The organism is Halomonas halmophila (genome assembly GCF_006540005.1).
Classification (GTDB): domain Bacteria; phylum Pseudomonadota; class Gammaproteobacteria; order Pseudomonadales; family Halomonadaceae; genus Halomonas; species Halomonas halmophila.
Map to the genome: position 1 here is coordinate 1 of NZ_BJOC01000013.1, position 112,372 is coordinate 112,372.

Here is a 112,372-nt window from a genome sequence, read left to right on the forward strand (position 1 = left end):
CCCCGCCGTAATGGCGGGGCCCTTGTCGTAGGGGGAGTGGCAGGCTCAGCGAGCTGACTCGTACGGCTCGCCAGTGTAGGCAAGATGATTGTGAAAACCGGGGTAGGCGAACTGCAGGTCAAGCTGGTCATAGAACGGCGTGGGCCTGAGTTCCGGTTGCGGCGGCTCCTGCGGTTCCGGCGGAGCTTTCAGCGCCACTGGTATACCGCTCGGCACTTCGACCACCTCCTTCAGGCGAGCGTAATCGACCTGGTACTCCTTGCCCTCGAGGGCGGCCTGTACTTCCGAGAGCGCTTCCGTGATCCGCTGGATGGTGGTGCCCTGCTGTTCATCCAGATAGGGGTAGGCCTGGACATGGAGCTTGCCGTCGGCCCAGCCGAGCTTGAGGCTTTCATTGATGATGCGCACCCGAGTGCCCACCGAGACCTGGGCGAAGAGGGTTTCCACGTCATCCGGCAGCATCCGCACGCAGCCGTGGGAGACGCGCATGCCAACGCCTTCCGGCTTGTTGGTGCCGTGGATCAGGTAGCCCGGAATGCCCAGGCGCATCTTGCGGGTGCCCAGTGGGTTGTCCGGGCCGGCCGGTACCACCTCGGGCAGTGGGTTTCCGGCTTCGGCGCGCTCCTGGCGGATTGACTCGGGCGGATACCAGGCCGGGTTCTTGACCATCTGGGTAATCGTGGTATTGCCCAGTGGCGTTTCCCAGTTCTGGCGGCCGACCCCGAGTGGATAGGTCTGGACGGTGCGGGGTTCGCCGTCCTCGGCCGGCGGATAGTAGTAGAGGCGCATTTCGGCGACATTGATCACGATGTCCTCGCGGGGGGCATCGGGCAGAATGAAGCGGCCCGGAATGGTCACTTCGGTGCCTTCGCCGGGGTACCAGACGCTGACCTCGGGGTTGGCGCGCACCATGGCCCGGTAGCCGATACCATGGGCGTGACCGATGTCGATCAGGGTGTCCTCCTTATCGGCCTCGACCGTGGTGATCTCGCCGACCAGGTCGCCTTGTTCGGGAAGCCGGAAATGCCCGGCGGGAAGGTCTTCCGCGTCGGCCATTGACGGCGTGGCGAGGGCGCCGCCGAGGGCGATGGCCAGAGCGAGGCGGGCAGAAGGCCCGCGCAGGAATCCAGGTCTCATTGCTGTCATCATCATGGTCTGCCGTTGAGTCGTCGCCATGCCCGCCTGTGAGGCGGCCATGGGCTTGCATTGGAGTTGGCCACCGCGGGAAAGTTCGTCACCCGGGTGAAGAAAGCGCGCATTCAGGCGGCTTCCGCCTTGCGGTTGAGCAGGTCCAGCAGCTCCTCGACGAAGGCGAAGCGTTGGGTCTCGTCCTGCATGTCGGCCGAAAAGCGCAGGGTGTCGGCCCCTTCCAACCGGTAGGTGTCGGGCTGATGCTGGATCAGCTCGACCAGTGCCAGGGGGTCGACCGGCGTCTGGGCGGAAAAGATCACCCGACCACGCTCGCTGCCGGCCTCGAGCTTGAGGATCCCCAGCCGTTCGGCGCGCTGGCGCAGCCGCGTCTGGCGCAGTAGCGTCTTGACCGAATCCGGCAGCAGGCCGAAGCGGTCGACCATCTCGACCTGCAGTTCCTTGAGGTCGGCCTCGTTCTCGGCGTGGCTGATGCGCTTGTACATGACCAGCCGCTGCTGGACGTCATGCAGGTAATCGTCCGGGATCAGGGCCGGCAGGTTCAGGCTGAGCTCGACGCCCTCGTCGAGCGGGGCCTCGATATTGGGCGTCTTGCCGTCGCGGATGGCCTTCACGGCCCGATCCAGCATCTGCATGTAGAGGCTGTAGCCCAGGGCTTCCATCTGCCCGCTCTGTTCATCGCCGAGCAGCTCGCCGGCGCCACGGATCTCCATGTCGTGGCTGGCCAGGGTGAAGCCGGCGCCCAGGTCCTCGGCCTGGGCGATGGCTTCGAGGCGTTTGGTGGCGTCTCGGGTCATGGCGCGCGGCGGCGGGGTCAGTAGATAGGCGTAGGCCTGATGGTGACTGCGGCCGACACGGCCGCGCAACTGGTGGAGCTGGGCCAGCCCGAACTTGTCGGCTCGCTGGATGACGATGGTGTTGGCGCTGGGCACGTCGATGCCGGTCTCGATGATGGTCGAGCATACCAGCACATTGAAGCGCTTGTGATAGAAGTCGGACATCACGCGTTCCAGGGAACGCTCCGGCAACTGGCCGTGTGCCACCCCGACCCGGGCGTCGGGCACCAGCTCGCGCACCGTCTCGGCCGCGGTCTCGATGGTCTTGACTTCATTATGCAGGAAGTAGACCTGGCCACCACGCAGGATCTCGCGCAGGATGGCCTCCTTGATGACGGCTTCGTCGCGCTGCTGGACGAAGGTCTTGACCGAGAGGCGGCGGGCCGGCGGGGTGGCGATGATCGACAGGTCGCGTATGCCGCTCATGGCCATGTTAAGCGTGCGGGGAATGGGCGTGGCCGTCAGCGTCAGGATGTCCACTTCGGCGCGCAGCTGCTTCAGCCGCTCCTTCTGGGCGACCCCGAAGCGGTGTTCCTCGTCGATGATCAGCAGGCCCATGTTGGCGAACTGCATGGATTTTGACAGCAGCTTGTGGGTGCCGATGACGATGTCGGCGCGTCCATCCTCGATACGCTGCTTGGCCGCCCCCTGTCCCTGACCGCCGGTAAAGCGTGATACCAGCTCGATGTTTACGGCGGTGTCGGCGAAGCGGTCGCGGAAGTTCTCGTAGTGCTGGCGGGCCAGCAGGGTGGTGGGGACCAGCACGACCACCTGGCGGTCGGAGTGCACGGCCAGGAAGGCGGCGCGCATGGCCACCTCGGTCTTGCCGAAGCCGACATCGCCGCAGACCACGCGGTCCATGGGGCGTGGTGCTGTCATGTCGCCGACCACGGCCTCGATGGCGGCGCGCTGGTCCGGGGTTTCCTCGAACGGGAAGCTGCCGGCGAAGCGGGCGTAGTCGCTGTCCGGCATGGCGCAGGCGAAGCCCTCGCGTGCCTCCCGGCGGGCGTAGACATCGAGCAGCTCGGCGGCGGTGTCGCGGATCTTCTCGGCGGCCTTCTTCTTGGCCTTGTCCCACTGTTCCGAGCCCAGTCGGTGCAGGGGCGCCAGGTCGTCGTCGACGCCGGCATAGCGGGAGATCATGTGCAGGCTGTCGACCGGCACATAGAGCTTGGCGCCATCGGCGTATTCAAGCGACACGAACTCGGCGGCCTGGCCGCTGGCCGCGATGGTTTCCAGACCCTGATAGCGGCCCACGCCATGCGCCTGGTGCACCACCGGCGCCCCGGGGCGCAGTTCCGACAGGTGGCGAATGGCCAGCTCGTCGTTGTCGGTGGCTTTTTCGCGGCGTCGGCTCTGGCGTACCACTTCGCCGAACAGTTCGGTCTCGCTGATGACGGCCAAATCGGGGGAATCGAGCCACAGTCCGGCGTCGATGGTGCCCTCGGTGATCGCCAGGCGCTGCTCGCCGGCGAGAAAGGCGGGGAAATCCTCGACATGCGGCAGCTCCAGGCGCAGGGGGGCCAGGGTCTCCTCGAGGGCCTCGCGTCGCCCGCGGGACTCCGCCACGAAGAGGATGCGGGTCGGATGCTCGGCGAGAAAGCCGGACAGCGATGCCAGCGGCTCCCTGGCTCGGGCGTTGACCGTGACCTCCGGTACCGGACGCGCCGCCGGCAGGATGGCGTGCGGGTGTTCGGGGTCGTCGGTCAGCTCGACCCGGGGGAGACGCTTGATGCCGGCAAACACCTCGGCAACCGGCACGAAGGCTCTGTGCGGCGGCAGCAGGGGCCGGGTGGGGTCGACCCCGAGGTTATCAAAGCGACTCTCGATGGCGGCCCAGTGGTGCTCGGCGGCCTCATGGACCCCCGGGGTCAGGGCGACTCGCGACTGGCTCGAGAGGTGGTCGAAGAGGGTGGCGGTCTCCTCGAAGAACAGGGGCAGATACTGCTCCAGGCCCGGGGAGGGGATGCCCTTGAGGGCGTCCACATAGAGCGGACACTGGCGCGGATCGACATCGAAGAGCGTTTCGAAACCCTCGCGAAAACAGGCAATCGCCCCGCGTGACAGCGAGTACTCGTGGGCCGGCAGCAGGTCGAGACGTTCGATCCTGTCCTGGCTGCGCTGGGTGTCCGGATCGAAGCTGCGCAGGGTGTCGACCTCGTCATCGAACAGATCGATACGCAGTGGGGTGTCATGGCCCATGGGGTAGAGGTCGATGAGGGCTCCCCGCAGGGCGAACTCGCCGGGCTCGTAGACCGTCTCCACGGCACGGTAACCGGCACGAGACAGGCGTTCGCGGAAGCCTTCGCGATCCAGCGTCATGCCGACCTCCAGGGTCATGACCCGGCCGGCGATGTAGTCGACCGGCGGCAAGCGTTGCATCAGGGTGTTGACGGGCACCAGCACGATGCCGTGTTCGCCCTCGTGCAGGCGTCGCAGGGTCCGCAGCCTGGCCGAGACGATGTCCTGGTGCGGCGAGAAGCTGTCGTAGGGCAGGGTTTCCCAGTCGGGGAAGGGCAGGACCGGCAGATGCGAGTAGAAGGCCAGGTCGCCTTCCAGGCGCTGGGCGGCGGCCGTGTCGGCGGTGATGACCAGCAGCGGTGCGTCCTCGGCCAGATGGGCCAGGGCCAGGGCCGTGGCGCTGCCCGGCGGGGTCTGCCAGTAGAGGGTGTCACGCAGCCCTTGGGGACGACGAGGGTCGAGTGGCGAAAAGGTCGTCATGATGTCGGTCGCGTCGTGTCGAGTGGGTCAATGCTGGCATCATATCAGCCCGGTGGATCATGTAGTGAGACAACCGTTGTTGTAATCCGCCTACACCGCCTGCGACCATCCCGTGATTGCTCTTCACAGGCCGGCCTCGGATAATGCAGTGCGTTTTTCCATCCCCGATAAAGAGGCCTCACGTGAGTCAGCAATCCCTCGATACCGTCTTCCAGGAGTGGCACGACAACCAGGCGATTGCCGAGCAGATGATCCCGTTGATCGGCAGCCTGTATCGCTGCAACAACGTGGTGACCACCATGTTCGGGCGTTCACTCTTCAACCGCAGCGTCATCCGGATCCTCAAGGATCACCGCTTCGTCCGCAAGATCGAGGGCACCGAGCTTTCCGTCCAGGACACCTTTCCGCTGATTCAGGCCATGCAGAGCCTCAATCTGGGGCCTGCGCACGTCGACGTCGGCAAGCTGGGCGTGGCCTTCAAGCATCGTGGCGGCGGTGATGCCGAGGCCTTCCTGCGCGAGGAACTGGCCGAGATCGTCGATGGCCATGACCCGGATGCCGGCACCGGCCAGCCCAAGGACGTGGTGCTCTATGGCTTCGGCCGCATCGGCCGCATCCTGGCACGCGTGTTGGTGGAAAAGGCCGGGGGCGGCAACCTGCTGCGCCTCAAGGCCATCGTCGTGCGGGGCCGCGGCGACATCGCCAAGGACCTCGAGAAGCGCGCCAGCCTGTTGCGTCGCGACAGTGTGCATGGGCCCTTCGACGGCACCATCAGCGTGGATGCCGAGGCCCGTACGCTGACTGCCAACGGTAATGTCATCAAGGTGATCTATGCCGACTCGCCGGCCGAGATCGACTATACCGACTACGGCATCGACAATGCGGTGGTGGTCGACAATACCGGCATCTGGCGCGACGAGTCGGGCCTCGGCCAGCACCTGGATTGCCGGGGTGTGGCCAAAGCCCTGTTGACCGCACCGGGCAAGGGCGATGTCAAGAACATCGTCTATGGCATCAATCATCAGGACATTACCGGCGACGATCGCATCATCTCGGCGGCGTCCTGCACCACCAATGCCATCGTGCCGGTGCTCAAGGTGGTCAATGACGAGTTCGGCATCGCCCACGGCCATGTCGAGACCGTGCACTCCTATACCAATGACCAGAACCTGATCGACAACTACCACAAGGGCGACCGCCGTGGGCGCAGTGCACCGCTCAACATGGTGCTCACCGAAACCGGTGCCGCCAAGGCCGTGGCCAAGGCCCTGCCGGAGCTCGATGGCAAGCTCACCGGTAATGCCATTCGCGTGCCGACGCCTAATGTCTCCATGGCGATTCTCAACCTGACCCTGGACAAGGAAGCCGATGTCGACACGCTCAACGACTATGTGCGTCGCATGTCGATCGGCTCCGATTACCAGAAGCAGATCGACTTCGTCGACTCGCCTGAGGTGGTGTCCACCGACTTCGTGGGCAATCGCCATGCCGGCATCGTCGATGCCCAGGCGACCATCGCCAATGGCAAGCATGTCGTCCTGTATGTCTGGTACGACAACGAATTCGGTTACAGCTGTCAGGTGATCCGCATCCTGCAGCAGGTTTCCAACGTGAGCTTTCTCAAGCTGCCCCGCGCCCAGGCATGACCCCTGCCGCCGCCCCGGCTTTCGCCCGGGGCGGCCATACCCGCTGTTGTCCCGCCCTCGAACACCTCCTTGCACGCCGCGTGCTGCCCCGGATGTCGCGCAACGACGTCACCCAACCCGGATTGCGACCTTAGGTCGGTAGTCAGGGGACTGGCTTCTCTTTATAATATCCATGATTTTCGGGGTGGTCCGAGTGCATCTCGGGCCTGACTGGTAACATTCTGACAACCAATAGAATCTGAACCCGTTCGTACCCCTTTCCTTCGTATATCCGATCCATCAACTGGGCGAGACTATGATCGAAGTCAAGAAAGGCCTGGATCTCCCCATCACGGGGGCCCCGGAACAGCGTATCGAGGATGCGCGTCCGGTACGCCACGTGGCCGTACTCGGTACCGACTATATCGGCATGAAGCCGACCATGGAGGTCCGGGAGGGGGACAAGGTCAAACTGGGCCAGCTGCTCTTTACCGACAAGAAGATCGAGGGTGTGCGTTTCACGGCACCTGCTGCCGGTGAGGTCGTGGCCATCAACCGTGGCGAAAAACGCAAGTTACTGTCCGTCGTGATCAAGGTCGACGACACCGAGGAAGCGGAATCCTTCACCGCTCACGGTCGCGACAAACTGGAATCCCTCGAGCGCCAGACCGTGGTCGACCAGCTGGTTGAGTCAGGGCTGTGGACGGCACTGCGCGGGCGGCCCTACTCGCGGACCCCGGCGCTGGATGCCGAGCCCGAGAACATCTTCGTGACGGCCATCGACACCCACCCGCTGTCCGCCGACCCCGGCGTGATCATCAACGAGCAGGCCGAGGCCTTCGCGGATGGTCTGAAGGTGCTCAAGCGGCTCACCCAGGGCAGTGTCTTCCTGTGCGGCGCGCCGGATGCCGACCTTCCCGGCGGTGACGTCCAGGGCGTCGAGACCGAGACCTTTGCCGGGCCCCATCCGGCAGGCCTGGTCGGCACGCACATCCACCATCTCTCGCCAGTGGCCTTGCACAAGTCGGTGTGGCACATCGGCTATCAGGATGTCATTGCCTTCGGCAAGCTGTTCGCCGAGGGCAAGCTCGACGTCGACCGGGTGGTTGCCGTGGGTGGCCCGCGTGCCGAGCAGCCACGCCTGCTGCGTACCCGCATGGGGGCCAGTACCGAGGAGCTGCTCGACGGCGAGGTCGTGAATCCCGAGGATACCCGGGTGATCTCCGGCTCGGTGTTTTCGGGCTTCACCGCCGAAGGCAGTCTGCGTTACCTGGGGCGTTTCAACAGTCAGTTCAGCCTGATCGAGGAAGGCAACAAACGCACCCTGATGGGCTGGTTGTCGCCGGGCAGCGACCGGCACTCCGTGATGGGGATCTATCTCTCCAAGATCAAGGGCCTGAGAAACTATGCGCCGACTACCTCCACCAATGGCTCGGAACGTGCCATGGTGCCGGTAGGGGTCTATGAGGAAGTGATGCCGCTGGACATTCTGCCCACGCAGCTGTTGCGTTCGTTGATTGTCGGTGACATCGAGACGGCCATGCAGCTTGGCTGTCTGGAACTGGATGAGGAAGACCTGGCATTGTGCACCTATGTATGCCCGGGCAAGTACGAATATGGTCCCATCCTGCGCGATAACCTCACCACGATCGAGAAAGAGGCCTGATGATGGGTATCCGACAGACACTCGACAATCTTGAGCCGCACTTCCACAAAGGTGGCAAGTACGAGCAGTTCTATCCGCTGTATGAAGCGGTGGACACCATCTTCTATACCCCACCCAGTGTCGCCAAGACCACGGCGCATGTGCGTGACGGCATCGACCTGAAACGCATCATGATCACGGTCTGGCTGTGCACCTTCCCGGCCATGTTCTTCGGCATGTGGAATGCCGGCTGGCAGGCCAACCTGGCGATCGCCGACGGCTTCGGTGCCGCCAGCGGCTGGCGCGAGGCCATTGTCATGACCCTCGGCGGCGGGCATGACGCGGGCAGCCTGTGGAGCAACTTCGTGCTCGGGGCCACCTACTTCCTGCCCATCTACCTGGTGACCTTCGTGGTCGGCGGATTCTGGGAAGTCCTTTTCGCCATCAAGCGTGGCCATGAGGTCAACGAGGGCTTTTTCGTCACCTCGGTGCTGTATGCGCTGATCCTGCCGGCGACCATTCCGCTGTGGCAGGTGGCCCTGGGCATTACCTTCGGGGTGGTGATCGGCAAGGAGATCTTCGGCGGTACCGGCAAGAACTTCCTCAACCCGGCGCTCACGGGTCGTGCCTTCCTCTACTTCGCCTATCCGGCCCAGCTTTCCGGTGATGCCGTCTGGGTGGCCGCTGATGGCTATACCGGGGCGACGGCTCTGTCGACGGCCTTCCAGAGCGGCATGAGCACCCTCACGGACCAGTTCAGCTGGTGGGATGCCTTCCTCGGCTTCATCCCCGGCTCGGTGGGCGAGACTTCCACGCTGGCGATCCTGATCGGCGCGGCCGTGTTGCTGTGGACCAAGATCGCCTCCTGGCGCATCATGTTGGGGGTCTTCCTGGGCATGGTGGTGACCAGCACCTTGTTCAATCTGATGGGTTCCGATAGCAACCCGATGTTCGCCATGCCCTGGTACTGGCACCTGGTGGTCGGCGGTTTCGCCTTCGGCATGGTGTTCATGGCCACCGATCCGGTGTCCGCTTCCATGACCCAGCAGGGGCGTCTGATCTTCGGCGCACTGATCGGTGTCATGACCGTGCTGATTCGTGTGGTGAACCCGGCCTTCCCGGAAGGCATCATGCTGGCGATCCTGTTCGCCAACCTGTTCGCCCCGCTGATCGACCACTTCTTTGTTCAGGCCAACATCAAGCGCCGTCAGCGGCGTACTGGTGAACTGGCCGAGGAGAATGCCTGATGGCACAGAGCAACAACTCCATCAAGAAGATCCTGACGGTGGCGTTCGCACTCTGCATCGTGTGTTCGATCATCGTGTCCACTGCTGCAGTGGCGCTGCGCGCCAAGCAGCAGCTCAATCAGGAACTGGACCGCAAGACCAACATTCTCAACGTCGCGGGCTTGTATGAGCCGGGCGATGATGTGGCGGAAAGGTTCCAGCAGGTCACGCCCAAGGTCGTTAACCTGCGGACCGGTGAGTACACCGACGAGTTCGACCCGAACAAGTACAGTGGCTTTGAGGCGGCGCGTGATCCTGCCCAGTCGCGTACCCTGTCCGGTGAGAGGGACATCGCGGGTCTCTCGCGTCAGGAAAACTACAGCACCGTCTACCTGGTGGGCGACCCGCAGAACCCCGAACAGCTGATCCTGCCGATTCGCGGTCAGGGCCTGTGGGGGCTGATGCGTGGCTATCTGGCGGTGGAAGGTGACGGCAATACCATCGTCGGTATCACCTACTACTCGCACTCCGAGACGCCGGGTCTGGGCGCCAAGGTCGACACACCTCGCTGGAAGGCCAAGTGGGATGGCAAGAAGATCTATGGAGAAGGCGGCGACACTGATCCGGAAATAGGTCTGGTGAAGGGGGGTGCCGATGCCAAGACTGAGGTCGATGCGCTCTCCGGCGCCACGCTGACCAGTAATGGTGTCAGCAATATGCTGGAGTTCTGGTTGGGGCCACAAGGGTTTGGTAAGTACCTGGCAAAATTCCGCAGCGGTATCGATCAGGAAGCCGTGAAGACGGTTTCCATTGACGAGCCTGAAGGAGCCTGAAGATGTCTGCACCGACTGCCAAGGGCGTCCTGACGACGCCGATTTTCAAGAATAACCCGATCGCCCTGCAGATCCTCGGGATCTGTAGTGCGCTGGCGGTAACCAGCAGCATGAGTGTGTCGCTGGTCATGTCGCTGGCGGTAATCTTCGTGACGGCCTTTTCCAACTTCTTCGTCTCGTTGATCCGCCATCATATTCCGTCCTCGATCCGTATCATCGTCCAGATGACCATCATCGCCTCACTGGTCATCGTGGTGGACCAGATCCTCAAGGCCTATGCCTACGAGATGTCCAAGCAGCTGTCGGTCTTCGTTGGTCTGATCATCACCAACTGCATCGTGATGGGGCGTGCCGAAGGCTTTGCCATGACCAATTCGCCGGGCCTGTCCTTCCTGGACGGTGTCGGCAACGGTATCGGCTATGGCTTCATCCTGATGACCGTCGGTTTCTTCCGTGAACTGTTCGGTTCCGGCAGTGTGTTCGGCTTCACCGTGCTCGAGCCGGTGGCCACCGGCGGTTGGTACGTGCCCAACGGCCTGATGCTGCTGCCACCCTCGGCGTTCTTCATCATCGGCTTCATCATCTGGGGGCTGCGCGCCATCAACCCGGAGCAGGTCGAGGAGAACGAGTTCGAGATGAAGGCCAATACTCAGCCGAAGGAGGCCGTGTAACATGGAACATTATCTGAGCCTTTTCGTTGCCTCGGTCTTTGTCGAGAACATGGCCCTGGCATTCTTTCTGGGCATGTGTACCTTTCTGGCGGTATCCAAGAAGGTATCCTCGGCGTTCGGCCTGGGGATTGCCGTCATCGTGGTGTTGACCATTACCGTGCCGGTCAACAACCTGATTCTGACCTATCTGCTGGGCGAGGGTGCCCTGACCTGGACCGGGATTCCCGGGGCCGCGAACATCGACCTGACCTTCCTCGGCTATCTGAGCTACATCGGCGTTATCGCGGCGATCGTGCAGATTCTCGAGATGTTCCTCGACAAGTATGTCCCGGCGCTCTATAACGCCCTGGGGGTCTTCCTGCCGTTGATCACCGTAAACTGTGCGATCCTCGGTGCGACCCTGTTCATGTCCGAGCGCAATTACAACCTCGGCGAGTCCGTGGTTTATGGACTGGGTGCCGGTGTCGGCTGGGCGCTGGCGATCACCGCCCTGGCCGGTATCCGCGAGAAACTCAAGTACAGCGACGTGCCCGCCTCACTGCAGGGCCTGGGCATTACCTTCATCACCGTTGGCCTGATGTCGCTGGGCTTCATGTCCTTCTCCGGCATCAAGATCTGAGGTGAGTCGTGTTCTGCCGGTGGCCGTCGCGCCACCGGTCACCAGGCAACGCAAGCAATAGGAAACCGACATGGTTGATACAACAGTCATATTGCTCGGTGTGGTCATGTTCACCGTGGTCATCATCGGTCTGACAGGAGTGATCCTGGGCGCGCGCAGCAGGCTCGTGAGTACCGGGGATGTCGCCATCGAGATCAACGGTGACCCCGAGCATACGCTAACGACCCAGGCGGGTGGCAAGCTGCTCAACACCCTGGCCGCCAACGGCATCTTCCTCTCTTCCGCCTGTGGTGGTGGCGGCTCCTGCGCACAGTGCCGCTGCCGTGTGGAGGAGGGCGGTGGCTCCATCCTGCCCACCGAGGAATCGCACTTCACGCTGCGCGAGAAGAAGGAAGGCTGGCGCCTTTCCTGCCAGGTACCGGTCAAGCAGGACATGAAGATCGAGGTCCCTGAAGAGGTCTTCGGCGTCAAGAAGTGGGAATGCGAGGTCATCGAGAACCCCAACGTCGCCACCTTCATCAAGGAGCTCAACCTGCGCCTCCCCGAAGGCGAGGAAGTGGACTTCCGTGCGGGGGGCTATGTGCAGCTGCTGGCGCCTCCCTACGACATCAAGTTCTCCGACTTCGACGTCGAGGAAGAGTATCGTGGCGACTGGGAGAAGTTCAGTCTCTTCGATGTGTCGCACAAGAACAACGAGGAGATCATCCGCGCCTATTCCATGGCCAACTACCCGGAAGAGAAGGGTATCCTCAAGTTCAACGTGCGGATCGCCACGCCGCCGCCCAACACCAGCCATCCGCCCGGTGTGATGTCGACCTATGTGTTCAACCTCAAGCCGGGCGACCAGGTCACCGTCATGGGGCCCTTCGGCGAGTTCTTCGCCAAGGATACCGATGCCGAGATGGTCTTCGTGGGTGGTGGTGCCGGCATGGCACCGATGCGCAGCCACATCTTCGACCAGCTCAAGCGCCTGGACACCAAGCGCAAGATCAGCTTCTGGTACGGGGCTCGCTCCTGGCGCGAGACCTTCTACAATGAAGAGTATGACAAGCTGGCCGAAGAGCATGACAACTTCGAGTGGCACCTGGCGCTGTCCGATCCCTTGCCGGAAGACAACTGGGAAGGCGCGACGGGCTTCATCCACAATGTGCTGTACGATGAGTACCTCAAGGACCATCCAGCGCCCGAGGACTGCGAGTACTACATGTGTGGTCCGCCCATGATGAACGCTTCCGTCATCAAGATGCTGGTCGATCTTGGTGTCGAACCGGAAAACATCATGCTCGACGACTTCGGCGGCTGATACGCCGGGTCAGCCAGGGCCGGCCGGAGTGCCGGCCCTGTGCTTCTGGTCGGGTATGCCGATAGCAAGAAGCTGTCGGCATACCCGACAAGGAGTGCAGGGGATCACATGACCGGATGTCGTGGTCATAAATGATAGACCCCATGTCTTTTCAATCTGGAGCTATGCCATGAGTACTTTTCTGGTTGTTCTGGCAGTGATGCTGCTTATCGTGGCCGCCATGGCCGTGGGCGTAATCCTGGGACAGCGACCGATTCAGGGCTCCTGCGGCGGTCTCAACAATCTGGGCCTCAAGGAAGGCTGTGAGGTCTGTGGTGGCCAGGACAAGGTCTGTGAGGAAGAGAGCCGCAAGCGCGGCGGCCTGCGTCGCAGCAGTGACGAGAACAGCGGTGCCGATCTGGGCTATGATGCCAGCTCTCGCCGTTGATCCGTGCCGCGCATGACGTGAACCGCACAACCCCGGCCACGAGCCGGGGTTGTGCTTTCAGGCATCGTGGTGATGGTCCTGCGTCATAAAGCAGGGCGATGAAGCAGGTTCGCGATCGGCGGCATCCTCGTCGTGCAAGGCCGCCAGCACCGCTTCCTTGAGAACCGGTAGGTGCGATGCGTCCAGGTCACGGGCCGCCGAGAGCAGGGTCAGGCGACCCTGCCGAGCCAGTCGCATCAGCGGCAGCAGACTATCCGGGGAATCGCGCAACTCGCCCCGGTAGCGGGTGGCAAAGACGCCGAAGCTGATGTCGCCTTCATGGTAGAGCCGCCTCAGGGCCGGGGAGGGCGAGGCGTCGCGGTACCAGTCGGTGAGTGCCAGGGATTCGCGAAGCTTGCCGCGTGGCCATAGCCGATCCACCAGCAGACGAGCGCCATCCTCTGGCTCGACGGGGTGATAGATTCGCTTCAACGCGATGTCGTAGCTCACTTCAGGCCTCCTTACCTGCTTGCTTTAGTCCAGTTGCCGCCGGGCGCGCTCCTGCCAGGGCCCGGGGAGTCGAGCGACTCTGGCGATGGCCTGACGAGCTGCGCTTTCCCGCCCCTGTGCCTGCAGCAGCAGGCCGAGATTCAGCCAGGCGGCCCCCAGCGTCGGATCGCGATCCGTGGCGGCGCGAAAGGCGTCGATGGCGCCATCGACAGCGCCGGTGGCATGCCAGGCATTGCCGAGTGCGAAGTATGGCATTGCGGCATCATCATGCCGCTCGGCCAGAGCCTGCCACGCCGGCAGGGCCGCCTCGGGTCCCTGGACATCCTCGAAGTTGCTGATCGCTTGCATGCCACTGGAGACGTCGATACGCGCCGGCAGCTCGCCGGGGGCCAGAGCGACAAGGCCCCAGCGTTGGCTGCGCGACCAGGTGGCATCGAAACGGTCGAAGTCGGTGCGCTGGCGAGGTGTCATGCCGCTGTGCAGGATCATCTGCTGTGCACGACGATCGTAGCCGATGGCGACGGCATAGTGCCAGACCGGCCACCAGGGCAGTGACAGGTTCTGCATCACGATCACCGGGTGTCCGGCCGCCAGTTCGCCGAGCAGGCCCTCGAAGCCGCCTTCCAGCAGGAAGGGAATGCGCCCCTGGCGACGCACAGTGGCGAGCATTTCCGGCTGCACACTGCCTCGCTTGCCGGGCAGGAAGACCTGGGGAATCAGCGTATCCACCTCCACGTCCACGCCGCTGGCGGCCAGGGCCATGGCCAGGGAGGCCGGGCCGCACTGATACTCGCGCTGGCCATGGAAGGGGACATCCTCGATGAGCGTGTCGCGGGCCAGGGTGCGAGATGCCTCGGCCGACAGGCTCGGCGTCGTGGCGCAGCCGCTCAGGCTGATGATCAGCAGCATCAACGCGAAGACGCCCGCTAGGCGGGCGTCCGGTATCTTGCGTGATGGCTGTTGCATGAGGGAGATCGCCATCAGCGGGTGAACGGATAGACGTCGGTCAAGCCGAGGATATCGGTCACCAGCAGTATCACGAAGACGGCGAAGAGGGCACCGACGACGCTGGCGCCGGCCGGCATCTGGTCGAGGCGATCTGCCATTTCGCTGACCTCGGCATCCGAGAGGGCGGCGACCCGGGACTTCACTTCATCGGCATCCACGCCCTGCAGTTTCAGCTGGCGCTGTACGTCCTCCCGGGCAAGCACCTCACGGATGCGTTCGCGGTCCTGCTGGATGGTGCTGGCCTCCAGGACCTCGGCCGTGCCGACCAGGTCCGTTTGTGGCGAGGCGGCCACGGCCGGCAGGCTGCCAAGGACCAGGGCGGCGATCAGCAATGGGCTGAGCAGGCGGCTGAGTCGTTTCATGTCGGGTATCCTTCAATCGAAAAGGTGAGTGAGAACGGCTCTCGTCGGCTCCAGTCGAGGCATCCGTGCCTGATGATGGTGGCGATGATGCGCCAGATTATAGCGGAAGGCCAGTGTCTCCTGCACCTGCGCTTTTCTAACATCGAAGTGACCACCGCGCATGCCGTCAGGCACCGATGCGATACGACGAGGGCAATTCCGCCAGCGGTCCGCGTCCACCGGCCAGGGTCAATGCCAGGTCATGCAGGCCATCCCATAGCGGAATGCTGCCGGCGCCCTTGATGGCCAGATCCAGGCGCTGGGCGAACAGCAGGAGTTTATGCAGGCGTTTCATGGGCAGGCGCTTCAGGGCCTGCTGGTAGGCCGGACGGCGCTTGTCGAAGATCGGCGGCTTCTGGGCCTTGCAGGCATGTTCCAGGCTTTGCCCCTGGTCGAGATGCTGCTGCAGGGAAAGCAACAGGCGCAATTCCCGGGTCAGGGCCCAGAGCACGATGGGCGGTTCCACCCCTTCGCCGCGCAGTCCGCTCATGATGCGCGAAACACGCGAGCGTTCGCCTTTCAGGCAGGCATCCAGCAGGGTGAAGACATCGAAACGTGCGCTGTCCTCCACGCCGCCGGTCACCTGTTGCGGCGAGACACGAGCGCCCGGCGGCAGCAGCAGGGCCAGTTTCTGCAGTTCCTGGTCGGCCGCCAGCAGGTTGCCCTCGGTACGCTCGCCGAGCACGCGGGCGGCATCCAGATCCAGCCCGAGGTTGTGGCGCGAGGCGCGGTCGCGCAGCCAGTAATGCAGTCGCGAGGCATCCACCGGCCAGACCGGGACGAAGAGACCGGCCTTGTCCAGGGCCTTGAACCAGGCCGCCTTCTGCTCGCGATAATCCAGCCGGGGCGAGGCGATCAGGAGGACGTTGTCGCTGTTCGCCATGCCGTCGGCGTACTCCTTGAGTGCCTTGGCGCCTTCCTGGCCGGGTTTGCCGCTGAGGCGCAGCTCGATGAGCTTGCGCGAGGCGAACAACGACATGCTGGCGGCACTCTCGGTCAGGCGCCCCCAGGCGAAGTTGGCCTCGACATGCAGTACCTCGCGTTCCTCGATGCCATCGCGACGCACTGCCTCGCGCACCGCATCACAGGCCTCCATGTGCTGCAGCGGCTCGTCGCCGGCCACGATGACCGCCGCTGGCAGCGAACTGGCCAGGGCATTCTCCAGCTTGTCGGCAAAGACCTTCATCACGCCTCCTCAGGCGTCGTCGAGCACATGCAGGCGATGGAAGAGCTGTTCCACGGCCGTTTCGCGCAGGCGCTGCCGGACCTCGTCACGCCTGTCATCCGCCGCGAGCAGGTTGTCGCTGCTGATCGAGAAACGCTCCTGGACCTCGAGCTGCTGCTCCGCCAGGCGGTAGGCATCATCCGCACTGCGTTGCACCGAATAGGACACCTTCAGCGTCATGTCGTATTCCTGATAGCCCGAATTGAGCACGCTCAGGCGCTGCTCGTGAAAGGTCTCGCGGCCCAGGTTGAGACGCAGGGGAGCGGCGTCGCCGACGGCGACACCTGCGGCCGTCAGGCGCTCCCGAACCAGGCGCGTGAAGGCGTCGTTCGGGCCGGCCAGGTCCAGCTCGGCGAAAGGCAGGGCATCACTGCCCAGGCCGCGAAGCTGGAAACCGCATCCGGCCAGCGCCAGGCTGGCGCCGGCGGCGAGAGAGAAGCGAAGCAGGCTGCGGCGATGCATGAAGACTCCTTTGGCCGTCGCTCAGCCGACGACGATATTGACCAGCTTGCCGGGGACCACGATGACCTTGCGCACCGTCTGGTCCTCGATATGCCGCTGGACGTTCTCGTGGCTCATGGCCTGAGCCTCGATGCTTTCCTTGTCGGCATCCGCGGCGACCTCGAGGCGGGCCCGCAGCTTGCCGTTGACCTGCACCACCAGCTCGATGCTGTCGCGGGTCAGGGCGGATTCGTCGAGTGTCGGCCAGGTGGCATCGATGGCCGCTTCCGTGTGCCCCAGCTCGTACCAGAGAGCATGGCAGACATGCGGCGTGATGGGAGCCAGCAACAGCACGCAGGTCTCGACGGCTTCACGGGCGACGGCCAGGCCCTGCGGCGAGGTGTCTGTGAAGCGCCCGATGGCATTGGCGAGCTCCATGACGGCGGCGATGGCGGTGTTGAAGGTGGTGCGCCGGCCGATATCGTCGCTCGCCTTTTGAATGGTCTCGTGCGTCTTGCGGCGCAGTTCGCGCTGGTCGTCGTCCAGTGATCCGCTGTCCAGGCTGCCCGGCGTGCCGGCTTCGAGGTGCTCGGCAACCAGCCGCCAGAGGCGCTTCAGAAAGCGGTGAGCGCCCTCCACGCCGGAGTCCGACCATTCCAGCGACTGTTCGGGCGGCGCGGCGAACATCATGAACAGGCGCACGGTATCGGCGCCGAAGCGATCGATCATGGCCTGGGGGTCGACGCCATTGTTCTTCGACTTGGACATCTTCTCGATGCCGCCCATTTCCACCGGCTGGCCGTCCGACACCAGGATCGCGCTCACCGGCCGGCCCTTGTCGTCCCGGCTGACTTCGACATCGGCCGGATTGAACCACTGCTTGCCGCCATTGGCGGTGGGGCGGTAGTAGGTCTCGGCGATGACCATGCCCTGGGTCAGCAGGCGCTGGAAGGGCTCATCGGCCTGGACCAGGCCGAAGTCACGCATCAGCTTGGTAAAGAAGCGGGCGTACAGCAGGTGCAGGATGGCGTGTTCGATGCCGCCGATATACAGGTCCACCGGAAGCCAGTGATCGGCGCGCTCGTCGAGCATCGCCGAGTCGTTGTCGGCACAGCAGAAGCGCGCGAAGTACCAGGACGACTCCATGAAGGTGTCGAAGGTATCGGTCTCGCGCACCCAGCCCTCGCCGAGATCGCTGAACTCGGGCATCTTCTTGAGCGGCGACCCCGAGGCATCGACGGTGACCTCCAGGGGGAGCGAGACCGGCAGTTCCTCGTCGGACAGCGGCACGGTCTGGCCCTCGGGGCCGTACTTGACGGGTATCGGCGCACCCCAGTAGCGCTGACGGGCCACGCCCCAGTCGCGCAGGCGATAGTTGGTCTTGACCTCACCACGCCCCAGCTCGGCGAGCCTGGCAGCAATGGCATCGAAGGCCGCCTCGAAGTCGAGGCCATCGAACTCGCCGGAGTTGATCAGGGGACCATGCTCGACATGAGCTCCTGCCGTGAGGTCCGGCGTCTGGCCGTCGGCATCGGCGATCACCGGCTCGATGGGGACCCCGTAGCGGGTGGCGAATTCCCAGTCACGCTGGTCGTGCGCGGGCACGGCCATGACGGCGCCGGTGCCGAATTCCATCAGCACGAAGTTGGCGACATAGATGGGCAACTCACGGCCGCTGAGCGGGTGGACCGCGGTATGCCCGGTGAGCATGCCTTTCTTCTCCCGGGTGGCCAGGTCGGCCTCGGAGGTGCCGCCCAGCGCGCATTCCTCGAGGAAGCCGGCCAGTGTCGGGTTATCCTCGGCGGCCGACCTGGCCAGGGGATGATCGGCCGCAACGGCCATATAGGTCACGCCCATCAGGGTATCGGGCCGGGTGGTGTAGACCGACAGTGGCTCCAGGGCCTCGCCGCCGGCACCGCGGGTATCGAACGTCAGCTCGACGCCGCGGGACTTGCCGATCCAGTTGCGCTGCATGGTCTTGACCTGCTCGGGCCAATCGATATGGTCCAGGTCGGACAGCAGCTCTTCGGCATAGTCGGTGATCTTGAGGAACCACAGGGGGATTTCCTTGCGTTCCACCAGGGCGCCGCTGCGCCAGCCACGCCCCTCGATGACCTGTTCATTGGCCAGCACGGTCTGGTCGACCGGGTCCCAGTTGACCGTGGACATCTTCTTGTAGACCAGCCCCTTCTCGACCAGCCTGGTGAAGAACCACTGTTCCCAGCGATAGTAATCCGCGTCGCAGGTCGCGAATTCGCGGCTCCAGTCATAGGCAAAGCCCAGCGACTTGAGCTGGTCGCGCATGGCCTCGATGTTCTGGTGGGTCCAGCTGGCGGGCGGTACCTGGTTCTGTATGGCCGCGTTTTCCGCCGGCATGCCGAAGGCGTCCCAGCCCATGGGCTGCATGACATTGCGGCCCTGCATGCGCTGGTAGCGCGAGACCACATCGCCGATGGTGTAGTTGCGCACATGCCCCATGTGCAGCTTGCCGCTGGGATAGGGAAACATCGACAGGCAGTAGAACTTCTCGCGACTGGCATCCTCTATCGCCTTGAAGCACTGGTGCTTTTCCCAGAACCGCTGGGCATCGCGTTCGATATCAAAGGGCTTGTATTGTGCGTCCATCGCTGTATTCGGATACCTTGCTGGTCGAGGGCAACGCGGGCGACGCTGCGCGCGTCAGCGAGTCGATGTCAGCCGAGGCCACCCGGAGGATCCTTCGCGAGGTGGAATCTGCTTGATTCACCGACGGCGTGCCGTCTAAATGGAAAATGTGTCGGCCAGCAAGGATACCCCAGGAGCCCGGGTTCCGGCTATGGGCCGGCGAATGTCAGGCGCCACACGAGGAGAATGTCATGAGCGACCATCCGGATCCGCGTCATCAGGATCACCGCCTCAAGGCGGCTTACGAACGCATGCTGGGGCGCCTGAAGGAAGGGGCCGGGGATCTCAATCGCGAGAACCTGCAGCATGAGCTCGATGACGCCGTCGAGTTCGAGGCCGAGGTGGAAGAGTTCACCCGCGATGAGCTGGCGCTGCTGCGCGCCTGGGTCGAACGCGACCTCAAGGAGATGCGCCGTTACTTGAGCGCCGGCGGCGAAGGCGTGGCCAGCTGGCTGGGCATCGACCTCTCGGCCCTGTCACGCACGGTCACCGAGGCGCTGTTCTCGATCGCCGACCGCAGTCGCATCGAGCGCGAGCGGCTCGAGGATGACCTGGAAGCCTCGCGCGCCGACTACACGGCCGGGGAAATGGCCGTGCCGGGGCGCATGGCCTGTGTGCATTGCGATGCCATTGTCGAGCTGACCGGCGTGGAGCGTATCGAGCCCTGCCACAAGTGCGGTCATCGTTATTTCGTGCGTGCGCCGAGCTGAGGCATTCCCGCGCTGGCCTCAGAGGGTGTTTACAAATTACTGCGCTCGCCCATGCGGCGTTGAAATCAGCCTCAAAATGCTCATTTACCAGCTCGTAAACTCCGCTTTTTCGGCTGATTTCGCCTGGCCTGGCCGTCGCTCGTGACTTTTGTAAACACCCTCTCAGTCGGCCAGCAGCCACAGCACTGCTACCACCAGCAGCGCCATGACCAGCGCATAGCCCAGGTTATGGCGCATCATGCGGGTGCCGCTGACGTCATAGCGGCCCTGCAGCGAGAGGTTGATGCCCGACAGCGGACCGACGCTGGTGCCGATGGCCCAGGCGCTGAGCGCCACGAAGGCAAACAGCGTCTGCTCGCCGGGGGCCAGTTCGAGCATCGACGCCAGTACCGAGACCCCGATGATGGGGTGCAGGCCGGCCACGGCACTGGCCACGATGGCCAGGAAGCTCAGGCTGGCCTGGGCGATGCCGAAGTCGGCAAACAGGGTCCAGCCGCTGCCGGTGGCGGCATCCAGCAGGGTCGAGAGGCCCTGCGTCAGCAGTCCGGCGCACAGGAAGAGGGAAATCTCGCCGCGCATGGCCGGCAGCCGGGTCAGGGTATGCTGGCGCAGCCGATACAGGGTCCAGGCGGGGCCGCGGCTCAGGTTGGTGGCCAGGGCCACGCTCGGCATCAGGAAGGTGATGATGCTGACGATGGACAGCTGCGGTGTCAGCCCGTAGTGGAAGAGCATCACCAGCCCGGCCATGGCCACCGGCATCAGCAGGCTGCGGGGTGACATCGAAAAGCCGGCCGTGGCGCTCAGGTCGAAACGCCGGGGCAGTTCCAGCAGAGTCAGCAGGCCGGAGCACAGCGCCAGTGGCAGGCCGAGCATGACGACAGTGGCATAGTCCATCTCGGGCGCCAGGGTCATCACGATGCCCATGGAGGCGAAAAAGGGCGACCACCAGGCGGCACTCGACAGGCCGCGATTCAGACCCAGCAGTTGGGGCATGCTCAGGGGGCCGCGGCGCTGCAGGCGGTCGCCGACCATGAAGACCGTCGACAGGTTGAGGATGGTCCCCAGCAGGTGCACGCCCAGCCAGGTGCCGGCGAGTCCGCGGCGCCCGGTGATCGCCTGGCCGCCGGGTGGCCGTGACTGGCCACGCAGGTTGCCGATCAGGCCGATGAAGCTGACCCCGACCAGCATGGCGACCACATAGGTATTGCCATCCAGGATGGCCCACCACGCGATATCGGCATCGAAGACCAGATGAGCGACCAACAACAGGCTCAGCCCGATCGCCGCCAGCCAGCCTGCCTGGCGGCGGTTGCGGGGCGGCAGGTCGCGCCATAGCAGGGCGGTACTCAACCACAGGAGGTAGCCGACCCCATGCGGGGCGAGCGTGATGCCGGCAAACTGGGCGATCTGCAGGGCGAGGCCGGCGACGATGGCCAGGCCGGCCAGGGCATGGCGCCAGGCCACCCGTTCGGCGGGCGAGTGATCGGGATCGGCTTTCCGGGACATGGTCGAGGCCAACGAAATTTATAGCATCCTAAGCAACTGTCCGGCGCGGCTCAAGTCGGCCACGGCGTCCGCTGCGCTCACGCCTCGCTCGCCGGTGCTGACGAGCCCGGGCTCCAGGCCTGCGCCTCCGCTGTGCGCGCCGCATCGAACATCTCGAGCATGGCCCGCGCGGCGTTGGACAGGGTGCGATTGCGGTGGACCAGATAGCCCAGCGGTCGCTGGATGGGGGGATGGTCGACGTCCAGCTCCTGCAGTTCCTCTCCCAGCATGCTCTCCGGCAGCAGGCTCCAGCCCAGCCCGATGCCGGTCATCATCTTGAGGGTCTCCAGGTAGTTGGTGGAGATGGCCACCGGCAATTCGAGGCCGGCCGCCGCGAAGCGGGATTCGACCAGGCGACGGGTGAAGGTCATCGGACCGGGCAGCACGGCATCATGCGCGCAGAGTTCCTGCAGGCCCAGTTGCCGGCGGCGCGCCAGGGGGTGATGCCGGGCGCAGACGAAGCACAGCCGGTCGATCCACACCGGCACCGTGGTCAATTGAGGCTCCGGTGTGGGCGACAGGGTAGCCGCGGCGATTTCCAGCTCGCCATCCAGCACGCCCTGATAGGCCTGCTCGGAGTCGAGAAAATGCAGATCCAGGCGGACCCGGCGGTGGCGGTGGGTGTAGTCCTCCAGCAGGGACGGCAGACGGTGCAGCCCCAGGTGGTGGCTGGTGGCCAGCGTCAACCTGCCGGCCACATCGCCGCTCAGGTTGCCCAGGGCACGCCGGCTGTCGTCGACCATGACCAGGATGCGCCGTGCCCGGGGCAGCAGCAGTCGGCCGGCCTCGGTCAGCGCCACTCGCCGCCCGATGCGATCGAAAAGGCGCGCATCGATCTGTCCCTCGAGCACGGCGATGCGCTTGCTGACTGCCGGTTGCGTCAGATGCAGCTGCTCGGCGGCACGCGAAAAGCTGCCGCTGTCGGCCACCGCAAGGAAGGCTTGCAGGCTCTGGGTATCCATGGCGACTCCCGCTTAACTATTCCATTATGGAATGCGTTAAATAAATAACATGAATTGCTTTTATGCGCACGCCGCGGGACACTTGTCATCATACTCAATAAGGGCAGATTCACTGCCCCACCGTGACGCAACATGCGGGCCCTGCCCGGGAGGAAGACATGCCAGGCCAGACACTCTATGACAAGCTGTGGTCCCAGCATCTGGTGAAGCAGCGCGACGACGGCACCGCGCTCATCTATATCGACCGACACCTGCTGCACGAGGTCACCTCGCCGCAGGCCTTCGAGGGCCTGCGGCTGGCCGGCCGGCGCCCGTGGCGCATCGACACCAACCTGGCCACCCCGGATCATAACGTGCCCACCACCCTGGTCGAGCGTTCCGAAGGCAATGCCGGCATCAAGGACCAGGTCTCCCTGATTCAGGTGCAGACCCTGGATGACAACTGCGAGTCCTTCGGCATCGAGGAATTCCGCATCAATGACCCGCGCCAGGGCATCGTGCACGTGGTCGGGCCGGAGCAGGGCGCAACCCTGCCGGGCATGACAGTGGTCTGCGGGGACTCGCATACGGCGACCCACGGTGCCTTTGCGGCCCTGTCGCATGGCATCGGCACCTCCGAGGTCGAGCATGTGCTGGCGACCCAGTGCCTGCTGGCGCAGAAGATGAAGAACATGCAGGTGCGTGTCGAAGGCGAACTTGGCGAAGGCGTGACCGCCAAGGATGTCGTGCTGGCCATCATCGGCCGCATCGGCACCGCCGGCGGCACGGGCTACGCCATCGAATTCGCCGGCAGCGCCATTCGCGGGCTTTCCATGGAAGGCCGCATGACCGTCTGCAACATGGCCATCGAGGCAGGCGCCCGGGTCGGCCTGATCGCCGTGGACGACACCACCATCGACTATCTGCGCGACCGCCACTATGCCCCGCGTGGCGAGATGTGGGACGCCGCCGTGGCCGACTGGCGTCAGCTGGTGTCGGATGCCGAGGCCGAGTTCGACAAGGTCGTCAACCTGGATGCCGCCGATATCGAGCCGCAGGTGTCCTGGGGCACCAGCCCGGAAATGGTTACCGGCGTGGGCGGTGAAGTGCCCGATCCGGACGAGGCCGGCGATGACACGGCGCGCACCGGCATCATCCGCGCGCTGGACTACATGGGGCTGGCGCCGCGGCAGAAGATTACCGATATCCGTCTCGACAAGGTCTTCATCGGCTCCTGTACCAACTCACGGATCGAGGATCTGCGCGCCGCCGCCAAGGTCGCCAGGGGTCACAAGGTGGCCGATTCGGTGGCACTGGCCATGGTGGTGCCGGGGTCCGGGCTGGTGAAGCGCCAGGCCGAGGAAGAGGGCCTGGACAAGGTCTTCCTGGACGCCGGTTTCGAATGGCGCGAGCCCGGCTGCTCCATGTGCCTGGCCATGAATGCCGACAAGCTGGGCGCCGGCGAGCACTGCGCCTCGACGTCGAATCGTAACTTCGAAGGTCGCCAAGGCTATGGAGGGCGCACCCACCTGGTCAGCCCGGCGATGGCCGCTGCCGCTGCCATTGCGGGTCACTTCGTCGACATTCGCCATTTCGACACTGCCCAGGAGGCCTGAGCCATGCAGCAATTTCATTACCTCGACGGCCTGGTGGCCCCGCTGGATCGCGCCAACGTCGATACCGACCTGATCATCCCCAAGCAGTTCCTGAAGTCGATCAAGCGCACCGGCTTCGGCGTCAACCTGTTCGACGAGCTGCGCTATCTCGATGAGGGCTATCCCGGTCAGGACGCCTCGCAGCGTCCGCTCAACCCGGACTTCGTGCTCAATCAGCCGCGTTATCAGGGCGCCAGCATCCTGCTGGCGCGCCACAACTTCGGTTGCGGCAGCTCCCGCGAGCACGCGCCCTGGGCGCTGGAGGACTTCGGCTTTCGCGTGGTCATCGCGCCGAGCTTTGCCGATATCTTCTACAACAATGCCTTCAAGAACGGCATCCTGCTGGTCAGGCTGAGCGAAACCGAGGTCGACCGCCTGTTCGAGGAAGTCGCCGCCAATGAGGGCTACCGGCTGGAGGTGGATCTGGAGAAGCAGCGCGTGACCACGCCGTCCGGGGAACTGCTGGAGTTCGAGGTCGACGACTTCCGCAAGCACTGCCTGCTGGAAGGGCTCGACGACATCGGCATCACGCTCAAGGACGAAGACGCGATTCACGCCTTCGAGCAGCGCCATCGAGTCGAGCGGCCCTGGATGTTTCGCGAAGCCTGACCCGGCTGCGCCGGGAGCTATAAGCTGTAAGCTTTAAGCGGTAAGAAAAATCTTGACCCCCAGGGGGGCGGTAGAAGTCCGCTTGCTTACGGCTTACGGCTTACGGCTTACGGCTTACGGCTTACGGCTTACGGCTTACGGCTTACGGCTTACGGCTTACGGCTTACGGCTTACGGCTTTTACAAGGATTAATTGGTCATGACACGCAAGATTCTGGTTCTCCCGGGCGACGGTATCGGCCCGGAAATTACCGCTCAGGCGAGCCGTGTGCTGGCGGCTTGCCAGGCGCGGGGCCTGGATGTCGAGGTCGAGGAGGCGCCGGTGGGCGGCACGGCCTATGACCTGCATGGTACGCCCCTGCCGGACAGTACCCTCGATCGCGCCCGGGCGGCGGATGCGGTGCTGCTGGGGGCCGTGGGCGGGCCACAGTGGGACGCGATCGAGGATATCAGCAAGCGCCCGGAGAAAGGGCTGCTGGGGCTGCGCAAGGAGCTGGGACTGTTCGGCAACCTGCGTCCGGCGTTGCTGTATCCGCAGCTGGCCGAGGCTTCGAGCCTCAAGCCGGAACTGGTCGCCGGCCTCGACATCATGATCGTGCGCGAGCTCACCGGGGGCATCTACTTCGGCCAGCCGCGCGGCATCGAAGAGCGCGATGGTCAGCGCGTCGGCTTCAACACCTACATCTACTCCGAGGCGGAGATCGAGCGTATCGGCCGCGTTGCCTTCGAGATGGCACAGAAGCGTGGCAAGAAACTCTGCTCCGTGGACAAGGCCAATGTGCTCGAAGTGACCATGCTGTGGCGCGAGGTCATGGAACGCCTGGCACCCGAGTATCCGGATGTCGAACTGACCCACATGTATGTCGACAACGCTGCCATGCAGCTGGTACGGGAGCCCAAGCAGTTCGACGTGGTGGTGACCGGCAACATGTTCGGCGACATTCTCTCGGATGCCGCCGCCATGCTCACCGGCTCGATCGGCATGCTGCCGTCCGCCTCGCTCAACGAGAGCGGCCAGGGCATGTACGAACCGTGTCACGGCAGCGCCCCGGATATCGCCGGCCAGGGGCTGGCCAACCCGCTGGCGACGATTCTCTCGGTGGCCATGATGCTGCGTTACTCGCTGGGCGAGAACGCACTCGCCGAGCGTATCGAAGCGGCGGTCGGCAAGGTGCTGGATGATGGCCTGAGGACCGCGGATATCGCCCCGCAGGGTGGCCCGTATGTATCCACGGTCGAGATGGGTGATGCGGTGCTGGCCGCGCTGGAAGCGTCCTGAGGCAGCCATGTGGTGTCGCGATCGCGACAGCAGGGTGGGCGCTGATACGGCATCGTTTTTTCTGTAGTATTAATCGTTCACTTTTTCTGGAGGACTTCACATGTTGAAAGTCGGTTTCGTCGGATGGCGTGGCATGGTCGGCTCCGTGCTGATGCAACGCATGATCGAGGATGGCGATTTCAGCGGTATCGAGCCGATCTTCTTCACGACCTCCCAGGCCGGTCAGCCCGGTCCCGATGTCGGTGTGGACGTGCCCGCGCTGAAGGATGCCCACGATCTCGAGGCGCTGAAGGCCCTGGACGTGATCATCACCTGTCAGGGTGGCGATTACACCCAGGCGGTCTACGCCGACCTGCGCGGCGAAGGCTGGAAAGGCTACTGGATCGATGCCGCCAGCACCCTGCGCATGGCCGATGACGCCACCATCGTTCTCGACCCGGTCAACCGCAAGGTCATCGACGAGCAGCTGGCGCGTGGTGCCAGGACCTTCACGGGTGGTAACTGCACGGTCAGCCTGATGATGATGGGCCTCGGCGGGCTCTTCGAGTCCGACATGGTCGAATGGATGACCTCCATGACCTATCAGGCGGCTTCCGGCTCGGGTGCCAAGCACATGCGCGAACTGCTCAACCAGATGGGCACGCTGCGTGACAGTGTGGCCACCGAGCTGGCGGATCCGGGCAGTGCCATTCTGGATATCGATCGCCAGGTGACCGCGGCCATGCGCGGCGGCGACTTCCCGGTCGACAACTTCGGTGCCCCTCTGGCCGGCAGCCTGCTGCCATGGATCGACTCCAAGCTCGATAATGGCCAGAGCCGCGAAGAGTGGAAGGGCTCGGTGGAGACCAACAAGATTCTCGGTCGCCAGGACAACCCGATCCCCATCGACGGGCTCTGTGTGCGGATCGGCGCCATGCGCTCGCACAGCCAGGCCTTCACCATCAAGCTCAAGCAGGATGTGCCGCTCGACGAGATCGAGGAGCGCATCGCGACGCACAACGACTGGGTCAAGCTGATCCCCAACGACAAGGATGCCACCAACGACAGCCTGACGCCGGCCGCCGCGACCGGCACCCTGACGGTCCCGGTGGGCCGCCTGCGCAAGCTGGCCATGGGCGGTGAATACCTGTCCGCCTTCAGCGTCGGCGACCAGCTGCTGTGGGGTGCCGCCGAGCCGCTCAAGCGTATGTTGAAGATCCTGCGCGAGCAGTAAATCGGCTCGCCCGCCATGCGCGTGCGTCGCGGGGCGCCCTGACAGGGGCGCCCCGTTTCTTTTCAGGCCGGCCCCACGGCTGGCGTTATGCGCGTCTGGCAGGGATAATGTGGCGTCATATCTTTCCGGGCAGCCGCCTGGTGAATCCCGAGCCGATGACCCGATCGCACCATGAGCTTTTTTCGACGTCTTGACGAGAACCAGCCCCTGACAGGCCGCCTGGCCATGTCCGTGGAGTATGACGGCAGTCATTACTGTGGCTGGCAGCGCCTCAAGCATGCGCCTTCCATCCAGGGCGCCCTCGAGAGGGCCCTGTCGCGGGTAGCCAGTGCGCCGGTCGATCTGCATGCCAGTGGACGCACCGACTCCGGGGTGCACGCCACGCGACAGATCCTGCACTTCGACCCGCCGGCAGCGCGCTCCGCCAAGGCCTGGGTGTTCGGCGGCAATGCCAACCTGCCCGGTGACATTGCCATCCGCTGGGTCAAGCCGGTGGACGAAGCCTTCCATGCGCGCTTCATGGCGCTGGCCCGGCGCTATCGTTATGTCTGGCTCAACCAGCCCACCCGGCCGGTACTCGAGCGTGCCAACGTCACCTGGTGTCGTGATCCGCTGGACGCCGAGGCCATGAACGAAGCGGCCCAGGTGCTGGTCGGCGAGCATGACTTCTCCAGTTTTCGCGCCGCCGGCTGTCAGTCGCGAACACCCTGGCGCCACCTGCACTTCATCGAGGTGAAGCGCCATGGCCCCTATCTGGTGCTGGATGTCCAGGGCAATGCCTTCCTGCACCACATGATCCGCAATATTGCCGGCGCCCTGATGCGGGTCGGGCGTGGCGAACAGGGCACCGACTATCTCGGCCGCCTGCTGGCGCTGCAGAACCGGGCGCTGGGCGATATCACCGCGCCGGCGCACGGTCTGCATTTCGTCGACTCGATCTATGACGCGGCCTGGGACCTGCCCGCTGAGCCACTGGGCCCCAATCTGCTGGCCTTGCTCGGCGAGTGGACCGGGGAGCGCCCCTTGCCGAGCATACGCCCCGAGCTGTTGCGGGGGCGGAGTCGGGAAGAGGGGCTGGCCTTTGCCGCGGCGCGCGCCGCGGCCGCCGAGGCTCAGTCCCACGGCGATGAACAGGAGTCCGCCGATGCTTGATCATGCCAGCCGGGTCGCGCGAACCCGGGTGAAATTCTGTGGCCTGACGCGGGCCGAGGATATCGATGCGGCCGTGGCGGCGGGGGTCGATGCCCTCGGCTTCGTGCTGTGGCCGGGCAGCAAGCGCGCCATCTCGCTGGACCGGCTGGCCGTGCTGAGCGACCGGGTGCCGGCCTTCGTGACCCGGGTGGGACTCTTTGTCGATGCATCGCCCGAGGAGGTCGAGGCGGCGGCGGCGCACCTCGATCTGCTGCAGTTTCATGGTGACGAGTCGCCCGCGGCCTGTGCGGCTTCCGGCCGTCCCTGGATCAAGGCGCTGCGCATGCGCGACGAGCTCGATCTCGACGCGGCAGCCGCGCGCTTCAGCGGGGCGCGGGCGCTTTTGCTGGATGCCTATCGGCCCGGTGTGCCGGGCGGTACCGGCGAGACCTTCGACTGGTCGCGGATCCCCGCAAGCCTGGCAAAACCTGTTATCCTCGCCGGAGGTCTTGCGCCGACCAATGTCGGCGAGGCCATCGCCGGGGTGGCCCCCCATGCGGTGGATGTTTCCGGCGGCATCGAGGCCGAGTCCGGCATCAAGGATGCCGGTGCCATGACGGCCTTCATGAGCGCGGTGCGCCGCGCCGATTCATGATTCCATTCACCGTTGTGCTGTGCATCGACAACGCTACACCGATCCTGTGAGGTGTCTTTCGTGAGCAAGTTCAGTGACCTGACCCGACTGCCGGACGACCGCGGCCACTTCGGCCCCTATGGTGGCCGGTTCGTCTCGGAGACCCTGAGCTTCGCCCTGGAGGATCTGGAGAAGACCTACCGGCGTCTTCGTGAGGATCCGCAGTTCCAGGCCGAGTTCGACCATGATCTGGCCCACTATGTGGGGCGTCCATCACCGCTCTATCATGCCGAGCGATGGTCGAACCGGATCGGTGGGGCACAGATCTGGCTGAAGCGCGAAGACCTCAACCACACCGGGGCGCACAAGGTGAACAACACCATCGGCCAGGCACTGCTCGCCAAGAACAGCGGCAAGCCCAGGGTGATCGCCGAGACCGGGGCCGGCCAGCATGGCGTGGCCACGGCCACGGTGGCCGCGCGCCTGGGACTGCAGTGCGAGGTCTACATGGGGGCCGCGGATGTCGAGCGCCAGAAGCTCAACGTCTATCGCATGCGGCTGCTCGGTGCCACGGTCATTCCGGTCGAGTCGGGCACCCGTACGCTCAAGGACGCCATGAACGAGGCATTGCGTGACTGGGTGACCAATGTCGATGACACCTTCTACATCATTGGCACCGTCGCGGGGCCGCATCCCTATCCCATGCTGGTGCGCGACTTCAACGCCGTGGTCGGGCGTGAAGCACGCCGCCAGTCGTTCGAGGAGTTTGGCCGCCTGCCCGACGCCCTGGTGGCCTGTGTCGGCGGCGGTTCCAATGCCATCGGCCTTTTCTATCCGTTCGCCGAGGATGACGAGGTGGCCATGTTCGGTGTCGAGGCCGGCGGCGATGGCGTCGCCACCGGGCGGCATGCGGCACCGCTGACGTCCGGTGCGCCACATGGCGTGCTGCATGGCAATCGCACCTACCTGATGTCCGACGAGGGTGGCCAGGTTTCCGATACCCACTCGATATCGGCGGGCCTCGATTATCCGGGTGTGGGCCCCGAGCATGCCATGTGGAAGGATGTCGGCCGCGTCGAGTATGTGGCCGCCGATGATGATGCCGTGCTCGAGGCGTTTCGCGAGCTGACGCATGTCGAGGGCATCATGCCGGCGCTCGAGTCGGCCCATGCACTGGCCCATGCCAAGCAGCTGGCAGCGACCATGCGGCCCGACCAGCACATCGTGGTCAACCTTTCCGGGCGCGGTGACAAGGACATCATGACCGTTGCCAAGCTTGACGGCATCGAATTCTAAGGAAGCCTGATGAATCGTATCGATCAACGTTTTGCCGATCTGAAGGCGCAGGGCCGCCGCGCACTGATTCCCTATATCACCGCCGGCGATCCGTCCCCGGCGTACACCGTGGGCTTCATGCATGCCCTGGTGCGCGGCGGTGCCGATGTCATCGAGCTGGGGGTGCCGTTTTCCGACCCCATGGCCGATGGCCCGGTCATCCAGAAGGCCTGTGAAAGGGCCCTGCGCCATGACGTTCGCCTGGTGGACCTTCTGGAGATGGTCAGCGAGTTCCGCCGTGACGATCCGCATACCCCGGTCGTGCTGATGGGCTACCTCAACCCCGTCGAGCGCCTGGGGGGCGAGCACTTTGCCGACCGGGCCGCCGAGGCCGGTGTCGATGGCGTGCTGCTGGTCGACATGCCGCCGGAAGAAGCCGACCTGCTCGGGCCGGTGCTCAAGGCGCGCGGCCTGGCCTCGATCTTCCTGGTGGCCCCTACCACTTCGCATGCTCGGGCCGCTACAATATGCGCCCATGGTGAGGGGTATCTCTATTATGTCTCGCTCAAGGGCGTCACCGGCGGGGCGGCGGCCGATGCCGCGGACATCGCGGACCACCTGGCGCCTCTGCGCGAGATGACCGACCTGCCGTTATGCGTCGGGTTCGGCATTCGCGACGGCGCCTCGGCGGCGGCCGTCGGCCAGGTGGCGGATGGCGTCATCGTCGGCAGTGTCCTGGTGCAGCAGATCGCCGACAACGCCGAGACACCCGAGGCGATCCCCGCGGCTCTGGAAGCGGTGCTGGGGGAAATGCGTCAGGCCCTGGACACCTGAACGCCTTGCTGGGCTCTCGCTCGCTGGACCTGCAACAGGCGCTGACGAACTTGAGTCGACCGATTTGATTTGGCCCCCGCCCGGCGGGGGCGACAGTACAAAGGGAAGCGATTCTGACATGAGCTGGCTAGACAAGATCGTGCCCTCGGTGGGGCGCATTCAGCGCAAGGACCGGCGTACCACGAGCGTTCCCGACGGCCTGTGGCGTAAGTGTCCCAAGTGCGAGTCGGTGCTCTACCTGCCGGAGCTCGAGAAGCATCACAACGTCTGCCCCAAGTGTGAGCATCATCTGCGCCTGACCGCTCGCAAGCGGCTCGACTGGTTCCTCGACAAGGAAGGGCGGGAGGAAATCGCCGCCGACCTCGAGCCGGTCGACCGCCTGCGATTCCGCGACTCCAAGAAGTACAAGGACCGCCTGGCGGCCGCTCAGAAGTCGACCGGCGAGAAGGATGGCCTGATCGCCATGCGCGGCTCGCTGGAAGGCCTGCCGGTGGTCGCCGTGGCCTTCGAGTTCACTTTCATGGGCGGCTCGATGGGCACCGTGGTCGGCGAGAAGTTCGTGCGTGCCGCGACCCTGGCCCATGATGAAGGCGTGCCGCTGGTCTGCTTCGCCGCCTCCGGCGGGGCGCGCATGCAGGAAGCGCTGTTCTCGCTGATGCAGATGGCCAAGACATCGGCCGCGCTCGAGAAGCTCAAGGAAGCCGGGGTGCCCTATATCTCGGTGCTCACGGATCCGGTGTTCGGTGGTGTCTCGGCATCGCTGGCCATGCTCGGCGATCTCAACGTGGCCGAGCCCAATGCCCTGATCGGCTTTGCCGGCCCGCGGGTCATCGAGCAGACCGTGCGCGAGCAACTGCCGGAAGGCTTCCAGCGCAGCGAGTTCCTGCTTGAGCATGGCGCCGTGGACATGATCGTCCACCGCCAGGAGATCCGCGAGCGCCTGGGCGGCGTGCTGCGCAAGCTCACGCATCAGCCGGCCAATGGACCGGCGGCGCGTGGCGGCGAAGTACCGGACCTCGTGGATCGCGCCGAACAGGCCGAAGAGTCGACGCAAGAGCCGCTGCCACAAGAGCCGGCGGCGTCCGAGGAGGTTCCGCAAGAGTCTGGCGGCGACAGCGAGAGTCCGGAATTCGAGCCGACGCCACGCTCCGACGGCCAGCGCTGAGTTAGGCGTCATGAACGAAACGGCGTCACCCACCGAGCTCGAGGCCTGGCTGAGGCGACTGGAGGCGGCTCATCCGGTGGATATCGACCTCGGCCTGGAGCGTGTGGCCGAGGTGGCGCAGCGCATGGGGCTGTTCGACGGCCCCGTCGCCGAGCGGATCATCAGCGTCGCCGGTACCAACGGCAAGGGTTCAACCGTGGCCATGCTGGAATCGCTGGCCAGCCAGCACGGCCTGTCCACGGCCACCTACACTTCTCCCCACCTGCTTCGCTACAACGAGCGGCTCCACCTGAACGGCCAGGAGGCCGATGACGCGACGCTGATGGACGCCTTCAGGGCCGTCGAAGCGGCGCGCCTGGCGGGTGAGCCGGTCAGCCTGACCTATTTCGAGGTCGGCACCCTGGCCGCCCTGCATGCCATTCGTAGCCTGTCACCTCAACTGGCCATTCTCGAAGTCGGCCTGGGCGGCCGCCTCGATGCGGTCAATGTCGTCGACGCGGATGTGGCCGTGGTGACCACCATCGCGCTGGACCATGCGGCCTTTCTGGGCGATGACCTGGCGAGTATCGGTCGCGAAAAGGCCGGCATCATGCGGTCGGGACGACCGGCCGTCCTGGGATCCCGCAGCCTGCCCGCCAGTGTCCGCGAGGCGGCGGACTCCTTGCCGGCGCCGGCCTTTGCGCTGGACGAGGCCTATGGCCTGGAGCAGGAAGCGGCGACCTGGCACTGGTGGCGTCGGGCGGGAGAGCGCATTACGCACCTGCCCGATCCGGGCCTGCCCCTGGACAATGCCGCCACCGCCCTGGCGGCCCTGGCGCTGACAGGTATCACCCTGAGCCCCGAAGCCTGTCGGGCCGCCATGGCCAATGTCCGCCTGCCGGGGCGCATGCAGTGGGAGGGCGCCTGGTGCCTGGATGTGGGGCACAACCCCCAGGCGGCGGCTTATGTGGCGACCCGGCTGGCCGAATGGGGCGTCGCCGGCAAGACCTATGCACTCATCGGCATGCTGGGTGACAAGGATGCCGATGGGGTGATCGAGGCTCTGTCGCCGGTCATCGATGCCTGGGTGCCGGCCTCGCTGGAAGGCAGTCGCGCGCGAAGCGCCGATGACCTGGCCGCCTGCCTGCTGCGCCATGGTCAGGAAGTCGTCGCCCGGGCCGCGTCGCCCGCCGCCGGGGCGCACTGGCTGGAAGGCCGGCTCGAGCCGGAAGATCGTGTACTGGTCTGTGGTTCCTTCTTCACGGTCGCCGAGGTGCTGGCCGCCCGGGGGAATCCGGCGCAGACTGGTCGGGATGACACGTCCATCGAGGGAATGACATGAAATACGGTATGCGTGAGCGGGTCAGTGGGGCACTGGTACTCATTGCCCTGGCAGTGATCTTTGTGCCTCTCTTGCTGGATGACCCGGCGCCGCGAGAGGAACGCCCCGATCCCGTGCTGACCATCGAGCAACCGGTCGATGTCGAGCAGCGTGACGTGGCGGAGCCGACACCGCCGGAAAGCGTCGAATCGCAGCAGGACGCGTCGGCCACGACCGCCGATGAAACAGAGGTGTCCCGGGATACGGTCGAGCCGGTCGCCACCGAGGATGCCGCTGCCCCGCAGCAGGCTGAGCAGGATTCGTCGTCGGTGACAACGCCGGCCGAGGAGACTGAGCCGGCATCCTCGACGGACACCGCCAGTGAGTCGACGTCGAATGACTCGCAGCAGACCGATGACCCCATCGCCGAACTGGCGCGGGCGGCCGACGAGCGTCAGGCGAACGCCATCCCGGACGGCGAGTGGGCCGTGCAGGTCGGCAGTTTCGCTCAGCCCAGCAACGCCGAAGGTCTTCATGCGCGCCTGCAGGAGCAGGGCTATCCGGCTTATCAGCGGGCGCGTGACAACAACATGACGACGGTCTATGTCGGCCCTTATGCCAGTTCGGAAACGGCCGAGAACGTCATGGGCAAACTCAAGGCGGCGCTGAACCTGCAGGGCCTGCTGGTGAGGACAGAGTGAGCGACATGGCGCTGACCTGGATAGACTGGCTGTGTATCGCCGTGCTGGCGCTCACGGCCATCACCGGGCTGTTCCGCGGGCTGGTGCGCGAGGCCCTGGGGCTGGCGTCCTGGGTGGTGGCGCTGCTGGCGGCCCGCTGGTTGTCGCAGCCCGTTGCCGAGCGCCTGGCGAGTCTGATCGAGAGCCCTGATGGGCGCCTGGTGCTGGCCTTCGTGCTGGTGGTCTTCGCGGTCATCCTGGCCTGCGGTCTGGTGATCCGCGTCATGCATGCGGCGGTCGAATGGGTTGGCATGGGGCTCTTCAATCGCCTGGCGGGCGCCGCCTTCGGTGCCGCCAAGGGGGCTGCCGTACTGGTACTGGCGACGGTACTGATCGGCCTGACCCCTCTGTCGCAGTTGAATGCCTGGCAGGATGCCGAGCTTCGCCCTCGACTGGAACAGCTGCGTGGCTGGGCCGTCGGGTATCTGATGGAATGGGGAGAACGCCTGCCGGGGTCGACGACCAGCCTGGAACGCCTGGCGTCACCGGCAGCGACCGAAACGCAGAGTGCTGCGGGCGACGGCGCGAGCACGGAATGATCGGAATATTGAGATGGAACGCCCATCTCCTCCACTTTTGGCAAGCGAGGTAAGCAGTAATGTGCGGGATCGTGGGCCTGATGGCCAAGCAGGCGGTGAACCAGGGGATCTATGATGCCCTGACGGTATTGCAGCACCGCGGCCAGGATGCCGCCGGCATGATGACCTGGAACGAAGGACGCTTCCTGCTGCGCAAGAGCAACGGTCTGGTGCGGGATGTCTTTCATACCCGTCACATGACGCGCCTCAAGGGCAATCTGGGCATCGGCCATGTACGCTATCCGACGGCAGGGTCCTCCAGCGAGGCGGAGTCCCAGCCGCTGTATGTCAATTCCCCCTATGGCATCACCCTGGCGCACAACGGCAACCTGACCAACTCCGAGCAGCTCAAGCAGGAGCTGTTCTCCTCGGACCTGCGTCATATCAACACCAGCTCGGATTCCGAGGTGCTGCTCAACGTCTTCGCCCATGAGCTGGGCAAGCAGGGGCTGCACCTGGCGCCCGGGGATATCTTCGATGCGGTGCGTCGGGTGCATCGTCGCTGTCGGGGCGCCTATGGGGCCGTGGCCATCATCAATGGCGTGGGTCTGGTGGCCTTCCGGGATCCCAACGGCATTCGCCCGGTGGTCTTCGGCACGCGCGACGAAGGGGAAGGGCAGGAAGTGATGATCGCCTCGGAGTCGGTGGCGCTGGACGTCGGGGGCTTCGAGCTGCACCGCGATCTGGCGCCGGGCGAGGCGATCTTCGTCGACATGGACGGCAAGATTCACACCCAGGGCTGTGCCGACACGCCGCGCCTGGCGCCCTGCATCTTCGAGCATGTCTATCTGGCGCGTCCCGATACCCTGCTGGATGGTGCCTATGTGTATGGCACGCGCATGCAGATGGGGCGCAAGCTGGGTGATCGCATCCAGCAGGAGTGGCCGGATCACGATATCGATGTGGTGATCCCCATTCCGGATACCTCGCGGACCTCGGCACTGGAGCTGGCTCAGCACCTGGGCGTGACCTATCGCGAAGGCTTCATGAAGAACCGTTATATCGGACGCACCTTCATCATGCCCGGCCAGACCCAACGCAAGAAGTCGGTACGCCAGAAGCTCAATGCCATCGACATCGAGTTCAAGGGCAAGAACGTGCTGCTGGTGGATGATTCCATCGTGCGGGGCACGACCTGTCGCCAGATCATCCAGATGGCGCGGGAAGCCGGTGCCAACAAGGTGTATTTCGCCTCGGCGGCGCCCCCGGTACGCTATCCGAATGTGTACGGCATCGACATGCCGGCGGCCAACGAACTGATTGCCCACGGTCGCAGTGAGGCCGAGGTCGGTGAACTGATCGGTGCCGATCGCATGGTCTATCAGGACCTGGAAGACCTGAAGCAGGCGTGCCGCGATGTCAATCCGGCGCTCGACGAGTTCGACTGCTCGGTCTTCGATGGCCAGTACATCACCGGTGATATCGATGACGCCTACCTGGCCGACCTCGAAGCGATGCGCAACGACGAGGCCAAGCTGACGAGTGCCGGCGACCATGCGCTGGTCGGCATGCACAACCAGGAAGATGACATCGACTAGGGAGAGCGTCATGCAGGATGACCAGCATACCCCGGAGGACTGGGGGCTTGCGACGCTGGCGGTGCGGGCCGGGCATCGGCGGACGGCCGAGCAGGAGCACAGTGAGCCGATCTTTCCGACCTCCAGCTTCGTCTATGGCAGTGCCGCCGAGGCGGCTCGCAAGTTCGGCGGCGAGGAGCCGGGCAACGTCTATTCGCGCTTCACCAACCCCACGGTGCATACCTTCGAGCGGCGCCTGGCGGCGCTCGAGGGCGGGGAGCGCTGCGTGGCCACGGCATCCGGCATGTCGGCGATTCTCGCCACGGCACTGGCGCTGCTGTCCGCCGGTGACGAGATCGTGGCCTCGCGCTCGCTGTTCGGGTCCACGGTGAGCCTGTTCGACAAGTACCTGAGCAAGTTCGGCATCACTACCCGCTATGTGGAACTGTCCAATCTCGACGACTGGGAAGCGGCCCTGAGCCCGGCCACCCGGCTGCTGTTTGCCGAGACGCCGTCCAACCCGCTGGCCGAAGTAGTCGATATCGCCGCCCTGTCGCGTATCGCGCAGCGTCACGGGGCCTGGCTGGCCATCGACAACTGCTTTCTGACCCCGGCGTTGCAGCAGCCGCTGGCGCTGGGGGCCGACCTGATCATTCACTCGGCAACCAAGTACCTGGATGGTCAGGGCAGGGCCGTTGGTGGCGCCGTGGTCGGCTCCGACAAGTTGCTCGAGGAAGTCTACGGCGTCGTGCGCACCTGTGGCCCCTGCATGAGCCCCTTCAATGCCTGGATCTTCACCAAGGGGCTCGAGACGCTGAGCCTGCGCATGAAGGCGCATTGCGCCAGTGCCATGGAACTGGCGCAGTGGCTGGATGGGCATCCGGCTGTCGAGCGTGTGCATTACAGTGGCCTGCCGCATCATCGCCAGCACGACCTGGCAGCCCGGCAGCAGTCGGCGTTCGGGGCCGTGCTGGGAGTCGAGGTCAAGGGCGGGCGCGACGCCGCCTGGTCGGTGATCGATGCTACCCGCCTGCTGTCGATCACCGGCAACCTCGGCGATGCCAAGACGACCATCACTCATCCCGGAACCACGACCCATGGGCGGCTGTCCGCGGAGCAGAAGGCGGCGGCCGGCATCGAGGAAGGCCTGATTCGCCTGGCCGTGGGGCTCGAGGACCTGGATGATATTCGGCGGGACCTGGCGCGAGGGTTGGACGCCCTGGTTTAACCCCGGCGTTCGGCAGTGGTTTTTCCGAATGAAGCGTTCGGCAATTTTCAGCGGACGCCGCGATCTTGGCATCGTATAGTGCTGTGCAAGTCATGACGTCGCGGGAAGATCGACCATGTGGACCAATACGCGTAGTGGATGGGGTTGGATCAGCATACTGCTGCACTGGGTGAGTGCACTGGCCGTTGTCGGCCTCTTTGTGCTCGGCTGGTGGATGACCGGGCTGGGTTACTACTCTGACTGGTACAACCTGGCGCCCTGGTGGCATCGCAGTATCGGCGTGCTGCTGTTGCTGGCGACCCTGGGCAGGCTGGCATGGCGCCTGCTGCAGCCCGCTCCGGCCTCGCGCGGCCACCGCCTGGAACGGCTGGCAGCCCATGCCGGTCATGTCCTGCTGTATGTCCTGATGCTGCTGGTATTGATCAGCGGCTATCTGATCTCCACGGCCGAGGGCAAGGGCATCGATGTCTTCGGCTGGTTCCAGGCACCGCCGCTGCTCACCGGACTGCCGGATCAGGCCTCGCTGGCCGGCATGATCCACTGGTATGCCGCCCTGGCACTGATCATCCTGTCCGCGGGTCATGCCCTGGCGGCAATCAAGCACCACCTGGTCGACCGCAACGATGTTCTCGTGCGCATGCTGTTTCCACGCTATACCCGCCGACGTTGACCGTGATAAAGGTGGGCCTCGCATCATCCCCAACTCAGGAGAGCGACATGATGTTCAAGAAGACCGTGATGGGCGCCAGCCTTGCCGCTGCCGCTCTGGTACCCCTGGCTCAGGCCCAGGCTGCCGAGTACAAGATCGATACCGAAGGCCAGCACGCCTTCGTGCAGTTCAAGATCAGCCACCTGGGCTATTCCTACATCCTGGGGTCCTTCGAGGAGTTTTCCGGCAGCTTTCAGTATGACCCGGACAACCCCGAGGCCTCTGCGGCCAGTGTCGAAGTCGACGTCACCAGCCTGACCACCAATCATGCCGAGCGCGACAAGCACATCAAGAGCGCTGATTTCCTCGATGCCGGCGAGTACCCGACGGCCAGCTTCACGAGCACGGACTTCGAGCCGACCGGTGAGGGAGAAGGCGTGCTGACCGGCGACCTGACCCTGCATGGGGAAACCCAGGAAATCGAAATGCCGGTGACCCTGCTGGGCGAGGGCGAAGACCCCTGGGGCGGTTATCGTGCGGGTTTCGAGGGCAGCACCAGCCTGACATTGTCCAACTACGGCATCGACATGTCGCAGTTCCCCGACGCCATGCAGGAACTCGAGCTCTACGTGACCTTCGAGGGCGTGCGCCAGTAACGCCGACCCGCGAGACGCGCCATCCGGCACCTCGTGGTGCCTGGTAAACGAGAGAACCCCCTGGCGTCAGCCAGGGGGTTCTGTTGTAGAGGGTATCGACAAAGGGCGTCTCGAGACCTTTGTCACCCCTCAAGGGCGATGGCGAGATGACTCACCATCGGACGCGGAAGGACTCAGCCTTCGTTGAGGATGGCGTCGGGGAAGTGACGACGCAGGATGCGGTTCTGGTAGGGATCGACGAACCGACTGTTGATGATGATGATGAAGCGCTCGAATGCCTGATGAGGCGCCTGCTGCGTGATGGCGTCCACGCTGTGGTAGAGCCTGTCGTCACGTAGATGCAGGATATCCCCGGGCGCCAGGGTGGCGTTGGCCACGAGCTCGGTTCCAGCCTTGTCGGTGTAGAGATGGTTATCCGCCCCGACCAGGTTCTGTCGGCTGACCACCATGATGCTCAGGGCCTTGCAGCCATCCGCATGAATCCCCTGGCCCTGCAGAGGGTCGATCTTGCCCTCGCCACGCACGCCGGTTATCTGCATCAGGATTGGCTCATTGGCCTGCAGGCCCCAGAGTCCTGCCCAGGCTTCCACGAAGCGCTTGACGTCGTGCCGCTCCAGGAATGCTCGGGTTAAGGGGGCGTAATAGCGGAGCTTGTCGGCCATGCTCTCGGCATCGTTGAAGGCGCCACCCTGTGCCATGGGGCAGTGGCCAAGATCCTGCATTTCGCCAGCCTGGTCCAGGGCGAGCCATGCCATGCGCTTCCAACGCTGTTCCACGTAGGGATCGCGGGGCAGGTCCGTGGTATGCGATTGCCATGCCGACAAATCAATGCGGTTGCGGATATGGGTCAGCGCCCAGTCCTGATGAGCCAGCTGTTGCGTGACTTCCCGTGACCAATAGCCGGTGTGGCTCGTCTCGGGCATTGCAGTGTGGTCAAAGCCATGCTTGAGCTTGTCGAGTTTCATTTTCTATATCCCTTCCAGTTGATTACAGGATTGGTCTTCGTTGCCGAGAAAGCTCAGGCAACAGTAAGGAAAGGAAGAGAAAACGCGCCCAATGTCAAAGTGAGGACGGAGCGAAGAGGGGCGGGTGGGACCGCCTGGGTGCCCGAGTGGGAGCGGAGACGTGGACTGAGAGTTGCACTAAGTCGTCATCGATGACATTTTGCAGGTCTCAAGACGTCGGGTTGTAAGAAATGACTGCGCGACATGTCGTTTCTTCCTACAGCATCGGGGATCAACATGCTAGGTCGCGTAGCGCGTCTACGAAGGTGGTGGAACAAGATTATCAGGCGACGTCACGGCCTCTTTGGGCGCTTTCAGCCGGCATCGATCGCATCCGATGGCGTGGAGCGCGTCAGGCAGCAGTACCTGGAAAGCGAGCAGCGTTTCCGCGTTCTCCTGGAGAGCCTCCCCAAGGTGGCTGTCCAGGGGTATGACCGTGAACGCCGCGTCATATACTGGAACGAGGCCAGCACTCGGCTGTACGGCTACACAGCGGCAGAGGCGAGGGGCCGGGCCCTGGAAGACCTGATCATCCCCGGTGAGATGCGTGAGTCGATGATCGAAGCGCATCGGGCCTGGGTCGATGAAGGCAAGGAAATCGCGGCAGAAGAAGTGGAGCTCGTGCATCACAGTGGTGAGCGTGTGCCGGTGTTCTCGCATCATGTCATGTTGGGCGAACATACCGACTCGCCGACCATGTTCTGTGTCGATGTCGACCTTTCCGATCAGAAGCAGGCCCACCGTGACCTGGATTTTGCCAAGCGCTTCGATGCCCTCACGCATCTGCCCAATCGCACGGCATTCGAGGCCGAGCTCGAGGAAGCACTCGAGACATGTCTGGTGCGTCATGCCGGCCTGGCCGTGATGTATCTGGACGTCGATCGTTTTTCCGAGATCAATGATGCCCTGGGCTACGACCAGGGGGACCGCCTGCTGGCCCAGATGGCGGGCCGGCTGAGTGAGGAGCAGCGTCTGACGGATCTGATCTCGCGAGTGTCGAGCGATGAGTTCGTGCTGGTCTTTCTGGGGGTCGGGCAGCGCGATGATGTCAGCCGCCTGGTGAGCAAGGTCCAGCACGCCATGCGGCGACCCTTCCTGATCAATGGCGTCGAGCGACGCGTGACGGCAGCCCTCGGGGTCAGCCTGTATCCCGAGCATGGCACCAGCGCCCGCGAGTTGATCCGCAATGCCGATGTGGCCAAGAATCGCGCCAAGATGGATGGTCTGGGGGGGCTGCGGTTCTTTCAGCAGCACCATTATGATGAACTGGTGCGCCAGCAGCATCTGGTGGAAAAGCTGGAGCAGGCGATCGAGCGTGAGGAGCTCAGCCTGCATTATCAGCCTCAGTTGTCGGTTGCCAGCGGTCGCATCGAGAACCTGGAGGCCCTGCTGCGCTGGAAGCCGAGCGACGCTGAGGCCTTCGTGTCACCTGCCGAGTTCATTCCACTGGCGGAGCGGACCGGCCTGATTCACCGTCTGGGTGATTGGGTCATGGAGGAAGCCTGTCGTCAGCAGGCTGCCTGGAAACAGGCGGGATTGACCGGGATACGCGTCGATATCAATCTGTCCGGGCGGCAAATGCTGAGGGCCAACTGTCTTGCCCGTTTCGAGGCATGTCTGGAACGACACGACCTGGCGCCTCAGGATGTCGGTATCGAGCTGACCGAGAACGTTTTGATCGAAGCCGCTTCCATGGTGCTGGAAGATCTGCGGCGGCTCTATCATCGAGGGGTGCGTATCGCCATCGATGATTTCGGCACCGGCTATTCGTCGCTGAGCTACCTCAAGCATTTTCCCGTGACCTCACTCAAGGTCGATCGCACCTTCATGCAGGACGCTCATCTGCGACCGGAAGATCGCTCCATCCTCGAAGCGGCCATCTTCATTGGCCACCGTCTCGGCCTCGAGGTAGTGGCCGAGGGTGTCGAGTGTGCCGAGCAATTGACGCTGATCCGTCAGATGCACTGTGACCTGGCCCAGGGCTATTACTTCCACCGGCCCATGGCCGTCGCGGATGTTCAGCGGTTGCTGGAGACTAGTGAATTGCCCTGACGGCCGCCTCAGCGGCCTGGTGAGCACTGGAGGCCCACGCTTCGCCATGCATGACGTAGAATGGTCGCATTGTCATGCACTGGAGTCCCTGTGAGCCGTAACGATTCGACCGCGACGTCCTCCCTGGGCGCCACGCTGTGGCGCCAGACCTGGCCGATGGCTATCGGCGTGCTGTCCCTGCTGGGGTTTCAACTGGTGGACAGTGCCTTCATTGCCCGTCTGGGCACCGCGCCCCTGGCCGCCCAGACCTTCACCTTTCCGCTGGGCTTTCTGATCATTGGTGTCCAGGTGGGTATGGGGATCGCCATTGCTGCCTTGATCTCGCGTGCGCTGGGGGCCGGCGAGCTCGATTCGGCCAGACGCCTGGGGAGCCTGGTACTGATCAGTGGTGCCGGCGTGATCGCGTTGCTGGCGCTGTTGCTGTGGTGGTGGCAGGCGCCGATCTTTCTGCACCTGGGAGCAGCGCCCGAGTCCCTGTCGCTGATTCGCAGCTACTGGAATCCGCAGCTGGTGGCTGCCTGGGTCGGCGCCTGTCTGTACTTTGGTTATAGCCTGTTTCGTGCCCATGGGGATACGCGTCTGCCGGGCATCCTGATGGTTGCGACCAGCGTCGCCAACCTGGTTCTCGATCCACTGTTGATCTTCGGTATCGGCCCCTGGGAGGGGCTGGGGCTGCCGGGTGCCGCCATTGCCACCGTGCTCGCCTTTGGCCTTGGGCTGGCCATTCTGGCGTGGCGGCTGTCGCGACATGACTGGTTGTCGACCCGAGGGCTGACAGGAGAGCTGCGTGTTTCCGTGCGCCCCTTCGCCGGTATTGCCGGGCCGGCCATGATCAGCCAGTTGATGCCGCCCCTGGCCGCCATGCTGGCGCTCTCGGCGGTGGCCGGTCTGGGGGAGTCGCAAGTGGCGGCCTGGGGGCTGGCCAATCGTCTGGAGACCGTCTCGCTGATGGTGGTGCTGGCCCTGACCATGTCGCTGCCACCCTGGCTGGGGCGCTGCTATGGTGCAGGCGATTGGCAGCAGGTGCATCGGCTACTGCGGCTGGCCTTGCGTGTGGTGATCATCTGGCAGTTGGCGCTGGGACTTATACTGGCGGTGGCCGCCCCCTGGCTGGCTCAGGCGCTGGCCGGCAACCCTGAAGTGCGTGACGACCTCGCCATGCTGATTCGCTTCATGCTGCCGAGTTATGCAGCCCTGGGTGTGTGCATGCTGGTCGTTTCGGCCGGCAATGCATTGGGTTGGCCCCTGCGGGCGATGCTGATGTCGGCGGCGCGACTCTTCGTCTTCTATCTGCCCTGTCTCTGGGCCGGGGTCTGGCTGGCGGGGCTCGTCGGCCTGGCGGCCGGGGCGGCACTTGGCAATCTGCTGGCAGGCCTGGCCGCCTGGTGGCTGCTGCGTCGGGTGCTGGCCAGCCCGCGGCGTGCCGTTGCCGAGCCGGCCGGATGAGGGGCTTCAGCAGAGGGCGTGCTTCAGCCTGTCGCCATGCAAAGAGGCCCCGCGATCCCGCGAGGCCCCGAGTGCTGACAGCCTGTCGGCCAGCGCCTAGTTGACGGCAGCGATTGCCTTCGCCAGATAGGGCAGGTTGTCGTGAGAAAAGCCGGCCACATTGGCGCGGCCAGAACGCACCATGTAGATGCTGAATTCGTCACGCAGGCGGTCGACCTGTTCCGGTGTTAGTCCGGTATACGAGAACATGCCCTTCTGTTCGGCCACATGGGCGTACTTCTCGTCCAGTCCGTAGGGCTTGAGGGCCTCGACGAAATCGCGGCGCAGGCTGTTGATGCGGTCGCGCATTTCAGTGAGTTCTTCACGCCAGGTGGCGGTGAGTTCCGGCGAGTGCAGGATCTCCGCGACGATCGAGCCGCCATGGGCGGGCGGGTTGGAGTAGTTCTCGCGGGCCACGATGGCGACCTGGGAGCGGATGTTTTCCATCTGCTCGTTGTTGCGGGCGACCATGATCAAGCAGCCGGTACGCTCGCAGTAGATGCCGAAGTTCTTGGAACAGGAGCTGGTGATGATCACTTCGTCGAGGTTTTCGGCCAGTAGGCGCGGGCCATAGGCGTCTTCGTCGAGCCCCTTGCCGAAGCCCTGGTAGGCGAAGTCGACCAGGGGCAGCAGCTTGCGTTCCTTGAGGACTTCCAGGACTTGTCCCCATTGATCGCGGGAAAGGTCGAAGCCCGTGGGGTTGTGGCAGCAGGCATGCAGCAGCACCACATCGCCTTCGGGGATCTGCTTGAGGGCCGCCAGCATGCCGTCGAAATCCAGGCGGTTGTTGCCGTCGACATAAGGGTACTTCTTGAGGGTCAGGCCGGCGGCCGGAAAGATGCCCAGATGATTGGGCCAGGTGGGGTCACTGACCCAGATGCTGCGGCCCGGCAGTTGAGTGGCGATGAAGTCGGCGGCCAGGCGCAGGGCGCCGGTACCGCCGGGGGACTGGGTGGCGCTGGCACGACCGGCCTCGAGCACCGGGGAGCCCTCCCCGAGTACCAGCGGCAGGACGGCCTGGCCATAGCGCGGATCGCCGTGAGAGCCGATGTAGGTCTTGGTCATTTCGTTTTCGAGCAGTTGGGCCTCGGCATCCTTGACCGCGCGCATGACCGGTGTATTGCCCTTGGCATCACGATACACGCCGACACCGAGGTCGACTTTCTGAGGATTGGTATCCTTCTTGAAGGCCTCGATGAGACCCAGGATGGCGTCCCCGGGGACCCGCTCTATTTGCTCGAACATGTTACGTCGCTACCTCGTCGGTTCTGGCGGCAAGAATGAAGTCGTTCTTGTGCAGGCCCTTCATTTCGTGGGACCACCAGGTCACGGTGACCTTGCCCCACTCGGTCAGCAATGCCGGGTGGTGTCCCGCTTGCTCGGCGATTTCACCCACTTCATTGGTGAAGGCCAGGGCCTGACGGAAGTTGCGGAACTTGTAGCTCCGCTCCAGTTGCATGATGCCATCGCGTTCGACGATCTGCCACTCGGGGATGTCGCGTCGATAGGACTCGATCTCGCTGTCGGTGACATGCGGGGCGTCCCAGCTGCAGGCTTCGCACTGTTGTTCTGAGAGGTCGCTCATCTTGCCTCCTTCATCGCGGATGGATGTATCCCATTGTCTGGGGCTGGTGTCGCCTCCTGTCAAGCAGGCCCGGCTTCAGGCCGTGGTGGGCTCGGCGGAGGCGGGAGTGAAATGCGGGGCGTACAGGCCCAGTTCCATGGCCTGATGCACCAGGCCCATGATGTCTTCCCGGGCGAGCTGCTCCAGTGTGCCCAGGCCGTCCAGCACATAGTAGAGCGGCTGCAGAATATCGATGCGGTAGGGCGTCCGCAGGGCGTCGAGGGCATCGAAGTCGGCATGCAGCGGCGTGTCGGAGAGGGCATGGAGCGTTTCCCGGGGTGACGAGAGGATACCGCCGCCGTACAGGCGTCGCCCGGCGGGCGTATCGACCAGCCCGAACTCGACGGTCATCCAGTAAAGCCTGGCTAGATAGACGCGCTCCCGGGAGCTGGCCGCGAGACCCAGTCGTCCATAGGTGGCAGTGAACTCGGCGAAGGCCGGGTTGGTCAGCATCGGGCAATGACCGAAGACTTCATGGAAAATGTCCGGTTCCTTGAGATACTCCATTTCTTCCGGTGAGCGGATGAAGGTGGCCACCGGAAAGCGCCGCTCGGCTAGCAGCTCGAAGAAGGTGTCGAAGGGAATCAGGGCGGGTACCGCCGCGGTACGCCAGCCGGTGGTGGCGGTCAGCACGCGATCGATGTCGGCGAGTTGCGGCACACGGTCGCGGGGCAGGGCGAGGCGCTCCAGGCCTTCCAGGTATTCGCTGCAGGCGCGCGCTTCGACCAGGGGCAACTGGCGGTTCATGAGGCTGCGCCAGGTGGCATTCTCGCGCGATGACCAGTCGATCCGGCCGTCGTCATTCGGGGAATGAACGCGATACCCTGTCTTGCTGGTGGCAGCATCCGTGGTCGTCTCGGCTTTCATGACGGCTCCCGTTGTTGTGTTGTGATTTGCTCTGAGTCTAGGCCTCGGGAGCGGTCATGGTGGATCGAGGCGATGAATCCTTGAGCGGGATGTACGGCTCTTGTGTAAAGAATTCGTGACATCTGATTCTGTCGAGGCCGAGACAGGTCAGGATAAGCGCCATGTGCTGAATTGCCGTGGCGCCGCTGTCACGTTAGGTTGCCAGTTGAGGCATGCCGGCTTGACGATGACTGCGCCACTGCCGGCATCGATATCACTGTTCAGCGAGGGAAGAGCCCGGCATGCGCTTGAGATTTCACTGTCAGAATCGTATCGGCATCCTGCGCGATATCGTCGCGCACTTTGCCGATTATGGCCTGAACGTGGCGCATGGCGAGGTGGGCGGTGACCATGGCAATGCTATCTACCTGCATGTACCGAACCTGCTCAATGCCCAGTTCACCACCCTGCGCCCAGAACTGGAGAAGGTCCCCGGGGTGTTCGGGGTGCGCCGGGTGAGTCTGTTGCCCAGCGAGCGACGCCACCTGGAACTGGATGCGCTACTGTCGTCCCTGAGCGACCCGGTGATGTCCATCGACATGGAAGGTCACCTGGTGGCGGCCAACCGGGCGGCGGGGCAGTTGCTGGGCGTCCGGGTCGATGAAGTGCCGGGCCTGTCGCTGGATCGCTACCTTCCGGACCTCGACCTGCCGGGCCTGATTCGACGCAACAATGCCCGGGTCAATGGCTTGCGGCTGCAGCTGCATGACGCCACCTATCTGGCCGATATCGAGCCCCTGCACCGCGAACACCTGGAGGATGTCGCCTCCCTGGCAGGCGCCGTGGTGACCCTGCATCGCGCCGACCGCATCGGCGAACGCATCTATCAGGTACAGCGTCAGGCATCACCGGGATTCGAATCGCTGTTTCAGGCCAGCCCCCGGCTCGAAGTGCTGATGCGCGAAGCACGACGCATGGCGCCGCTGGATGCGCCCTTGTTGATTCAGGGAGAAACCGGCACCGGCAAGGAACTGCTGGCGCGTGCCTGTCATCTGGCAGGCGCGCGCGGCCAGTCGCCCTTCATGGCACTGAATTGTGCCGGCCTGCCGGAATCCATGGCCGAGACCGAGCTCTTCGGTTATGCGCCGGGCGCCTTCGAAGGGGCGCGTCCCGAGGGCAAGCTCGGGCTGCTGGAGTTGACCTCGGGCGGCACCATCTTTCTCGACGAGGTCGGCGAAACCAGCCCACGCATGCAGGTCAAGCTGTTGCGCTTTCTGCAGGACGGCGGATTCCGCCGCGTGGGCAGTGACGAGGAAACCTATCTGGATGTCCGCATCATCTGCGCCACCCAGCAGGACCTGCCGAGCCTGTGCCGTGAAGGGCGCTTTCGCGAGGACCTGTATCACCGTCTGAATGTGCTGACATTGAGCGTGCCCCCCTTGCGTGACTGCCTGGACGGCATGGAAACGCTGGCCGAGCAGTGCATCGATCGTGCCGCCAGGCAGATCGGCTGTGCGTTGCCGCACCTGTCGCCGGCGGCGCTGGCCCGACTGCGTGGCTACCATTGGCCGGGCAATGTGCGCCAGCTGGAAAACGTGCTGTTCCAGGCCGTGTCGCTTTGCGAGGGAGGCGTCATCGAGCCCGAGCAGTTGCGCATGCCGGATGTGGGCCAGGCAGCGCGCCTTGCCGGCATCGACCTGGATGGCTCGCTGGCCGACATCCTCGGGGAGGTCGAGCGACAGGTTCTGAATCGTCTCTACCCCGAGAATCCGTCGAGCCGTCAACTGGCCAGGCGCCTCGGGGTCTCGCATACGACCATTGCCAACAAGCTCAAGCGCCATGGCATCGATGGCGGGGATTCACCATGAAGTATCCTGAGCGGCGTCGCTTGCCGTTGTGGCTGAAGCTCGCCTTCACCCTGTGGATCCTGTTCTGGGCACCTGCGGTCGCTATCCAGGTGGGGGTCCAGAATTATCTCTGGATGTGCAATCTGGCCAATTTTCTGTTGCTGATAGGGCTGTGGTCGGAGAGCCGCCTGCTGGTCTCCATGCAGTGGCTGGCGACGGCCCTTGTGGGCAGCCTCTGGGCGCTGGATGCCGGCACGGCCTGGCTCAGTGGCTGGCATCCGATCGGTGGGACCGAGTACATGTTCGATGCCGCCACACCACTGGGTGTCAGGCTGTTATCGCTCTATCACTTGATTCTCCCGCTGGTGGCCGGGGTCGGCATCGCGCGCCTCGGGTATCAGCCACGGGCCCTGTTCTGGCAGACAGGTGTCACCTGGCTGGCAGTGCCTGCGGCCTATCTGTTGACCGACCCTGTGCGCAACGTCAACTGGGTTCAGGGGCCCTTCGGGAACGTACAGACCTGGTTCGAACCCGTTGTCTATGTTGGCGTGCTGATGCTGGTCTGGCCGCTGTTGCTGTATCTGCCGGTGCACCTGCTGACGACTCGCAAGCTTGCGGGTTAGACGACGTCAGCGGCTGGCGACGACCTGATTGCGTCCTTGATGCTTGGCGGCATAGAGGTTGCTGTCGGCGCGTTCCAGCAATCTGTTGCGATCCTCCCCGACGCGGTGTTCGGCAATCCCCATGCTGACCGTGATCTTGCCATCCTCCAGCGCGAAGTCATGGGCGGCGATGCGTTCTCTGAGCCGCTCGGCCAGGTTCTCGGCATTGCCGCGAGCGGTAAGCGGCAGGACCAGAGCGAACTCTTCTCCGCCCAGCCGGCCCAGAAAGTCCTCGCGGCGCAGCAGGTCACGAATGTAATGGGCGAGATTGATCAGCACGTCATCGCCCTTGAGGTGTCCCCAGCTGTCATTGATGTGCTTGAAATGGTCTAGATCGAGGATGACCAGCGACAGCGGCAACGCATGTCGATTGCTGAGCGAGATTTCCTCGTCGAGGCGCTGCAGCAGCTTGCGTCGGTTGGCCAGTCCCGTCAGCGAGTCGGTATCAGAGAGCAAGCGCAGGCGCTCTTCCTCGGCGACCTGTTCACTGATGTCGAGCATGATGCCGTGCCACAAGGTGCCCGACTCGACCTCTTCGGGCTGTGCGCGCACGGCGATCCAGCGATCATGGCCCTCCCGGGTGCTGAGTCGGAATTTGCCCATCAGCGGTGTCTGCCATCGGGCAGAGCGCTCGATGGACGCCATCCAGCGGGGATAATCGGTCTCGTCCAACTGCTCGAAGGCAAGGGACGCGTCTCCGGCCAGCCGCTCCGGCGCCACGCCCAGCAGCCGTCTGCCACTACCAACGAGATAGGGGAAATGCATGTGGCCCCCGGGGCTGCGGTGCAGCTGGAAGAGCAGGCCGGGCAGTTGTTCGGCCAGGGTCTTCAGGGGCTGCAACGTATGGTCAGGCATGACATCGTCGACCGGCATGCGCTCATCCTTTTGTTCCGTCTGCGTTCGAGTTCGTTGTTGGTTATACCCAGGCCAGTTCCTTGTGCGGGTAGTTATTTATTTAATGCCTGTCATTAGGCGCGACATCATACCTCGGGCCCATGTTCCAGACATCCGGCAAACGTTGTAGGAAATTGACTACAAGCACGCTGGCTTCGTGGATCGGTCGGCTCTTTCGGTGGCTTCGGGACTGGTCAGGTCGCTCGAATATCGAGCGGGAGCGGGTGGGCTTTCGGAGCGACTCTTACATCAGATATTAGCAAAGTGTCGTAAATGTCGCGTCAATTCTGTACAGGACCTTGATGACTTGCCTGTCAGGCGACGCGAGTAGACGACCTGCCTCAGCGGCAGGTCGCGGGCTCGAAAGGCACCGGCATAGACCGAGAGGTAGTAGCGGAACATGTGTCGGGTGCATTCGTTGTAGCGGTCCGCGATTTCAGGCCAGTGGGTGCCGAAATTGGTCAGCCAGGCCATCAGGGTCTTGTCGTAGTCGGGACCGGGGTTACGTGAGTGCCAATCCTCCCGGCGACTCAGCGGGGCGCATCATAGCGGCGATCACGTTGGCGCGAGTAGACGACCTGCCACAGCTGCAGGTCGCGGGCTCGAAAGGCACCGGCACAGACCGAGAGGTAGTAGCGGAACATGCGTCGGGTGCGTTCGTTGTAGCGGTCCGCGATTTCCGGCCAGTGGGTGTCGAAATTGGTCAGCCAGGCCATCAGGGTCTTGTCGTAGTCAGGACCAAAGTTCTGCCAGTCCTCCATCAGCAGCCTTCTCTCGCTGGCATCGGCGATATGCTTGATCGCCGGCAATACGCCGTTGGGAAATATATAGCGATGAATCCAAGGGTCGGCACTGATCTCGGAAGTGTTGGAGCCGATGGTGTGCAGGACGAAGAGGCCATCATCGGCCAGCAGTTGCTGCACCGTATCGAAATAGGTCGCATAGTTGCGGTGCCCGACGTGCTCGAACATGCCGATGGAGACGATGCGATCGAAGGTGCCCTCGAGGTCACGATAATCCTCAAGCAGGATTTCGACCGGCAGCCCGGCACAACGCCGGCGTGCCAGCTCGGACTGTTCCTGCGAGATGGTAATGCCCGTCACCTCGACGCCATAGTGGCGCGCGGCATGTTCGGCGAAACTGCCCCAGCCACAGCCGATATCCAGGACCCGCATGCCGGGTTCCAGCTGCAGCTTGCGACAGGCGAGGTCCAGCTTGGCCACTTGAGCCTGGTGCAGGCTATCGGCATCTTTCCAGTAGCCGCAGGAGTAGCACATGGTGTCATCGAGCATGCGCTCGAAGAGGTCATTGCCCAGATCATAGTGGGCCTTGCCGACAATGTAGGCCCTGGCGCGACTCTGCAGGTTCATGACGCCTGCCTGAAGGCGGTACTTGAGGCGGTCGGCGCGTGTCTTGGCATGCGCGCCGAGCCCCTGACGCAGCAGCAGATGGGCCATCTCGTCGATACGATCGCACTCCCACCAGCCATCCATGTAGGACTCACCCAGCCCCAGGGTGCCGTGGCGCAGGACGCGCGAGAAGAAGCCTGGATGATAGACGCGAAGATCATGGGGCGCGTTACCATTCAGGGTGACACCTGAGCCCTGCAGCAGTTGCTCGACAGTGTGTCGGGCGCGGGTATCGGGGAGTTCGACGGGGCCAAGTTTTGGCTGGCTGGTCATGAATGTCCTCCTGATCCTTGTAAAGCGACAGGGGGTGTACGGGTCGGGTGACGACGATTACCCGCGATGAAGGCATGGCCGACCGCGTTACGCTATCAATACGAGCATAGTGCATGCCATGCCTCATCTGTTAGCCCGCTCATCCAAGCCTTGATTCGGAGATACTGGAATGCATGTGATCATTGATATCTGCGTAGTTCCCATTGGCGTCGGCGTGTCGGTGTCACCTCATGTAGCGGCCTGTCAGAAAGTGATTGGCGAGGCCGGGCTTGAACATCGTCTGCATGCCTACGGTACCAATGTGGAGGGTCCCTGGGATGAGGTCATGGCCGTGGTCAAGCGTTGTCACGAGGTCGTACATGACATGGGGGCGCCTCGCATCACGACGACGATGAAGATTAGCACGCGAACAGATCGTGTGCAGCATCTGGATGAAAAGGTCGCAAGTGTGACGGCCCGGACGCCTGAGCGGGACTGAGTGGGGCGGTGGGTTGCATTTCCAGGGCCTGGCCATGGCGTGGCGTCAGGGGGATGTGACGCCTTGTAAGGAATTCTTTACGCATGGCGGCGCTGAATCGGGCGCTGCGCGGGGCCGTCACGCAGGCCTTACGGCCAGACCCGAAAGGCGGCCTGGTGGGGCGCTCGAAAGCCGGAGTAGACGGCTGCCAGGGCCGCCCGGATGACTCTAGTCTTGAGGGCATCGAAGGGGGAGGCCAGCGCATTTCACGCGAAGTGCGGGTGGTCTCCTGGAAGGAACTGTCACTCTGGAGGAATCATCATGAACGCACCTGCCACCACTCCGCGCACCATCAGCGCCGAGAACCCCATCGGGACCGACGGCTTCGAGTTCGTCGAGTATACCGCTCCCACTCAGGAAGGCATTGACGCTCTGCGGGCGCTCTTCCTGGCCATGGGCTTCAGTGAGACGCGGCGTCACCGTTCCAAGGCCGTGACACTCTTTCAGCAGGCGGATATCAATTTCGTGCTCAATGCCGAGCCGAACAGCCATGCGGCGGCCTTTGCCGCCACCCACGGCCCATCCGCCTGTGCCATGGCCTGGCGTGTGGCCGATGCGCGGCAGGCCATGGAGCAGGCCCAAAGTGCCGGTGCCAGGGCCGTCGAAACCTCGGTCGGACCGGGGGAGGTGGGCATCCCGGCCGTCGAGGGCATCGGTGGCTCGCTGCTGTATTTCGTCGACCAGAGCCGGGATGATCAGGGGCGCAGCATCTATGACATCGACTTCGAGCCGATACCCGGTGCCGGTGCCGATGATAATGCGGTTGGCCTCGAGGTACTCGATCACCTGACCCACAATGTCGACCGCGGCCAGATGGACGTCTGGGCGGGCTTCTATACTCGCCTGGCCAATTTCCGCGAGAATCGTTACTTCGATATCGAAGGCAAGAAGACCGGCCTGCATTCGCGTGCCATGACGGCGCCCTGCGGCAGGATGCACATTCCGATCAATGAGTCGGCCGATGACACCTCGCAGATCGCCGAATTCCTGCGCGACTACAACGGCGAGGGCATTCAGCACCTGGCCATGGCCACCAACGATATCTATGCCACGGTACGCGCCCTCAAGGCCAACGGCATCAGCTTCATGACCACACCGGCGACCTACTACGAAAAGGTCGATCAGCGCGTGCCCAACCATCAGGAAGATCTCGAGGCGCTGCGCGAGCTGAACCTGCTGGTCGATGGCGGACCGGACCAGGGAGTGCTGTTGCAGATCTTCACGAATACCGTGATCGGCCCGATCTTCTTCGAGATCATACAGCGCAAGGGCAACGATGGTTTCGGGGAAGGCAACTTCAAGGCACTGTTCGAGTCCATCGAGGAAGACCAGATTCGCCGCGGTGTACTGGGTGCCGATGACGCCTGAGGGGCAAGCCTCTCGAAAACGGCAGTGGGGGTGGGCAGCCGGGCCATACACCGCCTGACCGACCTGCAGGCAGGTGCCTGGCGCCGGATCGACAGGCATCCGGGGTCAGGCCGTTGCCTCACTGCCCAATCACGACAAAATCCGTCACAATATGGCGCTTCTCGCTGCCATGTCGCGTGATGGGCGACAACAAGATTTCCGTGATTCTGGTGCAACATGACAAAGACTGATCGACCTCGTGCCCAGTGGCTAGGCCGCTGGGGCTTCGTGCTGGCGGCAACCGGCTCAGCGGCTGGCCTCGGCAATGTCTGGAAATTTCCTTACATGACCGGTGAATACGGTGGTGCGGCCTTCGTGCTGGTCTACCTGGTGTGCATACTCTCGGTCGGCGTGCCGGTGATGATGACCGAAATCGCGCTCGGCAGGCGTGGCCGGGGTAGCCCCATCGATGCCATCCGCCGCATGGCCAGCGAGTCGGGACGCTCCCCGGCCTGGTCGTTGCTGGGCTGGATGGCCATGCTGTGCGGCTTCTTGATTCTCAGCTTCTATGTAGTCGTGGCCGGCTGGTCGTTCGCCTATCTGTGGAAGATGCTGAGTGGTGGTCTGGCCGCCTCCAGTGTCGATGATATGGCGGCCATCTTCGCGGCCAACAATGCCAATCCCTGGAGCCTGGGGGCGTGGAGCAGCCTGGTGACCCTGGCGACCATGCTGATCGTCGGCAAGGGGGTGCAGTCCGGTATCGAAAGGAGTGTCAGCTGGATGATGCCGGGCATGGTCATCATGTTGATGATCATGATCGGTTATGGCGCCTTCTCCGGTGGTTTCAGCGAGGCGCTGGCTTTCCTGTTCGCCTTCAATGCCGGCAGCCTGTCCAGTGAAGGCATGCTGGCGGCCATGGGACACGCCTTCTTCACACTCTCGCTGGCCTCCGGGGCCATCCTGACCTACGGCAGCTATTTGCCACGCGAGGTTTCCATCGCTCGCACTACCCTGACCGTGGCGGTAGCCGATACCCTGGTGGCCCTGATGGCCGGGTTGGCGATCTTCCCGGTGATCTTCGCCAACGGCATGGAACCCGGCAGTGGCCCGGGTCTGATTTTCATGAGCCTGCCGCTGGCCTTCCAGGCCATGCCGCTGGGTACCCTGTTCGGTACCCTCTTCTTCGTGATGCTTTCCATGGCCGCGCTGACGTCTTCGATCTCGATGGTCGAGGCCACGGTGTCCTGGCTCACCGACAACAAGGGCCTCAGTCGTCGGGCGGCCGCCTGGGGCACGGGGATCGTGCTGTGGTTCATCAGTACCCTGGCCATGCTGTCATTCAATGTGGGAGCAGAGTGGACGCTGCTCGGCAAGCACTTCTTTGACTGGCTGGACTTCCTGACATCGCGCCTGATGATGCCCCTGGGCGGACTCGGCATGGCCTTGATGGCCGGCTTCGTGCTCAGTAGCGAAGCGCTGCGGGAAGAGCTGGGGCTGTCACCGCTGGCGCATGGACTCTGGCTGTTCATGGTCCGCTATGTCAGTCCGCTGGGCATATTGGTGATCTTTGTCGATGCCCTGGGCTGGCTCGATATCGACTTTGCCGCTCAATGGCCCTGGTTGCTGCTGGCCCTGGCGGTCATGGCGGTAATCGGCGAGTTGACGCGTCCTGGCTTGAGGCGCGCTCTGTCCTGTTGAACGGTTCTGTCCCTCCTGCCTGGCTATGTATCGCCCCGCTCAGCGGGGCGATGCTGTGTGGGGCAAGGCTGTGTGGGGCTAGGCGCTGGTTATATGCTTGCGCTCAGACGTTAGTAGCGTTACTGCCTTTTTTTCATTACGTTACGGCATATTAATCACTCGATTCCAGGTGTCAGGGAATATGGCAGCTAACTCTTCAGCGTGCCCGCCGGCGGCGACCTCTCCTCCGATAACGGCGTTCGAGCCGGGGCGGGTGTGCCTGGTCGGAGCGGGGCCGGGCGATCCGGAGCTGCTGACGATCAAGGCGCTGCGCCGTCTGCAGCAGGCCGAAGTCATCCTGCATGATCGCCTGGTCAGCGACGCCATCCTGGCGCTTGCCAACCCGGACGCTCAGCGCCTGTATGTGGGCAAGCAACGCTCGCGGCACAGCGTGCCCCAGGGGGAAATCAATCAGGCCCTGGTGGAGTGGGCACAGGCCGGCAAGCGGGTGGTGCGTCTCAAGGGGGGGGATCCCTTCATCTTCGGGCGTGGTGGAGAAGAGCTGGAAACTCTGGTCGGTGCCGGCGTACTGGTCGAGGTCGTGCCCGGCATCACGGCTGCTTCGGGGTGTGCTGCCTATGCCGGCATTCCCCTGACCCACCGGGATCACGCGCAGTCGGTGCGCTTCATCACCGGCCATCTGCGCGACGGTGGCTGTGAGCTCGATTGGCCGACGCTGGCGCAACCCGGCCAGACCCTGGTGTTCTACATGGGGCTTGGCAGCCTGGCGATCATCGGGGAACGTCTGCAGGCCCATGGACTGGCCGCCCGAACACCGCTGGCGCTGATCGAGCAGGGTACGACGCGCCGCCAGCGGGTACACCTGGGAACGCTGGGCGATTTGCCTTCGGGCGGCGAGGTGGATAAAATCTGTCCACCGACATTGATCATCGTCGGAGATGTGGTGACGTTGCATGACGCTCTGAATTGGTTCGACTCGACACGAGCCAGTGCAGATGGGTGGTTGCAGGGAAAGCACCCAACGCCGTCTGACGCGTCTCGAGGCGCCTGACCCGCGCGAAGGGCAGGGCGTACAAGCCGTTGTGAGGTGACGAATGGGATTTTCTTGCAGGACCAGGGGCGTTGGGCCCCCGGGCTTTATCCGCCAGGGTGTCATGGCCATGGTGCTGGTGATGCTATCCGGCTGCGCCAGTGAGTCGCAGGCCAATAGCCCGATCCAGAAGGGCGTGGCTTCCTACTACGCAGATCGTTTTCAGGGCCAGACGACGGCCAGTGGTGTACCCTTCGATCAAACGGATCTGACCGCTGCGCACAAGTCGCTGCCTTTCGGTACCCGTGTGCTGGTGACGCGCCGCGATACCGGTCGCCAGGTCGAGGTGCTGATCAATGACCGTGGCCCCTATGTCGATGGGCGTATTATCGATCTGTCCAAGCGCGCTGCCCGTGAATTGGGCATGCTGGGACGTGGTGTCGCCCCGGTCGAACTGACCTACGCACGCTGAACTCGTCGCACGCCCGGTGTCACGCCGGGCCCTGGTACTCACCCCTCTGTCTATTATCCCTCGCGCTATTACATATCACCCTCACTCCTCACTCCTCACTCCTCACTCCTCACTCCTCACCACTCACTCATTACTCCCTGACACCGCTTCTCGGGATTGGCTGTCGTCGCGCTTGAACTCGCGTTGCCAGCGGCTCAACAGGGCCTGTCGCTTGAGTTCGTCCAGGGTGGCCAGCAGGCCGGGGCCGATGGTCAGTGGCCGCAGGGCATCACCATGCGTCGTGCGCCAGGCCGCCGCCGTACCGGGGCCGCTAAGGTCCGGGTGGATGGCACCGAGAGAGGTTTCCCCGGCAATCACCGCCTGCCCCCGTCGGCTGATCAGGTAATCGAGAAAGCGCCGGGCATTGTCCGGGTGCGGCGCCTGGCGAGGCATGAAGGCCAGGCGCTGGATCACCAGGGTATAGTCATCGGGGATAATCATCTCGAGATCGGGGTTTGCCGCGACGAACTGCCGGGCATAACTGCCCAGGAGGTTGTAGCCGATCCAGTAGCGTCCCTCGGCAAGCCCGTCCAGCATCTCGCCGGTGGTGGCGGCAAGAGAGGTTTCGACATCGCCCAGGGCCGCCACCAGATCCCAGTAACGTGGCGAGAGCCGGGACTCCTCGATGGCGTAGGTATAGCCTGCCCCGCTGAGGCGGGGATCATAGGTCACCACCCGGCCTGTCAGAGGTTCCCGCTGCTGCCGTAGCAGCGCCAGCAGTTCGGCATGGTTGTCGGGGCGGGAGTAGCGCTCCAGCAGCTCGCGGTGCACGACCATGACGATGGGCTCGAAGGTGAAGGCGAATAGCTCCTGTCGCCACCTGGCCCATGCCGGCCATTGTTGTGCTGACGGTGTCTTCAGTGGTTGAGCATAACCATCGTTGGCAAGACGGTATTGCCAGGGCATGGCGGAGGAAATCACCACGTCGGCCTCATCTGGTGCGGCCAGGAAGTCGCGGTATAGCGGCAGCGTATCGCGATTGCGGTAGTCCACCTCAAGGGTGGGGTGTTGCTGCCGGAAGTCTGCCAGCAGGGGGCGCATGTACGGTTTGTCCAGGGCGCCATGGATGATCAGCGTCGATGCCTGCTGATGTGTGTCGCCCGGGGGCGGGTCGGCATCGGCGATCAGTGACAGGCCGCCGAGCATCAGGATAGCCAGGCCTCGTCTCATGCCGGATCTCCTTCGGGGAATGTCAGGGTTACGCGCAGCCCCTGGCCTGCCTTGCCGTCGGCAAGGCCCAGACGGGCGCCATGACTGCGCGCGATGCCGTCGACGATGGTCAGCCCCAGGCCGGAGCCGTCAGGATCCTCGCTGTGCCGGTGGAAGGGGCGCAGCATCAGAAGCTGCTTGGTCGCCGGAATGCCGGGCCCATCATCTTCCACTTCCAGCTGGGGAGGTGCCGCGCTGACGCGCACCGTTATGCGAGTGGCACCGTAGCGGCGACTGTTGTCGACAAGATTGGTCACGGCCTCTTCCAACTGCCAGTCCAGTCCGCTCACCATTACCTGGGTCGCCGGCAACTCGGCCCCCAGGTCGATGGCCTGACGATGACAGTCACTCCAGTAGCGCTTCACCAGGCGTCTGGCCAGGTCGCCGAGGTCGAGCGTCGCGAGCTCCGGCTGGTACTCCGGGTTGTCGAGGCGGGTCAGGGACAATAGCTGCATGGCCAGGCGAGACGTTCTGGCACTGGTCTCGTGCATGGCACTCAAGGCCTGATGCCATTGCGCCGGGTCATCCTGTCGTAGCGCCAGTTCGGCACGTGCCGAGAGCCCCGCCAAGGGGGTGCGCAACTGATGTGAGGCGTCGCCGATGAAGCGCTCCTGGTTGGCGCGCACCCGGCGCATGCGGGCGAGCAGTTCATTGAGCGTTTCGCGAAGTTCGGCCAGTTCGCGGGGCAATGGCAGTTCGAGGGGAGACAGGGTGCGCGGGTCTCGGGCGCGGATGGCACGGCGCAGGCGGGTCAGCGGCGCCAGGGCGCTGCGAATGGCGATGAACAGCGTAATGGCAGCCAACAGTGCCATGCCGAAGATGTACATCAGGTTGCCGCGGAGCAGCTGTTCGGCGAGTTGCTGGCGACCTTCGCGCGTATGGGCCACGCGTATCTCGAAGCGTTCGCGCTGGCGCCAGTCCTCGATATGGGTGCGCCGCACGCCCAGGCGCAGGGCCAGGTCATGCCAGCGAATGTCCTGATAGAAGAGCGCATCGGTGGTGTCGCGATTCTCCGCGACAGGTGCGTCGACGCCGGGCAGGTCGGCATTGCCGGTTACAAAGTGGCCCCGGTCGTCGTAGATGGCGTAGAAGACCCGCTCCTCGGCGTCCGTTGCCAGCATTTCCAGGGCGGCCGGGGGCAAGTCGAGCCACAGGCGGCCATCCTGCCACTGAACCTGTTCGGCGATCGCCAGGGTCGAGGCTTCCAGCAAGCGGTCGAAGGCCCGGTCGGCAGTCTGACGCGCATCCAGCCAGGCCTGGAACAGCATCAGGCCCCCCAGCGCCACCATGGGCAGCATCAGCCACGACAGCAGGCGGCGGTAGAGGCTATCCCGACGAATCACTCGGCCTCCAGCAGGTATCCAATACCGCGCACGGTGCGCAGTGCGATACCGACGTCGCTGAGCCGTTTGCGCAGTCGGTGGATATAGACCTCGATGGCATTATCGCCCATGGCGGCTCCCTGAAAGGCTTCTTCGGTCAATTGTGCCTTGTCGACCGGTTCGCCGGCATGACGCATCAGGCAGGCCAGCAGGCGCTGTTCCCGTGGTGGCAGCGCAAGCGGCTGGTCGTTCAGGCTGAAGGCCTGGGACAGGCTATCGAACTGCAGGGGCCCGACCTGGAGAACTTGACGCCGCTCGCGTCGCCGTAGCAGCGCTCGCATGCGAGCTTCCAGTTCATCCAGCGCGAAAGGCTTGGCCAGATAGTCGTCGGCCCCCAGGTCCAGTCCGCGTACCCGGTCTTCCACGGCGCCGCGGGCGGTCAGAATCAACACCGGCGTATCCCGGTCATGCTGTCGCAGAGCTTCGAGAACCGCCAGCCCGCTGCAGCCGGGAAGATTGAGGTCCAGCAGGATCAGGGCATGCCCATGGCGCGGCGTGTCCAGTGCCTGGTGCGCCGCCGTGCCGTCGGTCAGATGCTGGACGCAGTGGCCCTCGAGTTCCAGCGCATCGACGAGGGTCTCGGCCAGCAGGTGATCGTCCTCTACCAGCAGCACTGTCATGTTGTCATCTCCTCGCTCGGTCGGAGCGTTGCCAGCGCCTTGTCCAGGCACCGCCCCGCCCGGGATGGCGTGAGTCGGCTGGCCGGTCCCGACAGGGTCAGCCAATGCAGTGGTGTCGCGGCGGGCGTTTCGAGGGCGCGATACCCCATGGTGCCCCCCGGCAAGGCTGGACGGGGATCCTCGGTGGATGCCGAGGTCCAACGCTGGCCGGGGCGCAGCTCATGACGCAGGGCATTGTCGGGCAGAGCCACCAGACGGCACTCGACGCAACCGGCCTGGACTTCCAGTAAGGCCGCAGTTTCGCCGGTTTCACTGGCCATCCGGTCGAGCAGGGGTTGCAGGCGCGTGGCAAGCCATTGAGAGGGGGCATGGCGGCGCGCCAGGCGCGACGGGCTGCCGCCCAATCGCCAGCGGCTGTCATCGCCTCGCTGGACATAGTCGTGTCGTTCCAGAGAGCCCAGCAGACGCAGCAGGGTGCTCTTGTAGTAGCCGGTGGCCTGGGCGAGCTCGGCCAGTGTGAAGTGCTCCTGAGACGAGTCGAAGGCCTCGAGAATCCTCAGGGCGCGTTCGACGGCTTCCACACGATCCTGTGCCATGCCGGGGCTCCGTGTCTGGTGAGGTGACGTTGGTCCTGGAGGTTAAACTTTGGTCGCAATTTCTCTCGGCAGCGTTGACCTGAAGCGGCGCTACGCCTAGCTTTCTATCCTAAGGAACGTTGTTCTGCCTTACAGAATTGTAAGCCAGCCGTCAGCGTTCTTCAAGCGAACTTCATTTCACGACTCAAGGGGACAACAATAATGTCCATCAAGACGCCTCTCACGATTGTTGCAGTTGCTACCCTGTCGGTGAGTGCCGGCTCTGCCATGGCCTTCGAGCCCGAAGGCAAGGTGGAATGCCTGGCACCCGCCGATCCGGGCGGCGGCTGGGACTTCACCTGTCGCAGTGTAGGCAATGTCCTGGAAGAGCTGGGCCTGGTACCGGGCAGCGTTCAGACCATCAACATGGCCGGAGCCGGTGGCGGTGTGGCGTATGCTCACACCGTCAGCAAGCGCGCCGGGGATGAGGAACTCCTGGTGGCCGCTTCCACTGCCACCACTACGCGACTGGCTCAGGGACAATTTCCGGGCATGAATGCCGATATGGTCAACTGGATCGGTGCCCTGGGTGCCGACTACGGTGTCATCGGTGTGGCCGAGGATTCCGAATACGATGACCTGCCCGAGCTGATGAGTGCTCTCGAGGAAGACCCGAGCAGCGTCAAGTTCGCCGGTGGCAGCGCCAAGGGTGGCTGGGACCATCTCAAGGTATTGATCGCTGCCCAGGCGGCAGGCGTGGATAATCTGCCGAAAATCCCATATCTGTCCTATAACAATGGCGGTGAGGCCATGACACAGGTGGTCGGCGGGCATGTCGACGCTTTCACCGGGGACATCAGTGAAGCACAGGGCTTCATGGAATCCGGGGATTTGCGTGTGCTGGCCATTCTGTCCGAAGAGCGCCTGCCGGGCGAATACAGCGACATTCCCACCGCCAAGGAACAGGGAATCGATGCTGTCGGCCCCAACTGGCGAGGCTTCTACATGCCGGCGGATATCTCCGACGAGGCCAAGGCCTACTGGACGGATGCCATGGATACCATCTATGCCAGCGAAGAGTGGAAATCCGTCATGAAGCAGAACGGATTGATGCCGTTCCACATGAGTGCCGGTGAATTCGAGGACTTCGTCAAGAACCAGATCGACGACATCGAAAAACTCTCCAAGGATATCGGGCTGATCAAGTAATGACCTTCAACGACCGTATCTGCGGTATTCTGCTGATCGTCCTGGCCGTCGCGTACGGCTGGGGCGCCAGCCAGTTTCCCGTACCATTCGGGGGGTCCGAGGCTGTCGGGCCCGAGACCTTTCCCTATCTGCTGTCGGCAGTGCTCGTGCTCAGCAGTCTTTACATGATCGTGCGGCCCGACCCTGACAATGCCTGGCCCTGGAGCCGCACCGGTGTCGAGCTGATCATCGCCGTGGTGGTCCTGTTGCTGTATACCGCACTGCTGCAGCCGCTCGGCTTCATCATCAGCACCACCCTGGCCGTGGGCACCCTCTGCTGGCGCATGGGCGCCACGCTGGCCAAGGCCTACATGACCGGCGCCGCGGCCGGTGTAGTGGTGTTCCTGGTATTCAATTACGCACTGGGTCTGGCGTTGCCGCTGGGTGTACTTTCCTTCCTGGAGGCTGGCTGATGGAAACCCTGGGATATTTGATGGATGGTTTTGCGGTTGCCCTGGCACCGCATAACCTGATGTTCGCCCTGCTGGGGGCATTTCTGGGTACCCTGATTGGTGCCTTGCCGGGGCTGGGCCCGGCCAATGGCGTGGCCATTCTGATTCCTTTGGCCTTTACCCTTGGCCTACAGCCGGAAACCGCTCTGATCATGCTGACCTCAGTTTATGCCGGGGCCATGTATGGTGGACGCATTTCCTCGATTCTGCTCAACATCCCCGGTGACGAGCCGGCGATGATGACCTGCCTGGATGGCTATCCCATGGCGCAGAAGGGCAAGGCCGCCGAGGCCCTGGCGATTTCGGCCGTGGCGTCCTTCATGGGCAGTCTGATTGCCACCATCGGCTTGATTCTGCTGGCGCCGTTACTGGCGGATTTTGCCCTGACGTTCGGTCCAGCAGAATATTTCGCGCTTTTCCTGCTGGCTTTTGCCACCCTGGGGGGCATCACCGGCAAGAACCCCATGAAGACCGTGGTGGCGGCCTGTATCGGCTTGATGATCGCGACCGTGGGCATCGATACCACCGGCGTGCAACGCTATACCTTCGGTGTGCTGGAGCTTTATGAAGGCGTCGACTTCATCATCGCTATCGTTGGCCTGTTTGCCATCTCCGAGCTGCTGTTCTTCATCGAGGACAAGGCGGGTGGCGGCAAGGAAAAGATGTCCGTCAACAAGTTGACTCTGTCCTTCAAGGACTTGCGCGCGATCATGCCGTCCAGCATTCGTGGCGGCATCCTGGGCTTTATTGCCGGGGTTCTGCCGGGGGCAGGGGCGTCGCTGGGCAGCTTTATCGGCTATACACTGGAAAAGAAGGTCGTCGGCAAGAAGGGCTACTTCGGTCAAGGTGATCCGCGCGGTGTGGCCGGTCCCGAGGCCGGCAACAATGGTGCGTCCAGCGGTGCACTGGTGCCCATGCTGACGCTTGGTGTCCCGGGGAGTGGTACCACCGCCGTGCTGCTGGCGCTATTGATCTCGTTGAATATCACCCCCGGGCCGCTGATGTTCACGCAGAATGCCGATATCGTCTGGGGCGTGATCGCGGCCCTGCTGATCGGCAACTTCCTGCTGCTGGTGCTGAACATCCCGCTGGTGGGCATCTTCGTCAAGCTGCTCTCGGTACCGCCGATGTATCTGCTGCCGATCGTCACCATGATCGCCTTCGTGGGTATCTACTCGATCTCCAACACCGCCTTCGATCTCTACTTCATGGTGGCCTTCGGGGTGGCCGGGTACCTGTTGCGCAAGCTGGAGATACCCTTGGTGCCGGTCATACTCGGCCTGTTGCTGGGGCCAGAGATGGAGAAGAATCTGCGCCATGCCATGACCCTGTCCGAGGGCGACTGGAGCATCCTGTGGAGCAGCGGCCTGGCCATCGGTCTGTGGGTCTTCGCCGGCCTGGGGCTGATTCTGCCGTACATCGTCGGCCCCATACTGCGTCGACGCATGAAGGTAGAGACGGCCGATGCAGGTACCGATGATTAAGCCCTGACGGGTCAGCTGGCTGAAAAGGAACAAGGCGCCGCTCAAACCGGCGCCTTTTCGTTGTGCGCTTTGTCTGAAAACTGACTACCCGCGCCCATTCGGCGTTGAAAATCGACTCGAAATACTCATTTACACGACGCAAACTCCAGTTCGTCGGCTTTGCCTTGCCTCAGGGAAACGCTGAATAAAATGCCGAGTATAGTGAAGCGCAAGGCCCCGGAGCACAGAAAGCGATACATAACAGATAGTTAGGCGAGATTTCGACCGGGCTGGCGCACCAGCACCGCGCACAAATTCGCCAGGAGCGAATTTGAACCTTCTTTCGACGGGCCCGCAGGGTAGCCGCCAAGGATTGCGGCTATAACGCAGCGATTTGAATGCGCAGGCATTTAGGCAGTGTTTCCTCAGCAGTCTCGTCGACTTTCAGACTAAAGCTTAGTTTACGCGAGTCACGGCCTGATGACGCGAGTCGACATGCCAGGGCAGGCCGAGCCGGGTGTTGCGTTCCAGCTCGGCAATCACCTGGGCACCGAGCAGCAGGATGATGGCGCCGACCTCGAGGATCAGCAGGATGACGATCAGGGTCGCCAGGGAGCCATAGACGGCGTTGACGAACGACAGGTTGGTGAAATAGAAGACCAGCAGCAGGCGCGCGCCTTCCCACATCAAGGCGGCCACAAAGCCGCCGATCAGGGCGCGATGAATGGCAATGCGCACCACCGGAAGCACCTTGTAGATGGCACTGAACAGCAGGAATACGCCGATGAAGCTGGTCAGGTTGAGCATCGAGCCGGACAGCCCCGCCAGCGGAAGCTCGCGGCCCAGCAGTGCCATCCAGACGGTATTGACGGTATTGGCCAGGCTGACCATCAGCGTCAGACTCAACAGGGCGGCGCCGAGCACCAGCATGAAGGCATAGGGCATTAGCACCGAGACCCAGACCGAACGGCCGGCATGGGTGTCCGAGGCATGAAAGATGATCGCCAGGGCGTCCTCGAGCATGCGAAAGGCGAAGGAACTGAAGACCAGCAGTACGGGAATGCCGAGCACACCGATGGCATCTCGAGAATCCAGCAGGGAACGCACGGCATCCAGGACCACCTCGGCATAGGCCGGGGTGAGGTGGCGTACCTGAATGGCCAGCACACCCATGAGCTGTTGTTCATCGACCACACCGGCCAGCAGCACGACCAGCAAAGCAAACAACGGCACGATCGACAACAGTACATTGTAGCCGACGCCACCCGCCAGCAGGATCCCGCGGTTGCCCAGGAAGGCGGTCAGCACGCGCCAGGCAAAGCGGGCCCCACGATGCAGGAGCACGCCGGGACGGTGCCTGTCTTTTACTGTTGAAGCCTTTGTCATGGCCGTATCCGCCGGGAGTCTGCGAGTATGATACGCTGTTCCTCGCAATACCCGTCAATTGCTGGGTACTCCGCGGCGTGTCTGGGTTGGTATTGGCGAAAGGTTGAGCAACGGGCAAGTCGGGGTGTATATGTTGATAGGATCCATGCTGTAGGGTTCAGGACTTGACCCTGCCACACACATCGACCCATAACGGGGAGAAAGCCGATGTCAGATAGTTCCATGCGAGAGCTTTTTCAGGACAACCGCGTCAAGGCCATTTCTGCAGTGGCAGTGGTCGGCGTGGTCTGGGCGGTGTTTGCCCAGTCCAGTGCCAGCTCCAGTGATGAGGCGCTGCAGGCGATGCAGTCCCGGCTCGAGTCTGTGCAGTCCAAGAATCAGACGCTGCAGAATCAGGTGGCTGAACAGGCAGCGGCCAAGGACAAAGTCGAAGCGCTCAAGGTCCGCACCCAAGAACTCGAGCAGCAGCGCCAGGCCGCTCAGACAGAGCTCGACAAGGTGACATCCCAGGTGAAGCAAGCACGGGCTAAGCTGGAAGAAGCCAACGCTGCTCTGGAGCCGGTTCAGGCCAAGGTCAATGAGGCCGAGAAGAAGCTGGAAGAGCGCCAGGCATCCCTGGCCAGCGTGCAACAGGAACTCGACAAGGCCAAGCAGGCTCGTGATGAAGCCCAGGCGGCTCGTGACGAGGCCGTGGCAGCGCGCCAGCAGGCCGAAGAGAAGAAGGCTGGTCTCAGCAAACAGATAGCCGAGCTGGAGCAGCAGCATAAAGAGTTAAGCACTACGATTGAGCGTCTCACCGCAGAGCGCAAGCAGCTTCAAGCGCAGCGTGATGAGGCCAGTCAGGCACTCGAAAGCGTCAAGGGCGACCTGCAAGCTGGCCGCGAAGAACTGGCAAATCTGAAAGACAAGGTCGATACCCGTAGTCAGCAACTGGCCAGCCTGAAAAGCGATCTGGCCGCATGGCGGGACAGGCTCTCTGACCTCGGTAGTGATGACCAGTCCGGCGGTGATGCCGCGGCGTCTTCCAGCGAGTCCGATGCGGCTGAGCAGAGCGACACCCAGTCCGGCGGTGATGCCGCGGCGTCTTCCAGCGAGTCCGATGCGGCCGAGCAGAGCGACACCCAGTCCGGCAGTGATGCCGCGGCGTCTTCCAGCGAGTCCGATGCGGCCGAGCAGGGCGACACCCAGTCCGGCGGTGATGCCGCGGCGTCTTCCAGCGAGTCCGATGCGGGCGAGCAGGGCGACAGCCAATCCGGCAGTGATGACTCGGCGTCTTCCAGCGAGTCCGATGCGGGTGAGCAGGGCGATAGCCAGTCCGGCAGTGATGCCTCGGCGTCTTCCAGCGAGTCCAGCGCGGGCGAGCAGGGCGATAGCCAGTCCGGCAGTGATGCCTCGGCGTCTTCCAGCGAGCCCGATGCGGCGCCATCCGAAGACGAGGCCTCGACTCGCAACCGCGAACAGGAATCGGCTCAGGAAGTCTGACGTCGGGTCCCGAGGCGGCTCGAGGGGCGCGCTCATGGCGCGCCCTTCGTCGTTTTCAGGCATCCCGCAAGATTGCATGCCGCCTTCTGGTGGCAGGTATACTGGTCGATGTTCCGGCCCTTGCAGGGGCCGGCCCCAAGCATTGAAAGGAGCGAGTCGTGATCGAAGGGGTCAAGCATATTGTTGCCGTGGCATCCGGCAAGGGGGGCGTCGGTAAGTCCACCGTGACCGCCAACCTGGCACTGGCCATGGCGGCCGAAGGCTATCGTGTGGGCGTGCTGGACGCCGATATCCATGGGCCCAGCCAGGCTCGCATGCTGGGGGTTGCCGATGATGCGCGGCCCGAGACGGCCGGTGAAAAACGCCTCAAGCCACTGCAGGCCCACGGGCTGCAGACGATGTCCATGGCCTTCATGGTGGATATTCGTGAACCCACGGTGTGGCGTGGGCCCATGGTTGCCGGGGCCTTTCAGCAGCTGCTGACGCAGACCGTCTGGGATGATCTCGATGTCCTCTTCATCGACATGCCGCCCGGTACCGGCGATGTTCAGCTGACGCTGGCGCAGAAGGTACCGGTAGATGGTGCCGTGATCGTCACCACGCCACAGGACATTGCCCTGCTGGATGCGCGCAAGGGCATCGAGATGTTCCGCAAGGTCAATGTGCCGTCTTTCGGTGTGGTCGAGAACATGAGCCTGCATGTCTGCACCCAATGCGGGCACAGCGAGCCGATTTTCGGCGAAGGAGGTGGGGAGAAGATCGCCCAGGAATATGACACCCGCCTGCTGGGCCGCTTGCCGCTGACCCTGGGCATTCGCGAACAGGCGGATGGCGGCAATCCCACCGTGGTAGCCGAGCCCGATGGTGAGGTGACGCATACCTTCCGCGACATGGCGCGCCAGGTGGCCGAGCAGCTCGGCAAGCCGGTGGATGATGGCCCGGAGATCTCGTTCAGCGAGTGAAGGTCGTGACGGCGGGCGCCGCGACGGCTATCATGTGCGGCGCCCGGCCGTGAGCGGCCGGGACCTTCACCCTTTACCCGGCAGGACCTTCCCATGAGCATCAAATCAGACCACTGGATACGCCGCATGGCCGCAAGCGACGGCATGATCGAGCCCTTCGAAGCCGATCAGGTGCGTTATGTGAACGACCAGCGGGTGATCTCATACGGAACATCCAGTTACGGGTATGACGTGCGCTGTTCCGATGAATTCAAGGTGTTCACCAACATCCACTCGGCGGTCGTCGACCCCAAGGGCTTCGATGAAAAAAGCTTCGTCGACGTCAAGGGGGATGTCTGCGTGATCCCGCCCAATTCCTTCGCTCTGGCGCGGACCATCGAGTACTTTCGGATCCCGCGCAGCGTGCTGACCATCTGCCTGGGCAAGTCGACCTATGCCCGCTGCGGTATCATCGTCAATGTGACCCCGCTCGAACCCGAGTGGGAAGGCCATGTGACCCTGGAGTTCTCCAACACCACCAACCTCCCGGCGAAGATCTACGCCAATGAAGGCGTGGCGCAGATGCTCTTCCTGGAATCCGACGAGGTCTGCTCGACCTCCTACAAGGACCGCGGCGGCAAGTACATGGGGCAACGCGGCGTGACACTGCCGAGGACCTGATACCGGCCCGGCCTTCGGCCGGGAGCTATAAGCTTGAAGAGCGCGGCTGGCGTCGCCTGGAGAGCGAAGAACGGCGCTGCGAGCGTTCCAGGAATGAAGAGGGAAGAACGGCGCTGCGCGCCTTGAAGAGGGAAGAAAACCCTGACACCACTGTGGTCGGTCGTAAGCTTCCTTCTTCATTCTTCATTCTTCATTCTTCCTTCTTCCTAGAGTCCTTCGTCCAACTCCTCGGCGGCGTCTTCGTGGGAGAGTCGCATGCCGGTGGGGGGCAGACTGATGCCGTCCATGGTGATGTGGTCGCCGGTCAGTTGCAGGCGGCCTTCCAGGAACCAGTTGACGGCGATCGGCAGGATCAGGTGTTCGCGAGCCTGTACCTTGTCCTTGAGGTTTTCCAGGCCATCGTCGGCGTCGACGCGGACCGCGGCTTGCAGGGCGACCGGCCCGCCGTCCAGTTCCTCGGTGACGAAATGGACGCTGCAGCCATGTTCGCTCACGCCGTCCTCGAGTGCCCGGGCATGGGTATGCAGGCCCTGATAAGCCGGCAGCAGCGACGGATGGATGTTGAGCATCCGGCCCAGGAAGCGCTGTACGAAGCGTGGTGTCAGAATGCGCATGAAGCCGGCCAGCACGACCAGGTCGGGTTCATGGCGTTCGATGACCTTGATCAGCGCGCCGTCGAAGGTCTCGCGACTCTCGTATTCGCGATGCGGCAGGGCGACCGCATCGATGCCGGCATCGCGGGCGCGCTTGAGGCCCTGGGCATCCGCCTGGTTGGAGACCACGGCGACGATCTCACCGCCCAGGCGGTCATGTTCCTGGGCTTCGATCAAGGCCTGCAGGTTGCTGCCGGTACCGGAAATCAGCACCACGATACGCCGCGCGTCGGCGGGCTCGGGGGTGAAGTCCTGGAGCGTGTCGCTCGGGTAGTCGGTGTCGCTCATTCGTTCAGGTTCTCCAGCTGGACTACTTCGTCGTCCTCGCCACGCGCCACGATCTGGCCGATGCGGTGTACCGTCTCGCCCTGGGCCTGGAGGTGGGCGCGCGCCTGGTCGGCACGTTCGGCGGGGACGGCCAGGACCATGCCGATGCCGCAGTTGAGGACTCGATGCATCTCGTGTTCGTCGACGTTGCCGTGTTGCTTGAGCCAGTCGAACACCGCGGGACGTTGCCAGCTGCTGGTGTCGATGCGTGCTGCAGCACCCTCGGGGAGCACGCGCGGCAGGTTTTCCAGCAGGCCGCCGCCGGTGATGTGCGACAGGGCATGGACCGGGATATCGGTCTCCTTGAGCAGCGACAGCAGCGGCTTGACGTAGATGCGGGTCGGTGCCATCAGGGCATCGCCCAGGGCGCGTCCGTCGAGCGCGGTATCCAGCGAGGTCGCGTTGAGTTCGAGGATCTTGCGGATCAGCGAATAGCCGTTGGAGTGTGGCCCCGAGGACGTCATGCCGAGCAGTACGTCGCCTTCGCCGACAGCCTGGCCGTCGAGGATGGCGTCCTTTTCTACGACGCCGACGCAGAAGCCGGCCAGGTCATAGTCGTTGCCGGCATACATGCCCGGCATCTCGGCGGTTTCGCCACCGACCAGGGCGCAGCCAGCCTGCTCGCAGCCCTGACCGATGCCGGTGACCACGTCGGCGGCGATGTCGACATTCAACTGACCCGTGGCATAGTAGTCGAGGAACAGCAGGGGTTCGGCACCGGCGACCACCAGGTCATTGACGCACATGGCCACCAGGTCGATGCCGATGGTGTCGTGACGCCCCAGGTCCATGGCCAGGCGCAGCTTGGTGCCGACGCCATCGGTGCCGGTGACCAGCACCGGCTCGCGATACCCGCTCGGCAGCTGGCAGAGGGCGCCGAAGCCGCCCAGTCCGCCCATGACTTCGGGACGCGTGGTGCGTTTGGCGACGCCCTTGATGCGGTCGACCAGGGCATTGCCGGCGTCGATGTCGACGCCGGCATCCTTGTAGCTGAGCGATGCGCCGTGCGGGCGCTGGGTGGAATCGGTCATGACCTGTCCTGTTATGAACATTGCTGTCGAAGGGCGCGACCCGCGATCCGCTCGTTGACTGGCGCCAGCGCGTCGCGGTGGGCAATATGGGTCGCAGATTGTAGCATCACCAGGCGTGGCACGCACCGCCACATCAGGCATCGCACAGGGAGAGCAGGATGCGTAGACAGGGTTGGATCGTCGCCATACTGGCGGCCATCGGGTTGTGGTTTTTCATCAGCATCGAGCCGGTGCTGATGCCGTTTTTTGTCAGCATGGTACTGGCCTACCTCGGCGACCCGCTCGCCGACCGGCTAGAGGAACGGGGGTTATCCAGGCGCCTGGCGGTCTCGGTGGTATTCCTGCTGCTGATCCTGGTCATCAGCCTCAGCCTGGTGCTGGTGATTCCGGTGCTGGGCCGTCAGCTGGGCCAGTTCATCGAATCGATACCGGCTATCCTGGGCTGGGTGCAGAGCACGGTGGTGCCGCATGTGCGTTCGGCGACCGGCCTGGACCTGAGTACCGATTTCGATCAGATGCGCCAGACCCTGGTCGACAACTGGAAGGAGACCGGGACCCTGGCAGCCACCCTGCTGGCCAAGGTGTCCAAATCCGGCATGGCTCTGGTCGCCATGATTGGCAACCTGGCGCTGATTCCGGTGGTGACCTTCTACCTGCTGCTCGACTGGGACGACCTGGTGGCCAAGGTGCGCAGCGTGCTGCCACGCCGCTGGGAGCCGACCGTGGCGCGCCTGGCTGCGGAATGCGACGAGGTACTGTCGTCCTTCTTGCGTGGCCAGCTGATCGTCATGCTGTGCCTGGGCGTGATCTATGCCATTGGCTTGACGCTGCTGGGTGTCAGGTTCGGTCTGCTGATCGGCCTGTTATCCGGCCTGGCCAGCATCGTGCCGTATCTCGGCGTGATCGTGGGGATCTCGGTGGCCGGCCTGGTGGCGTTCTTTCAGTCCGGCGAGTTGTGGATGCTGGTCGGTGTGGCCGCGGTATTCGGCTTCGGTCAGTTCGTCGAGAGTATCGTCCTGCAACCCAAGTTGCTCGGCGACAAGATCGGCCTCCATCCGGTCGCCGTGATCTTTGCCGTCCTGGCCGGTGGTCAGCTGTTCGGCTTCACCGGCGTGTTGCTGGCGCTGCCCGTGGCGGCCATGGTCATGGTGGTGTTGCGTTATCTGCATGATCGCTATAAAAACAGCTCGCTGTATGATGCAGAGCGGTCCGTATCCGACGAGGAGTCTCCATGAGCCGAGCACCCGCGCAGCTGCCACTGGGAGTGGGGCTGCGTGACGACGCCACTTTCGCCAACTTCCATCCGGGGCCCAATGCCACCCTGGTGGCTTGCCTGAAGCGGCAGCTCGAGGCCGCCGGGGAACCCTTCGTCTATATCTGGGGAGGCGATGGCGTCGGGCGCAGTCATCTGCTCCAGGCGGCCTGTCACGCGGCATCCGACCAGGACCGGCGATCCCTGTATCTGCCCCTCGAAGAGCTCGGCCACTTCCCGCCCCTGATGCTCGAGGAGGTCGAACGGCTCGACCTGGTGGCCATCGATGACCTGGACAGGGTCGTGGGGCGCAAGCGTTGGGAAGAGGCGCTCTTCCATGCCTTCAATCGTCTGCGTGATGGCGGGCGACGCCTTGTCGTGGCCGCTTCCGCACCACCACGCCAGCTGTCGGTCCAGTTGCCGGATCTGGCCTCGCGGCTGACCTGGGGCATGACGTTCCAGGTTCCCGGCCTGGATGACCAGGGGCGCCTCGAGGCCTTGCAACTGCGTGCCAGGGGGCGCGGCATGCAACTTTCCGATGAGGTCGCGCGTTATATTCTGCACCGTGGCCCACGGCATCTGGAATCGATGTTCGAAGTGCTGGAGACCCTCGACCGAGCCTCACTATCTGCCCAGCGCAAGCTCACGATTCCGTTCGTCAAGCAGGCGCTGGGCTGGTAACTGGCCAACGGTGAGGGTCGGGGGCCAGCGGACCTTAGCGGTTCAAGTCGATCTCGTGGTGCTGTCCCTTGCCCAGGCTGATTTCGTGAATAACGACCTGGCGCTGACCGCTGGATGGGTTGACCAGGCTGCCGGATACATAGAAATCGCCACTGGGCAGGCCGCGCAGCGTGAAATAGCCGTTGCTGTCGGTGCGGGTAGTGTGGGTATAGGCGCGCGCCCGAGGGTCGGCCCGTTCGACCGCGCGGCCGGCGAGGGCCTGCTCGGCGGCTTCCGCCGAATAGGTCGTGATCGGCGCGACCGAGATGGTTTCGCCGGCGCCGACGACCGTGCCTGATGCCGTATCGAGTGTCAGTCGCCCGCTGAGAGCGGCAGAGCCGGACTTTTCCAGGGAAGCATACTGATCCTCGGGAAAGTCGACCTGGCGCGCTACCCGCCCGCGGTCGGACGGCGGGGTATCGGCTTCGGCGCTTTCTGCTCTGTCAGTACCCCGGTTGACGTCCGAGATCTCGATGGACTCGTCGCGTTGCGTCTCGCCGGAGTAGGGGGCCATCTGGCAACCGGCGAGTAGCATGGCGAGGGAAAGTCCCAAGAAGAGGTGTCGCATGAAGTCTCCTGGTGGCTGGGGCCCTGTGTGCCAGGAGAGCTTAACGCAAAAAGGCTACCGCCAGTAGCGGTAGCCTTTCATCGTCACGCACGAGGCCGGATTCAGGCCTTGCGAGTGGCCTTTTCGACGGACTCGGAAGCCTGCTTGACGTTGGCATCGGTCAGCTTCTGGCTTTCCTGAACGAAGTCCTGCTGCATGGAGACGACCTTTTCGGCGTCGCCCTTGAAGCGCTCGGTAAGCTCCTTGGCGACCTTCTGCTGGCCTTCCATGTAGCTACGCAGGCCTTCGGCATCCTTGACGTCGATCAGCGAGCGAAGCTGAGCAATACCGGTCTCGGTATAGGCCTGGCCGGCGTCCATCTGGGCGCGCAGCATCTTCTCGGTGAAGTCCACGGACAGCGACGCATAGGCGCGGGCCGGGCCAAAGAACAGAGACTCGAATTGCTCGCTAAACTGTTGGGTGTTGAAATCGCGCATCGTGTGAACCCTCCTGGGGTCGGTCTTCGTTGAAGGCCTGGGCGATTCGCCGATGCCTTCGCGTTGATGTTGCAATGCACAATAGCAGTGCTTTTTGTGCATTGCAACATAGGCCGAAGAATTTCTTTCGTCGCTTCACACGGCGTTCCCGCTGAAGGGGCGGGTGGGCTCGCTCTCGATATGCCTGTGCCCGGGGCCGGGCACCGGGGCATGCCGTCGGGACGCGTTATCAAAGACCTTGCATGCTCGCCCGGCCAGCGCCATGGTGAGCGGAGACTCTGTCGACAAGGAGGCGAAGATGACCGATACACGCATCGAGCGGGACAGCATGGGCGAACTGGAGGTGCCGGCGACGGCGCTTTACGGCGCCCAGACCCAGCGAGCCGTCAATAACTTTCCGGTATCCGGGCAGGCCATGCCGGCGGCCTTCATCCATGCCATCGCGCACATCAAGCGCGCTGCGGCCCGCGTCAATCAGGACCTGGGGCTGCTCGATGAGCAACGCGCCGACGCCATCGTCGAGGCGGCGGAAGCCGTCATCGACGGACAGCATGACGATCAGTTCCCGGTGGATGTCTTCCAGACCGGCTCAGGCACCTCGAGCAACATGAACGTCAACGAGGTGCTGGCCCATCTGGCGAGTAGCGAAGGCCTGGAAGTCGGCCCCAATGATCACGTCAACATGGGGCAGTCGAGCAATGATGTCATTCCCACTGCGCTCCACCTTTCTGCGGCGCTGGAAGTGACCCGGGAACTGCGTCCCACACTCGAGTATCTGCGCAAGGCGATCGACAAGCGGGCCGTCGAACTCGACGGGGTGGTCAAGACCGGGCGCACGCATCTCATGGATGCCATGCCATTGCGCATGAGTCAGGAACTGGGTGCCTGGTCGAGTCAGGTGGGCCAGGCCATCGAACGCCTCGACAGTGCCATGACGCGACTCTGCCGTCTGGCGCAGGGGGGCACGGCCGTGGGCACTGGCATTAATGCGCATCCGGAGTTTGCCGAGCGCATGGCGGCACAGCTCAGCGAGCGCACCGGTCTGTCGCTGACGCCCAATGACAGCTTTTTCGCCAGCCTGGGCTCCCAGGATGCTGCCGTGGAGCTTTCCGGTCAGCTGCGCGGCCTGGCCTGCGTGATCATGAAGATCGCCAACGATCTGCGCTGGATGAACTCCGGCCCACTGGCCGGGCTGGGCGAGATCGAACTCGAGGCCCTGCAGCCCGGCAGCTCGATCATGCCCGGAAAGGTCAACCCGGTGATCCCTGAATCTGCCGCTCAGGCCGCCGCTCAGGTCATCGGCCTGGACACTGCGGTGAGCGTGGCCGGGCAGAGCGGCAACTTCCAGCTCAATGTCATGCTGCCGATGGTGGCCAACAACCTGCTGTCCTCGATTCAACTGATGAGCAATACCTCCGCCCTGCTGGCGGATCGCGCCATCGCGACCTTCAAGGTACGCGAGGATCAACTGAGCGACCCCCTTTCACGCAATCCCATCCTGGTCACGGCGTTGAACTCGGTGATCGGCTACAACGCCGCGGCGGCCATCGCCAAGCAGGCCTACCAGGCCGGCCGCCCGATCATCGATGTCGCGGAGGAAGAGACCGAGCTATCCCGCGAAGAACTGCAACGCCTGCTCGACCCCGCGGCCCTGACCCGAGGCGGGATACCCGAGTAAGCGAGCGTCGCCCGGCTCCGCCGGGAGCTTGAAGCCATAAGCTTGAAGCTGGAAGAAAAACCTTGGCCCCATGTCGTCGGGGTTCATGCTGTCTTCGAGCTTCGAGCTTCGAGCTTCGAGCTTCGAGCTTCGAGCTTCGAGCTTCGAGCTTCGAGCTTCGAGCTTCAGTCTTCCTGCTCCCTGAGCTGTCCTTCGCGAATGGTGTCGCGGGCGTCCTGATGCTCCTGGCTGTCGGCTTGCGGGTTGTCGTGCTCGTCGGCACGTGAGGGGCGGTAGCAGAGAGTCGTGAGGATCGGGAAGTGGTCGGAACCGAAGCCGGGCAGACGTTGCATGACGCTCAGCGTGAAGTGTTCGCTGGAAAAGACGTGGTCGAGCGGCCAGCGCATCACTGGGTAGCTGGCGTGAAAGGTGCTGAACATACCGCGGCCGCGTCTCGGGTCGAGCATGCCGCTGACGCGACAGAAGCTGCGTGTGGTGCGCGACCAGGCCACGTCATTGAGGTCGCCGGCGACCAGCGTCGGTCCGGGGTCGGCATGAATCCGTTTGCCCACCAGCAACAGCTCGGCGTCGCGCCATAGGGATTCCTTGCTCTCGCTGGGAGCGGGTGGGCGCGGATGTACCGCATAGAGGTGGATGCTGTCGCCGCAGCGCAGCTGGATCCCGGTCGAGATGGAGGGAATATCCTCCTGAATCAGTCGTTCGACACGGGGCGATAGCAGCGGCAGGCGCGAGTAGAGGTGCATGCCGTAGAGGTTGTCCTGTGGGATGCGCACGGCATGTGGCCAGTCATCGGCGAGGGCCTCGTCGAGCTGCTGCTCCCACCAGGCGTCGGACTCCAGGGTCAGGACGATATCCGGCGAATGTTGATGAATGAGCGCGACCAGCCCTTCGGCATTGCGGTTGGGCGTCAGCACATTGGCGACCAGCAGGCGCAGGCAGCGATCCTCATGGCCGGGCTGGGCCGGCTGTACCTGTATCGGCCACAGGCGGGTCCAGGGCAGGATATGCACGACCTGTAACATCAGGGTGACAAGGCCGCAGACCATGGCCAGCCAATACCAGGGCGGCTCCACCAGTGGAGTGGCAACCAGGCAGAGCAGGGCGAGGGCGGCGATCTGCAGGCGGGGAAACTCGCAGCTGCGAATGCCCCACCAGTGCATCGGCAGGTGAGCCACCAGAGTGGCCGCCAGCAGCAAGGCCGCCAGTAGTGTGATCGTGGATGTCACCGGACACTCCCCGTTGCGATCCGCCCTCTGGCCTCCCTACGGCCTTTCAGGACATGAATGCTAGGAGCATACATGGGTTGCCGGGGGTTGGCATGGTCGCCAGTATGGATTGGCGGTATGGTGCCAAGCCGCTGTGGTAAATGAAATCTATGTGCGGACGAGCCAAGAGCTGTCAGGAGAATCGCGTGATGTCATCAGGCCCGACCGCATGCCGGAACACCTACCTGCTGATGCGGCATGGTCATAGCGAAGCGAATCAACAAGGGCGCATCGTGAGTTCGCCGTGTCGGGGCGTTGCTTCATTCGGCCTGTCCGACCGGGGGCGGAAAGAAGTGGGCGAGACCCTGATGGCCTGGCACTGGGCCTTGCCAACACGGGTCGTGCATTCCGATTTTCTGCGCACGACCCAGACGGCCCAGCGTGTGGCGAAGTGGTTCGATGTCGAGGGCGTTGTCGACCGGCGTCTGCGTGAGCGGGATTTCGGTGAGCTTGAGGGGCAGCCGGACGCGCGTTATGCCGAGGCCTGGGCCCAGGACGCCCTGGATGCCGAGCATCAGTGCCAGGGGATCGAAGCCGTAAATCGCGTGGCCGCGCGCCTGCTGGCGGTCATCCGGGATCTGGAGCAGGCGTCGCGCGACGAGTGTGTACTGCTGGTCAGTCACGGCGACCCCTTGCAGATTCTCTTGACCGCCCTCGAGGGGCGTGATCTACGACAGCATCGCGACCGGGCACTCATGCAGCCGGCTGATGTAGTGGCCTGGCCGCCGCCTGTCAGGCAATGGCCGTGAGCCTGGCCCGTTGCAGATAGCGGGCGAGCCGCTGCTGCTGCTCGGTGGTCAGCCGCAGGGCCAGTTTGGTGCGCCGCCACAGGATGTCTTCCGGCAGGCGTGCCCATTCGTGTTCCACCAGGTAGTCGACTTCGGCGGCCGTCAGGCCGGCACCGAAGGCCTCGCCCAGGTCTTCCTCGCGGCGTGCGCCCTGTAGAAATGCCAGACAGAGGCTGCCGTAGCTGCGGGCCAGACGTGCTGCACGTGCGTGACCCAGAAAAGGATAGTCGGCTTCCAGGCGGGCCGCAAAACTCGCCTGATCCTGGATATCGCCGCCGGGCAGCACAGTGTCCTTCGTCCAGGGCTCGCCCATGTACGGGAAGTGCGCCGCCAGCGCGCCTAGCGCCGCCTCGGCGAGCTTGCGATAAGTGGTGATCTTGCCGCCGAAGATCGACAGCAGCGGTGCGCCCTGGTCGTCGTCCAGGTCCAGGGTGTAATCACGGGTCATGGCGGCAGGGTCGGCGGATTCGTCGTCACACAGGGGGCGTACGCCGGAGAAGGTGCGCAGCACGTCCTCGCGTTCGAGGTGCGTGGTGAAGTGTTCATTGACCACCTTGAGCAGATACTCGATTTCCGCCTCGCTGGCCTCGACCCGGGAGGGGTCCCCCTGATATTGACGGTCCGTGGTGCCGATAAGGCTGAAATCGTCCTCATAGGGCAACACGAAAACGATGCGCTGGTCGCTGTTCTGCAGGATGTAGGCCCGCTCGTCGACGTTGAGACGCGGCACGATCAGGTGACTGCCTTGAATCATGCGTACCCCGTAGCGGGATGTACGCTGAGCCTGGTTGCGCACCACGTTGTCCACCCAGGGGCCGGCGGCGTTGACCAGGGCTCTGGCATATCGACGCTGTCGGTGGCCCGTATCGCGGTCCTCGAGCTCGATTTCCCAGTACTGCTGCCGGTCTCGGGCCGCGACACAGCGGCTGCGGGTCATGACCTCGGCTCCGTACTGTCGGGCCTGCATGGCATTGAGCACCACCAGCCGTGCATCATCGACCCAGCAATCCGAGTACTCGAAACCGCGACGGATGTCCGCTTTCAAGCCCTGGCGCGAGTCCAGGCGAATGCCGCGCGAACTGGCGAGTGTCTGACGCTTGCCCAGGTGGTCGTAGAGGAAAAGGCCGGCACGCAACATCCAGGCCGGGCGTAGGTGAGCTCGATGAGGCAGCACGAAGCGCAGTGGGCTGATGATGTGCGGTGCCTTGGCCATGAGGACTTCGCGTTCGCGCAGGGCTTCGCGGACCAGTCGGAATTCGTGATGCTCCAGATAGCGCAGACCACCGTGAATCAGCTTGCTGCTGGCCGAGGACGTGGCGCTGGCCAGGTCGGCCTGTTCGCACAGGGCCACGCCGAGGCCTCTACCCCCAGCATCGGCGGCAATGCCGGTACCATTGATTCCGCCACCGATGACAAACAGATCCAGGATATCGTCCTTGGTAGGGTGCATCGTGCCAGCTCCGACCGGCGAGCCGCCGGGTTCAGGTGTGAACATTGAGTGTTTGAAAACGAAAATAAAACAATCGCGTTCGAACATCAAGAGTCGCCGTGCTCCCAACGCAGTGAGGAGGAGGCACGAGGCGCGGAGTGCAGAATGCGAGATACGGGCCGCGTTCGAACGGGCGGCCAGGAGTGGCGGGGGGCTGTCAGGCCAGGTGGAGGATCACGTCATGCTGGTTCAGCAGTCGCCGGATGCTTTCGGGAGGCTCTCGATCGGTGAAGAGGGCATCCAGCTGAGCCAGATTGCCCTGGCGCACCACGGGGTTGCGCTGGAACTTGGAGTGGTCCGCGGCCAGGAAGACCTGCCGGGAGTTGTGGATAATGGCCTGTGCGACCCTGACTTCCTGATAGTCGAATTCGAGCAGCGAGCCATCTTCATCGATACCGCTGATGCCGATAATGCCGAAGTCCACCTTGAACTGGTTGATGAAATCGATGGTGGCCTCACCGATGATGCCGCCATCCCGTGAGCGGATCTGGCCCCCGGCGATGATGACATTGAAGTCCTCCTTGTGCTGGAGGATAGCGGCGACATTGAGGTTGTTGGTGATGATCTCGAGCCCGCGGTGGTCCAGCAAGGCCTCGGCAATGACCTCGTTGCTGGTGCCGATATTGATGAACAGGGAGGCGTGGTCGGGAATCTGTTCCGCCAGCAGTGCCGCTATGCGCTGCTTGGCCTCGAGGTTGAGCGTCTTGCGAGTCGCGTAGGCGGTGTTGACGGTGCTCGACTCCATGCCGGCACCGCCGTGCACGCGGCGCAGATGTCCTTCGGCGGACAGCTGATTGAGATCACGTCGTATGGTCTGGGGCGTGACCGCAAAGTGCTCGGTGAGCTGCTCGATACTGGCGTATCCCTGGCGGGCCACGAGTTCGAGAATGCTGGCCTGGCGTTGTTGTTGATTCATGGCGACTCCTTGATGCCGATCATTCTACGATATCGTCATCTTCAATGCAGTGAAGGCTGATATACGCCGAAGGTCTTAGGTGTCCAGGCGTCATGTCAATTGAGCGCAGGCCGCCACTGGAGTAGGCTTTGTGATCAGAAACGAACATTTTCGTTGGAAAGCGAAATTGCCGAATCATCCAGTGCCGAGCGCAGACAGTTTTCGGACAATGCTTAGTGCGGCTCGTGGTTGTCGGCCAAACTCCACAACAATCAGGGTGCTTGCATGGCTTCTTATCTGCTCGCCATTGACCAGGGCACGACCAGTTCTCGCGCCATCGTCTTCAATCGGGAAGGCAATGTGGTATTGACCGCCCAGCGGGAATTCGAGCAATGGTTTCCCCAGGATGGGTGGGTCGAGCACGACCCCGAGGCAATCTGGGAGACGGTCGTCGCCACCTGTCGGGAGGCCATCGAACGGCTCGAGGGTGGTGTCGAGCTGATCGATGGTATCGGCATCACCAATCAGCGGGAAACCACCCTGGTCTGGGACCGGAAGACCGGCAAGCCGCTGTATAACGCCATTGTCTGGCAGGACCGGCGTACCGCCGATGCCTGCGAGCGGCTGCGCGAAGCCGGTCATGCCGAGGATCTGCAGGCACGCACCGGCCTGCTGATCGATCCCTATTTCTCGGCCAGCAAGCTGGCCTGGATACTGGATAATGTGCCGGGCGCGCGTGAGCGGGCTGAGCGCGGCGAACTGGCCTTCGGCACGGTGGACACCTTCCTGATATGGCGGCTCACCGGCGGCAAGGTACATGCCACCGATGCCACCAATGCCTCGCGTACCGCGCTGTTCAATATCCACGAGCAGTGCTGGGATGCCACTCTGCTGGAACGCTTCGACATTCCCGAGAGCCTGCTGCCGGAGGTCAAGGACTCCAGCGATGACTTCGGCCGGGCCGATGCCGAATGGCTGGGGACCGAGCTGCCGATTGCCGGTGTCGCCGGTGATCAGCAGGCCGCCCTGGTCGGCCAGGCCTGCTTTACCCCGGGGATGGGCAAGAGCACTTATGGCACCGGCTGTTTCATGATCGTCAACATGGGGCAGGAAGCCGGCATTTCGCGCAATCGTTTGCTGACCACCGTGGGCTATCGCCTGAATGGCGTCCCGACCTACGCCATGGAGGGCAGCATCTTCGTGGCGGGGGCAACCGTGCAATGGCTGCGCGACGGTCTGCAGCTGTTCGCCGATGCGGCCGAGACCGAAGCGCTGGCCAGCAAGACCCGGCGTGGTCACAGTGTCTACCTGGTGCCTGCCTTCACCGGCCTGGGCGCCCCGCACTGGGACCCAAAGGCGCGCGGGGCCATCCTGGGCCTGACTCGTGATACCGGGATCGCCGAGATCGTTGCCGCCGGCCTGCAGGCGGTCTGCTACCAGACGCGCGATCTGCAGGTCTGCATGAATGATGACATGAGCGCCGGCTCCAACACCCTCAGGGTGGATGGCGGCATGGTCGGCAACAATTGGGTCATGCAGTTCCTGGCCGACATGCTGGGCGTGCAGGTGGACCGGCCCACTGTGCTCGAGACAACGGCGCTGGGCGCCGCCTATCTGGCCGGACTGCACTTGGGCTGGTACCGCAACCTGGACGAGATTGCCGGGCTGTGGCGTTGCGAGCGCAGCTTCCATCCCGCCATGGAGGAAGAAGAGCGCAGTCGTCTTTACGCCGGCTGGCTGGAGGCGGTGGATCGGGTACGCACCTCGCCCGGTGAGCATGACTCAAGTCACTGATCTTCGGGATCTTGATCAAGGTATTGAGGGGTTGCATTTGCGTGCCGGATAGGTAGAATACGCATCCGTTGTCGAGGCGAACCCGGCTCCAAAGGCAGGACCATAGCTCAGTTGGTTAGAGCGCCACGTTGACATCGTGGAGGTCGGCGGTTCAAATCCGCCTGGTCCTACCAAGCCTCATCCGGTAGTTCGGCAGCGTGCATCAGGACCATAGCTCAGTTGGTTAGAGCGCCACGTTGACATCGTGGAGGTCGGCGGTTCAAATCCGCCTGGTCCTACCAGATATCGAAAAGCCCCGGGGCCTCGCGCCTCGGGGCTTTTTGCATGCCGGGCATCAGTCCTGCGGGGCAGGGGTCAGTCGTTGAACGTCGTGCTGGCCACGAAGATATCGACCAAGGCCTCGATGCCGGCCTGGTCTTCCGCGGCGAAGCGGCCCGGCACCGGGCTGTCCAGGTCGAGCACGCCCCACAGTCGGCCATCGACGACCACCGGAACTACCAGTTCGGCTTGAGAGGCGCTGTCGCAGGCAATGTGATCGGCGATGGCATGCACGTCGTCGACGCGTTGTGTCTGCCGTGTACGGGCCGCGGCGCCACAGACGCCCTTGTCGAAGGGAATCGGGTGGCATGCCGGTTTGCCCTGGAAGGGCCCCAGGTGCAGTACGCCGGGCTCGCGTTGCACATAGAAGCCCACCCAATTGAGGTCCGGCACTTCCTGCACCAGCATGGCGCAGGTCTGAGCACTGTTGGTCAGCCAGTCGGTGGTATCCAGCAGGGCGTCCAGTTGTCGGCCCAGCAGGGCGTAATTCGTCATGATGTTGCGCTTCCTTGAACGCTCGAGGCCGGCATCATGGCCGGCCTCGAAGGGTGGATCAAGCAAGGTTCCCGAGCGGCTTCAGGCCAGGCCCGGGGACCGATTCATTTCCAGCCGGGAACCGCCTGGGCACCGAACAGCTCTTCGGCCTTGGCTTCCACTGCTTCGCTCTGATAGGCATCGACCAGCTGCTGAATGCTCTCCTTGTCTTCATCGCCGGCGCGCACGGCAATGATGTTGACGTAGGGAGACTCCGGCCCTTCCCTGATCAGGGCATCATCCAGTGTCAGGCCGGCCGGTTGGGCGAAGGTGTTGTTGATGAAGGCCATGTCGACGTCGGGCAGCACGCGTGGCAGTTGTGCGGCCGCGATTTCGCGGAACTCGAAGTCGTGGGGGTTCTCGACGATGTTGAGCGGCGTGGCTTCGAGATTGCTCGGATCGTCCAGCGTGATCATGCCTTTGTTGTGCATCAGGATCAGCGAGCGGCCCTCGTTGGACGGGTCGTTGGGCAGGGCGATAGTAGCCCCGTCCGGCAGCGCCTCGATGCTGTCGTACTGCTCGGAGTAGGCACCGATCGGGTAGACGAAGGTGCGCCCGGCAATGGCGAAGTCGTAGCCGCGGTCCTCGACCATGGACTGCATGTAGGGCTCGTGCTGGTAGGCGTTGGCATCCAGACTGCCGTCGGCCAGGGCGGCATTGGGCGTGACATAGTCGGTGAACTCGATGATTTCGATGTTCAGGTCGTACTTTCTCTCGGCGAGGTCGGCGGCGACCTGCATTACCTCGGTTTCGGGGCCGGCGACGGTGCCGACCTTGAGACTCTGCTCGTCGGCCTGGGCCTGGCCGAAGGCCAGCACGGAAGCGGCGAGGCCGCCGATCAGGATATGGCGCATGTCGGTCTCTCCTTTGCGGAAATGGTGAGGTTGCTCACTACTATATTGGAATAACCGTAAAAAGTGTAATGCTTTTTGGTTATTAAACGATGGTCCGGCTCACTTGTGATCGCTCTTGCGTACCAGGTAGTCACCCAGGCTCTGGAAGCCTTGCACCATCACTACCAGAATCGCCACGGTGATCAGCATGATGGTCGGGTTGAAACGGTTGTAGCCATAGCGGATGCCCAGATCGCCCAGGCCGCCGCCGCCGACGGCACCGGCCATGGCCGAGTAGCTGACCAGGGTGACGATGGTCACCGTCAGCGCGGTGAAGATTCCGCCACGCGCTTCCGGCAGCAGCACCTTGGTGATGATCTGCCAGGGGGTGGCGCCCATCGACTGGGCAGCTTCGACCAGGCCGGGGGAGATCTCGTTCAAGGCGCCTTCCACCAGGCGTGCGATGAAGGGGATGGCTGCAATTGTCAGGGGCACGACGGCGGCATTGGTGCCGATGGATGAGCCGACCAGCACGCGGGTAAAGGGGATGATGGCCACCATCAAAATGATGAAGGGCACCGAGCGGCCGATATTGGTGATCACACCCAGCACGCCTTGGAGCATCGGCTGGGCGAGTATCTGGCGAGGTCGCGTGACATACAGCATGACACCCAACGGGATACCGAGTATCGCGGCGATCAGGCCGGAGACGGCGACCATGTAGAGCGTGGCCAGGGTTGCCTCGAGAATGAGGTTAAGCATTGCGCTGGACATGGCCGAGTACCTCCACTTGCAGGTCGTGGTCTTGCAGATAGGCGAGGGCACGCCGCGTATCTTCGGCGTCGCCCATGAGTTCGGCGATCATCAGCCCCAGGGTACGGTCCTGGATGGACTCCACCTTGGCCTGCAGGATGCTGACATCCACCCCGCATTCGCGGGCCAGTCGTGAGACCAGCGGGGTGGAAACGGCGTCCCCGGAAAAGGCCAGGCGCACGACCGGGTGGCTGTGAGCGCCGGGCTGATCTTCGAGACGCTCGACGAGCGCATCCGGCGGCTCGAGCTCCAGAAAATCGTTGAGGAAGTCGCGGCCGAGCTGTGTCGCCGGCGCCGTGAAGAAATCGCCGACATCGGCGGCCTCGACCAGCTCGCCGTCGGAGATCAGGCTGACCCGGTGGCAGATCGACTTGACGACTTCCATCTCGTGGGTGATCAGCAGGATGGTCAGGCCCAGCTTGCGGTTGATGTCGCGCAGCAGCTCCAGGATGGCGCCAGTGGTATGGGGGTCCAGCGCCGAGGTCGCCTCGTCGCACAGCAGCACGCGGGGGCGGCTGGCCAGGGCGCGGGCGATGGCGACGCGCTGCTTCTGCCCGCCGGAGAGCTGAGCGGGATACTGGTCGGCCTTGTCGTCCAGGCCGACCAGCTCGAGCAGGGGGGTGACGCGGTCGCGGATATCACGTCGTGACACGCCCATCAGTTCCAGGGGCAGGGCCACATTGTCGAAGACATGGCGGGACGTCAGCAGGTTGAAGTGCTGGAAGATCATGCCGATGCGATGGCGGGCCTGGTTGAGGGCTTCCCGGGACAGGTCGGTGAGCTCCTGGCCGTCGACGCTCACGCTGCCGGTCGTGGGCCGCTCGAGCAGATTGACGCAGCGGATGAGGGTCGATTTGCCGGCGCCGGAAAGCCCGATCACGCCGTGAATCTGGCCCTCCGGCACATGCAGGTCGACCGGCTTCAGGGCTTCGACGCCCGTGGCGTTGCGGCTTTTGCGCGTGGGGTAGTACGTCTTGGAAACGTTCTGCAGTCGAATCATCACAGCCACCGAAGGTGGCGCCGCAGGTGACGGAGCGGGCGGGCAGGGAAGGGGGCCGAAAAAAGGCCACCCTGACGGGTGGCCATCAACGCTGGACACACCCTTTTAGCTGCATTTCACGCGACGATAGCCAGGCCGTCGCCGCGTCGGCGCCCGCAATCCGGGTACAAATCGGCGCCTACGAAATGTAGCGCGCAATCCTAGGTGTCATACGAGCGTATGTCAAACGTGTGCCACTCAGATGCCTGAGCAAAAGACGGCTGACTAGTGAAATATGCTGCATGAATGCCTTTTTCAGCAATATTTATGGCACTGGTGCACGGCGGGTCGCGGCAACATGGACGCCACCGGGAGGCGTTGCCTAAACTGTTTGCCTTCATCGGGCGCGGCCTGTCGAGCCGCGTCCTTACTGTGTCATGCCAACCGACGGCAGCAGCTCAATCAACGGGGATTCATCATGTTCACGGGCATCGTTCAGGGAACCGCCGAGGTGGTGGCCATCGAGGCAGCACAGGATTTCCGCACGCATGTGTTATGGCTACCGGCGCCCTTGCGCGAGGGGCTCGAGCTCGGCGCGTCGGTATCGCATAACGGTGCTTGCCTGTCGGTAACCGCGATCAAGGGCGAGCGGGTCAGTTTCGATCTGATGCGCGAGACGCTGCAGCGGACCAATCTGGGAAGCCTGCGCGTCGGAGATAGGGTCAATATCGAGCGGGCTGCCCGCTTCGGTGACGAAATCGGCGGTCACGCCATGTCGGGGCATATCATGGGCATGGCGGAAGTCCAGTCGATCGAGGAGGCCCCCAACAATCGCCGCATCTGGTTCGTGCCGCCGCCGGGGCTGGTTCGCTTCCTGTTCGACAAGGGTTACATCGGTCTCGATGGCACCAGCCTGACCATCGGTGAGGTGCGCACGGCCCGCGACGGTCATCCGGCCAGCTTCTGTGTCGACCTGATTCCCGAAACCCTGGCGCGCACGGTGATCGGCGAGCGTCGGCCGGGGGATCGGGTCAATCTGGAGATCGACCCTCAGACCCAGGCCATTGTCGAGACCGTCGAGCGCGTGCTGCAAGGGCGGGAGCAGTGAGTGACGGCGCCGTGTCTCGCAAGACCCGGTGCCATCCGCTATCATGAGCGGTTTTCTTGCCCCGGACTCGAGGACGCGCTGGCCAGGCTGGCGTGAAGGACACGACGCATGCTGAAACATTGGATCGACAACCATTTCAAGCTGGCCGAGCATGGCACCACCGTCAAGACGGAGGTGATCGCGGGTATCACCACCTTCCTGACCATGGCCTACATCATTTTCGTCAACCCGAGTATTCTGTCGGAATCCGGGATGGACTATGGTGCCGTCTTCGTTGCCACCTGTGTGGCATCGGCGCTCGGTTGCCTGATCATGGGGCTGTGGGCCAATTACCCGGTTGCCCTGGCACCCGGCATGGGCCTCAACGCCTTCTTTACCTATGGCGTGGTCATGGGCATGGGGTATACCTGGGAGGCGGCGCTGGGCGCGGTCTTCCTGTCCGGCCTGACCTTTTTCCTGCTGAGCATATTCCGCATTCGCGAGTGGATCATCAACTCGATCCCCACGTCGCTGCGCCTGGGTATCGCCGCGGGTATCGGCCTGTTCCTGGCCATGATCGCGCTCAAGAATGCCGGCATCGTGGTGGCCAACGATGCCACCTATGTGGCGCTGGGGGATCTCACCGAACCCGCCGCCCTCTATGCACTGCTGGGCTTTTTCGTGATCACGGCCCTGGCCTATCGGCGCGTCACCGGCGCCGTGATGATCGGCATTCTCGGCGTGACTGTGCTGGCCATGCTGCTGGGGCACAATGAATTCGGCGGCGTGATGTCCATGCCGCCCTCCGTCGCGCCGACCTTCATGGCCATGGACCTGGCCGGTGCGCTGGACGTGGCGATGCTCAGCGTGGTGTTCGCCTTCCTGTTCGTCGATCTGTTCGATACCTCGGGTACCCTGATCGGCGTGGCCCATCGCGGTGGCCTGCTCGACGAGCAGGGCAAGCTGCCGCGCATCGGCAAGGCCATGATGGCCGACAGCTCCGCCTCGATGGCCGGCGCCGCCCTGGGCACCTCGACCACCACCAGCTACATCGAGTCGACCGCGGGCATCGTCTCCGGCGGGCGTACCGGTCTGACGGCCGTGGTGGTGGCCGTGCTGTTCCTGGTCAGCCTGTTCTTCGCGCCGCTGGCCGGTTCCATTCCGGCCTATGCCACGGCCGGCGCATTGCTTTATGTGGCCGTGCTGATGGCGGGCAGTCTGGCCCATGCCGACTGGGACGATGCCACGGAAGCCGCTCCTGTACTGATTGCCGCGCTCGCCATGCCGCTGACCTTCTCGATCGCCGAAGGCATCGCGCTGGGCTTTATCAGCTATGCCGCCATCAAGGCCCTGGCGGGCCGCTTCAAGGACCTGAACCCGGCCGTGATCATTCTGGCGCTGGTCTTTGCCGCCAAGGTACTCTTCCTCGACTGACACTTACCTACTGAGATTCGTGATGAGCATTTACGGCGACTATATCAAGTCTGTGATCCGCACCGTTCCTGACTGGCCGCAGGAAGGGGTCAATTTTCGCGATATCACGCCGCTGCTGCAGAACAGCGCAGCGTTTCGCAAGCTGATCGACAGCTTCGTGCATCGCTACCAGGAGATGGAGCTTGATGCCATTGCCGCCATCGATGCCCGTGGCTTCATCGTCGGGGCTCCCCTGGCCTATGAACTGGGCTGCAGCTTCGTGCCGGTGCGCAAGAAGGGCAAGCTGCCATTCCAGACCATCAGCGAGACCTATACCCTGGAATATGGCGAGGCCGAGGTCGAACTGCATGCCGATGCCTTCCGCAAGGGTGATCGCATCCTGCTGGTCGACGACCTGATTGCCACGGGCGGCACCATGCTGGCCGCCGCCAAGCTGATCACGCGCAGTGGCGGCCTGGTGGTCGAGACCTCGACCATCGTCGATCTACCCGACCTGGGCGGCGCGCAGCTCATTCGCGATGCCGGCTACAGTGTCTTCGCGGTGTGCTCGTTCACCGAGGACGAGTGAGTCGTCCGTCGTTGATCGACATGCCAGGATTGCGCCATCAGCTTGGACGGTGAGGCATGAGCAAGGTACTTCCCGACACTTGGCACCAATACCTGGGTGACGAATTCCAGGCCCCCTACATGCAGGCACTGCGTGACTTCCTCGCCGCCGAGAAGGCGGCGCACAAGGTCATCTATCCGCATTCGTCCCACTGGTTCAGGGCCTTCGAGCTGACCCCGCTGGATGAGGTACGGGTGGTCGTGCTGGGGCAGGATCCCTATCACGGCCCTGACCAGGCACATGGCCTGTGCTTTTCGGTGCGCCCCGGCATCCAGATCCCGCCGTCGCTGCAAAACGTCTACAAGGAATTGGAGCAAGACCTGGGCTGCGAGCCGGTCGGTCACGGCTTTCTCGAAAGCTGGGCACGCCAGGGAGTCTTGTTGCTCAATACCTCGCTGACGGTCGAGCAGGGCAATGCCGGCTCGCACCGCGGCAAGGGCTGGGAGACCTTCACCGACCGCGCCATTGCCACGGTCAACGCGCATGCCGGGCCGACGGTCTTTCTGCTGTGGGGTGGCCACGCACGCAAGAAAAAGGCACTGATCGACACGCGCCGCCATCTGGTTCTGGAGTCCCCGCACCCGTCGCCGCTATCGGCCTATCGTGGCTTCTTTGGCTGCCGACATTTCTCGCGAGCCAATGCCTTCCTGGCCGAGCAGGGCCGCAGCCCCGTGGACTGGCAGCTCCCCGCCCAACCGTGAGATGTCCCGCCTGACACGTCGTGGCGGGCCAGCTTAACCTCGCGGCGCGATACGGGTAGAATGCTCGGCAATTTGTGCCACCGACCCAACCGCCGCCAAGAGGTTCTCGCTCATGAGTGTCCATGCCATTCAACACCCGCTCGTTCAACACAAACTGGGACTGATGCGTCAGGCGGGCATCAGTACCAAGAGCTTTCGCGAGCTGGCCGGCGAGGTGGCCAAGCTGCTGACCTATGAAGCCACCCAGGACCTCGAACTGGAACTGCAGGACATTCCGGGCTGGAGTGGCGAGCCGATCACCGTCAACCAGCTCAAGGGCAAGAAGGTGACCATCGTGCCCATCCTGCGTGCCGGCCTCGGCATGCTGGAAGGCGTGACCGACCTGATTCCCAGTGCACGTGTGAGTGTCGTGGGGCTTTATCGCGATGAAGATACCCTCCAGCCGGTACCGTACTTTTCCAAGTTCGTCGGCGATCTCGACGAACGCATGGCCATTGTCATCGATCCCATGCTGGCCACCGGCGGCTCCATGGTGGCCACTCTGGATATGCTGCGCGAACGCGGCTGCAAGCATATCAAGGTGATCGTGCTGGTCGCGGCACCCGAGGGCATCGAGCGCGTGCAGCGCGACTATCCGGATCTGGAGATCTATACTGCCTCGGTGGATGAAAAGCTCGACGACAACGGTTATATCGTGCCCGGGCTGGGTGATGCAGGCGACAAGATCTTCGGTACCCGCTGAGAGGGTGTTTACAAACTACTGCGCTCGCCCATGCGGCGTTGAAATCAGCCTTAAAATGCTCATTTACCAGCTCGTAAACTCCGCTTTTGCGGCTGATTTCGCCTAGCCTGGCCGTCGCTCGTGACTTTCGTAAACACCCTCTGAGTCGTCCGCCCCCGTCCATGGCGGGGGACGCCTGGTGACGGTCTGACTGGCCGTCTGCGCCAATCTTTCTGGGGGCGCCAAGGGGCGGCCCCTTTTTATGTTCGAAAACGAAAAATATCGAACCTGGTTCCTGCACAGCCATCCGGGTGGCGGTTTTCATCGACCACCTAGACAAAAGTTATAGAGCCTCATTAATTTCTTTTTATTCAGAGTGTTATGCGTGAACTGCGGGCGCTGACGGGCTGCGTTGAGCGGTTTTCGCGAAATAACATTTGTGTCTGAATTCGAATCTCGGCTAACTTGGTGCGACACGCCTGCTTAGCGTGGTCTCAACAACAATGATCAGCCGAGATCCGTATGTCATTGACCCTCGAAAACATGGACCGGGTGGTCGGCGGTGAAACCCATATCGCCGACATGAACCTGACGCTGGAACCCGGCTCCTTCAATGTGTTGCTGGGCCGGACGCTCTCCGGCAAGACCAGCCTGATGCGCCTGATGGCCGGGCTCGATACGCCGACCCGAGGCCGGATCCTGATGAACGGCGAGGACGTGACGGGACGTTCGGTGCGCCATCGCAACGTCTCCATGGTCTACCAGCAGTTCATCAACTATCCCGGCTTGAGCGTCTACGACAACATCGCCTCGCCGTTGAAACTGGCCAGGGTCCCGCGCGCCGAGATCGATCGGCGGGTACGCCAGATTGCCGAGATGCTGCACATGGAGCACCTGCTGGAGCGTCTCCCCCTGGAGCTTTCCGGCGGTCAGCAGCAACGCACCGCCATGGGTCGGGCACTGGTCAAGGACGCCGATGTGGTGCTGTTCGACGAGCCGCTGGTCAACCTCGACTACAAGCTTCGCGAGGAGTTTCGCGAGGAACTGCGCGCGGTGTTCAGCGAGCGCAACTGCATTGCCGTCTATGCCACCACCGAGCCCGGCGAAGCCCTGGCGCTGGGCGGCAATACCGCCGTGCTGCATGAAGGCCGTCTGGTCCAGTACGGCGCTACCGAGGATGTCTATCACCGTCCGGGCAACATTGCGGCGGCGGAGATGTTCTCCGAACCTCCGATCAATATCGTCACCGGCAGCGTGTCCGGCACCGAGATCCGCTTCGATGAGAGCCTGCACTTTCCGGCGGGGGAAGCGCTGGGCAAGCTGTCGCCGGGTGACTACCGCTTCGGTATCCGCGCCTCGCATATCACCCTCGAGCCACGTGCCAGCGATGATGTCGAGCTCCGGATGAGTGTCGATATCGCCGAAATCAGTGGCTCGGAAACCTTCCTTCATGTGCACAACGACCACTTCCACATGACGGTTCACCTGGACGGGGTGCACGAATTTGCCGTGGATGAGCCGGTCACGCTGTATTTTCCGGCTCACAAGGTCTATGCCTTCGATCCTGACGGGGCCGTGGTCCACATACCGGCGCATCTGGGAGGTATCTGACATGGCCGAGATTACACTGAAGTCCCTGGCGCACACTTATTCGGCCGCTCCCCGGTGCGACGCGGACTATGCCATTCGCGAGATGGACCATGTCTGGCATCAGGGCGGGGCCTATGCGTTGCTCGGCCCGTCGGGTTGCGGTAAATCAACGCTGCTCAACATCATCTCCGGCTTGCTGGAGCCCTCGAGCGGCGAGGTGCTGTTCGATGGCGAGGTGGTCAATGCACTACCACCGGAGGAGCGCAACATCGCCCAGGTTTTCCAGTTCCCGGTCATCTACGACACCATGACGGTCTACGATAACCTGGCGTTTCCCCTGCGCAACGTGAAGACACCGGAAGCCCGCGTCCATGAACGCGTCATGGAAGTGGCTGATGTCCTGGAGCTGACCGCGCAACTCAAGCGCAAGGCCAAGAACCTCACCGCGGATGAGAAGCAGAAGGTCTCCATGGGACGCGGGCTGGTGCGTGATGACGTCTCGGCGATTCTCTTCGATGAGCCGCTGACCGTGATCGACCCGCAGCTCAAGTGGAAGCTGCGCCGCAAGCTCAAGGAGATCCACCAGCGCTTCGCCATCACCATGGTCTACGTCACCCATGACCAGCTCGAAGCCTCCACCTTCGCCGACAAGATCGCGGTCATGTACGAGGGCCAGGTCGTGCAGTTCGGCACGCCGCGCGAGCTGTTCGAAACCCCCAACCACACCTTCGTCGGCTACTTCATTGGCAGCCCCGGCATGAACTTCCTGGATGTCGAAGCCCGTGATGGGAGTGTCTGGGCCGGTGATACCCGTCTGGAAGTCGGGCGGGGCGTGCACGCCACAATCCTCAGGGCCGACTCCTCCAATGTCCGGCTGGGTATTCGGCCGGACTTCATCGAGGTGCACGACGAGCCGCTGGAAGGGAGCATGGAGGCGCGCGTCGAGCATGCCCAGGACCTGGGGACCTATTCCATCGTCTATCTGTCGCTGGGCGGCGTCTCGCTCAAGGCGCGCATCGAAGAGGACCAGAAGACGCCGCTCGAGACGGCCTGGTTACGCTTCCCGGATGAGCGTCTCGGCGTCTATGTCGATGAATACCGCGTGGAGATCGACCATGAATAAAGTCTACAACAATCGGGCCTGGTGGCTGATCCTGCCCATGCTGCTGCTGGTGGCCTTCTCGGCCATCATTCCCTTGATGACGGTCGTCAACTATTCGGTGCAAGACGTCTTCGACGCCCATACGCGCTTCTTTACGGGAACCGAATGGTTCAAGGAGATGCTCAACGATCCTGCCCTCCAGGCGGCCGTGCTGCGGCAATTTGCCTTCTCACTGACGATTCTGGCCATTGAGGTGCCTTTGGGGATTGGTATTGCATTGCTCATGCCCAAGAAGGGCTGGCAGGCCTCGGCGGTGCTGATCCTGGTCACCATGCCGCTGCTGATTCCCTGGAATGTGGTGGGCAGTATCTGGCAGATCTTCACGCGTGGCGATATCGGCCTGATGGGCTGGAGCCTGCGCGAGCTGGGCTATGGTTACAACATCACGGCCAGTCCGGTGGATGCCTGGGCCACCATCATTCTGATGGATGTCTGGCACTGGACGCCGCTGATCGCACTGCTCTGCTACAGCGGCCTGCGTTCGATTCCGGATGCCTATTATCAGGCGGCACGCATCGATCGTGCCTCGAAGTGGTCGGTGTTTCGCTACATTCAGTTGCCCAAGCTGACCAATGTGCTGGTGATCGGGGTGCTGTTGCGCTTCATGCACTCCTTCATGATCTATGCCGAGCCCTTCGTGCTCACCGGGGGCGGGCCGGGCAGTTCGACGACCTTCCTCAGTCAGTCGCTGACCACCATGGCGATCGGCCAGCAGGATCTGGGGCCATCTGCCGCCTTTTCGCTGATCTATTTCCTGATCATTCTGCTGGTCACCTGGGTGTTTTACACCGCGATCATGAACATGCAGAAAGACAACAACAAGGGGGCATGAGATGAGCCATTCATCACAGCCGACAACACCCGAAGCGGTTCGTCAATCCGCTGCGGCCGCCGACAACCGCCGGCGTCGCAAGGCACGGCCGGCTTCCCGGCAGTGGCGTCGTCGCGGCCTGATGGCGGCCTACATCGTCTTCGTGCTGCTGCCGATCTACTGGCTGCTGAACATGTCCTTTCAGTCGAACACTGAAATCCTCGGTAGCCTGACATTGTGGCCGCAAGACTTCACGGTCGAGCACTACGCCAAGATTCTCACCGAGTCCAGTTGGTACATGGGTTATGTCAACTCCATCACCTATGTGTTGATGAACATGCTGATCAGCATTGTGGTCGCGCTGCCGGCCGCCTATGCCTTCAGTCGCTACCAGTTCATCGGTGACAAGCACCTGTTCTTCTGGCTGTTGACCAACCTGATGGCACCACCGGCCGTCTTCCTGCTGCCGTATTTCCAGCTGTATTACACCGTGGGGCTGTTCGACACCCACTTGGCCGTTGCCCTGGCGCACTGCCTGTTCAATATTCCGCTGGCGGTATGGATTCTCGAAGGCTTCATGAGCGGTGTTCCCAAGGAAATCGACGAAACGGCGTTTATCGACGGCTACAGCTTCCCGCGTTTTTTCGTCAAGATTTTCATTCCCATGATCAGCTCGGGGATCGGCGTCACGCTGTTCTTCCTGTTCATGTTCTCGTGGGTCGAACTGCTGTTGGCCAGCACCCTGACTTCCACCGATGCCCAGCCGATTGCCTCGGTGATGACGCAGACCAAGGGCGCCTCGGGTATCGACTGGGGGGCACTGTCCGCGGCCGGCGCCCTGACCATACTGCCGGGTATCGTGGTGGTGTACTTCGTTCGCAATCACATCGCCAAGGGCTTTGCCCTGGGCCGTACCTGAGGAGGGTCGTGACATGGAATGGATGGTCTGGACCACGCCCACTGCCGTCTTCTTTGCTGTCATCGCGGCCCTGCTGGCCTGCATGACGACCTGGGAAGTCGTGTCACCGACCGTCGAGCGCAAGGGCTTTCTGCCCATTTCGACCACCCGTGGTGATCGCTTCTTTATCGGCCTGCTTTCGGCGGCCTATATCCACCTGATCGTGATCGGATTCACGCCACTCAGCATCTGGATGGCTCTGGGGGCATCGGTAGTCTGGTGTCTGATACTGATGCGCTGGGGCTGACAGAAACGCATGGAGCCCAATGTCCAGGACGGACCACAACAACTCAAGAGGTCAACATGAAATACACAACAATGCGACTCTCTGCACTGGCGGCCAGTGTCATGCTGGCCAGCGGTGCGCTGCACGCCGATGATCACGATGCTCGCGCCATTGCCGAGCGCCTGGTCGATGAGCACTTTCAGGACTCGACGCTGAGCCGCAAGGAGCAGATCGAGGAACTGATGTGGTTTGCCGAGGCGGCGGAGCCCTTCCGGGGGATGGAGATCAACACGGTAGCGGAAGGCCTGACCACGCACATCTACGAACGTGATGTGCTGGCCGAGGCCTTCAGCGAGCTGACCGGTATCGAGCTGACCCACAACATCATTGGCGAAGGTGATGTGGTGTCCAACATGCAGACGCAAATGCAGACGGGGCGCAATATCTATGATGGTTACGTCAATGATACCGATGCCATCGGCACGCATATCCGTTATGGCGATACGGTAAACCTCTCCAAGGCCATGGAGAATGAGTGGGCCGACTATACGCTGCCGACACTGGATCTCGATGATTTTATCGGGCTGCAATATGGTACGGCACCGGATGGCAGCGTCTATCAGCTCCCGACCCAACAGTTCGCCAACCTCTACTGGTTCCGCTATGACTGGTTCCAGCGCGAAGATTTCCAGAAGCAGTTTCGGGAGATCTATGGCTATGACCTGGGTGTCCCCACCAACTGGACAGCCTACGAAGATATCGCCGAGTTCTTCACCGAGCATGTCGGCGAAATCGATGGTACCAAGGTCTATGGCCACATGGACTATGGGCGTCGCGACCCGTCCCTGGGCTGGCGCTTCCACGACTCCTGGCTGTCCATGGCCGGCATGGGCAGTCCCGGGGTGCCGTTCGGTAATCCGGTTGATGACTGGGGCATTCGTGTGAACGAGCAAAGCCAGCCGGTGGGCGCCAGCGTGTCACGTGGTGGCGCGACCAACTCGCCGGCTTCGGTGTTTGCCGTGACCAAGATGGTCGACTGGCTCGAGAAGTATGCCCCGCCCGAAGCTAGTGGCATGACCTTTGGCGAGGCTGGCCCGGTACCCGCACAGGGTAATATTGCCCAACAGATGTTCTGGTACACCGCCTTCACCGCCGACATGACCGCTCCCGACCTTCCGGTGACTGACGCTGAAGGCAATCCCAAGTGGCGCATGGCACCGTCACCCACGGGTCCCTACTGGGAAGAAGGCATGAAGGTCGGTTATCAAGACGTGGGCGCCTGGACCTTCTTCGAGTCAACTCCCGAGGATCGCCGCACCGCGGCCTGGTTGTTCGCCCAGTTCACCGTGTCCAAGACGGTGTCGCTGGAGAAGCTGATGGAAGGGCTGACACCGATTCGCGAGTCCGATGTGTTCTCCGAACAGATGACCGAGATGGCACCCAAGCTGGGCGGCCTGGTGGAGTTCTATCGCAGCCCCAACGAGTCCAAGTGGACGCCGTCGTCCACCAATGTGCCGGACTATCCGCGCATGGCACCGCTGTGGTGGCAGAACCTGGCACCCGCGGTCAGTGGAGATATGTCACCCAAGGAGGCTCTGGACAACCTGGCCGGTGAACTCGACAGCATCATGTCACGCCTGGCGCGAGCCGATGTCTTCGACAGCTATTCCCCGGTGCTCAATGAGGAGCGGGACCCGCAATATTGGCTTGAACAACCGGGTGCCCCCAAGCAGGAGCTCGACAACGAAATGCCCGAGGGCAAGACCGTGCCCTATGACGAACTTATGGAGGCGTGGATGGCTGCCGGCGAACGTGAATGACCTCAGGCGCCGGTCGTGAGACCGGCGTGGTCACGCCCGGACCCAGGCTCGGGCGACTGGACAAGGTTTCACCGGTTGCCTGAACGGGACGAGGCCCCGCTCGGAGCAAACCGAGCGGGGCCTTCTTTCTGAACAAGGGCCAAACATGCAACTTAGAGAAAGCAATATTCGTCAACTGACCGAGCAGACCTTCGATACCCTGGTCATCGGGGCGGGCATCAATGGCGCCTCGGCAGCGGCGGCACTCAGCGGCAAGGGCAGCAGTGTTGCGCTGATCGACCGCGGAGACTTTGCCGGCAGCACCAGCATGCACTCCTCAAATCTGGTCTGGGGCGGCATCAAGTACATGGAAAGCGGCGACTTCAAACTGGTGCGCAAGCTGTGCAAGAGTCGCAACCATCTGATCCGCAGCTATCCCTCGACGGTGCAGGAGATCCGCTTTCTGACCACCATCGACAAGGGCTTCCGGCATCATCCGTTATACCCCTGGGCGGGAACCTGGCTCTACTGGTTGATGGGAAGCGCCTTCACCCGGATGCCGCACTTTCTGCGACCTGGGGCTATCAAGGCGCGCGAGTCGATCATCGATACCTCGAATGCGCAGGGGGGCTTCGAATACTCCGATGCTTATCTGCATGACAATGATGCACGCTTTGTCTTCAGTTTCGTCCGCAATGCGCTGGATTTCGGTGCCATGGTGGCCAATTACGTCGAATCCCTGGGCTCGCGCCGCGAAGGCGATGTGTGGGTGACGCAGGTGAGGGATGGCATCGACGGCCGGACCTTCGAGATTCGCTCGCGAGTGCTGATCAATGCCGCCGGCCCCTGGGTCGATGAGCACAATCGGCTCACGCAACAGCCGACCGACCACCATCATGTGTTCTCCAAGGGCATACACCTGATCGTGCCACGCCTGACCCCCAACAAGCGAGTGCTGGCTTTCTTTGCCGATGACGGCCGACTGTTCTTCGTGATTCCCATGGGTCGGCGCACCTGCATCGGCACCACCGACACCCGGGTCGACAGCCCTGACGTATCGGTGACCGAGGATGACATCCGCTTCGTGCTCGACAACATCAACAAGCGCCTCGAACTCGACAGCCCCTTGACCAGTGAAGACATCATCTCGACGCGCTGTGGTGTCAGGCCGCTGGCCGTGAAACCCAGCGGTGGCAATGATCGGGACTTTCTCAACCTGTCGCGCAAGCATGCCATCGACATTGACCCGAACAGCTACCACCTCAGCATCTTCGGCGGCAAGCTGACGGACTGCCTGAATGTCGGCGAAGAGGTCGTGGCGGAAGTGCGCCAACTGGGCATCGACATGCCGTACCCCGAGCATCGCTGGTATGGCGAGCCGGATGAGGCAGTCCGCGAGGACTTCATGCACCAGGCGAGCCGCATGGGGCTGGACAGCATGACGCACCCGGATGCATCGGAACCGCTCAGCACGCGGCTATGGCGACGCTATGGGCGTCAGGCACTGGAACTGCTCGAGGACATTCGCCTCGATCCCGAACAGGCGCAGGTCCTGATCGAAGGCACCGAGTATCTGCGCTGCGAGCTGAAGCTGGCGCGACGCAGTGAAATGGTGACCAAGCTGGATGACTTCCTGCGGCGCCGCTCGAAGGTGTCGCTGGTCGTCTCCGAGGCGACATTGCATGCCTCGCCCGGTCTCATGGAAGCATGCCGCATCCTGTTCGACGATCAGGCCGAGCAGCGTCTGGCCGAATACTGGCAGTCACGGCAGGCACTGCCCCGGGGAGAAGCGGCGGAAGAGGCGGGCTGAGCCGGCGCCGGGTCGCCATGGTCAGGGCGTGGGCGAGTGTAGCTCAGGCGCTCAGGGTTACCGGGCGGGGCCGGGTTGCTAGAATGGCCAGGCTCGAGCCATTCATCCCGCCCTGCAGGAGCCTTTCCCGATGACTGACGATACGCCAGCCGCGGCGACGCCGACGGATTCCCCCATGCGCACCCTGCTGGTCGGTGCACAGATGCTCTTCGTGGCCTTCGGAGCCCTGGTACTGGTGCCGCTGCTGACCGGCCTCGATCCCAATGTAGCGTTGTTCACCGCCGGCGTCGGTACCCTGGTCTTTCATGCCGTGACTGGTGCCAGCGTACCGGTCTTCCTGGCATCATCCTTCGCCTTCATTGCCCCCATTCAGAGTTCGGTGAAGAGTTTCGGCATTCCGGCCACGCTCGGCGGGATCCTGGCCGCCGGCCTGGTCTATGTGCTGATCTCGCAGTTCGTCCGACTCAAGGGCACGGCCTGGCTGCATCGGCTGTTGCCGCCGGTGGTGGTCGGCCCGGTGATCATGGTGATCGGCCTGGCGCTGGCGCCGGTGGCGGTGGACATGGCCACCGGGGGCACCAGCGATGATATCGGCTATGGCCAGGCCATCACGCTGTCCATGGCCAGTCTGCTGGTGACCATGGTGCTGGCCGTCTTCGGCCGCGGGCTGATCCGCCTGGTACCCATCATGGGCGGCATCGTGACCGGGTACATCCTGTCCATGATCATGGGCGTGGTGGACTTCGCTCCGGTCCGGGATGCCGCCTGGCTGGCGCTGCCGTCCTTCACAGCTCCCAGCTTTCACTGGGCGGCCATTCTCTTCATGATTCCCGTGGCCATTGCTCCGGCGGTGGAGCACATCGGCGACATGGTGGCCATCGGCTCGGTGACGCGTCGGCACTATCTCGAGAAGCCCGGATTGCACCGCACGCTGCTTGGCGACGGCCTGGCGACCTGCTCGGCCGCACTGTTCGGCGGGCCGCCCAATACCACCTACTCCGAGGTGACCGGGGCCGTGACCCTGACGCGTGCCTTCAACCCGCGCATCATGCTGGTGACCGCCGTCATCGCCATTCTGCTGTCCTTCCTCGGCAAGCTGGGCGCTGTCCTGCAGACCATTCCGGCCCCGGTCATGGGCGGCATCATGACATTGCTGTTCGGCTCGATTGCCGTGGTCGGCATGAACACCCTGGTACGTGCAGGTAGTGAACTCACGGCCTCACGCAATCTGGTGGTGGTGTCCTTGATTCTGGTCTTCGGCATCGGCGGCATGCAGTTCGGGGAAGGCCAGTTCACACTGCAGGGCGTCAGCCTGGCGGCCCTGGTCGGCATCCTGCTCAATGCCGTATTGCCCCGGGAAGCGGAAGACTGAACCGGGCAATACAGCATGGCGCCCGGCATTGCGCTCAGGCATCATGAGAGGCATCAATGATGAACGTCGAGGACAAGCATCAGGAGGCGTGGTGATTCCTCGTGATGAGCTGACGGGGCTGATACTGGCCGGGGGCCGCGGGCAGCGCATGGGGGGCTGCGACAAGGGGCTGGTTGCCTTTCGCGGCAGGCCGCTTGCCGGACACGCGGCCGAGGTGCTGCGTGAGCATGTCGGCGAGCTGCTGATCGTGGCCAATCGCCATCAGCAGGCCTATGCCAGCCTGGCCGATCGCGTCATCGGGGATGTCGAGACCGACTATCAGGGACCCTTGATGGGGCTCTACAGTGGCTTGCGGGCGGCACGTGGTCGCTGGCTGGTCGTCGTGCCCTGCGATGTCCCGGCCCTGCCGGCCAACCTGGTAACGCGTCTCGCCGATGCGGTTGGCGATGCCGATATCGGCGTGGCGCATGATGGCCACAGGAGTCATCCGGTCGTGGCCCTGTTGCGCGTGACGCTGGCCGCGGACCTGGCCCACTGCCTGGCGCAGGGCGAGCGCAAGCTCGATAGCTGGCAGGCCCGCCATCGGCGCGTACGGGTCGACTTCTCCGACTGTCCCGCGGCGTTCGTCAACCTCAACACCCAGGCCGAGCGTCTGCGCCTGGAACGCGCACTCGACGAGGAGCCGCCAACGTCATGACCGATGCCATACCCGCCAGCCTCGATCTGTCGGCGTCGCCGGCCTTGCTGGGCATCGCCGCCTGGAGCGGTACCGGCAAGACCACGCTGCTCGAGCAGCTGTTGCCCGCCCTGCGTCAGCGTGGCCTGAGGGTGGCGGTCATCAAGCATGCCCACCATGACTTCGATGTCGATAAGCCCGGCAAGGACAGTCACCGTCTGCGCCAGGCCGGGGCAACCCCCATGCTGGTGGCCTCCCGGGCGCGTATCGCGCTGATGATGGAAACGCCCGAGCGTGCAGAAGCGGACCTGGCAGAGCTGATCGACATGGTCAGCCATCAGTCGCCGGATCTGATTCTCGTCGAGGGCTTCAAGGCCTGGCCGCTGCCGAAACTCGAGCTCTACCGCAGTGAGCTCGGCAAGCCGCCACTGGCGGCGCAGGACCCGTGGATCAAGGCGGTGGCCAGCCAGGGGGATCTCACGCCGCCGGCCGATGTCGAGCACCTGGATCTCGATGATGTCGAGGCGCTGGTGAGCTGGGTCGCGCACTGGCCGGCACGCTGGCCGCAGGCAGGCCGACCGCGTGGATCATCGGGGGCCGCCACCTGATGCTGTTCCGATGACAGGCAGTTGCTCGCTGCCTGCCCGAGCCGGCCGATCAAAATCCATGCATGACTGTCACACGATAGAGGCAAGAACTCTCTGCTCCACTGGCTGATTGCATGACGTTTCCGACGACCTGAAACTAGGCATTAACACCATGACTCTGACTCATCTCAACGCCCAGGGTGAAGCGCGAATGGTCGATGTGGCCGACAAGCCGGAGAGCCGGCGTGAGGCGAGTGCCTCGGGTGCCATCTACATGCATCCGGCCACGCTCCAGCGGCTTGCCGACGGCAATCTGCCCAAGGGAGACGTGCTGGCCACGGCCCGTATTGCGGCCATTCAGGGCGCCAAGCGTACCCACGAACTGATCCCCTTGTGTCACGCCTTGCCACTGTCGAAGGTCGAAGTCGACTTTCGCGTCGATGAAGCCGCGGGATGTGTGCACGTGTTTGCCCATTGCCGCCTGAATGGGCGCACCGGTGTGGAGATGGAGGCCCTGACGGCGGTGTCGGTTGCCTGTCTGACGCTCTACGACATGTGCAAGGCGGTGGACAAGGACATGGTGATCGGCTCGATCCAGCTGGATGAGAAGAGCGGTGGAATGTCCGGTGACTATCAACGTGCGGCGTCCGCCGAAAGAACCCCGATCGTGACCGGGGAGGGCGCCAGTGGCGAGGTCTCCCTGGGCTCCCTGATCGGCGCGGATGAACCCTGTGTGAGGGTCAAGTGCCTGGCAGAGCTGCGCGAGCGGCTGGGGATCGGCGAAGTCAACGTGCCCTTCGAGCGCATGAAAAGTGCCGATGTCAGTGGCCTGAAGACCGTGCTCAAATCCATGGATTCGCGTTTCGTCGGCCTCGAGGAAGGGCGTATCCTGTGTGCCGTTAACCAGGTCATGGCGGGTGATGCCACGCCACTGACCGCCGATGATGAAGTGGCGTTTTTCCCCCCGGTAACCGGAGGTTGAGTGAATGATCCGTGTCCAGCCACAGCCCTTTGATGCCGGTGAGGAACAGCGACTGTTGCTGGCCGGGCGTCGCGACATCGGCGCCGTCGTGAGTTTCACCGGCCTGGTGAGAGACTTCAATGAGCGTCCGGATGTGCAGGCGCTGAGTCTCGAACATTATCCCGGCATGACGGAATCGGCACTGGCCGGGATCGTGGCCGAAGCCGAGGCCCGCTGGTCCTTGCAGGGCGTGCGCCTGGTTCACCGGGTCGGGCATCTGCAACCGGGCGATCCCATCGTGCTGGTGATGGTCGCCAGTGCGCATCGTCGCGCCGGCTTCGAGGCCTGTGACTTCATCATGGATTATTTGAAGACCCGGGCCCCTTTCTGGAAAAAGGAACACACCGCCAGTGGCGATTACTGGGTCGCGGAACGCCAGACTGATCTTCAGGATGCCCAGCGTTGGGAGGCTTCATCATGACCGACGAGTTGATCGACAATTTTGGACGCAAGGTAAGCTATGTGCGCCTGTCCGTCACCGATCGCTGTGACTTTCGCTGTGTCTACTGCATGAGCGAAGAGATGACCTTCCTGCCGCGCGATGAGGTCCTCAGCCTCGAAGAGCTGGGACTGGTGGCGAAGGCCTTCACCGAGCTGGGGGTCGAGAAGATTCGCCTGACCGGTGGTGAGCCGCTGGTGAGACGGGATATCTCGCGCCTGGTCTCGGATATCGGGGCCTTGCCGGGCCTCAAGGACTTCTCCATGACCACCAATGGTGCCGGGCTGGGTCGACATGCGCAGGCCTTGCGTCAGGGCGGTCTGGAACGCCTCAATATCAGCCTGGACACCCTGGATCCCGAGCGTTTCAAGCGCGTGACGCGTACCGGGGATCTCCAGAAGGTGCTGGATGGCATGCGTGCCGCGCGCGACGCCGGTTTTCGGCGCATCAAGCTCAATGCCGTGATCCTCAAGGGGCGCAATGACGATGAAGTGACGTCGCTGGTCGATTTCGCGCGTCGCGAGCAGGTCGATATCAGCTTTATCGAGGAAATGCCGCTGGGCGAGGTGTCCGATCACTCGCGTGCCGAGACCTATTGCTCGAGTGATGAAGTCAAGGCCATGATCGAACAGCACCATGAACTGCTGCCCACCACGGAGACGACGCCGGGGCCCTCTCGCTATTTCCGCATGCCGGACAGCGAAACAAGAATCGGCTTCATTTCTCCCCATAGCCACAATTTCTGCTCTTCCTGCAATCGCGTGCGTGTCACCGTCGAAGGGCGCCTGTTGCTGTGCCTGGGCAACGAACACTCCGTCGATCTGCGTGCCGTGTTGCGTCGTCACCCCGGCAATATCGAGGAACTCAAGAAGGCCATCATTGCCGCGATGCCGCTCAAGCCGGAACGCCATCACTTCACCACGGATGGGGATGTGCAGGTCGTGCGCTTCATGAACATGACCGGCGGTTGAGCTCTTCTCAGGCCTCTTGCCTCAATTGGCCTGTTTTACCCGGCGCCTTTTCCCTATCAAAGGTTCTCGCAATTCTCTCCAGAACGTCCGAGTACACGGTACTTTTTCCGGGTGCTGGACAGGGGATTTTCCTTTCTTTTCTTGCTAAAATGCAATTCGTCAATATACTTTTGTTGAGGTTGCTCGAACAGCTCACGGGAACGGCTGGGCAACCCGGTGCGGTTCAAACTTGATGAAATCGATCCAGCCTGCGCAGATCGGCAGAGTTTGTTTCAGTACTGACAAGTTTATACGTCCAATAATTCTTCACGGAGGGGGTAATGTCCACTCAGACCCTGGAACAGATCGCTCGAAACAAGAACGTGGCCCGGGCTGCCGCTCGTCAGTTGAGCATGGAGCAGCTTCACAAGCTCGCCGAGGTGATCGGTGAAGTGATCGAGCAGAAGAACGACGAAGAAAAACGTCGTCAGGATGAAGAAGAGCAGAAGGCACGCAAACTGGCCGAAATTCGCGAGCAGATCAACGAAGCCGGCCTGTCGGTCGAGGATCTCGTGCCGGATCAGCCCAAGCGTAAACGCGGACGCCCGCCGAAGAATGCCGAGAAGTCGTGAGGGCTATTCAAGGGTTCGCCTGGATGACAGCGAGGCAGTGAGATGGCGGCGTGCATCGGGAAGGATGCACGTCAGTCATTGCCTGCCACGGCCTGGTTTTCCATGGCGAATATCTGCAGATGAACCTCCGGTACACGCTGGAGGTGGTCCGCCAGCCAGGCCATGACATCCGGATAGAGCATTTCCCGCAACTCGACCAGGGAGTCGCCCCCAGCGCTCTCCAGGCACTCGTCCAGCCGGTCCGCCAGCGCGGTTTCATCCAGCGGGCTGGCATGACTGTCATCCAGCATCAGTCGTCCGATACGGCTCCAGCCCAGACCCGTGGCCGCCACGGTGATGGCCACGAACAGCTCGTCGTGTCGTGATGCCGTCTCTCCCCCGGCGCCTGCCACCGGCGCGTTGCGGTTCTGGTCGATGATGCGTGGCGTCAGGCGATGGTGCTGCTCGAGCACCAGGCCGTCATCATCCAGGCGCAGCATGTCGCCATTGCGCGGGATCAGCGGCGCGTCGATACCCAGTTCCTGCGCCAGAGCCTGGTGGGCATGCTGATGTCGGGCTTCGCCGTGCACCGGCAGTAGACGCTCGGGTGCCACCCACTGATAGAAGGTACGCAATTCCTCCTGATAGGGGTGGCCGGAAGCATGCAGGGCCGGTTGGGCGTCATCATCCAGCAAGGTGATGCCCTTGATCCGCAGGGCATGCTTGAGGCGTTCGATGATGCGCTCGTTGCCCGGAATCGCCCGCGCCGAAAAGATCACGCTATCGCCGGGGGTCAGCTCGAAGTGTGGGTGACGGCCGGCCGCCAGGCGAGACAGGGCGGCGCGGGGTTCGCCCTGGCTGCCGGTCGCGATCACCAGGACTTCCTCGGGTGGCAGATACCCCAGGTCATGCACCGGCACCAGGGCGGGAAAGTCCTCCAGATAGCCGAGTCCCTGGGCAATGCGCACCATGCGTTCCATGGAACGTCCCATCAGGCTGACCCGGCGCCCACAGCGCTCGGCGGCCCGCCCAATGGCGAGGACGCGATCCAGGTTGCTGGCAAAGCAGCTGACCACCACCCGTCCGGGCAGGGGAGCAATGGCCTCGGCCAGCGCATCGGAGACCTCGCTCTCGCTGCGTGAATGCCCGGCGTCGGGGGCACAGGTGGAGTCGCCCACCACCAGATCCACCGGCGCGATGGCGCGGAAGGTGTCGGCATCCACCGGGGCGCCCAGCAGCGGGGCAGGGTCGAGTTTCCAGTCACCGGTGTGCAGGATCCGGCGATCGCCGGCCTGAATCAGCAGGGCGCAGCTTTCCGGAATCGAATGGGTTACCGGGAGGTAGCGCAAGGTAAAGAAGCCGACCTCGGTGGCTTCGCCGGGCTCGATGACCCGGATGGCATGGCTGCTCAGGCCATGTTCGGCAAACTTGCTGCGCAGCAGGCCGGCGGCCAGGGGGGTGGCATGAATGGGGCAGCCCCAGCGCGGCCAGAGCCAGGCCGCGGCCCCGATGTGATCCTCGTGACCATGGGTGATGATCAGTGCCTCGGGCGCGATGTTCAGTGTCTCGAGCAGGGCAGTGTCGGGTATCTGCAGCGGGCCGCCGGGTAGATCCTGGCGAATCATCATGCCGCAATCCACGGCTATCCAGTGGTCGCGGTGGCCGTAGAGCATGAAGTTCATCCCGATTTCGCCACACCCGCCGAGTGGAAGCAATTGCAAAGGGGAGCGTCGGCGGGAGCGTATTTGCACGCGGGGCTTCAACATCGGGAAGGGCTGGGTCGAGAATGTGCCGTTCACTATACGGGATCGCCACCATGACCCACAATCAACGCCCGGAACCTGTGTCCCTGCGACGTCATTTCGCTACAATGGCGCGCTTTCTTGTTTCCCTAATGGAACGCATTCGCCATGTGTCATCGTTATCGTCTGGTCATTTCCTGTCCGGATCAGCTGGGTATTGTGGCCGGGGTGTCGAGCTTCATTACCGGGCATGGTGGGTCGATCACCGAAGCCAGTCAGCACTCCGATCTGGAGACAGGGCGCTTTTTCATGCGTTACGAGATTCGCGCGGATTCGCTCGGCATGACGGCCGACAGTATGCGCGATGCCTTCCTGCCCATTGCGCAGGAATTCGATATGCACTGGGCGCTGACGGACACTCGCCAGCGGCGTCGAATGGTGTTGATGGTCTCGCGCGAAAGCCATTGTCTGGTCGACCTGCTGTACCGTTGGACCGCCGGTGAGCTCGATTGCGATATCGCGGCCGTGATCTCCAATCATGATGATCTGCGCAGCCTGGTCGAATGGCACGCGATACCCTTTCATCATGTTCCCGTGGAGGCGCAGGACAAGGCGCCGGCCTTTGCCGAGATCGAAGGGCTGGTCGAGGCGGCGCAGGCTGACTGCGTGGTGCTGGCCCGTTACATGCAGATCCTGCCGCCGGCCATCTGCCAACGCTATGCCGGCCGGGTGATCAACATCCACCACAGTTTCCTGCCGTCCTTTGCCGGCGCCAAGCCTTACCACCAGGCCCATGAGCGCGGCGTCAAGCTGATCGGCGCGACCTGCCATTATGTCACCGAGGAGCTGGATGCCGGACCGATCATCGAGCAGGGGGTACATCGCGTCAGTCACTGTCACACACCCTCGGACCTGGTGCGTTTCGGGCGCGATGTGGAAAAGGCCGTGCTGGCTCGCGGCGTGCGCTGGCATCTCGAGGACCGGGTCCTGATGCATGGCAACAAGACGGTCGTCTTTGCCTGAGACACTCTCTAGAGGGGCAGCGGCAACTGCTGACGCGCCTGTTCGGGGACCAGGCGGGCCCCGACACCCAGCAGGCGCACGGGGCGGTGCGCCCGTGCCCAGGCCTGCTCGAGCAGTTGCGCGAAGCTTTCCGGCGTCACGGCCATGCCACGACTCTCCATGGTGGTGATGCTGAAGTCATCGAAACGCACCTTGACGAAAATGCCCGACAACGGGGGTTGGCCATGGCCGTCGATGCGCTGGGTCAGCCGCTCGCATAACGGCAGGAGTGCCTGGTGGGCGCTGTCGAGGTCGGGGAGGTCCTGGCCGAAGGTGGTCTCGACACTGATCGACTTGCGTTCACGCTCGGTGCGTACCGGCCGCTCGTCGATGCCCCGCGACAATTCGAACAGTCGTCTGCCGAATTTGCCGAATTCGTCGAGCAGTTTTTCGAAGGGCTGTTGGCGCAGGTCGGTGCAGGTCGCGATCCCGAGGGCGTCCAGTCGCGCCGCCGTGGCGGGCCCGACACCATGCAGCTTGTTGACCGGCAGGCGCGCGATGAAGTCATCGACCCTGTCGGGGGCAATGACGGTGAGGCCATCAGGCTTTTCCCAGTCACTGGCAATCTTGGCCAGGAACTTCGAGGGGGCGGCGCCCACCGAGACGGTAATGCCGGTGCGTGCCATGCACTCCTGCTTGAGCCACTGGGCCATCCAGGTGGCGCTGCCCTGAAAGGCCTCGACGGCGCTGACATCCAGATAGGCTTCATCCAGAGAGAGGGGCTCGACCAGGGGAGTCAGCTCGTGAAAGATGGCCTGGATATCCCGTGAGACCGCGCGATACTTGTCGAAATTGCCGGGCATCAGGGTCAGGTCCGGGCAGAGCTTCAAGGCGCGAGCGGTGGGCATGGCCGAGTGAATGCCATAGGTGCGAGCCGGGTAATTGCAGGTGGCAATCACCCCGCGCCGCTCGCGCGAACCACCGATCGCCAGCGGGATGTCGCGCAACGCGGGATCGTCGCGCATTTCGACGGCCGCATAGAAACAGTCGCAGTCGGCATGCAGAATCTTGCGCAAGGCCGCCTTACCCCTTCATGCGATGGGCCCGGAACGATACGGGCGGATGCGATTCAATCCGGGGGCATCAGTTCAGTGCCTGGCCATTGCCGCCACGGATCACTCCCACGCCGATGCCCTCGATCTCCAGTTCCTGATGGCGCAGATCGACTTCGATGGGGGCGAAATCGGCATTCTCGGCTTCCAGCGTGACATGATGGCCCTGACGGTGGAAGCGCTTGACCGTGACCTCATCCTCGAGGCGGGCCACCACGATCTGTCCATCGCGGATGCGGTCGGTGCGGTGGACCGCCAGCAGGTCCCCCTCGAGGATGCCGATGTCCTGCATGGACAAGCCGCGTACCCGAAGCAGGTAATCGGCCCGCGGCGTGAAGAACTCGGCGGGCAGGGGGCAGTAGCGATCGATGTGCTCGGTGGCCAGGACCGGGCTGCCGGCGGCCACTTCACCAATGATCGGCAGCCCCTGGGAGCTCTCGGTTTCGTTCGAGGACTCGGCCGTGAGGGGCTCGGCTTCCTGTGCCGGTAGCCGGATGCCCCGGGAAGTGCCGCGAATCACACGGATCACGCCCTTGCGTTCGAGCGCACGCAGGTGCTCCTCGGCGGCATTCGGCGAGCGAAACCCCAGGGCGCGCGAGATTTCTGCCCGTGTCGGCGGATAGCCCAGTTCATTCATGGTCTTGACGATGAAGTCGAAGACATTCTGCTGGCGAGGCGTGAGGGAGCGAGTCATGCGACCTCCGGTTCATGGACCTGGGGATGGTGCCGATCATGGTTGTCGGGAAACACGGTGCCGGCGTCTGTGCGGGCAGCTTGCCGAGCAGTTTAGGCATTGTCCGAAAACTGTCTGCGCTCGGTTATACGGCGTTGAAAATCTTCTCAAAATGCTCATTTACTCCTTGTAAACTCCGCGTTTTCGTAGATTTTCGCCTTGTCTAACCTTCGCTCGTCGACTTTTCAGACAGGCCTAGTGCTTCCTCCTGGTGGTCAAGTATACAGCATGATTATCCATCCAGTAAAAGTGTGCCGCGATTGACGGGCAAAACGTGATGTTTCAAACAGTTGACAGAAGCCTGAATTGAGGCAATGTGATGCATGACGTACACTGCAGACAATTCAAACAATTGTTTCCAACCCGGACTCGACTCATGGCCCAACCGGACACCGTCACGCGCATCCTGGATACCGCCGAGGTGCTGTTCGCCGAGCGAGGGTTCGCCGAGACCTCGTTACGCCATATCACCAGCAAGGCCAAGGTCAATCTGGCTGCCGTCAACTATCATTTCGGCTCCAAGAAGTCGTTGATCCAGGCGGTCTTCGCCCGTTATCTGGATCCCTTCACGCTGCGCTTTCATGCCGCTCTGGATGAGCTGGAAGCGCAGCATCGTCACGATGACAGCATCATTCCACTCGAGGAGCTCCTCGAGACCATGGCCCGTACCGTGCTCGAAGTACCGGCCGAACGGAACAGTCTGAAGGTCTTCATGCGGCTCCTGGGGCTGGCGTACAGCCAGGCTCAGGGCCATCTGCGTCGCTATATCCAGGAAGAATACGGCAGTGTCTTCCGCCGCTTCACGGAACTGGTCAGGCGTGCCACGCCCGAGCTGCCGGATGCCGAGCGTTTCTGGCGCCTGCACTTCGTGCTGGGCACGGTGATCTTCACGCTTTCCGGGCTCGATGCGCTGCGCGATATCGCCGAGCAGGACTATCAGGAACATGTCTCGGTACGCGACCTGATACGGCGGCTGCGTCCCGTCGTGGTCTCGGCCATGCAGGCGCCATTGCCGGAACTGCCGGCTCAGGAGGCCGGTTGATGCGAACCCCGCGCCTGCCGTCACTGCCGCCCGAGGCCGAGACCTGGGTGGAGATCGATGTTGACGCCCAGCAGCTGACTCTCCACCAGGGCAGAGAGGCGCTCTGGTCCTGTGCGGTATCCACCGGGGCCGCCGGCACCGGAGAACTCGATGGCAGTGGTGCCACGCCCTTGGGCTGGCACTATGTCCGCGCGGCCATCGGGGAGGGCAACCCGTGCGGGACCGTCTATCGGGGGCGACGTCTGACCGGCGAGGTGTTCGATGAGCAGCTCGCCGCCGCGCATCCCGAGCGTGACTGGATCCTGACCCGTATCCTCTGGCTGTGCGGACTGGAACCGGGCCGCAACCGGGGTGGCCGGGTCGATTCCCAGCGGCGTTATATCTACCTGCACGGCACGCCGAGTGACCAGCCCATGGGCGTGCCGGCGTCCCACGGCTGTGTGCGACTGCGTGACCCCGACCTGCTGGCCGTCTTCCGTCATGCCGTGCCCGGCACGCCGGTCTGGTTGCATTGAGAGCGGCGCTACAGGGCACCGCCTAGCGCGAAAATCGGCAGATACATGGCCACGACCAGGCCACCGACCATCACCCCCAGGATGACGATGACCAGCGGCTCGAGCAGCGAGGTCAGGACATCGACCCGCTCGTCGACTTCGCTCTCGTGGTGTTCGGCCACCCGTTCCAGCATCTGGTCGAGCGTGCCGGAGGCCTCGCCGATGGCCACCATCTGCAGGGCCATGGCCGGGAAGCGCCCCGCACGCCGCATCGACAGCCCCAGCGACTGGCCGTCCAGGACGTCTCGACGCACCTGCTCCACCGCCTGTTCGAAGACCCGGTTGCCGCTGGCGCCCGCTGCACTCTTCAGGCCTTCCACCAGCGGCACACCGGCCCCGGTGGTGGTCGCCAGGGTACGGCAGAATCTCGCCACGCAGGAAGCCCGCAGCATTTCGCCCAGCACTGGCAGGCGCAGGGCCAGGCCCTGAAGTCGCAAGGCCAGGCTGTGCGAGCGTTGCTGGCCCCAGTACGCCAGCAGCGGCAGGCCCAGACCCAGCAGCAAGCCCCACAGCCAGTACGCCTGTGCCGCCTCGGACAGGCGCAATGCCAGCCGGGTGAGGGCCGGCAGTTCGGCCCCGAAATCGTGGAACAGCGTCTCGAAGCGTGGCACGACCTTGACCAGCAGCAGGGCAGCTACACCGACACCCGTGATCAAAACCACGGCGGGATACCATAGCGCCTTGCGTACCCTGGCCTGGAGCCGCTCCGCTTTCTCCTTGTGGAGGGCGATGCGTTCCAGCATGCGTTCCAGTGTGCCGGACTGTTCGCCCGCCGCCACCAGGTGCACGAAGAGCCCGCCGAAGTGCCGTGGATGCTGCCGCAGGGCCTCGGCAACGCTGGCGCCCTGGGACACGGCCTTGCTCAGGGACTGGACCAGGAGTCGCATGGCCGGCTTGTCGACGCCCTCCGCAATGACGTTGAACCCCTGGAGGACAGGCACGCCGGCGCGCAGCAGGGTCGCCATCTGACGCGCCAGAAGGGTGATATCGCGGCTCTTGATGCGCCCCGACCCTGCTGTCAGGCGTCGGCCTGGCTGGATACGCCGCACCAGGATGCGTTGCTCGGCCAGCTGCTGGACGACGTCGTCGCGTCGCACGGCGAAGCTTTCGCCACGCACGCGCTTGCCATGTCGATCAAGGCCGCTCCATTGCCAGCGTCGCGGTCTGCTGGCGTCAGATCCGGGCTGTGCTCTGGCCATGTGACCTCCGTCGTGGATGGCATAGCGCAAGGGGCCGTCAGTTGTGGCCGGTGACGCGGTGGATTTCGGCGAGACTGGTCAATCCCTGCAGGACCTTGTCGATGCCGTGCTGGCGCAGGCTCGGGTAGCCGCTGTCACGAGCCTGCTGCTCGAGATCCGAAGCCTTGCCGCGGCGCAGAATGCGTTCACGCATGGCGGCGTCGATGGGTACCACCTCATACAGCCCGATGCGCCCCCGGAAGCCCTGGATGCACTCATGGCAACCGACCGGCTCATGGAGGGTCGGCGCCTGCTCCTGGCCGATATCGAGGCCCATCGCCTCCAGGCTGGCAGCGTCCGGGCGGACTGCCCGCTTGCAGTGGTCGCACAGGCGACGGGCGAGGCGCTGTGCAATGATCAGACTGACCGAACTGGCCACATTGAAGGGCGCAATGCCCATGTCGGCCAGCCGGGCCAGGGTCTGCGCCGCCGAGTTGGTGTGCAGAGTGGACAGCACCAGGTGGCCGGTCTGTGCGGCCTTGACGGCGATCTCCGCGGTTTCGCGGTCGCGGATCTCGCCGACCATCACCACATCCGGATCCTGACGCAGGAAGGCACGCAGCGTGCTGGCGAAGTCCAGCCCGATACGTGGCAGCACATTGACCTGGTTGATGCCTTCCAGCTTGATCTCCACCGGGTCCTCGGCGGTACAGATGTTGCGGCTGGTCTCGTTGAGCTGGCGCAGACCGGTGTACAGCGTGACCGTCTTGCCGCTGCCGGTGGGTCCGGTCACCAGAATCATGCCCTGAGGGTTGTCCAGCGCCTGAGCATAGAGCGCCTGTTGCGCCGCATTGAGCCCCAGCTGGTCCAGGTCCCAGAGGGCGGTCGCCGGGTCGAGCAGGCGCAGCACCACCTTCTCGCCATGCACGGTCGGCAGGGTGTTGACACGGAAGTCCACGGCATCCCCATGCCTGGGGCGCCACTTGATGGCGCCATCCTGCGGCAAGCGGCGCTCCGAGATATCCAGCCGGGCCATGACCTTGAGTCGCGCCGCCAGCCGAGCCCGCAGCGCGCAGGGCGGGTGGGCCTGATCGTGCAGCCGGCCGTCGATGCGCAGGCGAATGCGCAGCTGGTCCGCATAGGGTTCGAAGTGAATATCCGAGGCGCCCTGCTTGATGGCGTCCTGCAGGATGCTGTCGACGAAGGCCACCAGCGGCCCGTCCGTCTCGGGGGCATCGGCGGCGTCAGATGCGTCCTCGGTAGCGTACTCGGCCGGGGATGAGGCAATGCGTGCCATGGCCGACGGCGTGTCGCGGCGTGCCGCCAGATAGCGGTGCAGGCAGGTCCGCAGCTGATCCCCGGAGGCGAGCACGCCCTCGATGGCGAGGCCGGTAGCGAATCTCAGTTCATCGAGTTCGGCCAGCAGCCCCGGATGGCCGATGGCCACCCCCAGTCGCTTGTCATCGCTGTACAGCGGCAGGGCTTCCAGCCGACGCAGCAGTTCGACGGAATGATCATCGAGGGCGGGCAGAGTCATGACATCCGTATCGTCCAGATCGATTACCGGCAGGTCATAGGCCCGGCCGGCTGCCTCCACGGCCTGACGGGACGTGACGGCGGCGACGTCGACGACATGACTGAGCAGGGAGCGTCCGGCCTGGCGTGCCTGTTGCTCGAGCTGACGGGCCGTCTCGGCGTCCAGCAGGCCGTCGTCGACCAGGCGACACGCCAGGCCACTCAGCCGCGAGCGGTCGTGATCGGGCCCGTCGTCCCGGGGGGAAGCATCATGCGCCATGTGTCTGCCCCTATCCATGGGTTCATGGCGGAGTCTAGTCACGCAGGCCATCGCCGGCCCTGAGTCTTTTGCTGAGCACTGGCGAAGACTCTACCCACGCCATCCCAGGAAATCTCGTCGGCTCGGTGTCGGGGAATCTGCCTTGTGGGCGCCTGAAGGCACTGCCTAGTTTCAGAACAGGGCACGCCACACGGAGAGGTGCACCATGCAGAGAATGACAATCACAATCAGGAACACGTCAGTGCTCACGGGGTCGGATGCCGGCCATGTCACACGGCTTCAGTTGGCAGGTTACAAGGCGCTGGCGCCCCCATCGGACAGGCGGGCGTTCGCTGTATCAACCGCGCGGGGCAGCCCGAGGCAGCAATCCGGTTTCACCCTGATCGAGCTGCTGATCGTGGTGGCCATTGTCGGCATTCTTGCCGCCGTGGCGGTTCCGCAATATCAGGATTACACCGAACGTGCCGAGCACAGCGCGGCCATTTCGGAACTGAGTGCTGCCAAGCTCAGCGTGTCAATGAACCTTTCCGAAGGCCGGGATAACCCCTGCGCGGACGTGGGTTGGGGCTGCGCCGCCAACGGCGATGGCACCGGAACCATCGAGAACACTCAGGCCAGCAATGACTCCGGCTCCGGCAATACGCATCCCAATGCCATCCT

Annotated in this window: 106 protein-coding genes and 2 tRNA genes (1 of these 108 cut by a window edge); 70 read left to right on the forward strand and 38 right to left on the reverse strand. The window is 63.4% G+C overall.

Features of this window, described 5'->3' with window-relative positions; genetic code table 11:
- Positions 1-45 precede the first annotated feature (45 nt).
- Positions 46-1,137, reverse strand: a complete 1,092-nt coding sequence (locus HHA01_RS04200; protein WP_246053811.1) for a L,D-transpeptidase family protein — start codon at positions 1,135-1,137, stop codon at positions 46-48.
- 122 nt (positions 1,138-1,259) lie between these two features.
- Complete coding sequence (mfd, locus tag HHA01_RS04205) at positions 1,260-4,706, reverse strand: transcription-repair coupling factor (protein ID WP_141318060.1); 3,447 nt, start codon at positions 4,704-4,706, stop codon at positions 1,260-1,262.
- A 182-nt stretch (positions 4,707-4,888) separates the two neighbouring features.
- Here mfd and HHA01_RS04210 point away from each other — a divergent pair, with 182 nt between their 5' ends.
- From HHA01_RS04210 to nqrM, 8 genes are all read left to right on the forward strand, one after another.
- Positions 4,889-6,352, forward strand: coding sequence for a glyceraldehyde-3-phosphate dehydrogenase (locus HHA01_RS04210; RefSeq protein WP_141318062.1), 1,464 nt, complete (start codon positions 4,889-4,891; stop codon positions 6,350-6,352).
- A 295-nt stretch (positions 6,353-6,647) separates the two neighbouring features.
- Positions 6,648-7,997, forward strand: a complete 1,350-nt coding sequence (locus tag HHA01_RS04215; protein ID WP_141318064.1) for a Na(+)-translocating NADH-quinone reductase subunit A — start codon at positions 6,648-6,650, stop codon at positions 7,995-7,997.
- On the forward strand, positions 7,997-9,223 hold the full coding sequence (locus HHA01_RS04220) for an NADH:ubiquinone reductase (Na(+)-transporting) subunit B (protein ID WP_141318066.1): 1,227 nt from the start codon (positions 7,997-7,999) through the stop codon (positions 9,221-9,223). Before HHA01_RS04215 ends, HHA01_RS04220 begins: the two co-directional genes overlap by 1 nt.
- Positions 9,223-10,035, forward strand: coding sequence for a Na(+)-translocating NADH-quinone reductase subunit C (locus HHA01_RS04225; protein ID WP_141318068.1), 813 nt, complete (start codon positions 9,223-9,225; stop codon positions 10,033-10,035). The genes HHA01_RS04220 and HHA01_RS04225 overlap by 1 nt, the downstream gene beginning before the upstream one ends.
- A 2-nt stretch (positions 10,036-10,037) precedes the next feature.
- Entirely contained in the window at positions 10,038-10,706 is a 669-nt protein-coding gene (locus HHA01_RS04230) for an NADH:ubiquinone reductase (Na(+)-transporting) subunit D (RefSeq protein WP_141318070.1), read from the forward strand.
- A 1-nt stretch (position 10,707) separates the two neighbouring features.
- On the forward strand, positions 10,708-11,325 hold the full coding sequence (nqrE, locus tag HHA01_RS04235) for an NADH:ubiquinone reductase (Na(+)-transporting) subunit E (RefSeq protein ID WP_141318072.1): 618 nt from the start codon (positions 10,708-10,710) through the stop codon (positions 11,323-11,325).
- 70 nt (positions 11,326-11,395) lie between these two features.
- Positions 11,396-12,628 carry an NADH:ubiquinone reductase (Na(+)-transporting) subunit F gene (nqrF, locus tag HHA01_RS04240; protein ID WP_141318074.1) on the forward strand — a complete coding sequence of 411 codons (1,233 nt, stop codon included), beginning with the start codon at positions 11,396-11,398 and terminating at the stop codon, positions 12,626-12,628.
- A 169-nt stretch (positions 12,629-12,797) separates the two neighbouring features.
- Positions 12,798-13,055 (forward strand): (Na+)-NQR maturation NqrM, encoded by a 258-nt coding sequence (gene nqrM, locus HHA01_RS04245; protein WP_141318076.1) that lies wholly within the window; start codon positions 12,798-12,800, stop codon positions 13,053-13,055.
- A 57-nt stretch (positions 13,056-13,112) separates the two neighbouring features.
- On the opposite strand, the gene HHA01_RS04250 is transcribed toward nqrM, so the two are convergent.
- The 6 genes from HHA01_RS04250 to leuS all read right to left on the reverse strand — a co-directional run bounded on the left by HHA01_RS04250 (position 13,113) and on the right by leuS (position 19,244).
- On the reverse strand, positions 13,113-13,544 hold the full coding sequence (locus HHA01_RS04250; RefSeq protein WP_141318078.1) for a DUF488 domain-containing protein: 432 nt from the start codon (positions 13,542-13,544) through the stop codon (positions 13,113-13,115).
- 24 nt (positions 13,545-13,568) lie between these two features.
- The gene (locus tag HHA01_RS04255) at positions 13,569-14,510 is read right to left on the reverse strand and encodes a PA2778 family cysteine peptidase (RefSeq protein ID WP_246053812.1); all 942 of its coding nucleotides are present in this window, start codon (positions 14,508-14,510) and stop codon (positions 13,569-13,571) included.
- Positions 14,511-14,524: 14 nt separating this feature from the next.
- A complete protein-coding gene (locus HHA01_RS04260; RefSeq protein ID WP_141318082.1) occupies positions 14,525-14,914 on the reverse strand; it encodes a PA2779 family protein in 390 nt (129 codons plus the stop codon).
- A 166-nt stretch (positions 14,915-15,080) separates the two neighbouring features.
- Entirely contained in the window at positions 15,081-16,139 is a 1,059-nt protein-coding gene (gene holA / locus HHA01_RS04265) for a DNA polymerase III subunit delta (protein ID WP_141318084.1), read from the reverse strand.
- Positions 16,140-16,148: 9 nt separating this feature from the next.
- Positions 16,149-16,640, reverse strand: coding sequence for an LPS-assembly lipoprotein LptE (locus HHA01_RS04270; protein ID WP_141318086.1), 492 nt, complete (start codon positions 16,638-16,640; stop codon positions 16,149-16,151).
- 21 nt (positions 16,641-16,661) lie between these two features.
- Positions 16,662-19,244, reverse strand: a complete 2,583-nt coding sequence (gene leuS, locus HHA01_RS04275) for a leucine--tRNA ligase (protein WP_141318088.1) — start codon at positions 19,242-19,244, stop codon at positions 16,662-16,664.
- A 230-nt stretch (positions 19,245-19,474) separates the two neighbouring features.
- On the opposite strand from leuS, the gene HHA01_RS04280 reads away from it, so the two are divergent.
- Positions 19,475-19,993 (forward strand): zinc ribbon-containing protein, encoded by a 519-nt coding sequence (locus tag HHA01_RS04280; protein ID WP_141318090.1) that lies wholly within the window; start codon positions 19,475-19,477, stop codon positions 19,991-19,993.
- 162 nt (positions 19,994-20,155) lie between these two features.
- Here the strand turns inward: HHA01_RS04280 and HHA01_RS04285 are convergent, their stop codons facing one another.
- Both HHA01_RS04285 and HHA01_RS04290 read right to left on the reverse strand, forming a co-directional pair.
- The gene (locus HHA01_RS04285) at positions 20,156-21,499 is read right to left on the reverse strand and encodes a hypothetical protein (protein ID WP_141318092.1); all 1,344 of its coding nucleotides are present in this window, start codon (positions 21,497-21,499) and stop codon (positions 20,156-20,158) included.
- A gap of 77 nt (positions 21,500-21,576) precedes the next feature.
- On the reverse strand, positions 21,577-22,500 hold the full coding sequence (locus HHA01_RS04290; protein WP_141318094.1) for a LysR family transcriptional regulator: 924 nt from the start codon (positions 22,498-22,500) through the stop codon (positions 21,577-21,579).
- Between the two features lie 158 nt (positions 22,501-22,658).
- Here HHA01_RS04290 and leuC point away from each other — a divergent pair, with 158 nt between their 5' ends.
- The 16 genes from leuC to HHA01_RS04370 all read left to right on the forward strand — a co-directional run bounded on the left by leuC (position 22,659) and on the right by HHA01_RS04370 (position 38,941).
- Positions 22,659-24,095, forward strand: coding sequence for a 3-isopropylmalate dehydratase large subunit (gene leuC, locus HHA01_RS04295; protein ID WP_141318096.1), 1,437 nt, complete (start codon positions 22,659-22,661; stop codon positions 24,093-24,095).
- 3 nt (positions 24,096-24,098) lie between these two features.
- Positions 24,099-24,743, forward strand: a complete 645-nt coding sequence (gene leuD / locus HHA01_RS04300) for a 3-isopropylmalate dehydratase small subunit (RefSeq protein ID WP_141318098.1) — start codon at positions 24,099-24,101, stop codon at positions 24,741-24,743.
- A 198-nt stretch (positions 24,744-24,941) separates the two neighbouring features.
- Complete coding sequence (gene leuB, locus HHA01_RS04305) at positions 24,942-26,021, forward strand: 3-isopropylmalate dehydrogenase (RefSeq protein WP_141318100.1); 1,080 nt, start codon at positions 24,942-24,944, stop codon at positions 26,019-26,021.
- 100 nt (positions 26,022-26,121) lie between these two features.
- Positions 26,122-27,234 carry an aspartate-semialdehyde dehydrogenase gene (asd, locus tag HHA01_RS04310; RefSeq protein WP_141318102.1) on the forward strand — a complete coding sequence of 371 codons (1,113 nt, stop codon included), beginning with the start codon at positions 26,122-26,124 and terminating at the stop codon, positions 27,232-27,234.
- Between the two features lie 171 nt (positions 27,235-27,405).
- Positions 27,406-28,386 (forward strand): tRNA pseudouridine(38-40) synthase TruA, encoded by a 981-nt coding sequence (truA, locus tag HHA01_RS04315; RefSeq protein WP_141318104.1) that lies wholly within the window; start codon positions 27,406-27,408, stop codon positions 28,384-28,386.
- A complete protein-coding gene (locus HHA01_RS04320; protein WP_141318106.1) occupies positions 28,379-29,020 on the forward strand; it encodes a phosphoribosylanthranilate isomerase in 642 nt (213 codons plus the stop codon). The genes truA and HHA01_RS04320 overlap by 8 nt, the downstream gene beginning before the upstream one ends.
- A 60-nt stretch (positions 29,021-29,080) precedes the next feature.
- Positions 29,081-30,295 (forward strand): tryptophan synthase subunit beta, encoded by a 1,215-nt coding sequence (gene trpB, locus HHA01_RS04325; protein ID WP_141318108.1) that lies wholly within the window; start codon positions 29,081-29,083, stop codon positions 30,293-30,295.
- A gap of 9 nt (positions 30,296-30,304) precedes the next feature.
- Positions 30,305-31,108: a tryptophan synthase subunit alpha gene (trpA, locus tag HHA01_RS04330; protein WP_141318110.1), complete on the forward strand. Its 804-nt coding sequence runs from the start codon at positions 30,305-30,307 to the stop codon at positions 31,106-31,108.
- Positions 31,109-31,226: 118 nt separating this feature from the next.
- Positions 31,227-32,273 carry an acetyl-CoA carboxylase, carboxyltransferase subunit beta gene (gene accD / locus HHA01_RS04335; RefSeq protein ID WP_141318112.1) on the forward strand — a complete coding sequence of 349 codons (1,047 nt, stop codon included), beginning with the start codon at positions 31,227-31,229 and terminating at the stop codon, positions 32,271-32,273.
- 10 nt (positions 32,274-32,283) lie between these two features.
- Positions 32,284-33,594, forward strand: coding sequence for a bifunctional tetrahydrofolate synthase/dihydrofolate synthase (gene folC, locus HHA01_RS04340; RefSeq protein WP_141318114.1), 1,311 nt, complete (start codon positions 32,284-32,286; stop codon positions 33,592-33,594).
- Positions 33,591-34,274, forward strand: coding sequence for an SPOR domain-containing protein (locus tag HHA01_RS04345; protein WP_141318116.1), 684 nt, complete (start codon positions 33,591-33,593; stop codon positions 34,272-34,274). Before folC ends, HHA01_RS04345 begins: the two co-directional genes overlap by 4 nt.
- A 5-nt stretch (positions 34,275-34,279) precedes the next feature.
- Positions 34,280-34,852 carry a CvpA family protein gene (locus HHA01_RS04350; RefSeq protein WP_141318118.1) on the forward strand — a complete coding sequence of 191 codons (573 nt, stop codon included), beginning with the start codon at positions 34,280-34,282 and terminating at the stop codon, positions 34,850-34,852.
- Positions 34,853-34,911: 59 nt separating this feature from the next.
- The gene (gene purF, locus HHA01_RS04355) at positions 34,912-36,429 is read left to right on the forward strand and encodes an amidophosphoribosyltransferase (RefSeq protein ID WP_141318120.1); all 1,518 of its coding nucleotides are present in this window, start codon (positions 34,912-34,914) and stop codon (positions 36,427-36,429) included.
- Positions 36,430-36,439: 10 nt separating this feature from the next.
- The gene (locus HHA01_RS04360) at positions 36,440-37,636 is read left to right on the forward strand and encodes an O-succinylhomoserine sulfhydrylase (RefSeq protein ID WP_141318122.1); all 1,197 of its coding nucleotides are present in this window, start codon (positions 36,440-36,442) and stop codon (positions 37,634-37,636) included.
- 115 nt (positions 37,637-37,751) lie between these two features.
- On the forward strand, positions 37,752-38,306 hold the full coding sequence (locus HHA01_RS04365) for a cytochrome b (RefSeq protein ID WP_141318124.1): 555 nt from the start codon (positions 37,752-37,754) through the stop codon (positions 38,304-38,306).
- A gap of 50 nt (positions 38,307-38,356) precedes the next feature.
- On the forward strand, positions 38,357-38,941 hold the full coding sequence (locus HHA01_RS04370) for a YceI family protein (protein ID WP_141318306.1): 585 nt from the start codon (positions 38,357-38,359) through the stop codon (positions 38,939-38,941).
- Positions 38,942-39,114: 173 nt separating this feature from the next.
- On the opposite strand, the gene HHA01_RS04375 is transcribed toward HHA01_RS04370, so the two are convergent.
- Positions 39,115-39,906 carry a 2OG-Fe dioxygenase family protein gene (locus HHA01_RS04375; protein ID WP_141318126.1) on the reverse strand — a complete coding sequence of 264 codons (792 nt, stop codon included), beginning with the start codon at positions 39,904-39,906 and terminating at the stop codon, positions 39,115-39,117.
- A gap of 276 nt (positions 39,907-40,182) precedes the next feature.
- On the opposite strand from HHA01_RS04375, the gene HHA01_RS04380 reads away from it, so the two are divergent.
- Positions 40,183-41,997, forward strand: coding sequence for a putative bifunctional diguanylate cyclase/phosphodiesterase (locus tag HHA01_RS04380; protein ID WP_141318129.1), 1,815 nt, complete (start codon positions 40,183-40,185; stop codon positions 41,995-41,997).
- 156 nt (positions 41,998-42,153) lie between these two features.
- Complete coding sequence (locus HHA01_RS04385) at positions 42,154-43,443, forward strand: MATE family efflux transporter (protein ID WP_246053818.1); 1,290 nt, start codon at positions 42,154-42,156, stop codon at positions 43,441-43,443.
- A 96-nt stretch (positions 43,444-43,539) separates the two neighbouring features.
- Here the strand turns inward: HHA01_RS04385 and HHA01_RS04390 are convergent, their stop codons facing one another.
- The 3 genes from HHA01_RS04390 to phhA all read right to left on the reverse strand — a co-directional run bounded on the left by HHA01_RS04390 (position 43,540) and on the right by phhA (position 45,973).
- A complete protein-coding gene (locus HHA01_RS04390) occupies positions 43,540-44,727 on the reverse strand; it encodes an amino acid aminotransferase (RefSeq protein ID WP_141318133.1) in 1,188 nt (395 codons plus the stop codon).
- Between the two features lies 1 nt (position 44,728).
- Complete coding sequence (locus tag HHA01_RS04395; RefSeq protein WP_141318135.1) at positions 44,729-45,067, reverse strand: 4a-hydroxytetrahydrobiopterin dehydratase; 339 nt, start codon at positions 45,065-45,067, stop codon at positions 44,729-44,731.
- 75 nt (positions 45,068-45,142) lie between these two features.
- The gene (gene phhA, locus HHA01_RS04400) at positions 45,143-45,973 is read right to left on the reverse strand and encodes a phenylalanine 4-monooxygenase (protein ID WP_141318137.1); all 831 of its coding nucleotides are present in this window, start codon (positions 45,971-45,973) and stop codon (positions 45,143-45,145) included.
- 281 nt (positions 45,974-46,254) lie between these two features.
- On the opposite strand from phhA, the gene HHA01_RS04405 reads away from it, so the two are divergent.
- Both HHA01_RS04405 and HHA01_RS04410 read left to right on the forward strand, forming a co-directional pair.
- Positions 46,255-47,820 carry a sigma-54-dependent transcriptional regulator gene (locus tag HHA01_RS04405; protein ID WP_141318139.1) on the forward strand — a complete coding sequence of 522 codons (1,566 nt, stop codon included), beginning with the start codon at positions 46,255-46,257 and terminating at the stop codon, positions 47,818-47,820.
- Positions 47,817-48,422 (forward strand): hypothetical protein, encoded by a 606-nt coding sequence (locus HHA01_RS04410; RefSeq protein WP_141318141.1) that lies wholly within the window; start codon positions 47,817-47,819, stop codon positions 48,420-48,422. Before HHA01_RS04405 ends, HHA01_RS04410 begins: the two co-directional genes overlap by 4 nt.
- 6 nt (positions 48,423-48,428) lie before the next feature.
- Here HHA01_RS04410 and HHA01_RS04415 read toward each other — a convergent pair whose 3' ends face one another.
- The 3 genes from HHA01_RS04415 to cfa all read right to left on the reverse strand — a co-directional run bounded on the left by HHA01_RS04415 (position 48,429) and on the right by cfa (position 51,037).
- A complete protein-coding gene (locus HHA01_RS04415; protein WP_141318143.1) occupies positions 48,429-49,334 on the reverse strand; it encodes a GGDEF domain-containing protein in 906 nt (301 codons plus the stop codon).
- A 270-nt stretch (positions 49,335-49,604) separates the two neighbouring features.
- A complete protein-coding gene (locus HHA01_RS04420) occupies positions 49,605-49,889 on the reverse strand; it encodes a class I SAM-dependent methyltransferase (RefSeq protein WP_373862936.1) in 285 nt (94 codons plus the stop codon).
- Positions 49,886-51,037 (reverse strand): cyclopropane fatty acyl phospholipid synthase, encoded by a 1,152-nt coding sequence (cfa, locus tag HHA01_RS04425; RefSeq protein WP_141318147.1) that lies wholly within the window; start codon positions 51,035-51,037, stop codon positions 49,886-49,888. The genes HHA01_RS04420 and cfa overlap by 4 nt, the downstream gene beginning before the upstream one ends.
- A 169-nt stretch (positions 51,038-51,206) precedes the next feature.
- On the opposite strand from cfa, the gene HHA01_RS04430 reads away from it, so the two are divergent.
- From HHA01_RS04430 to HHA01_RS04450, 5 genes are all read left to right on the forward strand, one after another.
- Positions 51,207-51,515 carry an MTH1187 family thiamine-binding protein gene (locus HHA01_RS04430; protein WP_141318149.1) on the forward strand — a complete coding sequence of 103 codons (309 nt, stop codon included), beginning with the start codon at positions 51,207-51,209 and terminating at the stop codon, positions 51,513-51,515.
- A 300-nt stretch (positions 51,516-51,815) separates the two neighbouring features.
- Positions 51,816-52,922: a 4-hydroxyphenylpyruvate dioxygenase gene (hppD, locus tag HHA01_RS04435; protein ID WP_141318151.1), complete on the forward strand. Its 1,107-nt coding sequence runs from the start codon at positions 51,816-51,818 to the stop codon at positions 52,920-52,922.
- 216 nt (positions 52,923-53,138) lie between these two features.
- Positions 53,139-54,599: a sodium-dependent transporter gene (locus HHA01_RS04440; RefSeq protein ID WP_141318153.1), complete on the forward strand. Its 1,461-nt coding sequence runs from the start codon at positions 53,139-53,141 to the stop codon at positions 54,597-54,599.
- A 181-nt stretch (positions 54,600-54,780) separates the two neighbouring features.
- On the forward strand, positions 54,781-55,650 hold the full coding sequence (cobA, locus tag HHA01_RS04445) for a uroporphyrinogen-III C-methyltransferase (protein WP_141318155.1): 870 nt from the start codon (positions 54,781-54,783) through the stop codon (positions 55,648-55,650).
- 109 nt (positions 55,651-55,759) lie between these two features.
- Positions 55,760-56,101 (forward strand): septal ring lytic transglycosylase RlpA family protein, encoded by a 342-nt coding sequence (locus HHA01_RS04450; protein ID WP_170214830.1) that lies wholly within the window; start codon positions 55,760-55,762, stop codon positions 56,099-56,101.
- A 123-nt stretch (positions 56,102-56,224) separates the two neighbouring features.
- Here the strand turns inward: HHA01_RS04450 and HHA01_RS04455 are convergent, their stop codons facing one another.
- The 4 genes from HHA01_RS04455 to HHA01_RS04470 are packed head-to-tail and all read right to left on the reverse strand — an operon-like array spanning position 56,225 to position 59,947.
- Positions 56,225-57,310, reverse strand: coding sequence for an ABC transporter substrate-binding protein (locus HHA01_RS04455; protein WP_141318159.1), 1,086 nt, complete (start codon positions 57,308-57,310; stop codon positions 56,225-56,227).
- Entirely contained in the window at positions 57,307-58,692 is a 1,386-nt protein-coding gene (locus HHA01_RS04460; protein ID WP_141318161.1) for a sensor histidine kinase, read from the reverse strand. The genes HHA01_RS04455 and HHA01_RS04460 overlap by 4 nt, the downstream gene beginning before the upstream one ends.
- Entirely contained in the window at positions 58,689-59,351 is a 663-nt protein-coding gene (locus HHA01_RS04465; RefSeq protein WP_141318163.1) for a response regulator transcription factor, read from the reverse strand. The genes HHA01_RS04460 and HHA01_RS04465 overlap by 4 nt, the downstream gene beginning before the upstream one ends.
- On the reverse strand, positions 59,348-59,947 hold the full coding sequence (locus HHA01_RS04470) for a helix-turn-helix domain-containing protein (RefSeq protein WP_141318165.1): 600 nt from the start codon (positions 59,945-59,947) through the stop codon (positions 59,348-59,350). The genes HHA01_RS04465 and HHA01_RS04470 overlap by 4 nt, the downstream gene beginning before the upstream one ends.
- Before the next feature lie 201 nt (positions 59,948-60,148).
- On the opposite strand from HHA01_RS04470, the gene HHA01_RS04475 reads away from it, so the two are divergent.
- Genes HHA01_RS04475 through HHA01_RS04485 form a run of 3 tightly spaced genes read left to right on the forward strand, consistent with a single transcriptional unit; the run spans position 60,149 to position 63,110 of the window.
- Positions 60,149-61,135 carry a Bug family tripartite tricarboxylate transporter substrate binding protein gene (locus tag HHA01_RS04475; RefSeq protein ID WP_141318167.1) on the forward strand — a complete coding sequence of 329 codons (987 nt, stop codon included), beginning with the start codon at positions 60,149-60,151 and terminating at the stop codon, positions 61,133-61,135.
- Positions 61,135-61,587, forward strand: a complete 453-nt coding sequence (locus HHA01_RS04480; protein ID WP_141318169.1) for a tripartite tricarboxylate transporter TctB family protein — start codon at positions 61,135-61,137, stop codon at positions 61,585-61,587. Before HHA01_RS04475 ends, HHA01_RS04480 begins: the two co-directional genes overlap by 1 nt.
- Positions 61,587-63,110 carry a tripartite tricarboxylate transporter permease gene (locus HHA01_RS04485; protein ID WP_141318171.1) on the forward strand — a complete coding sequence of 508 codons (1,524 nt, stop codon included), beginning with the start codon at positions 61,587-61,589 and terminating at the stop codon, positions 63,108-63,110. Before HHA01_RS04480 ends, HHA01_RS04485 begins: the two co-directional genes overlap by 1 nt.
- Positions 63,111-63,545: 435 nt before the next feature.
- Here HHA01_RS04485 and HHA01_RS04490 read toward each other — a convergent pair whose 3' ends face one another.
- Positions 63,546-64,475, reverse strand: coding sequence for a YihY/virulence factor BrkB family protein (locus tag HHA01_RS04490; RefSeq protein WP_141318173.1), 930 nt, complete (start codon positions 64,473-64,475; stop codon positions 63,546-63,548).
- Positions 64,476-64,682: 207 nt separating this feature from the next.
- On the opposite strand from HHA01_RS04490, the gene HHA01_RS04495 reads away from it, so the two are divergent.
- From HHA01_RS04495 to dcd, 3 genes are all read left to right on the forward strand, one after another.
- On the forward strand, positions 64,683-65,957 hold the full coding sequence (locus HHA01_RS04495; protein WP_141318174.1) for a coiled-coil domain-containing protein: 1,275 nt from the start codon (positions 64,683-64,685) through the stop codon (positions 65,955-65,957).
- A 161-nt stretch (positions 65,958-66,118) separates the two neighbouring features.
- The gene (apbC, locus tag HHA01_RS04500; protein WP_170214835.1) at positions 66,119-66,919 is read left to right on the forward strand and encodes an iron-sulfur cluster carrier protein ApbC; all 801 of its coding nucleotides are present in this window, start codon (positions 66,119-66,121) and stop codon (positions 66,917-66,919) included.
- A gap of 93 nt (positions 66,920-67,012) precedes the next feature.
- Positions 67,013-67,579 (forward strand): dCTP deaminase, encoded by a 567-nt coding sequence (gene dcd / locus HHA01_RS04505; protein ID WP_141318178.1) that lies wholly within the window; start codon positions 67,013-67,015, stop codon positions 67,577-67,579.
- A 206-nt stretch (positions 67,580-67,785) separates the two neighbouring features.
- Here the strand turns inward: dcd and purN are convergent, their stop codons facing one another.
- Together purN and purM are read right to left on the reverse strand one after the other, a co-directional pair.
- Complete coding sequence (gene purN, locus HHA01_RS04510) at positions 67,786-68,520, reverse strand: phosphoribosylglycinamide formyltransferase (RefSeq protein ID WP_141318180.1); 735 nt, start codon at positions 68,518-68,520, stop codon at positions 67,786-67,788.
- The gene (gene purM / locus HHA01_RS04515) at positions 68,517-69,590 is read right to left on the reverse strand and encodes a phosphoribosylformylglycinamidine cyclo-ligase (protein ID WP_141318182.1); all 1,074 of its coding nucleotides are present in this window, start codon (positions 69,588-69,590) and stop codon (positions 68,517-68,519) included. The genes purN and purM overlap by 4 nt, the downstream gene beginning before the upstream one ends.
- A 158-nt stretch (positions 69,591-69,748) precedes the next feature.
- Here purM and HHA01_RS04520 point away from each other — a divergent pair, with 158 nt between their 5' ends.
- Together HHA01_RS04520 and hda are read left to right on the forward strand one after the other, a co-directional pair.
- Entirely contained in the window at positions 69,749-70,825 is a 1,077-nt protein-coding gene (locus tag HHA01_RS04520) for an AI-2E family transporter (RefSeq protein ID WP_141318184.1), read from the forward strand.
- A complete protein-coding gene (hda, locus tag HHA01_RS04525; RefSeq protein WP_141318186.1) occupies positions 70,822-71,523 on the forward strand; it encodes a DnaA regulatory inactivator Hda in 702 nt (233 codons plus the stop codon). Before HHA01_RS04520 ends, hda begins: the two co-directional genes overlap by 4 nt.
- Positions 71,524-71,557: 34 nt before the next feature.
- On the opposite strand, the gene HHA01_RS04530 is transcribed toward hda, so the two are convergent.
- Both HHA01_RS04530 and HHA01_RS04535 read right to left on the reverse strand, forming a co-directional pair.
- Positions 71,558-72,130, reverse strand: coding sequence for a carboxypeptidase-like regulatory domain-containing protein (locus HHA01_RS04530; protein WP_141318188.1), 573 nt, complete (start codon positions 72,128-72,130; stop codon positions 71,558-71,560).
- A gap of 101 nt (positions 72,131-72,231) precedes the next feature.
- A complete protein-coding gene (locus HHA01_RS04535; protein WP_141318190.1) occupies positions 72,232-72,606 on the reverse strand; it encodes a phasin family protein in 375 nt (124 codons plus the stop codon).
- 298 nt (positions 72,607-72,904) lie between these two features.
- Between HHA01_RS04535 and HHA01_RS04540 the strand changes: the two genes are divergently transcribed.
- Positions 72,905-74,284 carry a class II fumarate hydratase gene (locus HHA01_RS04540; protein WP_141318192.1) on the forward strand — a complete coding sequence of 460 codons (1,380 nt, stop codon included), beginning with the start codon at positions 72,905-72,907 and terminating at the stop codon, positions 74,282-74,284.
- A gap of 164 nt (positions 74,285-74,448) precedes the next feature.
- Here the strand turns inward: HHA01_RS04540 and HHA01_RS04550 are convergent, their stop codons facing one another.
- On the reverse strand, positions 74,449-75,510 hold the full coding sequence (locus HHA01_RS04550; RefSeq protein ID WP_246053813.1) for an endonuclease/exonuclease/phosphatase family protein: 1,062 nt from the start codon (positions 75,508-75,510) through the stop codon (positions 74,449-74,451).
- 188 nt (positions 75,511-75,698) lie between these two features.
- Between HHA01_RS04550 and HHA01_RS04555 the strand changes: the two genes are divergently transcribed.
- A complete protein-coding gene (locus HHA01_RS04555) occupies positions 75,699-76,298 on the forward strand; it encodes a histidine phosphatase family protein (RefSeq protein WP_246053819.1) in 600 nt (199 codons plus the stop codon).
- Here HHA01_RS04555 and glpD read toward each other — a convergent pair.
- Both glpD and HHA01_RS04565 read right to left on the reverse strand, forming a co-directional pair.
- Entirely contained in the window at positions 76,282-77,787 is a 1,506-nt protein-coding gene (gene glpD / locus HHA01_RS04560; RefSeq protein WP_170214831.1) for a glycerol-3-phosphate dehydrogenase, read from the reverse strand. The two genes, HHA01_RS04555 and glpD, sit on opposite strands and share 17 nt — an antisense overlap.
- A 196-nt stretch (positions 77,788-77,983) precedes the next feature.
- Positions 77,984-78,742 (reverse strand): DeoR/GlpR family transcriptional regulator, encoded by a 759-nt coding sequence (locus tag HHA01_RS04565; protein WP_141318198.1) that lies wholly within the window; start codon positions 78,740-78,742, stop codon positions 77,984-77,986.
- A 264-nt stretch (positions 78,743-79,006) separates the two neighbouring features.
- Here HHA01_RS04565 and glpK point away from each other — a divergent pair, with 264 nt between their 5' ends.
- From glpK to HHA01_RS04580, 3 genes are all read left to right on the forward strand, one after another.
- Positions 79,007-80,515, forward strand: a complete 1,509-nt coding sequence (gene glpK / locus HHA01_RS04570; protein WP_141318200.1) for a glycerol kinase GlpK — start codon at positions 79,007-79,009, stop codon at positions 80,513-80,515.
- Positions 80,516-80,611: 96 nt separating this feature from the next.
- Positions 80,612-80,688: transfer RNA gene (locus HHA01_RS04575), tRNA-Val, on the forward strand.
- Between the two features lie 31 nt (positions 80,689-80,719).
- Positions 80,720-80,796: transfer RNA gene (locus HHA01_RS04580), tRNA-Val, on the forward strand.
- A 73-nt stretch (positions 80,797-80,869) separates the two neighbouring features.
- On the opposite strand, the gene HHA01_RS04585 is transcribed toward HHA01_RS04580, so the two are convergent.
- The 4 genes from HHA01_RS04585 to HHA01_RS04600 form a co-directional block, all read right to left on the reverse strand.
- Positions 80,870-81,328: a free L-methionine (R)-S-oxide reductase MsrC gene (locus HHA01_RS04585; protein ID WP_141318202.1), complete on the reverse strand. Its 459-nt coding sequence runs from the start codon at positions 81,326-81,328 to the stop codon at positions 80,870-80,872.
- Between the two features lie 104 nt (positions 81,329-81,432).
- A complete protein-coding gene (locus tag HHA01_RS04590; protein WP_141318204.1) occupies positions 81,433-82,221 on the reverse strand; it encodes a MetQ/NlpA family ABC transporter substrate-binding protein in 789 nt (262 codons plus the stop codon).
- Between the two features lie 99 nt (positions 82,222-82,320).
- Positions 82,321-82,974 carry a methionine ABC transporter permease gene (locus HHA01_RS04595; RefSeq protein ID WP_141318205.1) on the reverse strand — a complete coding sequence of 218 codons (654 nt, stop codon included), beginning with the start codon at positions 82,972-82,974 and terminating at the stop codon, positions 82,321-82,323.
- Entirely contained in the window at positions 82,955-84,013 is a 1,059-nt protein-coding gene (locus HHA01_RS04600; RefSeq protein ID WP_141318207.1) for a methionine ABC transporter ATP-binding protein, read from the reverse strand. Before HHA01_RS04600 ends, HHA01_RS04595 begins: the two co-directional genes overlap by 20 nt.
- A gap of 457 nt (positions 84,014-84,470) precedes the next feature.
- Between HHA01_RS04600 and HHA01_RS04605 the strand changes: the two genes are divergently transcribed.
- From HHA01_RS04605 to HHA01_RS04695, 19 genes are all read left to right on the forward strand, one after another.
- Positions 84,471-85,100 (forward strand): riboflavin synthase subunit alpha, encoded by a 630-nt coding sequence (locus HHA01_RS04605; RefSeq protein ID WP_141318209.1) that lies wholly within the window; start codon positions 84,471-84,473, stop codon positions 85,098-85,100.
- A gap of 108 nt (positions 85,101-85,208) precedes the next feature.
- Positions 85,209-86,513: an NCS2 family permease gene (locus HHA01_RS04610; RefSeq protein WP_141318211.1), complete on the forward strand. Its 1,305-nt coding sequence runs from the start codon at positions 85,209-85,211 to the stop codon at positions 86,511-86,513.
- A 22-nt stretch (positions 86,514-86,535) separates the two neighbouring features.
- Positions 86,536-87,081, forward strand: coding sequence for an adenine phosphoribosyltransferase (locus HHA01_RS04615; protein ID WP_141318213.1), 546 nt, complete (start codon positions 86,536-86,538; stop codon positions 87,079-87,081).
- 56 nt (positions 87,082-87,137) lie between these two features.
- Positions 87,138-87,821: a uracil-DNA glycosylase gene (ung, locus tag HHA01_RS04620; RefSeq protein ID WP_141318215.1), complete on the forward strand. Its 684-nt coding sequence runs from the start codon at positions 87,138-87,140 to the stop codon at positions 87,819-87,821.
- Positions 87,822-87,933: 112 nt separating this feature from the next.
- Positions 87,934-88,563, forward strand: a complete 630-nt coding sequence (upp, locus tag HHA01_RS04625; protein ID WP_141318217.1) for a uracil phosphoribosyltransferase — start codon at positions 87,934-87,936, stop codon at positions 88,561-88,563.
- 501 nt (positions 88,564-89,064) lie between these two features.
- On the forward strand, positions 89,065-90,153 hold the full coding sequence (locus HHA01_RS04630) for an ABC transporter ATP-binding protein (RefSeq protein ID WP_141318219.1): 1,089 nt from the start codon (positions 89,065-89,067) through the stop codon (positions 90,151-90,153).
- Position 90,154: 1 nt separating this feature from the next.
- Positions 90,155-91,255 carry an ABC transporter ATP-binding protein gene (locus HHA01_RS04635; RefSeq protein ID WP_141318221.1) on the forward strand — a complete coding sequence of 367 codons (1,101 nt, stop codon included), beginning with the start codon at positions 90,155-90,157 and terminating at the stop codon, positions 91,253-91,255.
- Positions 91,248-92,126 carry a carbohydrate ABC transporter permease gene (locus tag HHA01_RS04640; protein ID WP_141318223.1) on the forward strand — a complete coding sequence of 293 codons (879 nt, stop codon included), beginning with the start codon at positions 91,248-91,250 and terminating at the stop codon, positions 92,124-92,126. The genes HHA01_RS04635 and HHA01_RS04640 overlap by 8 nt, the downstream gene beginning before the upstream one ends.
- A gap of 1 nt (position 92,127) precedes the next feature.
- Positions 92,128-93,024 (forward strand): carbohydrate ABC transporter permease, encoded by an 897-nt coding sequence (locus HHA01_RS04645; protein WP_246053814.1) that lies wholly within the window; start codon positions 92,128-92,130, stop codon positions 93,022-93,024.
- Between the two features lie 13 nt (positions 93,025-93,037).
- Entirely contained in the window at positions 93,038-93,310 is a 273-nt protein-coding gene (locus HHA01_RS04650; RefSeq protein WP_141318225.1) for a DUF2160 domain-containing protein, read from the forward strand.
- Between the two features lie 56 nt (positions 93,311-93,366).
- The gene (locus HHA01_RS04655) at positions 93,367-95,109 is read left to right on the forward strand and encodes an ABC transporter substrate-binding protein (protein WP_141318227.1); all 1,743 of its coding nucleotides are present in this window, start codon (positions 93,367-93,369) and stop codon (positions 95,107-95,109) included.
- Between the two features lie 145 nt (positions 95,110-95,254).
- Positions 95,255-96,898 carry a glycerol-3-phosphate dehydrogenase/oxidase gene (locus HHA01_RS04660; protein ID WP_141318229.1) on the forward strand — a complete coding sequence of 548 codons (1,644 nt, stop codon included), beginning with the start codon at positions 95,255-95,257 and terminating at the stop codon, positions 96,896-96,898.
- Positions 96,899-97,028: 130 nt separating this feature from the next.
- On the forward strand, positions 97,029-98,270 hold the full coding sequence (locus tag HHA01_RS04665) for a uracil-xanthine permease family protein (RefSeq protein WP_174787715.1): 1,242 nt from the start codon (positions 97,029-97,031) through the stop codon (positions 98,268-98,270).
- A 91-nt stretch (positions 98,271-98,361) separates the two neighbouring features.
- Positions 98,362-98,967 carry a molybdenum cofactor guanylyltransferase MobA gene (gene mobA / locus HHA01_RS04670; protein WP_246053815.1) on the forward strand — a complete coding sequence of 202 codons (606 nt, stop codon included), beginning with the start codon at positions 98,362-98,364 and terminating at the stop codon, positions 98,965-98,967.
- Positions 98,964-99,554 (forward strand): molybdopterin-guanine dinucleotide biosynthesis protein B, encoded by a 591-nt coding sequence (gene mobB, locus HHA01_RS04675; RefSeq protein WP_141318233.1) that lies wholly within the window; start codon positions 98,964-98,966, stop codon positions 99,552-99,554. Before mobA ends, mobB begins: the two co-directional genes overlap by 4 nt.
- A gap of 151 nt (positions 99,555-99,705) precedes the next feature.
- On the forward strand, positions 99,706-100,515 hold the full coding sequence (gene moaC / locus HHA01_RS04680; RefSeq protein ID WP_141318235.1) for a cyclic pyranopterin monophosphate synthase MoaC: 810 nt from the start codon (positions 99,706-99,708) through the stop codon (positions 100,513-100,515).
- 4 nt (positions 100,516-100,519) lie between these two features.
- Positions 100,520-100,975 carry a molybdopterin synthase catalytic subunit MoaE gene (moaE, locus tag HHA01_RS04685; protein ID WP_141318237.1) on the forward strand — a complete coding sequence of 152 codons (456 nt, stop codon included), beginning with the start codon at positions 100,520-100,522 and terminating at the stop codon, positions 100,973-100,975.
- On the forward strand, positions 100,972-101,964 hold the full coding sequence (gene moaA, locus HHA01_RS04690) for a GTP 3',8-cyclase MoaA (RefSeq protein ID WP_141318239.1): 993 nt from the start codon (positions 100,972-100,974) through the stop codon (positions 101,962-101,964). The genes moaE and moaA overlap by 4 nt, the downstream gene beginning before the upstream one ends.
- A 320-nt stretch (positions 101,965-102,284) precedes the next feature.
- A complete protein-coding gene (locus HHA01_RS04695) occupies positions 102,285-102,575 on the forward strand; it encodes an H-NS family histone-like protein (protein ID WP_141318241.1) in 291 nt (96 codons plus the stop codon).
- A gap of 71 nt (positions 102,576-102,646) precedes the next feature.
- Here the strand turns inward: HHA01_RS04695 and HHA01_RS04700 are convergent, their stop codons facing one another.
- Positions 102,647-104,236, reverse strand: a complete 1,590-nt coding sequence (locus HHA01_RS04700; protein WP_141318243.1) for a ribonuclease J — start codon at positions 104,234-104,236, stop codon at positions 102,647-102,649.
- 228 nt (positions 104,237-104,464) lie between these two features.
- On the opposite strand from HHA01_RS04700, the gene purU reads away from it, so the two are divergent.
- Positions 104,465-105,319: a formyltetrahydrofolate deformylase gene (purU, locus tag HHA01_RS04705; RefSeq protein WP_141318245.1), complete on the forward strand. Its 855-nt coding sequence runs from the start codon at positions 104,465-104,467 to the stop codon at positions 105,317-105,319.
- A gap of 8 nt (positions 105,320-105,327) precedes the next feature.
- Here the strand turns inward: purU and dinB are convergent, their stop codons facing one another.
- Together dinB and lexA are read right to left on the reverse strand one after the other, a co-directional pair.
- Positions 105,328-106,374, reverse strand: coding sequence for a DNA polymerase IV (gene dinB / locus HHA01_RS04710; RefSeq protein WP_141318247.1), 1,047 nt, complete (start codon positions 106,372-106,374; stop codon positions 105,328-105,330).
- 67 nt (positions 106,375-106,441) lie between these two features.
- Positions 106,442-107,104: a transcriptional repressor LexA gene (gene lexA, locus HHA01_RS04715; RefSeq protein WP_141318249.1), complete on the reverse strand. Its 663-nt coding sequence runs from the start codon at positions 107,102-107,104 to the stop codon at positions 106,442-106,444.
- A 415-nt stretch (positions 107,105-107,519) separates the two neighbouring features.
- Between lexA and HHA01_RS04720 the strand changes: the two genes are divergently transcribed.
- Together HHA01_RS04720 and HHA01_RS04725 are read left to right on the forward strand one after the other, a co-directional pair.
- Positions 107,520-108,185: a TetR/AcrR family transcriptional regulator gene (locus tag HHA01_RS04720; protein ID WP_141318251.1), complete on the forward strand. Its 666-nt coding sequence runs from the start codon at positions 107,520-107,522 to the stop codon at positions 108,183-108,185.
- Positions 108,185-108,700 (forward strand): L,D-transpeptidase, encoded by a 516-nt coding sequence (locus tag HHA01_RS04725; RefSeq protein WP_141318253.1) that lies wholly within the window; start codon positions 108,185-108,187, stop codon positions 108,698-108,700. Before HHA01_RS04720 ends, HHA01_RS04725 begins: the two co-directional genes overlap by 1 nt.
- 8 nt (positions 108,701-108,708) lie before the next feature.
- Here the strand turns inward: HHA01_RS04725 and HHA01_RS04730 are convergent, their stop codons facing one another.
- Positions 108,709-109,938 carry a type II secretion system F family protein gene (locus HHA01_RS04730; RefSeq protein ID WP_141318255.1) on the reverse strand — a complete coding sequence of 410 codons (1,230 nt, stop codon included), beginning with the start codon at positions 109,936-109,938 and terminating at the stop codon, positions 108,709-108,711.
- A 37-nt stretch (positions 109,939-109,975) separates the two neighbouring features.
- Positions 109,976-111,712: a type IV-A pilus assembly ATPase PilB gene (pilB, locus tag HHA01_RS04735; RefSeq protein ID WP_246053816.1), complete on the reverse strand. Its 1,737-nt coding sequence runs from the start codon at positions 111,710-111,712 to the stop codon at positions 109,976-109,978.
- 241 nt (positions 111,713-111,953) lie between these two features.
- Between pilB and HHA01_RS14990 the strand changes: the two genes are divergently transcribed.
- Positions 111,954-112,372, forward strand: the 5' portion of a protein-coding gene (locus tag HHA01_RS14990) for a pilin (RefSeq protein ID WP_373862935.1). 61 nt of this gene lie beyond the right edge of the window; only the first 419 of its 480 coding nucleotides appear in the window; its start codon is at positions 111,954-111,956; its stop codon lies beyond the right edge, outside the window.

Excerpts from the sequence above, each read along its gene's own strand:
- HHA01_RS04200 (WP_246053811.1), bottom strand. The coding sequence starts at position 1,137 with ATGAGACCTGGATTCCTGCGCGGGCCTTCTGCCCGCCTCGCTCTGGCC.
- mfd (WP_141318060.1), bottom strand. The coding sequence starts at position 4,706 with ATGACGACCTTTTCGCCACTCGACCCTCGTCGTCCCCAAGGGCTGCGT.
- HHA01_RS04215 (WP_141318064.1), top strand. The coding sequence starts at position 6,648 with ATGATCGAAGTCAAGAAAGGCCTGGATCTCCCCATCACGGGGGCCCCG.
- HHA01_RS04220 (WP_141318066.1), top strand. The coding sequence starts at position 7,997 with ATGATGGGTATCCGACAGACACTCGACAATCTTGAGCCGCACTTCCAC.
- HHA01_RS04225 (WP_141318068.1), top strand. The coding sequence starts at position 9,223 with ATGGCACAGAGCAACAACTCCATCAAGAAGATCCTGACGGTGGCGTTC.
- HHA01_RS04230 (WP_141318070.1), top strand. The coding sequence starts at position 10,038 with ATGTCTGCACCGACTGCCAAGGGCGTCCTGACGACGCCGATTTTCAAG.
- nqrE (WP_141318072.1), top strand. The coding sequence starts at position 10,708 with ATGGAACATTATCTGAGCCTTTTCGTTGCCTCGGTCTTTGTCGAGAAC.
- nqrF (WP_141318074.1), top strand. The coding sequence starts at position 11,396 with ATGGTTGATACAACAGTCATATTGCTCGGTGTGGTCATGTTCACCGTG.
- nqrM (WP_141318076.1), top strand. The coding sequence starts at position 12,798 with ATGAGTACTTTTCTGGTTGTTCTGGCAGTGATGCTGCTTATCGTGGCC.
- HHA01_RS04255 (WP_246053812.1), bottom strand. The coding sequence starts at position 14,510 with ATGCAACAGCCATCACGCAAGATACCGGACGCCCGCCTAGCGGGCGTC.
- HHA01_RS04260 (WP_141318082.1), bottom strand. The coding sequence starts at position 14,914 with ATGAAACGACTCAGCCGCCTGCTCAGCCCATTGCTGATCGCCGCCCTG.
- holA (WP_141318084.1), bottom strand. The coding sequence starts at position 16,139 with ATGAAGGTCTTTGCCGACAAGCTGGAGAATGCCCTGGCCAGTTCGCTG.
- HHA01_RS04270 (WP_141318086.1), bottom strand. The coding sequence starts at position 16,640 with ATGCATCGCCGCAGCCTGCTTCGCTTCTCTCTCGCCGCCGGCGCCAGC.
- leuS (WP_141318088.1), bottom strand. The coding sequence starts at position 19,244 with ATGGACGCACAATACAAGCCCTTTGATATCGAACGCGATGCCCAGCGG.
- HHA01_RS04280 (WP_141318090.1), top strand. The coding sequence starts at position 19,475 with ATGAGCGACCATCCGGATCCGCGTCATCAGGATCACCGCCTCAAGGCG.
- HHA01_RS04285 (WP_141318092.1), bottom strand. The coding sequence starts at position 21,499 with ATGTCCCGGAAAGCCGATCCCGATCACTCGCCCGCCGAACGGGTGGCC.
- HHA01_RS04290 (WP_141318094.1), bottom strand. The coding sequence starts at position 22,500 with ATGGATACCCAGAGCCTGCAAGCCTTCCTTGCGGTGGCCGACAGCGGC.
- leuC (WP_141318096.1), top strand. The coding sequence starts at position 22,659 with ATGCCAGGCCAGACACTCTATGACAAGCTGTGGTCCCAGCATCTGGTG.
- leuD (WP_141318098.1), top strand. The coding sequence starts at position 24,099 with ATGCAGCAATTTCATTACCTCGACGGCCTGGTGGCCCCGCTGGATCGC.
- leuB (WP_141318100.1), top strand. The coding sequence starts at position 24,942 with ATGACACGCAAGATTCTGGTTCTCCCGGGCGACGGTATCGGCCCGGAA.
- asd (WP_141318102.1), top strand. The coding sequence starts at position 26,122 with ATGTTGAAAGTCGGTTTCGTCGGATGGCGTGGCATGGTCGGCTCCGTG.
- truA (WP_141318104.1), top strand. The coding sequence starts at position 27,406 with ATGAGCTTTTTTCGACGTCTTGACGAGAACCAGCCCCTGACAGGCCGC.
- HHA01_RS04320 (WP_141318106.1), top strand. The coding sequence starts at position 28,379 with ATGCTTGATCATGCCAGCCGGGTCGCGCGAACCCGGGTGAAATTCTGT.
- trpA (WP_141318110.1), top strand. The coding sequence starts at position 30,305 with ATGAATCGTATCGATCAACGTTTTGCCGATCTGAAGGCGCAGGGCCGC.
- accD (WP_141318112.1), top strand. The coding sequence starts at position 31,227 with ATGAGCTGGCTAGACAAGATCGTGCCCTCGGTGGGGCGCATTCAGCGC.
- folC (WP_141318114.1), top strand. The coding sequence starts at position 32,284 with ATGAACGAAACGGCGTCACCCACCGAGCTCGAGGCCTGGCTGAGGCGA.
- HHA01_RS04345 (WP_141318116.1), top strand. The coding sequence starts at position 33,591 with ATGAAATACGGTATGCGTGAGCGGGTCAGTGGGGCACTGGTACTCATT.
- HHA01_RS04350 (WP_141318118.1), top strand. The coding sequence starts at position 34,280 with ATGGCGCTGACCTGGATAGACTGGCTGTGTATCGCCGTGCTGGCGCTC.
- purF (WP_141318120.1), top strand. The coding sequence starts at position 34,912 with ATGTGCGGGATCGTGGGCCTGATGGCCAAGCAGGCGGTGAACCAGGGG.
- HHA01_RS04360 (WP_141318122.1), top strand. The coding sequence starts at position 36,440 with ATGCAGGATGACCAGCATACCCCGGAGGACTGGGGGCTTGCGACGCTG.
- HHA01_RS04365 (WP_141318124.1), top strand. The coding sequence starts at position 37,752 with ATGTGGACCAATACGCGTAGTGGATGGGGTTGGATCAGCATACTGCTG.
- HHA01_RS04370 (WP_141318306.1), top strand. The coding sequence starts at position 38,357 with ATGTTCAAGAAGACCGTGATGGGCGCCAGCCTTGCCGCTGCCGCTCTG.
- HHA01_RS04375 (WP_141318126.1), bottom strand. The coding sequence starts at position 39,906 with ATGAAACTCGACAAGCTCAAGCATGGCTTTGACCACACTGCAATGCCC.
- HHA01_RS04380 (WP_141318129.1), top strand. The coding sequence starts at position 40,183 with ATGCTAGGTCGCGTAGCGCGTCTACGAAGGTGGTGGAACAAGATTATC.
- HHA01_RS04385 (WP_246053818.1), top strand. The coding sequence starts at position 42,154 with ATGGCTATCGGCGTGCTGTCCCTGCTGGGGTTTCAACTGGTGGACAGT.
- HHA01_RS04390 (WP_141318133.1), bottom strand. The coding sequence starts at position 44,727 with ATGTTCGAGCAAATAGAGCGGGTCCCCGGGGACGCCATCCTGGGTCTC.
- HHA01_RS04395 (WP_141318135.1), bottom strand. The coding sequence starts at position 45,067 with ATGAGCGACCTCTCAGAACAACAGTGCGAAGCCTGCAGCTGGGACGCC.
- phhA (WP_141318137.1), bottom strand. The coding sequence starts at position 45,973 with ATGAAAGCCGAGACGACCACGGATGCTGCCACCAGCAAGACAGGGTAT.
- HHA01_RS04405 (WP_141318139.1), top strand. The coding sequence starts at position 46,255 with ATGCGCTTGAGATTTCACTGTCAGAATCGTATCGGCATCCTGCGCGAT.
- HHA01_RS04410 (WP_141318141.1), top strand. The coding sequence starts at position 47,817 with ATGAAGTATCCTGAGCGGCGTCGCTTGCCGTTGTGGCTGAAGCTCGCC.
- HHA01_RS04415 (WP_141318143.1), bottom strand. The coding sequence starts at position 49,334 with ATGCCGGTCGACGATGTCATGCCTGACCATACGTTGCAGCCCCTGAAG.
- cfa (WP_141318147.1), bottom strand. The coding sequence starts at position 51,037 with ATGACCAGCCAGCCAAAACTTGGCCCCGTCGAACTCCCCGATACCCGC.
- HHA01_RS04430 (WP_141318149.1), top strand. The coding sequence starts at position 51,207 with ATGCATGTGATCATTGATATCTGCGTAGTTCCCATTGGCGTCGGCGTG.
- hppD (WP_141318151.1), top strand. The coding sequence starts at position 51,816 with ATGAACGCACCTGCCACCACTCCGCGCACCATCAGCGCCGAGAACCCC.
- HHA01_RS04440 (WP_141318153.1), top strand. The coding sequence starts at position 53,139 with ATGACAAAGACTGATCGACCTCGTGCCCAGTGGCTAGGCCGCTGGGGC.
- cobA (WP_141318155.1), top strand. The coding sequence starts at position 54,781 with ATGGCAGCTAACTCTTCAGCGTGCCCGCCGGCGGCGACCTCTCCTCCG.
- HHA01_RS04450 (WP_170214830.1), top strand. The coding sequence starts at position 55,760 with ATGGTGCTGGTGATGCTATCCGGCTGCGCCAGTGAGTCGCAGGCCAAT.
- HHA01_RS04455 (WP_141318159.1), bottom strand. The coding sequence starts at position 57,310 with ATGAGACGAGGCCTGGCTATCCTGATGCTCGGCGGCCTGTCACTGATC.
- HHA01_RS04465 (WP_141318163.1), bottom strand. The coding sequence starts at position 59,351 with ATGACAGTGCTGCTGGTAGAGGACGATCACCTGCTGGCCGAGACCCTC.
- HHA01_RS04470 (WP_141318165.1), bottom strand. The coding sequence starts at position 59,947 with ATGGCACAGGATCGTGTGGAAGCCGTCGAACGCGCCCTGAGGATTCTC.
- HHA01_RS04475 (WP_141318167.1), top strand. The coding sequence starts at position 60,149 with ATGTCCATCAAGACGCCTCTCACGATTGTTGCAGTTGCTACCCTGTCG.
- HHA01_RS04480 (WP_141318169.1), top strand. The coding sequence starts at position 61,135 with ATGACCTTCAACGACCGTATCTGCGGTATTCTGCTGATCGTCCTGGCC.
- HHA01_RS04485 (WP_141318171.1), top strand. The coding sequence starts at position 61,587 with ATGGAAACCCTGGGATATTTGATGGATGGTTTTGCGGTTGCCCTGGCA.
- HHA01_RS04490 (WP_141318173.1), bottom strand. The coding sequence starts at position 64,475 with ATGACAAAGGCTTCAACAGTAAAAGACAGGCACCGTCCCGGCGTGCTC.
- HHA01_RS04495 (WP_141318174.1), top strand. The coding sequence starts at position 64,683 with ATGTCAGATAGTTCCATGCGAGAGCTTTTTCAGGACAACCGCGTCAAG.
- dcd (WP_141318178.1), top strand. The coding sequence starts at position 67,013 with ATGAGCATCAAATCAGACCACTGGATACGCCGCATGGCCGCAAGCGAC.
- purN (WP_141318180.1), bottom strand. The coding sequence starts at position 68,520 with ATGAGCGACACCGACTACCCGAGCGACACGCTCCAGGACTTCACCCCC.
- purM (WP_141318182.1), bottom strand. The coding sequence starts at position 69,590 with ATGACCGATTCCACCCAGCGCCCGCACGGCGCATCGCTCAGCTACAAG.
- HHA01_RS04520 (WP_141318184.1), top strand. The coding sequence starts at position 69,749 with ATGCGTAGACAGGGTTGGATCGTCGCCATACTGGCGGCCATCGGGTTG.
- hda (WP_141318186.1), top strand. The coding sequence starts at position 70,822 with ATGAGCCGAGCACCCGCGCAGCTGCCACTGGGAGTGGGGCTGCGTGAC.
- HHA01_RS04530 (WP_141318188.1), bottom strand. The coding sequence starts at position 72,130 with ATGCGACACCTCTTCTTGGGACTTTCCCTCGCCATGCTACTCGCCGGT.
- HHA01_RS04535 (WP_141318190.1), bottom strand. The coding sequence starts at position 72,606 with ATGCGCGATTTCAACACCCAACAGTTTAGCGAGCAATTCGAGTCTCTG.
- HHA01_RS04540 (WP_141318192.1), top strand. The coding sequence starts at position 72,905 with ATGACCGATACACGCATCGAGCGGGACAGCATGGGCGAACTGGAGGTG.
- HHA01_RS04555 (WP_246053819.1), top strand. The coding sequence starts at position 75,699 with ATGTCATCAGGCCCGACCGCATGCCGGAACACCTACCTGCTGATGCGG.
- glpD (WP_170214831.1), bottom strand. The coding sequence starts at position 77,787 with ATGCACCCTACCAAGGACGATATCCTGGATCTGTTTGTCATCGGTGGC.
- HHA01_RS04565 (WP_141318198.1), bottom strand. The coding sequence starts at position 78,742 with ATGAATCAACAACAACGCCAGGCCAGCATTCTCGAACTCGTGGCCCGC.
- glpK (WP_141318200.1), top strand. The coding sequence starts at position 79,007 with ATGGCTTCTTATCTGCTCGCCATTGACCAGGGCACGACCAGTTCTCGC.
- HHA01_RS04585 (WP_141318202.1), bottom strand. The coding sequence starts at position 81,328 with ATGACGAATTACGCCCTGCTGGGCCGACAACTGGACGCCCTGCTGGAT.
- HHA01_RS04590 (WP_141318204.1), bottom strand. The coding sequence starts at position 82,221 with ATGCGCCATATCCTGATCGGCGGCCTCGCCGCTTCCGTGCTGGCCTTC.
- HHA01_RS04595 (WP_141318205.1), bottom strand. The coding sequence starts at position 82,974 with ATGTCCAGCGCAATGCTTAACCTCATTCTCGAGGCAACCCTGGCCACG.
- HHA01_RS04600 (WP_141318207.1), bottom strand. The coding sequence starts at position 84,013 with ATGATTCGACTGCAGAACGTTTCCAAGACGTACTACCCCACGCGCAAA.
- HHA01_RS04605 (WP_141318209.1), top strand. The coding sequence starts at position 84,471 with ATGTTCACGGGCATCGTTCAGGGAACCGCCGAGGTGGTGGCCATCGAG.
- HHA01_RS04610 (WP_141318211.1), top strand. The coding sequence starts at position 85,209 with ATGCTGAAACATTGGATCGACAACCATTTCAAGCTGGCCGAGCATGGC.
- HHA01_RS04615 (WP_141318213.1), top strand. The coding sequence starts at position 86,536 with ATGAGCATTTACGGCGACTATATCAAGTCTGTGATCCGCACCGTTCCT.
- ung (WP_141318215.1), top strand. The coding sequence starts at position 87,138 with ATGAGCAAGGTACTTCCCGACACTTGGCACCAATACCTGGGTGACGAA.
- upp (WP_141318217.1), top strand. The coding sequence starts at position 87,934 with ATGAGTGTCCATGCCATTCAACACCCGCTCGTTCAACACAAACTGGGA.
- HHA01_RS04630 (WP_141318219.1), top strand. The coding sequence starts at position 89,065 with ATGTCATTGACCCTCGAAAACATGGACCGGGTGGTCGGCGGTGAAACC.
- HHA01_RS04635 (WP_141318221.1), top strand. The coding sequence starts at position 90,155 with ATGGCCGAGATTACACTGAAGTCCCTGGCGCACACTTATTCGGCCGCT.
- HHA01_RS04640 (WP_141318223.1), top strand. The coding sequence starts at position 91,248 with ATGAATAAAGTCTACAACAATCGGGCCTGGTGGCTGATCCTGCCCATG.
- HHA01_RS04645 (WP_246053814.1), top strand. The coding sequence starts at position 92,128 with ATGAGCCATTCATCACAGCCGACAACACCCGAAGCGGTTCGTCAATCC.
- HHA01_RS04650 (WP_141318225.1), top strand. The coding sequence starts at position 93,038 with ATGGAATGGATGGTCTGGACCACGCCCACTGCCGTCTTCTTTGCTGTC.
- HHA01_RS04655 (WP_141318227.1), top strand. The coding sequence starts at position 93,367 with ATGAAATACACAACAATGCGACTCTCTGCACTGGCGGCCAGTGTCATG.
- HHA01_RS04660 (WP_141318229.1), top strand. The coding sequence starts at position 95,255 with ATGCAACTTAGAGAAAGCAATATTCGTCAACTGACCGAGCAGACCTTC.
- HHA01_RS04665 (WP_174787715.1), top strand. The coding sequence starts at position 97,029 with ATGACTGACGATACGCCAGCCGCGGCGACGCCGACGGATTCCCCCATG.
- mobB (WP_141318233.1), top strand. The coding sequence starts at position 98,964 with ATGACCGATGCCATACCCGCCAGCCTCGATCTGTCGGCGTCGCCGGCC.
- moaC (WP_141318235.1), top strand. The coding sequence starts at position 99,706 with ATGACTCTGACTCATCTCAACGCCCAGGGTGAAGCGCGAATGGTCGAT.
- moaE (WP_141318237.1), top strand. The coding sequence starts at position 100,520 with ATGATCCGTGTCCAGCCACAGCCCTTTGATGCCGGTGAGGAACAGCGA.
- moaA (WP_141318239.1), top strand. The coding sequence starts at position 100,972 with ATGACCGACGAGTTGATCGACAATTTTGGACGCAAGGTAAGCTATGTG.
- HHA01_RS04695 (WP_141318241.1), top strand. The coding sequence starts at position 102,285 with ATGTCCACTCAGACCCTGGAACAGATCGCTCGAAACAAGAACGTGGCC.
- HHA01_RS04700 (WP_141318243.1), bottom strand. The coding sequence starts at position 104,236 with ATGAACTTCATGCTCTACGGCCACCGCGACCACTGGATAGCCGTGGAT.
- purU (WP_141318245.1), top strand. The coding sequence starts at position 104,465 with ATGTGTCATCGTTATCGTCTGGTCATTTCCTGTCCGGATCAGCTGGGT.
- lexA (WP_141318249.1), bottom strand. The coding sequence starts at position 107,104 with ATGACTCGCTCCCTCACGCCTCGCCAGCAGAATGTCTTCGACTTCATC.
- HHA01_RS04720 (WP_141318251.1), top strand. The coding sequence starts at position 107,520 with ATGGCCCAACCGGACACCGTCACGCGCATCCTGGATACCGCCGAGGTG.
- HHA01_RS04725 (WP_141318253.1), top strand. The coding sequence starts at position 108,185 with ATGCGAACCCCGCGCCTGCCGTCACTGCCGCCCGAGGCCGAGACCTGG.
- HHA01_RS04730 (WP_141318255.1), bottom strand. The coding sequence starts at position 109,938 with ATGGCCAGAGCACAGCCCGGATCTGACGCCAGCAGACCGCGACGCTGG.
- pilB (WP_246053816.1), bottom strand. The coding sequence starts at position 111,712 with ATGGCGCATGATGCTTCCCCCCGGGACGACGGGCCCGATCACGACCGC.